Below are 113,642 nucleotides of genomic sequence, written 5' to 3'. Positions count from 1 at the left end.
GGTATCACCGATTATGCCTTTGCCCTGCGCCATGACCATGCTGTGCGGGAATACTGCGTCCAGTACCGGGAAAGCGACCTCGACTTTATCAACCGCCTCTCGGCCGAAGAAGGTATGTACTGGTTCCATGAGTACGAAGCGGGCAAACACCGGGTGGTATTTTCCGATGACGCGGGCGCACTGGAAAAAGGCGAACCGCTGTTCTTTAACCTCGCCAGCCAGGGCCTGGCCCACGGCGCGTTTATCCGTCGTTTTCGCTATGCCGAAACGGTCAGCACCGCAGGCGTGGAGCTAAAAGATTACAGCTTTAAAACCCCGGCCTATGGTCTCTCCCATAAGAAAATGAGCAACGCTCTGGACCATCAGCGGGAGCAGTACGAGCACTACGACTATCCGGGCCGTTTTAAGCAGGACCCGAGCGGGAAAGCCTTTACCGGGTTCCGCCTCGATGCCCTGCGTAACGATGCCGCCACCGGCCAGGGCGAATCCAACTGTGCAGCGCTGCGCCCGGGTTATAGCTTCCTGCTGACGGAACACCCTAACCCGGCGCTGAATATTGCCTGGCAGATAATAGAAGTGGTGCATGAAGGGAAACAGCCCGGTGCGCTGGAAGAAGAAGGTGGGGGTGAACCGACCACGCTCAATAACACCTTCAATACCATCGCGGCAAAAACCACCTGGCGGGCACTGATGCCTTATAAACCAATGGTGGACGGACCGCAGATAGCCACCGTTACCGGCCCGGCGGGCGAGGAGATTTACTGCGACAAATACGGCCGCATCAAAGTCCAGTTCACGTGGGATCGCTACGGCACCAGCGATGACCAGAGTTCGTGCTGGGTACGCGTCAGCCAGGGCTGGGCGGGCGGCCAGTACGGCATGATGGCTATCCCGCGTGTCGGGCATGAAGTGGTGGTGAGCTTCCTTGAAGGGGATCCTGACCAGCCTATTGTTACCGGGCGGACGTTTCATGCCACTAACCTTGCCCCCTATGAACTGCCTCTGCACAAAACACGGATGACCATCAAAAGTAAGACGCATAAAGGCGATGGTTTTAACGAACTGCGGTTTGAAGACGCTAAAGACAGGGAAGAAATCTTCGTCCATGCCCAGAAAGATCAGAACATTCAGGTCAACCATGATGAAACACACAGTATCGGCAACGATCAGCGTAATGCGATAGTCCGCGACCGCACAACGGATGTAGGTCAGGATGATGCCCGTACTGTAGGGCGAGATAGTAAAAATCACGTCCGCCAGGATGCTTTTGTCACTATTGACCGTAATGAAGTTCGCAAGATAGGCAACACGCTGAAAGAAGATATCTTCGCCAGCCACCTTGTGACTATCGGTGAGCATGAAAAAGTGGTGATTGAAGGCCTGCAAACCATTGAGGCCCGCAGCGGGCAGAGAATGTTAACGACGGAGTTCGTTCTACAGGGAACCGACAGGATCCTTTTCCGTGGCCCGGCGGGCAAAATCCTGCTCGACAGCAGCGGTATCACGCTGGATGCGCCTAATATCCAGCTGAAGGGCAATGTCAGCATTCTTTCACCTGCCGTGGATCAGATCCAGGCAATTGAAGCCGCCATTAACCAGGGCTCGCCGCTGATTGAAGAGTGTCCTCTGCAGGAGGATAAAGCATGAGCTTCTGTCAGCATCTGGAAAAACTTGGCCTACCGGTTAATCACCCGCATATCCGCGTTTATATACTCACTGAAGCGGCAGCAGACCCGGCTATGCTGGCCCGAATGGAGTTCCATGATACCGGGCATCGCCCCATCTGGCGTCTGGATAAACTGGCCGGAATGGAAAAATACTCCCCCTGGCTTTGTGAAATCACGCGTGACGGCGAGTTTGATCAATGGCTGGAGAAGGTTGCTGATAAAGCCCCGCTGACCGTGCTTTTTTCTCGTATGCCCTCTGACGAACTCTGGCAGCATCTGCGGCTTAACAGCAAGTTTGCAGAGGACGGACGGCGTTTCTTTTTGCGGATGGGCGATCCCTCTGCACTTCATTTATACACCGCGTCGCTCGCCTATCAGCCCTCTTCCGTCAGACACCTTTTTGCGGACGGGCAAATTGAAGAACTGTACTTTCATCATCCCCGTGCGGAACTGGCCTGCCGGGCGCAACCCTTATTTGAACAACACCTTGATAGTACGGCCGAATGCGAGGGTTGCCTGGTCTGGATTGACGTCCCTACAGAGGAGAGCGCCTGATGATCCTGCACCCCGTGAGTCTTGAGGCAATGGATAACGTGGCACAAAAACTGGCGGACAAAAAGCTGGCTCGCTATCTGTGCGAGACCCAGGCACCCATCCTGCGTTGCTTACCCGGCGATCCCGACGCTGTCCCGAATTTTGTCGCTATCGCGAGGAAAGACGCGATTGCCGCCGGGTTTGAGCATGGACGAAAGTACAGTACTCATGTCCTTATCAGTTTTCTGCTGGGTCCTGGATGGGAGAACGATCTGCCCTGGGAGGCGCTACAGCCTGTCTTTGATGATACGGGTATGCCGCTGCTAACCCGTCTGGATATGGCTGTGAATAGAGCTACACTGCTGCGCCAGCAGATCGACAAGAACCTCCCGTCTATGCACATGGTGTTTCAGCACTTCCTGCAGACCGCCGCACATAGCCTCAGTGCGGAAGATATCTGGCCTGCTTTTAGCCAGATGGCGGTCTTACGCGGCGTGCAAACGCCTGCACGTCTCCAGCGCCTTTTTACCACCCTTGAAGCCGACGCGCTGGCCCTGCTGCATCTTCCTCCCATAGCGCGGCGAAAATATTCGGCCTATGACCTCGCGGGACTCCGCCATATGGGAAGAGCCGTGCCGCTGCCGACCGAAGGATTGCATATTTTAAATCCGCAGCAGCTAAGTGGATTTATATATCATATTCTGCTGGCATTAAGTTTCGGCCGTTTTTACCGCCGCAATCCGCTCTTCACTACGTTGCACAGGCTCCTAAAACAGCCGCCGCAGCAGCATAACGCTTTGTTACGGCAATTTTTACAGGGACATCAGAACACGCTCAGGGAGATAGACTATGACCAGTAATACGGTGAGTAAAAGTTATGAACAGCTGGCGCAGGACGCGATAGATGGCAATATCCCCAGCGCTCCCCCGATCTGTAAAGACTGCTCGGAACTGGGGATCCCGTTCTCGATTAACGACAGCGATGGCCCACGCGATGCTGATGAGTGGCTGGGGATCCCCTCTAACGAGCGAGCGGCAACCACCGACTGGTTTACCTCTAATCCCTGGATCCGCGATCCGGTACAGAACTTTCGCGACAGCTATTTGCTGCGGGTCCTCGACCGGGCTGGCGAACTCTATGGCGAGGCCTGGCTGGCGGAGTTCCATGCGTTTCAGTGCGACCAGGAGCTGGAGTTTCACTATCTTGAGCATGATATGGGGACAGACCCGCATGTTACCCCCGCCTTTATGATGGAGGTCGCCCATGGGGAGCCGATGGCCGATCAAAGCATCGACTGTGGCACAACCAACGGTGTTTTTCTGGGACGCCGTATCTATTTATGGAGTTTTACCTCAGCACGCTACAGCATGGCTTCTGCAACCGGAAACAACGGCCAGCCAGCCGCTTTTTCCGACTTCGAATGGTCCGTCAGCGGTCTGTACGATCCGCAAAAAGCCGCACAGGAGCTGGCGAAAAATTATCAGCGGGCGAAAACACTGCACAAATTATGGGAACGAATTAAGGGTCTGGGAAATATTACGCTCGGCGTGCTTTCGCTGATCCCAGCGCTGGGTATGCTCAGGGGGCTTTTTGGGGCAACCAGAGCGGTACGCTACACCTTCGCCGTGGTCGATGGTGCCCTGGCATTAAACGCGGTTGTCAGCGGCAGTACCTCACTGATTAAGGGCGAGGGTATCGATCATGGGGAACAGCTCTTTGAACATTTAGGTGCCCTGGCCGACCCCAAAGACGGCGCAGAGCGCGGACGTCAGGTTTTTATGTTTATCAACCTGGCTATGCTCACGCCCGCCGCCTTTGGCGGTGCCCGCTGGATCCTGCGTAAAATCCGCCCCGATATACCGGTTAACGCCCGGCTTGATCTGCAGGCCGTGACCGGGGAAGAGCGTCGGCGGCTGGGAGGACACAAAAGTGTGGATCCCGTTGCCATTGAACTGCGGGGTACCCGCCCCTCGTCGGGCCGACACGACGATACCGGGGAGATTAAATGGAGCGACAGACCCTCCCTCGATACCAACAGTAGCCAGATAACCCTCACCACAGCGGTCGGTAAAGCAAACTATGCGGTGATAGCCAATACACTTCGCAGCCGGTTAAAGATGATGATTATTCATCGCGGTGGAAGCCTTAAGGTGGTAGGCCGTATGGGTAAAGTCGTGGGCGATGCTGGAGAAGAGGCATTCGCTGCCGCTATGGTGGAAAAAATGGGTTTCAATGCTGAACGCATCCTTGGCTACAGTAATAAACCCGGACTGCCTAGCCGCTTCGGACTGACGAACAAGAGTGGTCATGGCCTGGATATGCTGGTCTGGGTCCCGCCGCCGCCGTCGCTGACTGTGCGGGCACCGACTACCGATGCTATGCGGCATGGTTTGGATAGTGCTAAAGGTATTCCGGCTGCAACACAGACGTTAAACTTCACAGATGATACTTTGCTGGTGATCGAAACCAAAACCACACTGGGTAGAACTAAGACACCGAAATTTAATAGTACACAGACCACGGGCGCTAGCAAGCTTGGTGACCTTCAAAAAAAGATAGAGGCAAGAAAACAAGGATGGACTCGAGCTAAAATGCTAGAAGTAGATCCCAGCATGCAAGACAAACTTAATGCTCTTGAAAATGCATTGGCGTTGGAAAAAATAGAGTTTATGCATGCGCAGATATTTTTTGACTCTCAGGGGGCTTTAAATAGGCTTGCCGGAAATGGCTCCGGAATTCAGCTCAATATATGGTAAGAAATGTGATGAAGATAAATAAAAGCAGCAGGCTCGACAAAGTTTTGGTAGATGTTAAAGAATGGGCGTCAGATGGATTTCCTCCACAAGGAAGGCTTAAGGCCTATGTCAATGGAGAGGGACATCTTCGTCTCGCAACAATTGATTTATTTAAACATGGGATGGAAAAGGTTAATCAAGGATTGCTCGCTGCAATAGAAAGGCAATGTGGATATGCTAATAGTTGCATGTCAAATGCGTTTACACGAATGTCTCTGGCTAAAGCTATTGATATTCAAGAGAGGAAAGGTTCTGACCAAATAATTATTGGTGATCTAGACAGTGTTACGCATTTGATGCTTGGAGCACTTGCGACTGGACAGCCCGAACTGGTGCCCGCATTCCACCAGAGTATCTTTGACGGTATTTCCGGGGGCTATGGTATGCGCGATGGACATCATATCCCTATTGGAACCACCCTGCGCTATGCCGCCTTCGGCCTGACCATTATCGGCGACTGGCTGGGTAAGCCGCTGGATCTGGATAAGCATGCTCTGCCCCGCGATCCCGCCTGGGGCCAGCTTGTCGCTCACTGGCGTGAACCTGACCCGGAAAAATTCCTGCCGGTTATTCTCGTCGCCTGCGATACGCACGTTGAACGTATTGCGCTGACAGAAAAAGAGGATGACTCGGGCCATTTTGAGTTTGGCTCCGTGTTCCTCGCCGTACATCCGACAGAAATCCTCGCCGTGCTGCGCCTGCGGGATATGCTTGGGCTGCCAAACCCGGCTTATATCGACCATCCCCTGATGCAGACCCCTTATGCAGCCATTACCTGCCTGCCGGGTGACGTCACCGAACGGGATGAGCTGCTGGAGAATTTCCTGGCTGTGGTACGGCAACGTGATCCCCAGGTATTACCGGCAGGGCTGTAAGACGTTCAGCGTTATTAGTATTGGGATACAATAACTATAGGGAAATAGATGATGAAAAAAACAAAGAACAGATTGAGTAAGGCATTGCATCAAGTTCTAACCTGGGCTGAAGGCATACAGATTTTCAGGGGTCAGAGATATAATGACTATATGAATGGCGGGGGACTTGCGGTCCTTGCCAATATAGATTTATTTAAATATGGAATGGCTGAAAGCGGGACAAGTTTAACCCTGGCAATCAAAGGCGCACATCATGAAGCCTGCCTGCATATGGCACAGGCATTCAGGCGCCTGGCTATTGCAGATATGCTGGGTATTCACAGCAAGATAGGCACCGGGCGATTTATAATTGGCGATCCGGATACGGTGACTCATACCATGCTGGGGGCTATAGCAACAGGGCAGCCAGACCTGGTGCCCGTATTCCACCAGACTATCTTTGACGGTATTGCCGGGGGCTATGGTATGCGCGACGGGCATCATATCCCCATTGGTACCACCCTACGTTACGCCGCCTTCGGCCTGACCATTATCGGCGACTGGCTGGGTAAGCCGCTGGATCTGGATAAACATGCTCTTCCCCGCGATCCCGCCTGGGGCCAACTTGTCGCTCACTGGCGCGAACCCGATCCGGAAAAATTCCTGCCGGTTATTCTCGCCGCCTGCGATACGCACGTTGAACGTATTGCGCTGACAGAAAAAGAGGATGACTCGGGCCATTTTGAGTTTGGCTCCGTGTTCCTCGCCGTATACCCGACAGAAATCCTCGCCGTGCTGCGTCTGCGGGATATGCTTGGGCTGCCAAACCCGGCTTATATCGACCATCCCCTGATGCAGACCCCTTATGCAGCCATTACCTGCCTGCCGGGTGATGTCACCGAACGGGATGAGCTGCTGGAGAATTTCCTGGAGGTGGTACGGCAACGTGACCCACAGGTCTTACCCATCAGCATGTAAATTAAGGAGCGCATCATGTCAGGAAAAGGAGCTATTCGTCTGGGGGATTCACATTCTGGCGGCGGCGTAATGATTGAAGCCAGCGGTATCCCGGTTAATGGCATCGCACAGTGTCTGTTGGGCGATAAGGCTGACTGTCCCAGGCATAAAGGAATATTTCCACTGGTTTCAGGCGGAGATAGTGGAGCCATTCATAACGGAAGACCGATGGTGTTCGAACCCGCAAAATTATCCTGCGGTTGCAGTGTGTCTTCAACCTGTGCTGGAAGCTATCACCGGCAATAAATCACCTTTTCAGAACACCATCATGTGCGGTGGAAAGCGTTAAGTGAGCAAAGAGACTCCGGCCGTTCACGGAAGTCTCCGCTTCGCCACCTTTTTATTGTCCTGAAGGTCGTAGCGGTAATCCTTGCAGTAGTGAGCCAATAGCTCATCGGCCGGTACAATCTTCACGCCGCGTAATTTTTCAAACTGTGACACCACCTCGGCGGAGACAAACAGAAATCCCCCCAGCACCGTTTTCCTGATGGTGAAAACATCGTACTCCCGGGCTTTCTCGTTAAATGCCAGCGTCAAGGGAACCGACATGCCACGACGGTCTTCCTCGATACCCGATGCCTCGTGATCGATCACCTCGTCATCGCCGATAAGATAGAGATAATGCAGATCGGATCGCAGGACCTCACCATTGCCAATAGAGGTGGCAATCAGCCGTTTCGACCAGCCCTGGCTCACGCGTAGCGAAGCCAGCAGACGAGAGAGTTCGTCGCTGATGATATGACCCCGGCCGTGGTTGTAATAAGAGAAACGAAGCGCGCCGACATCTTTCCGGCACAGCAGGTAAATCTCCTCAGGGCAGTCAGGATCGGCCACGTAGTAAGGATAGGAATGCGCTGAGCTGTCGTAATCCCAGGCGGCATTCACCTGCAACTTATCATCGACGAGTGCGCGGAGGTATCGGGGTATCAGCGAAGAAGCGTAATTGTTCATAATTGCGTAATACATTGGCGAATTCCCTTCGATAAGATTAAGCAACGGGTGTCGGGTAAAAAGAGTGAGCACCCTCAACGCTAAGCCAGGATACATCAGAACGCTGGCAAACTCCGGCGGCGATTTTTGCAAACAGCGTCGCGGCTGGCACCTTTGCTATTTTATTCCATAAAATTAACTTAAGTTTTCATAATAAGTCGCCCTGATAAACACCAGAAATAATGCCGCAAGTAAATGATGTTTATCGTTTCGTGATGGGCCAGTGAATGTTAATCTGCTTGCCGGATACGGCCGCAGGCCCGCTATGCCGATATTTTTTGCCGTAATTTACCAATCCATCTATTTTTTAAACGACGAGACGACAGCGCCTGGTAAAACGCCATGAAAAATCCAATCAAACGGCTTGAGATCATCAAGAACGCCATTGAACTGGAAGATGACGACATCATCCAGAGTCAGCTTCTTCATCTGAAAAATGAAGCCAGCGACCCGGAACTGGCGCTTATTGTCTCGGCGCTCGAAAAGAAGAACTATCTTGACGCGATGCGGGCCATCGCCACCTGGCTACAGGGCCAGCGGCTGGTGGTCAACTGGCAGGATCCGCAGGTCGCCGCCAGTAAGCTGGAGCTAAAAGCGCTGGAAGAAAAGCTGCGCGATCTCATCGACCGCCGAAACGTGCGTATCCAGCTGCTGGATGATTTCAACGATCTCTATCGCCAGCGTCTCGGACCGCTGATGACGCAGATCCTCGGCCTGCGTAAAACGCTGGCGGAAGCGACGCTGCGTAAGCGGAAGGCGGAGGCAGAGCGCCGTCAGGCGGACTATCTGCGCTGCCAGCACTATATGGCTCAGGCAGTAGAAGAGCTGGTGACGCTGACCCAGCGCTGGCGCAGTCTGGATCCGCACTCGCCGCAGGCGGTTGAGGCTCGTCGGCAGGTATTGCAGCAGAATACGCTGATCGCCACGCTGCTGAGCGAAGCGCAGGAGCTGGAGCACGGCCTGACGCGGGAAGAAGAACCGGCCCGCCGGGCGCGGGACGATGCCAGGCGTCAGTATGAGGAGCATCAGGAACAGCAGGAAGACGCGGAAAAACGCTTTGGCGATCGGCTGAATATGTCTGAAGACGATCATCGCGAGATGAAACGCCTGTGGCGTCAGGCCAGCAAGCTCTGCCACCCTGACCTGGTCGATATCCCGCTGAAGTCGGAAGCCAACGCGATGATGGCCCAGCTTAACCAGGCCAAAAAGCGTGGCGATCTCCCCGCCGTGCGGTCGATTCTGAACAGGCTGCAACAAGGAATGGATCCGCTGATGGCCAGCGATCGGATCAACGATCTCGATCAGCTGTTGAAAAGGATCAAAGACGTCAAAGAGCGTATCGTCAGCCTGCAGGAAGAGCTCAAGGCGCTGGATACGGAAGAGTCATGGCTGCTGGTGTCGTCGCTCACGGATCAAAACGCGTACTTTACCCAGCAGGAGAAAACGCTGGCCGATCTGCGCGCCCAGCTGGAGCAGCAAATCTCCGACGTCGAGTACGACGCGGTCGCCTGATGCATCACGCCGACGGCCATGCCGTCGGCTTATCCACTATTTTTTATGCCAGTACGCCGCCGCACGCACGCGCTGCGCGTCGTAGCGCTCGCTTTCAAACGGCCGGACCAGCGATTTCACCGTCGCCCCTTCCCCGGTTACCCAGATAAAGTAGTCTTCGTCCGCCACCGCAATAGCAGCCAGTTTGTCGGCCACCGCCTGTTCGCTGTGCCCCACCACCCAGTCAATCGCAAAGTCGCTGAGATGGGCGAGATAGTCCTGCCAGGCGGCATCCGCCACCGTCACAACGGCGCGAACCTGCGGACGCACGTTCAGTTTCAACAGCCCTTCCAGCCGACGGCGCAGGGCCGGCATTCCGGACTCATCGCAGACATAGAGCTGGAAAGCATAGTCTTCCGGCACCACCAGCGATCCACGCGGGCCGCCAATTGTCAGGGCATCGCCCACGCGCGCATTGATTGCCCAGCTGCTGGCGACGCCACCGTCGTGGATAAAGAAATCAAAGGCCAGCTCGTGGCGCGCTTCGTCGTACAGCGGCGTATAGTCGCGCGATGCCGGACGTGGGCCATCGCCCCAGTTTATCCCCTCGTCGCTGACCACCGGCGGCGTAAAGGGCACGCCCGCTTCCGGGAAAAAAAGTTTACTGTGATCGTCAAAGCCCAGAGAGGCGAACCCTTCCAGCTCTTCGCCCCCAAGGACAATGCGCTGGAAGCCCGCGCTGATACGCTCCGTGCGCAAGACGGTAAGCTGACGAAAACGCAGGGCATTGCGCACGCGCTGCGGATAACGGGACTGTGCCTGGGTCATAGGATGCCTTCGTGAATGAGGTCGAATAGCGCATTCTAGCTAAATGATAATGATTATTATATTGCCATTCGTGCCGCAATAGCGCGAAGGAGATCAAGCGCAGGAGAAGTCGCGACGCGGAGATCCCGCGTCGCTGGAGGTATCACATAACAGGATCCGTCAGACGGCAGGCTGATCCGCACGCACGCGGAAGACCTTCACCATCTCTTTCAGATGCAGCGCCTGATCGTTCAGCGCCGCCGCTGCCGCAACGGACTCTTCCACCAGGCTGGAGTTCTGCTGGGTGGTGGAGTCAATCAGGCCGATAGCGCTATTGATCTGCGAAATACCGTCGGTCTGTTCACGGCTGGCCTGGCCAATTTCACGCAGGATGGTATCCATCTCCTGCACGTTGTTAACCATACCGTTAATCAGGCCGCTGGCTTTTTCCACCAGTTCCATCCCGTCCTTCGTCTGGCTGGTTGAGCTTTCAATCAGGCTGCGGATCTCATTCGCCGAGGAGGCGCTTTTCTGCGCCAGCTGACGGACTTCCCCGGCGACAACCGCAAAGCCACGGCCGTGTTCACCGGCTCGCGCCGCTTCCACCGCCGCGTTAAGCGCCAGGATATTGGTCTGGAACGCGATAGAGTCGATCAGGTTGATGATGTCCGACATCCGGTTAGAGGTGTCGTTAATCATGCGCATTTTCTCGGTCACCTGCAGCATCATCTCACCGTTGTTTTTCACCACGGTAGCGGCATCGGCCGACAGGTGGGTCGCTTCGGTGGTATGTTCAGAGGTGTTTTTCACCGTCGCGGTGATCTGCTCCATGGAGGACGCGGTCTGCTCGACAGAGCTGGCCTGTTCTTCGGTGCGGGCAGCCAGGTCCTGGTTACCGGCAACGATCTGCGCGGCGGCACTGGAGATATTCTCCGAGCTGTTCTGCACTTCCTGCACAATCGCCAGCAGGCGCTCTTTCATCTCCATTAACGCCTGCAGGAGGATCCCGGTTTCATCACGTGCACGAATGGTCACGCTGCCGGTCAGATCGCCGGCAGCAATCGCTTCCGCCAGGCCAACCGCCGCCGTCAGCGGACGCGTGATAGCGCGAATCAGATAAATGCTCACCATCGCAGCCACAATGGCACCAATCACCGTTAAGGTGATTAACAGCATGCGGTTGGTGGAGAAGTCCTTATCAACCTGGACCCCGGAAGCACGCATCTGACTATCCTGGACGGTAATCAGCTCCTGTACTTTTGCCTTGTAGACCTTCTGAATGTTGACCGTGGTGGTCATCATTTCCTTTAACGCGGTGGGACGATTGTAATCTTTGATAGCCTCAAGAATTCGAAAGCGCGATGCCAGATACTCCTGACGAACGGCTTTAATCTCGTTGAGGATTTTTTGCGATTCGGCGTCAGGAAGTTGCTTGCTGAGGTCGTCAATAATCAGGGTGATGCGGGCGCTGAGATCGGTCAGCTGCTTTTCCAGGTCGGCGCTGTAGAGACCTTCCTGATCCAGCAGCATCAGCTGCTGCGCGCTAACGAAATCCTGGAAGTTATCAATGAGCTGGTTGGCTTTTATCGTCGTGGGGTAATCATCAGTGATAATCTCCTGCATCCCCTGGTTGGCGCGTTGCAGACTCATCAGCGAAAGCGCGGAACTGACGATCATTAAAACAATAAAAAGACTGAACGCCAGAAATAATTTCGTGCTGATCCTTACGTCACGTAACAACATATTTTCCCCAAAGCTGTGGTTATTTTTGTTAACGGAATTTAAGCGCAGAGCGGACCTGAGCTTAAAAAAACACCGGGAATGAAATGCATCTATCCATGCATCGTACGTTATCGGTAACGATGGTCGTAACTTTATGAATTTGATCGTTTTTTAATTTTAGTGAAACACCGAAATAGATTAGAACTATTGATGAGAGTTAATTGATCGATATATATCGCGGAAAGTAGTGACGTTATTAATTATATACAAAGTCAGTATCGCGACTATTAATGATTTAAAACAGCGATATGGAAATAATAGCCTTTTATTTACAAGTTTAAATTTAATAAATCGTTAACAATATTGAAAAGAAAAATCAACAAGCACGATTTGCGCAAAATTGACATAAAAAAACCGCCGTTTCCTTGCGGTCGGCGGTCAGGGATAAGCAGAAAAAACGTCAGTGCAGGACGGTCACCGCATCTTCAAGACGGCTGGCACGATGTTTCACCATCGCCGAGATTTCAGCGCTCTCTTCCACCAGCCCGGCATTTTTTTGCGTGATCGCGTCAAGTTCGGCAACCGCGCGCGTCAGATCGGAAAGACCGGCGGCCTGTTCAGTCGTGGAGTGGCTGATCTCGCCGAGCAGTCGGGTGACGTTTTGCACCTGAGCAACAATATTATCCATCGTCTGCCCGGCGGCGTGAACCTGTTCAGATCCCGACTGGACCTTGCTGGCGCTGGCTTCAATCAGCTTGCGAATATCGTTAGCCGCGTTGGCGCTGCGGCTGGCAAGATGGCGTACTTCACCCGCGACTACCGCAAAACCTTTGCCCTGCTCACCGGCCCGCGCCGCTTCCACCGCCGCATTCAGCGCCAGGATATTGGTCTGGAAGGCGATATCGTTAATCAGGGTCGTAATCGAACCAATCCGCTGGGTGCTGTCGGCGATTTCGTCCATGGTCTTCACAACCGTCTCCATCGCCTGGCCGCCGTGGGTCGCGGCAGAACTGGCCTCGCTGGAGAGTTTATCCGCCGCCGCTGCCGTTTCAGAGTTGTTCTGTACCGACGCGGCCATCTGGCTCATGGTCGCCACGGTCTGCTGGACATTGACCACCGTTTGCCGCGTCCGCTGGTTGAGGTCTTCATTGCCTTTCGCCAGGGTGACGCTGCCGTCGCGCACGCTGGCGACCTGGCCGGAAATATCGTGGATCAGCCAGCGGCACATCAGCCCCAGCTGCCCTACCGAGCGCAGCATCAGCCCCAGCTCATCGCTGCGCTGTAGCTGTTCGACGCTGTTGCGTTCCCCGGTCGCCACCTGTAGCGCCTGGCGCGCAACGCGCTCCATCGGACGGGTAATTTGCCATTCAAAGAGGGCGCTGCCGCAAAGCATCAATAACGCGCTCGACAGTATTGGCAGCCAGCCCGCACCGGTCACTATCATCACTGCCGCAAGCGCAATAAAAAGCAGGCTCATCACCGAGCGCACCCGCCAGCGCAGCGGCATCGCCGGTAGATTTCCCCGCCAGCCCTTGCTGACAACCAGCCCTTTCGCAATACGCTTATTGCAACGGCCCTCATTCAGCGCCTGATACAGCGGCGTCACCGCAGCGACCTCTTCCTCCGTGGCGCGGGAGCGAATCGACATATAGCCGGTGATCCTGCCGTTGCGCACCATCGGCACCGCGTTGGCGCGGACCCAGTAGTGGCCGCCGTCTTTACGCCGGTTTTTAACAATCCCGCTCCAGGGCTCGCCCTGCTTCAGGGTCGACCACATATCGGCGAAGGCCGCCTTCGGCATATCCGGGTGGCGCACCAGGTTGTGGGGCTGGCCGGTCAGTTCCTGCAGGGAGTAGCCGCTGACCTGGACAAAGTCGTCGTTGGCGTGGGTGATATAACTATTGGGGTCGGTGGTTGACATGAGGGTGGTGTCATCATCCAGCGGATATTCCTGCTGGTTGACCCAGGATTGGGCAGGCATATAAGCATCCTTTGCGGGTAGTTTGTATCTCATTCATGAAGGTAATGTTATTTCGGCGATAAGCAATTTATCTTTAGATGTTAAATTTGATTTAGATCGCAATTTGCAATTAAACCGCATTTTTTGCCTCTCGCCTAATAGATTGATTATTAATATTTTCCTTGTGTAACTAAGTGATTTGCCTTCTGACGGGGCAGCCTCTGCACCGCGATAGCACAGCGCCACGGCCCGGCCCGCGGCGCTGGACGATTAAATTTTGCACAACGGCGTTTCGACCTGGCGTTTATCCCGATTTCAGCGCTTCGCGCCGATGTGGCGCAATCCCTGCAATACTTAAATCGGTATCATGTGATACGCGAGCCCCTGGAGCACATCTTGAACAGGTTACCTTCCAGCGCATCGGCTCTGGCCTGTAGCGCACACGCACTGAATCTCATTGAGAAGCGAACGCTTGATCATGAGGAAATGAAAGCACTTAACCGAGAGGTGATTGATTACTTCAAAGAGCACGTCAATCCGGGGTTTCTTGAGTACCGTAAATCTGTTACCGCTGGCGGGGATTACGCAGCCGTAGAGTGGCAAGCGGGAAGTCTGAATACGCTTGTCGACACCCAGGGACAGGAGTTTGTCGATTGTCTGGGGGGCTTTGGCATTTTCAACGTGGGGCATCGTAATCCAGTTGTCGTTTCCGCCGTACAGAATCAACTCGCGAAACAGCCGTTACACAGTCAGGAACTCCTCGATCCGCTGCGGGCCATGCTGGCCAAAACTCTGGCCGCGCTGGCGCCGGGCAAGCTGAAATACAGCTTCTTTAGCAACAGCGGCACCGAATCGGTCGAGGCGGCGTTAAAACTTGCTAAGGCGTATCAGTCGCCGCACGGAAAATTTACCTTTATTGCCACCAGCGGCGCCTTCCACGGCAAGTCCCTCGGGGCGCTGTCAGCGACGGCAAAATCCACCTTCCGTAAACCCTTTATGCCGCTGCTGCAGGGCTTCCGTCACGTTCCCTTTGGCGATATCGACGCCATGCGCGCTCAGCTCAGCGAGTGTCAGAAGACCGGTGAAGACGTGGCAGCGGTGATCCTGGAGCCGATTCAGGGTGAAGGCGGGGTGATCCTGCCGCCGCCGGGCTATCTGCCCGCGGTACGCAAGCTGTGCGATGAATTTGGCGCGCTGCTGATCTTCGACGAGGTGCAAACCGGGATGGGCCGTACGGGCCGGATGTTCGCCTGTGAACATGAAAACGTCCAGCCGGACATTCTGTGTCTGGCAAAAGCACTCGGCGGCGGGGTGATGCCTATCGGCGCAACCATCGCCACCGAAGAGGTGTTCTCGGTGCTGTTCGACAATCCGTTCCTGCACACCACCACCTTTGGCGGCAACCCGCTGGCCTGTGCGGCGGCGCTGGCGACCATTAACGTGCTGCTGGAAGAGAATCTGCCCGCTCAGGCCGCGCAAAAAGGTGACATCCTGCTGGATGGTCTGAACCTGCTGGCGCGGGAATACCCGGACCTGGTGCAGGAGGCTCGCGGCAAAGGTATGTTAATCGCTATTGAGTTCGTGGATAACGAAATCGGCTATCGCTTTGCCAGCGAGATGTTCCGCCAGCATATCCTGGTGGCGGGCACCCTGAACAACGCCAAGACCATTCGCATCGAACCGCCTCTGACGCTGACCATTGAGCAGTGCGAGCAGGTGCTGAAGGCAGCCCGCCAGGCGCTGGCAGCCCTGCGCGTGAGCGCCACGGAGCAACTCTGATGCCATCTCCCCCTTCCGCAACGGCGGAAGGGGTTTTTTGATAGTTATCACAATCATTCACTCCGCCTTTTCCCTTTTGCCCGCCGACGGCTAAATTAGTAACTCATCCGACCACATAACAATAATTTTACACTGGAAGAGAATATGAGCCGCTATCCGTCGCTTTTCGCCCCGCTGGATCTGGGTTTTACCACGTTGAAAAACCGCGTGCTGATGGGCTCGATGCACACCGGCCTTGAGGAGCATCCTCAGGGAGCGGAACGTCTTGCCGCCTTCTATGCCGAACGGGCTGCCAACGGCGTGGCGCTAATCGTCACCGGCGGCGTAGCCCCTTCTCTGTCCGGTGTGACCATGCCGGGCGGCGCGGTGCTGAATGACAGCGCCCAGCTCCCGCATCACCGGATCATTACCGATGCCGTCCACCAGCATGACGGGAAAATCGCCCTGCAAATCCTGCACACCGGCCGCTACAGCTATCAGCCGCATCTGGTCGCGCCCTCCGCGCTTCAGGCACCCATCAACCGCTTTGTCCCGCACGCCCTGAGCCACGATGAGATCCTGACGCTGATCGAAGACTTTGCCCGCTGCGCCGCGCTGGCGCAGGAAGCCGGCTATGACGGGGTGGAAGTGATGGGTTCGGAAGGCTATCTGATCAACGAGTTTCTTGCTGCGCGTACTAACCATCGCGACGACCAGTGGGGCGGCGACTATCAGCGCCGGATGCGCTTTGCGCTGGAGGTAGTGCGGGCCATTCGCGACCGGGTGGGCAACGATTTTATTATTATCTACCGCCTGTCGATGCTGGATCTGGTCGATGAGGGCGGCACCGTCGATGAAACCCTGACGCTGGCGCTGGCTATCGAAGCGGCCGGGGCAAGCATCATCAATACGGGCATCGGCTGGCACGAGGCGCGTATTCCCACCATCGCTACCGCCGTTCCGCGCGGTGCTTTTAGCTGGGTCACCCGTCGGCTGAAAGGCAAAATCCGGGTCCCGCTGGTCACTACTAACCGCATTAACGACCCGCAGGTGGCGGAAGATATTCTGGCCCGTGGCGATGCGGATATGGTGTCGATGGCGCGGCCTTTTCTGGCGGATGCGGCCCTGCTCTCGAAGGCGCAGAGCGGTCGGGCGGATGAGATCAACACCTGTATCGGCTGTAATCAGGCCTGCCTGGATCAGATTTTCGCAGGCCAGGTCACTTCCTGCCTGGTCAATCCCCGCGCCTGCCATGAAACCCTGATGCCCGTCGTGCCTACGCCGCGCAGCAAAAGCCTGGCGGTGGTCGGGGCCGGTCCCGCCGGGTTGGCCTTTGCGGTTAACGCCGCAGAGCGCGGCCATCGGGTGACCCTGTTTGATGCCGCCGCTGAGATCGGCGGCCAGTTCAATATCGCCCGGCAGATCCCGGGCAAAGAGGAGTTCAACGAAACCCTGCGCTACTACCGCAGGATGCTCGACGTGCTCGGCGTTGAGGTACGGCTGAACCAGTGGGTTTCCGCCCCGATGCTGGCGGAGTTTGATGAGACGATCCTCGCCTGTGGGATCGAACCCCGCCTGCCGCCGATCGCCGGGATCGATCACCCGAAGGTGCTGAGCTATCTCGATGTGCTGCGGGATAAAGTCCCGGTCGGCAAGCGGGTCGCCATTATCGGCAGCGGCGGCATTGGTTTTGATACCGCCATGTACCTGAGCCAGCCCGGCGACTCAACGCCCCAGAGCATCGCCGAATTTTGCGTGGAGTGGGGAATTGATACCAGCCTGAAATCCGCAGGTGGCCTGCGCCCGGAAGGCCCGCAGCGGGAAAAAAGCCCGCGACAGATCCTGATGCTGCAGCGTAAAACCAGCAAGCCGGGAGAAGGACTGGGGAAAACCACCGGCTGGATCCACCGCGCCACGCTGCTGGCTCGCGGGGTAAAAATGATCCCCGGCGTCAGCTATCAGCGGATCGACGATGAAGGCCTGCACGTTGAGATCGACGGTAAAGTTCAGGTGATAGCGGTCGATCATGTGGTGATCTGCGCCGGGCAGGAGCCGCGACAGGCGCTGGCAGAGCCGCTGCAAAACAGCGGTAAAAAGGTGCATTTAATTGGCGGCTGCGACGTGGCCATGGAGCTGGATGCCCGACGCGCTATCGCGCAGGGCACCCGTCTGGCGCTGGAGATTTAGCGGCGGCGGCCCAGTTTGACCGCCTTCAGCACGACAAACTTGCTGTTGGTGGCAACCGTGGTGCAGTTGCCGAAAATTTTCTTCAGCTTGTGGAAGTAATCCAGGTGGCGGTTAGCCACGATCACCAGCTCGCCGTTGATCTTCAGACAGCGGCGCGCATGGTGGAACATCTCCCACGCGACGCTATCGGTCAGCGCATGCTGCTGATGGAACGGCGGGTTACAGAGCACCGCGTTAAAGCGGAACGGCTCGACGCCGGAGAGCGCGTTGTTGATCATAAACTCGCAGCGATCCACCGCCTCCGGCATATTGGTTTCCACGTTGAGGCGGCTGGAGGCCACGGCCATCGGCGACTCATCAACGAACACCACGTTGGCTTCCGGGTTGCGTTCCAGCAGGGTCAGACCGACTACGCCGTTACCGCAGCCCAGATCGACGATTTCCCCTTCCAGGTTAGAAGGCAGATGCTCGATAAAGAAACGCGCGCCAATATCCAGGCCATTACGTGAGAAGACGTTGGCATGGTTATGAATGGTCCACGGCGTGCCTTCCAGTTTCCAGCTGTTGGTTTCGGGCGCATCGGCCAGCGCCGGAGCGGTATAGACGCAGTTAATCAGACGCGCTTTTTTCCACGCCAGCGTCGTCGTGGTCGTACCGAGTACTTTTTCAAACAGCTCAAGCGTTGAATTGTGTACGTCACGGGCTTTGGTGCCGCCGATAATCCGCGTCTCAGGCGTGACCACCTTGCGCAGCGCACGCAGCTGCTGTTCCAGCAGGGCCATGGTTTTCGGGATCTTAATTAACACCACCGCCGGCGCCTGCGGGTAGTCCGCCGTGCTCTCCAGGAAGCGCACGCTGGACTCGTCCAGCTCGTTATGGCGCAGGTTTTCACGGGTCGCCAGCTCGCTCAGGTAGGAGTCACCGATGCTGTAAGGCTTATGCTCCGCCAGCGCACAGGCCAGCGCGCCAAAGGCGTCGTTAAAAATCAGGACCGGGCCGCTGATTTCGGTATCGTCCAACTGTTGCAGCAGATAGTCATCTGCGGCTTCCCACGCCTGAAGTGGGTTTACATCATCCGTTTCAGGGAAACGTTTTAGCGTCAGTGAACGGAAACCGGTATCTGGTTGGCTCATCGGCCCTCCTGGGTGGTAAAATTCGCGAGTAATCCCCGTAATGGGGGCGAGAGTATACTCTTTTTAGCATCAAAGCGGGGCATTGATGAGCAATCTGATTTATCTCCAGGGCTACCCGGAGAATTTACTGGCCCAGGTGCAAACCCTGGTGGCAGAGCAGCGCTTAGGCGAAGTGCTGGAAAAGCGCTATCCCGATACCCACGACATCACCACTGATAAGGCGCTGTGGCAGTACACACAGGATCTGAAGAGTCAGTATCTGAAGAGCGCCTCGCCGATCAATAAGGTGATGTATGACAACAAGATCCGCGTGCTGAAAAACGCCCTTGGCCTGCATACGGCCATTTCACGCGTGCAGGGCGGCAAGTTAAAGGCGAAAGCCGAAATTCGCGTGGCGACCGTTTTTCGCCAGGCCCCGGAAGCCTTTCTGCGCATGATTGTGGTACATGAACTGGCGCACCTGAAAGAGAAAGATCATAGCAAAGCTTTCTATCAGCTCTGCTGCCATATGGAGCCGCAGTACCATCAGCTGGAGTTCGATACCCGCCTGTGGTTAACGCACCTTTCGCTAACCCGTTCTGCGCAATAGCGCACTGGAATTGTCATCATTGCGTGCTACATTGGCGAAAGGTTCCCTTTTTGGAGTACAGAGATCGGTATGATACGTTTCGCAGTCGTTGGCACGAACTGGATCACCCGCCAGTTTGTCGATGCCGCCCATGAAACCGGCAAATATAAACTCACCGCCGTTTATTCTCGCAGCCTTGAACAGGCGCAAAGCTTCGCCAGCGACTACCCGGTCGATCATCTGTTTACCTCTCTGGATGAACTGGCCCAAAGCGACGACGTTGATGCGGTGTATATTGCCAGCCCGAACTCCCTGCACTTCCCGCAAACACGCCTCTTCTTACAGCATAAGAAGCATGTGATCTGCGAAAAACCGCTGGCCTCAAACCTGCGTGAAGTCGAAGAAGCCATCGCCTGCGCACGCGAAAACCAGGTGGTGCTGTTCGAAGCCTTTAAAACCGCCAGCCTGCCGAATTTCCTGCTGCTCCAGCAGTCCCTGAGCAAAGTGGGCAAGCTGCGGAAAGCCTTTATCAATTACTGCCAGTACTCTTCGCGCTATCAGCGCTACCTGGACGGCGAAAACCCGAATACCTTTAACCCGGCCTTCTCCAACGGCTCGATTATGGATATCGGTTTTTACTGCCTCGCCTCCGCCGTCGCCCTGTGGGGCGAACCGCATTCCGTCAGCGCCACTGCCGGCCTGCTGGAGAGCGGCGTGGACGCCCACGGTACGGTGGTGATGAACTACGGCGATTTCGACGTGACCCTGCATCACTCCAAGGTGAGCGAGTCGGTCCAGCCAAGTGAAATCCAGGGCGAAGCCGGTTCGCTGGTGGTCGAGAAGATCTCCGAGTGCCATAAAGTCTGCTTTATTCCGCGCGGCGGCAAATCTCAGGATCTCACCCAGCCTCAGCACATCAATACGATGCTCTATGAAGCAGAGGTCTTCGCCCGTCTGGTTGAAGAGAAGGAAGTGAATCATCCGGGGCTCACCGTCAGCCGTATCACCGCCAAACTGCAGACGGAAATCCGTCGCCAGGTTGGGGTGAAATTCCCGGCGGATGACGTTAGCGAGCAGGTTCCCGCCTAAAACCGTTTAACGTGCCAGGAGGCAGCTCGCCTGTCTCCTGGCACTCGTTTCCCTCTGCCCCACCCTTTGCATACCGCCGGAAAACGCGATCTTTACGAAAGAATCGGTATTTTGCGCTTCCCCATCGCACTGCTATCCCTATACTCGTCCGGGCAAACACTTTTTCCGGTAAACCATGTGCCATCAGAGCGCGGTGCCGGAACGGAACGACACATATCTCGGGAATAATTGAATGACCATGCAATCCTCTTCTGCAGGACTTCTCCGCCGTCTGGCGCAGGGAAGCCTGGTAAAACAAATCCTTATTGGCCTGGTGCTGGGTATTTTACTGGCGCTGGTGTCAAAACCGGCGGCAATCGCCACCGGACTGCTGGGCACGCTGTTTGTCGGCGCGCTGAAAGCCGTGGCGCCGGTACTGGTGCTGACGCTGGTCATGGCGTCCATCGCCAGCCATCAGCACGGGCAGAAAACCAATATCCGGCCCATTCTGTGGCTCTATCTGTTTGGCACCTTCTCCGCCGCCTTAACCGCCGTCGCGGCCGGGTTTCTGTTCCCGTCCACGCTGCAGCTGACGACCGGTGCAGAAGGCATTACGCCGCCGTCCGGTATTGTGGCCGTGATGCATGGGCTGCTGACCAGCATTGTGTCAAACCCGATCGCGGCGCTGATGGACGCCAATTATATCGGGATCCTGGTCTGGGCCGTGGGCCTGGGCTTCGCCTTCCGCCATTCTGCCGACAGCACAAAACAGATGGTGAATGACCTGTCCGACGCGGTGACCTTTATCGTGAAGGTGGTGATCCGCTTTGCGCCGATTGGCATCTTTGGTCTGGTGTCATCCACCCTGGCGACCACCGGCTTCTCGGCGCTGTGGGGCTACGCCCATCTTCTGCTGGTGCTGATTGGCTGCATGGTGGTAGTGGCGCTGGTGATTAATCCGCTGCTGGTGTTTATCCATATTCGCCGCAACCCCTACCCGCTGGTGCTCTCCTGCCTGCGCGAAAGCGGCGTGACCGCCTTCTTCACCCGCAGCTCGGCGGCCAATATTCCGGTCAACCTCGCCCTGTGTGAAAAACTGAACCTCGACCGCGATACCTACTCGGTCTCGATTCCGCTGGGTGCGACGGTCAATATGGCCGGTGCTGCCATCACCATTACCGTGCTGACCCTGGCGGCGGTACATACTCTGGGGATTGCGGTGGATCTGCCGACGGCGCTGCTGCTGAGCGTCGTGGCCTCTCTGTGCGCCTGCGGCGCATCCGGGGTGGCGGGCGGTTCCCTGCTGCTGATCCCGCTGGCCTGTAATATGTTTGGGATCCCGAACGAGATTGCCATGCAGGTGGTGGCGGTCGGCTTTATTATCGGCGTTCTGCAGGACTCCTGCGAAACCGCGATTAACTCCTCCACCGACGTGATGTTTACCGCCGCCGTCTGTCAGGCGGAAGACGCCCGACTGGCGAAACAATCCGCGGCGTAATGCTGAAACCCTCCGCCGCTGCGCGGAGGGTTAATTCTGCTGTGTCTTCTCGACCTTAAACGGATCGATTCCACGCTTCTGCATCCGCCAGAAACGTATAATCGTCAGTCCGTTCATCACCAGAAAACTGCCCTCAATCAGCGAACCGCCAATCGAACCCAGCCACAGGTTATGCGCCACCCAGCAGCCGGTGGAGCACCAGATCACAATGCGCGTGGTCAGGCCGGTGCAGCGGAATAGCGCCCAGGTGCTGACGATGGTGCCGATCACCGGCAGCAGCTCCATAGGATGCTGAAACTTCGCGATCCCCAGCCCGCCGGTCAGGACGATAAACAGCGTCATCACCCACAGGCTGCGGGTACGCAGGGTTATCAGGGTGCGGACCGAGTTAAGCATGGCGCTGGAACCCGCGGGCCAGGCGCCCATCAGGAAGAAATGCACGCCGATAATGGCGCTGTAGACGGAGAGCTGCTTTTTGAAACGCCGCTCATCGCGGTTGATAAAGGTCGTGATGCCCACCAAAAAGGCAATCACTCCCACGCCCTGGGCAAGCCAATACGCGGTCATGGAAAATCCCTGTCGATAGCATAAAAAGAAACGGCGCTTCAGGAGAGGAAGCGCCGTGTTGTTTCTCTTACCCATTTACCCAAAGATTTTGTGCCAGGGCAAGGCGGCAAGCTCATGAGTCCCCGGGAGCTTACACAAGTAAGTGACCGGGGTGAATGAGCGCAGCCAACACAGCCATGGTGCAAAAGCTGCCGGGTAATTAGAGGGTAACGCCGCTTTTGAAGATGGCGAGCTCGCGGAAATCGTTACGTTCGTTACAGGTCTTCTTACCGTTGGCGAAATCAACAATGGTATCGACAAACTCATCCAGCAGTTGCGGCATCGCTTTGCCGTGGATAAGCTGACCGGCGTCGAAGTCAATCCAGTGTTTTTTCTTCGCCGCCAGTTCGCTGTTGGTGGCGATTTTCACCGTCGGCACAAAGCCGCCGTAAGGCGTACCGCGACCGGTACTGAACAGCACCATATGACAGCCCGCACCGGCCAGGGCGCTGGTGGCAACGGCATCGTTACCCGGCGCGCTCAGCAGATTCAGACCGTGGGTTTTCAGACGCTCACCGTAGCGCAGGACATCCACCACCTGGCTGGAACCCGCTTTCTGGGTACAGCCGAGGGATTTATCTTCCAGAGTGGTAATGCCGCCCGCTTTGTTACCCGGAGACGGGTTCTCGTAGATCGGCTGATTATGGGCAATGAAGTACTGCTTGAAGTCATTGACCATGGTCACCAGCTTGTCGAAGGTGGCCTCGTCGCGGCAGTGGCTCATCAGCAGCTGCTCGGCACCGAACATTTCCGGCACTTCGGTCAGCACGGTGGTCCCGCCGTTGGCAATCATAAAGTCCGAGAAGCGACCCAGCATCGGGTTGGCGGTGATACCGGACAGGCCGTCAGACCCGCCGCACTCCAGACCAAACTTCAGCTCGCTCAGTTTACCCGGCACGCGCTTATCGTGACGCATCACCTCATACAGCTGGTGCAGCTGCTCAAGACCCGCTTCCACTTCATCGTCCTGATGCTGACAAATCATAAAGTGAACGCGATCCGGGTCAAAATCTCCCAGGGTTTCACGGAAGGCGTCAACCTGGTTGTTTTCACAGCCCAGGCCAATCACCAGCACCGCACCGGCGTTAGGGTGACGCACCATATTTTGCAGCATAGTGCGCGTATTAACGTGGTCATCACCCAGCTGCGAACAGCCGTAGGTGTGGCTGAACAGGAAGACACCGTCGGTGCCTTCCGCGTCGTTGGTTTCTTTCAGGAAACGGGTCTGGATCTGTCGGGCGATACCGTTCACGCAGCCTACCGTTGGCAGGATCCACAGTTCGTTACGCACCCCGACTTCACCGCTGGCGCGGCGGTAGATCTCAATATCGCGATCCGCCGGCTGCGCCACGTCGGCCTGAAAATCAGGTTGATAGCTATACTCGTCCAGATCGCTAAGATTGGTCCGCGTGTTGTGGGCATGAATATGCTCCCCTGCCGCAACATCCGCCAGCGTATGTCCAATCGGCAAACCGTACTTAATGACGTTTTCACCCTTCGCGACCGGCTGCAGGGCAAACTTATGCCCGCGCACCACGTCCGACAGCAGCGTGACCGTCTGGCCGTCAATCGTCACCTCGGTACCGGCGGCAATATCAGCCAGCGCGACCGCGACGTTGTCCAGCGAATGGATCTTGATGTATTGCATATCAACCAACCTCAGGGCTTAGTTCAGTTCAATGGCGAAGTAGTCACGCGCATTGTTAAAGCAAATATTTCTTACCATCTCACCCAGCAGCTGAATATCCGCCGGTGCTTCACCCGCAGCCACCCAGCGGCCGATCATCTGGCACAGAATGCGACGGAAGTATTCGTGACGGGTGTAGGAGAGGAAGCTGCGGCTGTCGGTCAGCATGCCCACAAAACGGCTCAGCAGGCCGAGCTGCGCCAGCTGGTTCATCTGACGTTCCATACCGTCTTTCTGGTCGTTAAACCACCAGCCGGAGCCGAACTGCATTTTGCCCGGCATCCCTTCACCCTGGAAGTTACCGATCATGGTGCCCAGCACTTCGTTATCACGCGGGTTCAGGCAGTAAAGGATGGTTTTCGGCAGCAGATTTTCTTCGTTCTGTTTGCTCAGCAGTTTTGACAGCTCTTCCGCCAGCGGGCGGTCGTTGATGGAGTCAAAACCGACGTCCGGCCCCAGCAGTTTGAACTGGCGCAGGTTGTTATTACGCAGCGCGCCGATGTGATACTGCTGTACCCATTCGCGACGGGCATATTCCGCACCGAGGAAGACCAGCACCGCCGTTTTGAACTGCGCCACTTCGTGTTCGCTCAGGGTGGCACCGCTCAGGCGACGCGCCAGGATGCTGTCCAGCTCGCTTTCGCTGGCTTCGGCAAACAGCACGACGTCCAGCGCGTGGTCGGAGACTTTACAGCCGTGAGCGGCAAAGTGATCCAGACGTTTGGTCAGGGCAGTCTGCAGGTCGGCAAAACGACGAATCTCGGTATCGGAGACTTCGCCCAGCTTCGCCATATAGTCGTTAAAGGTCGCCTGCTCGATATTGAAGGCTTTATCCGGGCGCCAGCTCGGCAGCACTTTCACGCTGAAGCTGGTGTCTTTCGCCACGGCAGCGTGGTGCTCCAGGGAGTCGATCGGATCGTCGGTGGTGCCGACCATTTTGACGTTCATCTGCTGCATGATGCCGCGTGCAGAGAATTTATCCTGCGCCAGCAGCTCGTTACATTCGGTCCAGATTTCACCCGCCGTAGACGGCGACAGCAGCTTACCTGTAATACCAAAAGGACGACGCAGCTCAAGATGAGTCCAGTGGTATAACGGGTTACCAATAGTGTGCGGAACCGTGGCGGCCCAGGCGTCGAACTTCTCACGGTCGCTGGCATCACCGGTACACAGCTTCTCAGCCACGCCGTTAGTACGCATCGCACGCCACTTATAGTGGTCACCTTTCAGCCAGATGTCATACAGGTTTTTAAAGCGGTAGTTTTCTGCGATCTGCTGCGGCGGCAGATGGCAGTGATAGTCAAAAATCGGCTGGTCTTTTGCGTAGTCGTGGTACAGACGGCGGGCAAATTCGGTATCCAGCAGGAAATCTTCAGTCATAAACGGCGTCATAATCAGTCTTCCTCTTTACGAGTGCATGAATGCTTATTTTTAATGGTGTCAAAGTTATCACACCAATTTCCACAGACTGAAGATATTTTCGTGAGTTAGATCAATAAAACCCAACTTAAAGATCGACGCCGAATAAACAAACAAACCGCCAAACCGCGCCACCACTGGCTTCTTCAACGAAAAATAATGACCACACTAAGAAAAGAGCTTTTGTGACACAACTCACCTTTTAAAGTTGTATGACAAGTTATCTTGCCTGCCGTCGCAAAACACATGCCGACGGAATGCATTACCGGTGTTACAGACATCGGATTTACCGGTACGGATACCGATTACCTGTTGAAGGTTTGAATTGGCAAGGATCGGGGTCGTACCGGGATTTTTCCCGTACGACCTCCCGTTACTGAACAACACCACCCTGCGGGGTGAGATGTCACCGCCTTAACGGCGGATATAACATAACGATGAGGTTTTACATGCGTAAAATTAAAGGGTTACGTTGGTATATGATAGGCCTGGTGACGCTGGGTACCGTACTGGGTTACCTGACGCGTAACACGGTCGCGGCAGCGGCTCCGACGCTGATGGAAGAGCTGCATATCTCCACGCAGCAATACTCCTATATTATCGCCGCCTACTCAGCGGCTTACACCATCATGCAGCCAGTTGCCGGCTACGTTCTCGATATTCTCGGTACCAAAATTGGCTACGCCTTCTTCGCCGTCGCCTGGGCTGTCTTCTGCGGCGCAACCGCGCTGGCGGGAAGCTGGGGTGGTCTGGCGCTGGCGCGTGGTGCGGTCGGTGCAGCAGAAGCCGCGATGATCCCTGCGGGTCTGAAGGCCAGCTCCGAATGGTTCCCGGCGAAAGAGCGCTCTATCGCCGTCGGCTACTTTAACGTCGGCTCCTCTATCGGTGCCATGATTGCGCCGCCGCTGGTCGTGTGGGCTATCGTGATGCACAGCTGGCAGATGGCCTTCATCATTTCCGGCGTGCTGAGCTTCGTCTGGGCAATGGCGTGGCTGATCTTCTACAAACACCCGCGCGACCAGAAAAAGCTGACCGAAGAAGAACGCGACTACATTATCAACGGTCAGGAATCTCAGCATCAGACCAATAACGGCAAGAAAATGTCCCCGTGGCAGATCCTTGGCACCCGTCAGTTCTGGGGTATCGCGCTGCCGCGTTTCCTGGCTGAACCAGCCTGGGGTACCTTTAACGCCTGGATCCCGCTGTTCATGTTTAAAGTCTACGGCTTTAACCTGAAAGAGATCGCCATGTTCGCCTGGATGCCGATGCTGTTTGCCGACCTCGGCTGTATCGTAGGTGGCTACCTGCCGCCGCTGTTCCAGCGCTGGTTCGGCGTTAACCTGATTGTCTCCCGTAAAATGGTTGTCACCATGGGCGCGCTGCTGATGATTGGCCCAGGCATGATTGGTCTGTTCACCAGCCCGTATATCGCTATCGCCCTGCTGTGCGTCGGTGGTTTTGCCCACCAGTCCCTGTCCGGTGCGCTGATCACGCTATCCTCAGACGTCTTCGGTCGTAACGAAGTGGCGACGGCTAACGGTCTGACCGGCATGGCGGCCTGGATGGCCAGCACCATGTTCGCTCTGGTGGTGGGTGCTCTGGCCGATACCATCGGCTTCAGCCCGCTGTTCGCGGTACTGGCGGTCTTTGACCTGCTGGGTGCCCTGGTGATCTGGACCGTGCTGAAGAACAAAACCGCCGAGGAAGTGGAGCGAGAACACTCCATAGGTGGACCCGCAGCGCAAAGTTAGCAACCGCTAAATCACGCTCGTTCGTACAGAAGCCGCCCACTCAGGGCGGCTTTTTGCGCTGTTGTGTGGTGGGGAACTCGTAAAAGTGGTATAACAAATACAATGTGCCTTACCCCTGCCTGGAGCGTATATGGAAATCACCGAATCTCGTCGTCTGTATCAACAGCTGGCTGCTGACCTTAAGCAGCGCATAGAGCAGGGCGTTTATTTGGTGGGGGACAAGCTTCCGGCCGAGCGTTTTATTGCCGATGAGAAAAGCGTCAGCCGCACCGTGGTCCGCGAAGCGATTATTATGCTGGAAGTGGAAGGCTACGTTGAAGTACGCAAAGGATCGGGCATTCACGTTATCGCCAGCCAGCCGAAATACCATCAGGTCCCGGATGAGTCTCTGGAGTTTGCCAACTACGGTCCGTTTGAACTTCTGCAGGCTCGCCAGCTGATTGAGAGCAATATTGCCGAGTTCGCGGCCACCCAGGTGACCAAGCAGGACATCATGAAACTGATGGAAATCCAGGAGCAGGCGCGCCAGGAGAAATGCTTCCGCGATTCTCAGTGGGATTTGCAGTTCCATGTTCAGGTCGCGCTGGCAACGCAAAATACGGCTCTGGCCGCAATTGTGGAAAAAATGTGGACTCAGCGCGTTCATAACCCGTACTGGAAGAAACTGCACGATCATATCGATTTGCGCACCGTGGATAACTGGTGTGACGATCACGACCAAATCCTTAAGGCATTGATTCGTAAAGACCCGCACGCGGCCAAGCTGGCCATGTGGCAGCATCTGGAAAACACCAAGCTGATGCTGTTTAACGAAACCAGCGATGACTTCGAATTCAATGCTGACCGCTATTTGTTTGCTGATAATCCGGTGGTTCACCTCGATACCGCTTCCGGCAGCGGGAAATAACATCCCGCTCCTCTTCAGACGGCAGACCACGCGTCTGCCGCTGCGTTAAGGGTAAGCAAAACGTATATAGTGTCAGCGTTTGTAAATACCCTCGCCTCTCTCTCCATTGATCAGCAAAATCATTGCCAACAACGCGCAAAATCTGTGACGCAGAACATGCGCCTTTGTTACAATTGGATGCATTTTGCCCTGGTGAGTTAGTGATTACTCACTACTTTTTGAAAGCCGCGGCTTTCTTTGCATGGATTATTCAGGCCACGCCTGTGTGCCCGCCAGTGAACATAAACAAAATCAGTAAAAAATGTTACTGCGCAGCACCGTCCGCACAGGCGCGATGTCAACCGAAGTACCAGGAATAGCCAATGGAACTTTTTACGCAGTTAATTAATGCCCTGTGGAGCCAGGATTTCGAAACCCTGGCGAATCCCTCGATGATTGGCATGCTCTATTTTGTCCTGTTTATGATTCTGTTCCTTGAGAACGGTCTGCTGCCGGCCGCCTTTTTACCGGGCGACAGCCTGCTGGTGCTGGTCGGCGTACTGATCGCCAAAGGCGCCATGAGCTTCCCGCTGACGCTGTTTCTGCTCACCTCGGCCGCCAGCCTCGGCTGCTGGCTGAGCTATATCCAGGGACGATGGCTGGGCAATACCCGGATTGTGCAAAACTGGCTGTCGCATCTCCCGGCGCACTATCACCAGCGCGCCCATCATCTCTTCCATAAGCACGGGCTTTCCGCCCTGCTGGTGGGCCGTTTTATTGCCTTTGTCCGCACGCTGCTGCCGACCATCGCAGGGCTTTCCGGTCTGAACAACGCCCGCTTCCAGTTCTTCAACTGGATGAGCGGACTGCTGTGGGTGCTGATCCTCACCAGCCTCGGCTACCTGCTGGGTAAAACGCCGGTCTTTCTCAAGTATGAGGACGCGCTGATGTCCTGTCTGATGCTGCTGCCGGTCGTGCTGCTGGTTATCGGCCTGGCCGGCTCGCTGGTGGTGGTGTTGAAGAAAAAATACGGAAACCGGGGGTGAATATGGAAATGAACAACCGTGCACGACGTCGTGTGTTCGCAGGGTTTACCCTGCTGATCCTGATGATGGCCGCCGCTTATCTGTGGGCGACGCTGCGGCAGAATGAGTCGACGCTGGCCATTCGTCCGGCCGCTCAGGGGACCAGTATCCCGGATGGTTTTTCTATCTGGCACCATCTCGACGCTAACGGCATCCGCTTTAAAAGCATTACGCCGGAGAATAACTCTCTGCTGATTAAATTTGACTCCAGCGCCCAGAGCGCGGCGGCAAAAGAAGTGCTGGATCGCTCTCTGCCATCCGGCTATATCATTGCCCAGCAGGATGACGATAGCCAGGCCACGATCTGGCTATCCCGTCTGCGCGACACCTCCCACAGATTCGGCTGATTTTTTCCAGGATTCTGAATCTGTTCACTAATTCTGGTGATTCCGCATTACTTAACTATGATTGAGTGTGCGGACGCCAGAAACATCGTTCTGCAAACGGAATCGACTGCATCGTCGTGATGCATTTACCACACAAAGGAAGGTTCAATTATGAAATACCGCATCGTTATGGCCCTGGCCTGTTTATCCCTGAGTTCCGCCGCCTTTTCCGCTACGCTGTGCCAGCAGAAAGAGCAGGATATTCAACGGGAAATCAGCCATGCAGAAAAGCATAACAACCAGTACCGCCTTAGCGGCCTGAACAAAGCCCTCAGCGAAGTGAAAGACCACTGTACTGACGAGAAGCTTAAAGCCGATCATCAGAAGAAAATCGCTGAACAGCACGATGAGATCGCCGAGCGTCAGCGCGATCTGGCTGAAGCCCAGGCCAAGGGTGATGCGGATAAAATCGCCACTCGCGAACGTAAACTCGCCGAAGCGCATGAAGAGCTGAAAGCGCTGGAGTCTCGTGAATACTGATTAATCGATAGTCCCTGGAGGGAAGTATGTCTAAAGATAACGCCGACCATCTGCGCGCTGAGTTGAAGTCACTGACGGACACCCTGGAAGAAGTTCTGAGTTCCTCCGGTGAAAAATCGAAAGAAGAGCTGGGGAAAATTCGCAGCAAAGCTGAACATGCGCTGAAAGAGAGCCGCGCCCGCCTGGGTGAAACCGGCGATATTATCTCTCGTCAGACCCGTGAAGCTGCCGCACATGCTGACAAGTACGTGCGTGACAATCCGTGGACGGGCGTGGGTATCGGTGCCGCCGTAGGCGTCGTGCTGGGCGTTCTTCTGTCGCGTCGCTGATTATGGCTGATTCTCGTCACGCACAGGGTCCAGGCAAAAGCGTCTTTGGTATCGGCCAGCGTATCGTCACCATCATTGTCGATATGGTCGAGACCCGTCTGCGGCTGGCGGTAGTCGAGCTGGAAGAAGAGAAAGCCAATATCTTCCAGCTACTATTGATGCTCGGCATGACCATGCTGTTTGCCGCCTTCGGTCTGATGAGCCTGATGGTGCTGGTTATCTGGGCCGTCGACGCGCAGTATCGGCTTAATGCGATGATCGCCACCACCGTGGTACTGCTGGTGCTGGCGCTGATTGGCGGGCTGATGACGCTGCGCAGGGCCAGACGTTCCACCCTGCTACGCCATACCCGGCAGGAGCTGGCCAACGACAAAGATTTGCTGCGGGACGACGAACCGTGAGCAGCCGCCAGGAACGTGAACGCCGTAAGGCGAGGCTGCTGAGCGAGATCCAGCAGCAGAGGCTGGATCTCTCCGCCAGCCGACGGGACTGGCTCACCGCGACCGGCGCCTACGATCGCGGCTGGAGTGCGCTACAAAGCCTGCGCTCCTGGGCCGTGGTTGGCAGCAGCGTGATGGCGCTGTGGAGTATTCGCCATCCCAATATGCTGATGCGCTGGGCCAAACGCGGACTCAGCGCATGGAGCGTCTGGCGACTGGTGAAAAACACCCTGCAGCCACCGTCATCCCGTTAATCTCCTGCTCCTGAAACGCCCGCTCGCGGGCGTTTTTTTATTTCTCTCCGTCGCTTACTCAGATTCTTTGAAGAAGATTGACAGTTTTCCTTGCTAACAATCCGTCATCGCCGCGCTTATGATGCTCTCCATCGACAGCAAACACGCGGCATCCGCCGGTAATTGCACGAAAAATCTAACCTGCAACCTTTGTGGTGCCTCGGAGAGTAAAATGAAAAAATTAGAAGATGTTGGTTTACTGGTAGCACGTATCCTGATGCCTATCCTGTTCATCACTGCAGGCTGGGGCAAAATTGGCGGTTATGCAGGAACTCAGCAGTATATGGAATCGATGGGCGTCCCGGGATTCCTGCTGCCGCTGACCATTCTGCTTGAGCTGGGCGGCGGTCTGGCCATTCTGTTCGGTTTCCTGACCCGTACGACCGCGCTGTTCACCGCGGGCTTCACCGTGCTGACCGCGCTGCTGTTCCACAGCAACTTTGCTGAAGGTATGAACTCAATGATGTTCATGAAAAACCTGAGCATCGCCGGCGGTTTCCTGGTACTGGGTATCAGCGGTCCGGGCGCATTCAGTATTGACCGTCTGCTGAATAAAAAGTGGTAACACCGCTATACTGAAGACTGAACACAACAAAGCGAGGAGTTTACTCCTCGCTTTTGCTATGCAGAAAAGGAGAAAGCCATGGGACAATTGATTGACGGCGTCTGGCACGATGTCTGGTATGACACCAAATCCACCGGTGGGCGCTTCCAGCGTTCGGTTTCCGCTTTCCGCAACTGGCTGACCGCCGATGGCGCAGCAGGTCCGTCCGGCGAGCCGGGTTTTGCGGCGGAAAAAGATCGTTATCACCTGTACGTTTCCCTCGCCTGCCCCTGGGCGCACCGCACGCTGATGATGCGGGCGTTAAAAGGCCTCGAATCCTTTATTTCGGTTTCCGTTGTGCATCCGCTGATGCTGGAGAGCGGCTGGACCTTCGGCGACGATTTCCCCGCCGCCACCGGCGATAAGCTGTATCAGCATGATTTTCTTTATCAGCTCTATCTGCACGCCGATCCGCACTACACCGGGCGTGTCACGGTCCCGGTACTGTGGGACAAGAAAAACCAGACGATCGTCAGCAACGAATCCGCTGAAATCATCCGCATGCTGAACGGCGCTTTCGATGCGCTGGGTGCCAGAGCCGGTGACTACTATCCGCCTGCCCTGCGTGAAAAGATCGATGAACTCAACGGCTGGATCTACGACAACGTGAATAACGGCGTCTACAAAGCCGGGTTTGCCACCAGCCAGCAGGCTTATGACGACGCGGTCAACGGCGTATTTGAATCCCTGGCGCGCATCGAGCAGATCCTCGGCCAGCATCGCTACCTGACGGGTGACCAGCTGACCGAAGCCGATATTCGTCTGTGGACCACGCTGGTTCGCTTCGATCCGGTCTACGTCACCCACTTTAAATGCGATAAGCACCGCATCAGCGATTACCTGAATCTGTACGGATTCCTGCGCGATATTTACCAGATGCCGGGCATTGCGGAGACGGTCGATTTTGATCATATTCGCCACCACTACTATCGCAGCCATAAAACCATCAACCCCACCGGGATTATTTCGATTGGTCCCTGGCAGGATCTGAACGAGCCCCACGGGCGCGAGAGTCGCTTCGCATAACCCCCTCGACGGCAGGAACCGCGTTTCCTGCCGTTGCCGTTTCTCACTTCCGTTACCGCAACTTGTCGACTCGTCCGTTCCGATGTATACCTGAAATGTCCCCTTAGAGAACAAGGGATTGATAACCAAAAGGTGGAGGAAAAATGGACTGGTATTTAAGCGTAATACGAAATTACATCGGTTTTACAGGACGGGCGCGGCGCAAAGAGTTCTGGATGTTCATTCTGGTGAGCGCCATTCTGGCCGCGGTGTTGAGCATAGTGGATAAAATCCTCGGCTGGCAGCTTGGCGATGGCCAGGGTATTTTAGCAACGATTTACAGCCTTCTGGTTTTCGTGCCCTCGCTGGCCGTTCACTTCCGCCGCCTGCACGACACCGATCGTTCGGCATGGTGGCTACTGCTGATGCTGATCCCCATTGTGGGCTGGATAGCGCTGATTGTTTTTAACTGTCAAAGCGGTACGCCCGGCGATAACCGCTTCGGGCCGGATCCTAAACGGAAATTCTGACGGCACTGCGCCTCCCTGAGGGAGGCGCAGACTTATCATCGACCGGAAAACAACTTCTGAATCTCGCGCAGGCACCAGGCTTTTCCCTCGCCCATGCTGTCACGCCGCCAGGCCATAATAATATCTACTTCGCTGGTATATTCCGGGCTAACCACCCGCAAACGCCCTTCGGCAATATCCTGCTCGACCAGCGGGTAAGGCATAGTCGCCACGCCCAGCCCGGCCAGCAGCGCCTGGCGTTTGTCTTCAATCGTACTCACCGTCAGACGTGGCTGCTTGTCGAGCAGCTGGACGGTCAGCACCGGCCGTTCACGTGCGGTATCCGCTACCGCCACACCGCGATACTTCACGCGCGTCACCTCGGACAGCGGCTCCGGCTCCTGGTGGATCGGATGGTCCGGGGCGGCAACGTAAACGTTCAGCACTTTATACAGCTTGCGGGAGTTAATTTCTGACGAGGAACGGAAATGCATATCCGGCGCGATCACAATATCCGCCCGGCCCTGCTCCAGCCGTTCCCAGGCCCCGGCCAGCACTTCGGTAATAATCGACAGCTGGGTGTTGGCCTTCGCCGCCAGCTTATCGACCAGCGGAAACAGGTCCACCGTCGGGACCAGCGCTTCCGTGACCAGCGTCAGATGCGTTTCCCAGCCGCGAGCCAGCGCTTCTGCGTCGGTCGTCAGCTTATCGGCAGCCTCAAGCAGAACGCGACCGCGCTCCAGCAGCATCCGCCCGACGTTGGTGAATTTGGTGCGGTGACCTGAACGGTCAAACAGCACCACGTCCAGCTCCTCTTCCAGCTTCTGCATGGTGTAGCTCAGTGCCGACGGCACGCGCCCCAGCTCGTCTGCGGCAGCAGCAAAACTGCCGCGCCTGTCGATTGCGTCCATGACGCGCAGTGCCTCAAGCGTCAACGCTCTATCTTTTGCCATAGCGTTCTCATTCAGGAAATTTGAACATACCGGGCAGAATATCTCGCTAACAATGAAGCGTCTATATCTTTACTATCAATGTGTGTAAAGAGAGGTCAATTATTATGATTACTACCAGAACGGCCAAACAATGTGGACAGGCAGACTTCGGATGGCTGCAGGCTCGCTACACTTTTTCCTTTGGGCACTACTTTGATCCTAAGCTGCTGGGCTATGCCTCCCTGCGCGTTCTGAACCAGGAAGTACTGGCACCGGGCGCGTCTTTCCAGCCGCGCACCTACCCGAAAGTCGATATTCTGAATCTGATCCTCGAAGGCGAAGCAGAGTACCGGGACAGTGAAGGCAATCATGTTCAGGCGAAAGCCGGTGAAGCGCTGCTGATCGCCACCCAGCCGGGTATCAGCTACAGCGAGCATAATATCAGTAAGGATAAATCCCTGACGCGGATGCAGCTGTGGCTCGACGCGTGTCCGGAGCGGGAAAACCCGCCCGTGCAGAAAGTTATCCTTGCCGACCAGGCCCAACAGCTGCTGGCGTCGCCCGACGGGAGCCAGAGCAGTCTGCAGCTGCGCCAGCAAGTATGGCTGCACCATATTGAGCTTGAGAAAGGCGAAGAGCTGAGTTTTCAGCTGCACGGCCCGCGAGCCTATCTGCAGTCCATCCACGGTACGGTGCAGGCGCAGACCCACCAGCAAGGTCAGGAAGCGCTGACCTGCGGAGACGGGGCATTTATTCGCGACGAGACCACGATTACCCTGGTCGCTGAGACACCCCTTCGGGCGCTGCTGATTGATTTACCGGTGTGATAAAACGACAAACCCCGCTTTCGCGGGGTTTTGACTCTCTACGGCAGGCTATTTGATGATGCGGAGATGATCGACATCGATCTCCGTCCGCCCGTCGTTTTTATCCACGTCACCGGTCACGCGCACGCGCTTGCCAACAAGACCTCTTTCGTCATCGTCATCATCAATATCCACGCGGATTTTTCCCGTGCTGTCCTGCAGCCAGTAACGATCGTCATCACCGGCACGGCCGGTAATCTTCCCTTCGAGCGTAACGCGTGAATCATCGCGCAGGGTTTTGGCTTCTTTGACCGTGGTGACGTCACGCGCCAGCGCGCTCCCGGCAAACAGACAGCCGGCGATCAGTGCGAAAGCGGATACGGGTAAATAACGTTTCATAGCGATACATCCTTGTTTTAGTGAAGAAATGACCTGCCCGAGGGACTCAGGGGCAAGAGGCGAAACCGTTGCAAAACATCCATTTGCTATTCCGCCAGCATAACGCAAATCGCCCCGCACAGCTAACGCTATGCGGGGCGATCCTGAATGAGTGAAGCTGACCGTTAAGCCGGGTTCTGTCGTGGACAGTCATTCATCTAGGCCAGCAATCGCTCACTGGCTCAAGCAGCCTACCCGGGTTCAGTACGGGCCGTACCTTATGAACCCCTATTTGGCCTTGCTCCGGGTGGAGTTTACCGTGCCACGAACTGTTGCCAGCCGCGCGGTGCGCTCTTACCGCACCCTTTCACCCTTACCTGATCCCGCTTACGCGGGCCATCGGCGGTTTGCTCTCTGTTGCACTGGTCGTAGGCTTGCGCCTCCCAGGCGTTACCTGGCACCCTGCCCTATGGAGCCCGGACTTTCCTCCCCTCCGCCCGTCTCCCCGAAGGGACGACGACGAAGCGGCGACTGTCTGGTCAGCTTCGGCGCGGATTATAGAGGGTTTAGGCCCCGCTGTCACCCTTCCGTCTGCATCCCGACCCGAACGGTCGCAGCAATATTGCGTGAAGCGCGGTAAATATTGTCAAACGCGCCGCGAAACGCCTCTTCCAGGGTGCCAATGCTGGTCAGCACGCTGAAAACCGCATCGATACCGTGCTGGTGCACCACGCCGACATCGCGGGTCAGGCTACCGGCAATACCGATCACCGGCTTGTGATACTTTTTCGCCACCTGGGCCACGCCCACCGGCACTTTACCGTGAATACTCTGGCTATCAATACGCCCTTCGCCGGTCACCACCAGGGTACAGTCGTGAATATGCTCTTCCAGATTCAGCGCCTGGGTCACAATCTCGATCCCGCTGCGCAGTTCCGCACCGAGGAAAGCCATCAGCGCCGCGCCCATACCGCCCGCCGCACCCGATCCCGGCACCTGCTTAACATCGACACGCAGCGACTGTTTGATCACGTCGGCAAAATGGTCGAGGTTGCGATCCAGTTCGAGGATCATCGCCTCGGTCGCCCCTTTCTGCGGGCCAAAGATACGTGATGCGCCGGTATTGCCCGTCAGCGGGTTCGTCACATCGCAGGCAACGCGAATGGTGCAGGCCTTCAGACGCGGGTCGAGCGCCGAGGTATCGATGCTGTTGAGGCTCATCAGGCTGCCGCCGCCGTTACCGATTTCGGTCCCGTTAGCGTCGCACAGCTTCGCGCCCAGCGCCTGGACCATGCCCGCGCCGCCGTCATTGGTGGCGCTGCCGCCAATGCCGATAATAATGTTTCGTGCCCCTTGTTCGAGAGCATGAAGAATCAGTTCCCCGGTACCCCGTGAGGTGGTGACCAGTGGATTACGTAAAGCAGGAGGCACCAGCGCAAGCCCGCTGGCGGCGGCCATTTCAATAAAGGCCGTCTTACCGTCACCGGAGATCCCCCAGTTAGCGTCAACAGGTTCGCCTAACGGACCGGTCACCCGCGCCGTTAACTGCGTCCCTTTGGTGGCCGCAATCATCGCTTCAACCGTCCCTTCCCCGCCGTCTGCGACCGGAACTGAGACATACTGCGCGTCAGGGAATATTTCCCGAAATCCTTTTTCTATAGCCTGAGCTACCTCAGAGGCAGAGAGGCTCTCTTTATAAGAGTCTGGGGCGATTACGATTTTCATAGTTGATTAGCCTGAAATGCCGCGCAAAGCAAGAAACTCAGGGGCGCGTTCCCGCGCCCCTGGTTATCAGCGAGAGACTTCTACTTTCGCCAGTTTTTCGTAGTAGCACGCGATGGCGCTATGGTCGGCATTACCCAGACCATCGGCACGCAGGGCCTGCATCATTTCCATTACCGCTGCGGTCAGCGGCAGCTGAGCGCCCACGCCGTGGGAGGTATCCAGCGCGTTCGCCAGATCTTTGATATGCAGATCGATGCGGAAGCCCGGTTTGAAGTTGCGATCCATCACCATCGGCGCTTTTGCATCCAGCACGGTGCTGCCCGCCAGGCCGCCGCGGATGGCCTGGTAAACCAGATCCGGGTTAACGCCTGCTTTGGTTGCCAGCGTCAGTGCTTCGGACATCGCCGCAATGTTCAGGGCCACGATCACCTGGTTAGCCAGCTTGGTTACGTTACCCGCACCGATATCGCCGGTGTGAACAACAGAGCCCGCCATCGCTTTCAGCAGATCGTAGTATTTGTCGAAGGTGGCTTTATCGCCGCCAACCATGACGGACAGGGTGCCATCGACAGCTTTCGGTTCGCCGCCGCTTACCGGCGCGTCGAGCATCTCAACGCCTTTCGCCTTCAGCGCTTCGCTGATTTCACGGCTGGCCAGCGGTGCGATGGAGCTCATATCGATCAGCACGGTGCCAGGTTTAGCACCGTCGATGATGCCGTTCTCACCCAGCGCAACGTCTTTCACGTGCGGGGAGTTCGGCAGCATGGTGATGATCACATCACACTGTTCTGCAATCGCTTTTGCCGTGGTGGCGGTTTCTGCACCAGCGGCAATCACTTCAGCAAGCGCCTCAGGATTACGGTCAGAAACCACCAGCGAGTAACCGGCTTTAATGAGGTTTTTACTCATTGGTTTACCCATGATACCCAGGCCAATAAAACCAACTTTCATTGTCATAATTGCGTCTCTCTCTTCGTTTCGGAGGTGGTTATTTCTTAAAGGAATCAGCTAATTTCTGCGTCGCGCCGCGGAAGACACCCAGATCGCTGCCGACGGCAACAAAGGTGGCGCCCCACTCAAGGTAACGACGCGCATCCGCTTCTACCGGTGCCAGGATACCGCTCGGCTTACCGTGTGCTTTCGCACGGGCAAAGATGTGCTGAATGCATTTCTGTACGTCCGGATGGGAGGCGTTACCCAGGTGACCCAGGCCAGCGGCCAGGTCGCTCGGGCCGACGAAAATACCGTCTACGCCTTCGGTGGCAGCAATCGCATCCAGATTGTCCACACCGGCCTGGCTTTCGATCTGTACCAGGATGGTGATGTTTTTGTTCGACTGGGCAAGGTAGTCCGGAATAGTGCCGAACATATTGCCGCGGTGTGACACGGACACACCGCGGATGCCTTCAGGCGGATAACGCGTAGACGCAACCGCCTGAACGGCTTCTTCTTCGGTTTCCACAAACGGCACCAGGAAGTTATAGAAGCCGATATCCAGCATGCGTTTAATAATCACCGGCTCATTGGTCGGTATACGTACCACTGGTGCGCTGACACTGCCTTTCAGCGCCATCAGCTGCGGAATAAAGGAGGTAACATCGTTCGGCGCGTGTTCGCCATCGAGCACCAGCCAGTCAAAACCTGCCAGACCCAGCACTTCGGTGCTGATTGGGCTGGCCAGCGCAGACCAGCAACCAATCTGGATCTGATGCGCTGCCAGTGCAGCTTTGAATTTATTCGGGAATATAGTGTTATTCATTACGTTTACCTTGAATTAACCGTTGCTTACTTCTTCAGTTCCATACGTTTGATGTCGCCAACCACGAACAGATAACAAACCATCATCATCAGGGCTGAACAGCCGACAAAGATCAACGCACCGTTGAAGGAATGCAGCTCTTTAACCATGTACCCGATAGCCAGCGGGGTCACGATGGATGCCACATTACCGAACACGTTAAACACGCCGCCACACAGGCCCACGATTTCTTTCGGGGCAACATCGGAGATAACCGGCCAGCCTAACGCGCCAAAACCTTTACCAAAGAACGCCAGAGCCATCAGCGCAATCACCAGCACCGTGTTATCGGTGTAGTTACACAGAATAATGCTGGATGCCAGCAGCATACCGAGAACGATAGGCAGCTTACGTGCCACGGTCAGGGTGAAGCCGCGTTTGATCAGGTAGTCAGAGAACAGGCCGCCCAGCACGCCACCGCCGAAACCACACAGGGCCGGGATGGAGGCCACAAAGCCCACTTTCAGAATCGACATGCCCTTTTCCTGAACCAGATAAATCGGGAACCAGGTCAGGAAGAACCAGGTGATGGTGTTCAGGAAGTACTGACCAAAGAACACGCCCAGCATCATGCGGTTGCTCAGCAGCTGCTTGATGTAATCCAGTTTCGGACCTTTTTTGGTGCCGTCATCGGCCTTTTTATGGTCCATATCAACAACCGCACCGTTCGCTGCAATGTAATCCAGCTCTTCCTTGCTCATGCGCGGGTGGTCAGTCGGGTTGTGCATGTATTTAACCCAGACGGCGGTCAGCACGAAGCCAATCGCACCCATCACGGTAAACACATGTTCCCAGCCCCAGGCGAAGGTCAGGTAACCCAGCAGCGGAGAGAACAGCGCCAGTGAGAAGTACTGGGCGGAGTTAAAGATTGCAGAAGCGGTACCACGCTCTTTCGCCGGGAACCAGGCCGCCACGATACGGGCGTTGGCCGGGAAGGACGGTGCTTCAGAGAAGCCCAGCATAAAGCGCATGATAAACATCGACACACCGGCCCAGGCCAGCGGGAAGACGTCGACGAAACCTTGCAGGAAGGTGAACAGCGACCAGAAGAAGAGGCTGTAGGTATAGACTTTTTTCGAGCCAAAGCGGTCGAGCAGCCAGCCGCCCGGGATCTGCATTAACAGATAGGCCCAGCCGAAGGCGGAGAAGATATAACCCATGGCAACAGCATCAAGCTGTAATTCTTTCGCGACTTCGGTACCGGCAATCGACAGCGTAGCGCGGTCGGCGTAGTTAATCGCTGTAACAATAAATATAATCAACAAGATTAAATAACGGGTTGGCATTCCCCGTTGTTTAGGTGCAGCAGCAGTATCTACTATCATTAGTTTTTTCCTCGGGCACAGGACACCAGCACTATTTAGTTATTTTCTGGCGTATTTATATTCCTGACTATTTACCGATTGCAGGTTTATCAGATAACTAACAGGACACAATAAAATCTGCTCTCAGTATAATCAGGACACTTAGCCCGCACACTGTAATAATGAACAATTTGAACGCAACCAGAACGCATTGTATTGAGCATATGCACATAATAATGGGCGCTGATCCACAGATTTATTCTTTGCTCCCCTTGTCAGCTCTGCCATCGCATTATTGAGTGATCTTGATCACACTCTTATATCCAAACTCCGGGCATGCTGTATTCCAGAGCAACAGGTTTTTATTTCTCACAACAAGAAAGAAACACCTCTTTAATTAATTTTTAATTTAGCCACCACCTGGCTGGAGAATACTGGACAATGGCCAACATCGAAATACGTCAAGATTCTGTGCCGGCGTTTTATATAAAGGTACACGATACCGATAACGTCGCAATTATTGTTAACGACAATGGGTTAAAAGCGGGAACCCGCTTTCCTGACGGTCTGGAGCTGATTGAACATATCCCACAGGGCCATAAGGTCGCGCTGGTCGCGATCCCGGCCCATGGCGAGATCGTTCGCTACGGCGAAGTGATCGGCTACGCGGTTCGCGATATTCCTCAGGGAAGCTGGATTGATGAATCCCTGGTCGAGCTGCCAAAAGCACCGCCGCTGAATACCCTGCCGCTGGCGACCCGCGTGCCGGAACCTCTTCCGCCGCTGGAAGGCTATACCTTCGAAGGCTACCGCAATGCGGACGGCAGCGTCGGCACCAAAAACCTGCTGGGTATTACCACCAGCGTCCACTGCGTCGCGGGTGTGGTGGACTACGTGGTTAAAATTATCGAGCGCGATCTGCTGCCGAAGTATCCGAACGTCGACGGCGTCGTGGGTCTGAACCACCTTTATGGCTGTGGCGTTGCCATTAACGCCCCGGCAGCGGTGATCCCTATCCGCACCATTCACAATATTTCGCTGAACCCGAACTTCGGCGGCGAAGTGATGGTTATCGGCCTCGGCTGTGAAAAACTGCAGCCGGAACGCCTGCTGCAGGGCACGGAAGATGTACAGGCGATCCCGGTAGACAGCGCCAGCATCGTGCGTCTGCAGGACGATCACCACGTCGGCTTTAAATCGATGGTGGAGGATATCCTTCAGGTTGCCGAGCGCCATCTGGAGCGTCTGAACCAGCGCCAGCGTGAAACCTGCCCGGTCTCTGAACTGGTGGTCGGCATGCAGTGCGGCGGCAGCGACGCCTTCTCCGGCGTAACCGCTAACCCGGCCGTGGGCTATGCCTCCGACCTGCTGATCCGCTGTGGCGGTACGGTCATGTTCTCTGAAGTGACCGAGGTGCGTGATGCTATCCACCTCCTGACGCCGCGCGCCATCAATGAAGAAGTGGGCAAACGCCTGCTGGAAGAGATGGAGTGGTACGACAACTATCTGGATATGGGTCAGACCGATCGCAGCGCCAACCCGTCTCCGGGTAACAAAAAGGGCGGCCTGGCCAACGTGGTTGAGAAAGCTCTGGGCTCTATCGCCAAATCCGGAAAAAGCGCAATTTCAGAAGTGCTTTCTCCGGGCCAGCGTCCGACCAAACGCGGTTTGATCTACGCCGCGACTCCGGCCAGCGACTTTGTCTGCGGCACGCAGCAGGTGGCTTCAGGCATCACCGTGCAGGTGTTCACCACCGGTCGCGGGACGCCTTACGGTCTGGTTGCCGTACCGGTGATTAAAATGGCGACCCGTACGGAACTGGCAAACCGCTGGTTCGATCTGATGGATATCAATGCAGGCACCATCGCGACCGGCGAAGAGAGTATCGAGGATGTGGGCTGGAAGCTGTTCCACTTTATTATCGACGTGGCCAGCGGCAAGAAGAAAACCTTCTCCGACCAATGGGGCTTACATAACCAGCTGGCGGTATTTAACCCGGCTCCGGTGACTTGATTTATCCCCACGAACAGACGGCTTAATCAGGTGGCACCTTTGGGTGCCACTTTTTATTCCAGGCCTTCCTTCAGCGCCAGCGCTATATTCTCCAGCATAAACAGAACAAAGGGCGTGCAGTCACTGGCTTTGTCACACTGCCCCAGGATGGTGTAGTACCGCTCCTGCTGATTGTGAATCAGGGTTTCAACAGGAAGCCACGCCAGCTCCTGCCGCCATTTACTGAGGATAAGCGTTTGCCATAGCCGTCCCATCCGCCCGTTGCCGTCGGCGAATGGGTGAATGAATTCAAATTCATAGTGGAAAACCGAGCTCGCAACCAGCGGGTGTAAATCCGTCTGGTCCAGCCACGCCAACAAATCGTTCATCAAACGAGGAACCTGACTGGCTGGCGGTGCCATATGGATAAGCTGCTGGTCGCGATAAATACCCACATCCCCCTGACGTAATGCGCCAGGATAATCGACCAGGCCCGTCATCAATGTGCGATGCGCGCTGAGGAGATCGCTGAGATCCGCGCGCTGCCATTGCGGCATCCGCTCATACGCCAGGATCGCATTCCTGACTTCCTGAATATCTTTAGCAGGAGCAAGAACACGCTTTCCTTCCACTAGCGCCGTAACCTGCCCAGTCGTCAGACTATTGTGTTCTATCGCCAGCGAGGCCTGGATCGTGCGGATCCGGTTCTCTTTACGCAGCAGAGGAGACTGCCTGCCGGTTTGAGCCGACCAGTGACCCAGCAGTTCGCCGATCTCAACCACCAGATTAAGGATGGCGGGAGTAATGCTGAAAGGGGGCTGGTAGCGGCTCATGGTATTATTCTCCCTGCTGCTCCAGCGCATACTTATAAAGCGCGTTTTTCTTCACACCGTGGATCTCGGCGGCCAGCGCGGCGGCTTTTTTCAGGGGCAGCTCCACCTGCAGCAGCGCCAGGGTGCGCAGCGCATCGGCAGGCAGATCGTCTTCCTGCGCTTTATGCCCTTCGATGATCAGCACCATCTCGCCTTTGCGGCGGTTTTCATCTTCTTTGACCCACGCCACCAGCTCACCAATCGGCGCGCCGTGAATCGACTCCCAGGTTTTGGTCAGCTCGCGGGCCAGGACCACGTAGCGGGTCGGGCCGAGTACCGTACAAATATCGTCGAGGCTGTCCAGCAGGCGGTGGGTGGATTCATAGAAAATCAGCGTCCGCGTCTCTTCTTCCAGCGCTTTGAGCGCATCGCGGCGGCCTTTCGACTTCGCGGGGAGGAAGCCTTCATAGCAGAAGCGGTCCGACGGCAGACCGGCGGCGCTCAGAGCGGCAATCGCCGCACAGGGACCCGGCAGCGGAACCACGCGAATGCCGGCCTCGCGGCAGGTACGGACCAGGTGGTAACCCGGATCGTTAATCAGCGGCGTGCCCGCGTCGGAGACGAGAGCAATATTCTGACCTTCCTTCAGTTTTGCCAGCAACGTTTCTGCTTTTTGCTGCTCGTTATGGTCGTGCAGCGCAAATAAACGGGCATTAATTGCAAAATGTTGTAACAGCAAACCCGTATGGCGGGTATCTTCAGCGGCAATCAGATCAACAGCCTGCAGCACGGTCAGCGCCCGCTGCGTGATATCCGCCAGATTCCCGATCGGTGTGGGTACAATATACAGCTGACCTTGAGAATTCTCTGCAGATTGGTGTTGTTTCATTGTTTCGTCCGTATTGCCGATTTAATATTGAGCATTGGGTAAAAAAATAACTGGATACAGTATGGTACCGTCTACATTTTTCCGTTCTACCACTGCACGCAGCCTGCCGGTCATTCTGGCGGCTTTGCTTTTCGCCGGTTGCGGCACTCAGACCTCCGACAAAAGCGCGGCGCATCTGGAAGGAACAGCCCAGGCTGATTCCGGTTTTTATCTGCAGCAGATGCAGCAAAGCGCAAATGATAGCAAGTCCAACTGGCAATTACTTGCCATTCGTGCACTGGTGAAAGAAGGCCAGGGCCAGAAGGCGCTTGAGCTGTTCAACCAGCTGCCGCAGGATATGAATGAGGCCCAGCGTCGTGAACAGGCGCTGCTGGCGGTCGAAATCAAAGTCGCCCAGCATGATTACCCTTCAGCACAGTCACTGCTGAATAGCCTGAAACCGGCGGATCTCGACCAGGGTCAGCAGAGCCGCTACTGGCAGGCGGTGATCACCACCGCTGAAGGTCGCCCGTCCCTGACTTTGCTGCGCGCCCTGATTGCCCAGCAGCCGCTGCTGGCCGCCGCGGATAAACAGAAGAATATTGATGCCACCTGGCAGGTGCTCGCCAGCATGAGCCCGCAGCAGGTACAGTCCCTGGTGATCAACGCCGATGAAAACGTCCTGCAGGGCTGGCTCGATCTCCAGCGCGTCTGGTCTGAAAATCGTAACGATGCGGATATGATGAAGGCCGGCATCGCCGACTGGCAGACCCGCTATCCGCAAAACCCCGGCGCAACGATGCTGCCAACCCCGCTGACCGGCGCACAGAATTTCCAGCCTGCTTCCGCCAATAAAATCGCGCTGCTGCTGCCGTTAAATGGCCAGGCGTCGATCTTTGGCAAGACCATCCAGCAGGGCTTTGAGGCGGCGAAAAACGCCGGTACCGCGCCTGTATCCCCTGTTTCTGCACCGCAGCCTGCTGCCGTTGAGGCCCAGCCAGCCGCACAGACCAGTGGTGATGTTGCCAGCCCGGCTCAGGTATCCACCGCCGAGCTGACCAATGAACAACCGCAGACGCCACCGGCCGAAACCGCCGCGACAGGCCAGACCGTTGCCAGCACGCCGGCCAATCCCGGTGCCGAGCTGAAAATCTATGACACCAGCGCCCAGCCGCTGGATCAGGTGCTTAATCAGGTTCAGCAGGACGGAGCCAGTATCGTGGTTGGCCCACTGCTGAAAAACAACGTTGAAGAGCTGATGAAGAGCCAGACCGCGCTGAACGTGCTGGCCCTGAACCAGCCGGAAGCCACCGAAGATCGCCCGAACATCTGCTATTTCGCCCTCTCCCCGGAAGACGAAGCCCGCGATGCGGCTCGTCATATTCACGAGCAGGGTAAACAATCCCCGCTGGTGCTGGTGCCGCGTAGCGCCCTGGGCGATCGCGTGACCAACGCCTTCGCTGAAGAGTGGCACAAACTGGGCGGCAGTACGGTGCTGCAGCAAAAATTCGGCTCCACGGCCGAGCTGAAAATGGGCATTAACGGCGGTGCTGGGATTGCGATGACCGGCAGCCCGGTCAGCGCCAGCCTGCCACAGCAGCAGGGCGTCACCATCGGCGGCCTGACGATTCCGGCCGCACCAACAGAGGCGCAGATCACCGGCAACGGTAAGGTCGATGCCGCGTATATCCTGGCCACGCCGGATGAGATCGCGCTGATTAAACCGATGATCACCATGCGCACCGGTAGCCAGAGCAACGTGACGCTGTACGCCAGCTCGCGCAGCGCGCAGAGCAACGCCGGTCCTGATTTCCGTCTGGAGATGGAAGGCCTGCAGTTTAGCGAAATCCCGATGCTGGCCGGTAATAACCCTCAGCTGATGCAGCAGGCGCTCAGCGCAGTGCGTAACGACTACTCGCTGGCCCGTCTGTACGCCATGGGCGTGGATGCCTGGACGCTGGCGAACCACTTCTCCGAAATGCGTCAGATGCCCGGCTTTACCATCACCGGGAACACCGGCGATCTCTCTGCGGCTCAAAATTGCGTGATCAACAGGAAGTTGTCATGGCTCACCTACCAGCAGGGGCAGATCGTCCCGGCAAGCTGACCCGAAAAGCCACCGGTGACGCGCGTGAACAGCAGGCGCGTTGCTGGCTGGAAGCGAAAGGACTGCGATTTATCGCCGCCAACGTGCGCGAGCGCGGCGGCGAAATCGATTTGATTATGAAACAGGCGGGAACCACCGTCTTTGTCGAAGTGCGTTTTCGCCACAGCGACGCTTACGGCGGAGCCGCCGCCAGCGTCGACAGACGCAAACAGCAGCGGCTCCTGCTGACAGCCCGCCACTGGCTGGCACGTCAGAATGGGAGTTTTGAGACTGTGGATTGCCGGTTCGATGTGGTAGCCTTCACCGGAAATCATATTGAGTGGCTGCAGAATGCCTTTGGCGACAACACCTGATGTAAAGGGATACCGTGCTCGAAAGAATTAAAGTGTGCTTTACCGAAAGCATTCAGACCCAGATCGCCGCAGCGGAAGCGCTACCTGACGCGATTTCTCGCGCTGCCATGACGCTGGTACAGTCGCTGCTTAACGGTAATAAAATCCTGTGCTGCGGCAACGGGACGTCTGCCGCCAATGCGCAGCATTTTGCTGCCAGCATGATCAACCGTTTTGAAACGGAGCGTCCCGGTTTACCGGCACTCGCGCTGAATACCGATAACGTGGTTTTAACCGCGATCGCCAACGATCGCCTGCACGACGAGATTTATGCCAAACAGGTGCGCGCCCTGGGTCATGCCGGTGACGTGCTGTTGGCTATCTCAACCCGCGGCAACAGCCGTGATATTGTTAAAGCGGTCGAAGCCGCAGTGACGCGCGATATGACCATTGTTGCGCTCACCGGCTATGACGGCGGGGAACTCGCCGGATTGCTCGGGCCTCAGGATGTCGAAATTCGTATTCCTTCCCACCGCAGCGCAAGGATTCAGGAGATGCATATGCTGACGGTGAATTGTTTATGCGATCTGATTGATAACACGCTTTTTCCTCACCAGGATGATTAAGGAGTACACATGAAGGCATTTACGCCCCTCGCAGTCCTTATTTCAGCATTACTTTTACAGGGTTGTGTTGGCGCCGTTGTCGTCGGCAGCGCCGCCGTCGCAACCAAAAGCGCCACCGATCCGCGTACCGTAGGCACCCAGGTCGACGACGGCACGCTCGAGCTGCGCGTTAACAGCGCGCTGACCAAAGACGAGCAGATCAAAAAACAGGCGCGCATTAACGTCACCGCTTACCAGGGCAAAGTCCTGCTGGTGGGTCAGTCGCCGACCAGCGAGCTCTCCGCCCGTGCGAAACAGATCGCCATCGGCGTAGACGGTGCGACAGAAGTGTATAACGAGATCCGCCAGGGGCAGCCGGTGGGTATTGGCACTGCCTCAACGGATACCTGGATCACCACCAAGGTTCGCTCTCAGCTGCTGGGCAGCGACCAGGTGAAATCCTCTAACGTTAAGGTCACCACCGAAAACGGTGAGGTGTTCCTGCTGGGCCTGGTCACCGAACGTGAAGCCCAGGCTGCGGCCGATATTGCCAGCCGCGTCAGCGGCGTGAAGCACGTCACCACCGCCTTTACTATTCTCAAGTAAGCAATAATGCCCGACGCGTGCGTCGGGCATTTTTTTATGCCGCTCAGGCAATCAGCGCGATCCCGCCCACTACCGCACCGCACAGCGCCACCAGCACGCCGGTCAGCCACAGGGCTTTTGCCGGGAAGGCTTTTCTCAGCATAATCAATGACGGCAGGCTTACCGCCGGGAGCGTAATCAGCAGCGCCAGCGCCGGAGCCATGCCCATTCCTGCCAGCATCATGGTCTGCACAATGGGAATTTCCGCCGCGGTTGGGATCACAAACAGGCAGCCGACGATCGCCATCGCAATCACCCACAGCAGCGTGTTGTCCACCGCGCCGTCGGCGTGCGGGAACAGCCAGACGCGTGCGGCACCCAGCACCAGTACCGCCAGAATATAGACCGGGATCGTGCTCCAGAAGAGCGTCCACAGCGCCTGTCCCCAGCGGCTCAGAAAACTGCCCTGCGTCCCCTGAGGTTCAACCAGCTCAGCCGGTGCAGGCTGCTGTGCCGTCTCTTTCACCCACTTCTGTACCACCGACGCCACCAGCAGGACCGTCACCAGCCCTGCAGCCAGTCGGATAAGGGTAAACTCCCAGCCCAGTACAAAACCCATAAAGACCAGCGTCGCCGGATTCAGCAGGGGGTTGCCCATCCAGAATGCCAGCGCCCCGCCCATTGAGACCCGCTGACGACGCATGCCTGCCGCCACCGGTGCCGCACAGCAGCTACACATCATGCCCGGCAGGGAAAAGAGCGTGCCGAACAGGGTGCCGCGAAAACGTGGCTGTCCCAGGGTACGCAGCAGCCAGTCGCGGGGGATCAGAACCTGAATCAGCGAACCGAGCAATACGCCCAGCACCGCCGCTTTCCAGACGGCAAGGAAGTAAACCATCGCGTAATCCCAGGCCGCCTGCAGCGGGCTGGCATCTGCATTGGCAAGAATCGACTTACCGATACTGTGCGTCTCTGCGGCGGTGAAGGCCTTACCGTAATAGGGCTGCCATTTCACCAGCCACAAACCCACGATCACAACGAGAAAAAAGAGTGCAGGCTTCCACCACTCGCGTGGGGTCGCCGCCGGGGAAGCAGGTTGGGCGGTCATAATATTTCCAGTCTAAAAGTGAGGATGTTATCAGACTGTGAATACTACGCCGCCTTATTAATCGCTGGCAATCTTTAATCGCGGGCCATCGCCCGCAGCCGCGAGGAGGTGAGCACCGTCACCGCGCCACCTTCCGGTGAGGCCGCCTGACGCAGCAGCGCACGGGCAACGTCACGCCCGGCAATCGCCTTCAGATTACCGGGCAGCAGCCGGAACAGCGGGGCCAGCAGAGACTCATTGAGCCGTGATTTCTTCCGCTCGCCCAATAGCATCGAGGGATGTGCGATAGTCAGCTTCGGCCAGCTTTGCGCGATCAGCGCCTCTTCCATCTCGCCTTTGACCCGATTGTAGAAAAACGGCGAACGGGCATTGGCACCCATGGCACTGACCACCAGCATATGCCGTGCTCCCAGCCGCAGCCCGGCCAGCGCGGTATCGACCACCAGGGTGTAGTCAGCGTGGATAAACGCCTCCTTGCTGCCCGCTTCGCGAATAGTTGTGCCCAGGCAGCAGAAGACGGTATCTACGGGCTCCTGAACCTGCGTCAGGGCGTCCGTAAGCTGCAGGTCGTGCGGATTATGGACGCCGGGAAAATCGTCCAGCGGGCGGCGCGTGGGCGCTGAAATGGCGGTCACACCCGGTTCGTTCACCAGCATCCGCAGTAAATGACCGCCAATCAGACCGGTTGCCCCGGTAAGTAGTACGCGTTCCATTTTGTCTCCTTGTTTGCAGACGAATCCACCTTGCAATGTCAGCCTGCTGAACCAGGCTTACAGTTCTCACAGGTTATCAGTATGGATAACCCTGCCACTGAAGCCAGAACCACGGAGGAATGATGAGCAAGAAAATTGCTGTCTTAATCACCGACGAGTTTGAAGATTCAGAATTCACCTCTCCGGCCCACGAGTTTACCCTGGCCGGTCATGAGGTTATCACTATTGAGAAGCAGGCGGGAAAAACCGTGCGCGGGAAAAAGGGCGACGCCAGCGTAACGATCGATAAATCCATCGATGAGGTACGCCCGGCAGACTTTGATGCCCTGCTGCTACCGGGTGGACACTCCCCGGACTCCCTTCGCGGCGACGATCGCTTTGTGAACTTTACCCGCGATTTTGTCAGTACCGGCAAGCCGGTATTCGCTATCTGCCACGGCCAGCAACTGTTGATCAGCGCGGATGCCGTGCGCGGCCGCAAGCTGACGGCGGTGAAGCCGATTATCGTGGATGTGAAAAACGCCGGGGGCGACTTCTATGACCAGGAAGTGGTTGTCGACCAGGAGCAGCTGGTCACCAGTCGCACGCCCGACGATCTCCCGGCGTTTAACCGCGAGGCGCTACGCATCCTGGGGGTCTGAATCGCGGGTCCAGTGAAGCTTTTTGCCAAAACCCAGCGTGTTGTCAGTAAACTTAATTTCGCTCAGGCGGATCTCCCACATCGGGGCTGACAGCACGCGAGCCACAGGAAAGCGTCGGTTGTAGCGCGCACGCTGCTCCGCGCTTTCCTCTTCCTCCAGACGGCGAATCTCTCCCGTAAACTGCACGCCACGAATAAGCGCCACGGTTTTTGGCTGACCGTTAACGGTACCCGCCACCCGAGCGCGGTCACCGCTCATCTGCGCATGGCGGGTGTGTTCTTCACTGAGCAGATAAAAAGCCACCCGCTGTGGATCGTAGAGGTAAAAGGCCGTCGCGCACCAGAGATCGTCTTCTTTGGCGACGCACCAGCTCACCACATGTTGTTTCGCCAGCCATCGGCCGATGGCAGCCAGGGTTTCCATCTTTCCTCTCCCTCATGTTATGGTGCGCTCACCTTAACATATGGGATTGCACGACGGTGGGCTGGTTTCTTTATCTTATCCGCACGGATGACAATACGCTCTACACCGGGATCACCACCGACGTGCAGCGACGCCTGGGAGAGCATCAGGCGGGCAAAGGCGCAAAAGCTCTGCGAGGCAAAGAGGGGCTGGCCTTGGCATTTTTCGCCGAGGTGGGCGAACGCGGACTGGCGCTGAAGCTGGAATACCGCATTAAGCAGTTAACAAAGCGCCAGAAAGAGCGCCTCGTTGCCGGGGACGGCAGTTTCGAGGCGCTGCTGTCGGGACTGACGCTCAAAGACGATTGAAATGCTCGTGATACTCCACCAGCCCGCTGACGCCGTCAAAAGCTTCGTCTGCCAGACGATGAACCTGGAAGGCGTTTTCCGTATCCGGCCAGCGACAGCGCAGGTCATATAGCGCCGCCCGCTCAAATCCCAGCCGCCCATACAGCTCAGGCTCACCCAGCGTAACCACCGCCGCATAACCAAACTCGTTAAGCGAATCCAGCCCTTCATAGACCAGCTGACGCGCAATGCCCTGGCCGCGATAGTTTTCGTCGACCGCGACGGGTGCCATACCCACCCACTGACGCTCTTCGCCGTCGACCGCCACCGGGCTGAACGCCGCATAGCCAATGACCTGACCTTCATCGTCAGTAGCCACCACGCCAAGCGTCAGCATCCCGTCTTCACGCAGATCGTGAACCAGCCGGGCTTCGCCCTCGCCGCCAAAGCTGCGGCGCAGCAGCGCATCAATACCGGGGGCATCGATGGGTATCTCAACTCGAATTAACATGCCTCACCTACCGGTGTGTGTTTGTTCGTCGAAGGCTGAGCGAGTCCCGCCTCGACGAAGTCCGCCAGCTGCAGCAGTCCCACGCGTAGCGTTTTCGGCATCTGCTCCAGCTCAATAGCATCCATCAGGTTTTTGACGTACAGCCCCAGCTCCGTATCCCCTTCAATGGTCAGACGACGCTGGAAGAACAGGGTGTCTGGATCCTGCTTACGCGCAGCAATCAGCAGCAGGTCGCTGGCGTCAGCGCTAAAGCTGACGTCGGCCTCGGCGGCATCGCTGACGATTAAGCGATCGTTTTCCACCGTGGTGTACCATTTCAGGCCGATGTCGCGCACGTCGATACTGAGCCACCGCCCTTCCAGGAACGCCAGCTCGCCGTCTTCCAGCGCCTGCTGGAACTGCCAGCCCAGAAGTTGCTCCAGTACCTGACGTTTTAAGGCAAAGGGGGCCAGCTTAACCGGCACGCTCATCAAAGAGGGGCCAAGGTGAACCAGACGCGAACGCAGTTTATCCAACACGAGCTTTACTCCCTGATCAATAAGTCACGCTATTTTGCCATATCAAATAAACAACATAGCGGCGTAAATCAACAATTACATCATCCATCAACGTCATTAATGGTGAGATCAATACGCTATTAGCTGCCTCAAATCAAAAATTGTCGCGCAAGGGTTAACTAAAATCGCAGTTCATTAACACATTGCCCCTGTTGGGCACCCGGGTCGAAACGACCCCGTAACGTCAGGATAAACTATGGAGCTGCTCTGCCCTGCCGGCAATCTTCCGGCGCTGAAGGCGGCCATCGAGAACGGTGCCGATGCGGTGTATATCGGACTGAAAGATGATACCAACGCCCGCCATTTCGCCGGTCTGAATTTTACCGAGAAAAAACTGCAGGAAGCCGTCAGCTTTGTGCATCAGCACCGGCGTAAGCTGCATATCGCAATCAACACCTTTGCCCACCCGGACGGCTACGTTCGCTGGCAGCGGGCGGTCGATATGGCCGCACAGCTGGGTGCCGATGCGCTGATCCTTGCCGATCTCGCCATGCTGGAGTATGCCGCAGAACGCTATCCGCATATTGAGCGTCATGTCTCCGTTCAGGCTTCCGCCACCAATGAAGAGGCGATTCGCTTTTATCACCGCCATTTCGATGTGGCCCGCGTCGTACTGCCCCGCGTGCTCTCCATCCACCAGGTCAAGCAGCTGGCGCGCGTGACGCCGGTACCGCTGGAGGTCTTCGCCTTTGGCAGCCTGTGCATTATGGCCGAAGGGCGCTGCTACCTCTCCTCCTACCTGACCGGTGAGTCACCGAATACCGTCGGCGCCTGCTCTCCCGCCCGTTTTGTGCGCTGGCAACAGACGCCGCAGGGGCTGGAATCACGATTAAATGAGGTGCTGATTGATCGCTATCAGGACGGGGAAAACGCAGGCTATCCGACCCTCTGCAAAGGCCGTTATCTGGTCGATGGCGAGCGCTATCACGCCCTGGAAGAACCGACCAGCCTTAATACTCTGGAGCTGCTGCCCGATCTGCTGGCAGCCAATATTGCCTCGGTGAAAATCGAAGGCCGCCAGCGCAGCCCGGCCTACGTCAGCCAGGTCGCCAAAGTCTGGCGTCAGGCGATTGACCGCTGTCTGGCCGACCCGCAGCACTACGCACCGCAGGCCGCCTGGATGGAGACGCTCGGCGCGATGTCGGAAGGCACGCAAACCACCCTTGGTGCCTACCACCGTAAATGGCAGTGAGAAACCCCATGAAATACTCTTTAGGGCCGGTGCTGTACTACTGGCCAAAACAGACGCTGGACGATTTTTACCAGCAGGCCGCCGCCTCCAGCGCGGATGTGATTTATCTCGGCGAAGCCGTTTGCAGCAAACGCCGCGCCACCAAAGTCGGTGACTGGCTGGATATGGCGAAAAGCCTGGCCTCCAGCGGTAAGCAGGTAGTCCTCTCTACGCTGGCCCTGGTGCAGGCCTCCTCTGAGATCAACGAGCTTAAACGCTACGTGGATAACGGCGAGTTTCTGCTGGAAGCCAGCGATCTCGGCGTGGTGAATCTGTGCGCCGAACGCAGGCTGCCGTTTGTCGCCGGTCACGCGCTGAACTGCTACAACGCGGTGACGCTGCGCCTGCTGTTGAAGCAGGGAATGGTGCGCTGGTGTATGCCGGTTGAGCTCTCCCGCGACTGGCTGATCAATTTGCTGCAGCAGTGCGATGAGCTGGGTATCCGCGACCGCTTTGAGGTAGAGGTGCTGAGCTATGGCCATCTGCCGCTGGCGTATTCCGCGCGCTGCTTTACCGCCCGTTCGGAAGATCGGCCCAAGGATGAATGTGAAACCTGCTGCATCAAATACCCGCTGGGCCGCAGTATGCTCTCTCAGGAAAATCAGCAGGTGTTTGTGCTCAACGGCATTCAGACCATGAGCGGATACGTCTATAACCTCGGTAACGAGCTGACCTCAATGCAGGGGCTGGTGGATATGGTTCGCCTGTCGCCGATGGGCAATGACACCTTCGCCATGCTCGACGCGTTCCGCGCCAATGAGCAGGGTGCAGCCCCGCTACCGCTGACCGCCAATAGCGACTGCAACGGCTACTGGAGACGGTTGGCCGGGCTGGAGCTTCAGGCGTAAAAAAGGCTCACTTTGTTAACAGGCTTCGTCATTTTTTAATGCAGTATTAAAGGTGCAGCTTTTCTGGCCGGTGATTCGCAAATCTCCGTGAATACGCCAGGCTGGAAGAAGACCTTCAATCTGATGACCATGCTGTAACAAAGTGAGCCGTTATGACTGATAAAACTATTCCTTTTTCGGTGCTGGACCTGGCCCCGATACCTCAGGGCTCCTCCGCACGAGAAGCCTTTTCACACTCGCTGGATCTCGCCCGCCTCGCTGAAAAACGCGGCTATCATCGCTACTGGCTGGCGGAACACCACAATATGACCGGTATCGCCAGCGCCGCGACGTCGGTGCTGATTGGCTATCTGGCGGCCAATACCACCACGCTGCACCTCGGGTCCGGCGGCGTGATGCTGCCTAACCACTCCCCGCTGGTGATTGCCGAGCAGTTTGGCACGCTGAATACGCTCTATCCGGGCCGTATCGATCTGGGGCTTGGCCGTGCGCCGGGTAGCGACCAGCGCACAATGATGGCGCTGCGCCGCCATATGAGCGGCGACGTCGATAACTTCCCCCGCGACGTCGCGGAACTGGTGGACTGGTTCGACGCCCGCGATCCGCATCCGCACGTGCGCCCGGTCCCGGGCTACGGTGAGAAAGTCCCGGTCTGGCTGCTGGGGTCAAGCCTGTATAGCGCCCAGCTCGCCGCGCAGCTCGGCCTACCCTTCGCCTTCGCCTCCCACTTCGCGCCGGATATGCTGTTCCAGGCGCTGCAGCTGTATCGGGCAAACTTCAAACCGTCCGAACGCCTGGCGAAGCCGTATGCCATGGTCTGTATTAACATCATTGCCGCCGACAGTAACCGCGATGCCGAATTCCTGTTTACCTCGATGCAGCAGGCCTTTGTGAAGCTGCGCCGGGGTGAAACCGGTCAGTTGCCGCCGCCGATTGAGAATATGGATACGTTCTGGTCACCGTCAGAGCAGTATGGCGTGCAGCAGGCGCTGGGAATGTCGCTGGTGGGTGATAAGGCGAAAGTGCGCCACGGACTGGAGTCGGTGCTGCGTGAAACCCAGGCCGACGAGATTATGGTTAACGGGCAAATCTTCGATAACCAGGCACGTCTGCACTCGTTTGATCTGGCGATGCAGGTGAAAGAGGAGCTGCTGGGCTAAGCGTTACGCCCTCTCCCCTGTGGAAGAGGGCGGATAACTTATCGGTACACCGGGAGCAGGTCAAAGCTCGACAGCAGATGGATCGCGGCGTTACCGAGCCCAAACAGCAGAATCAGCACGATCATCGGCTTCCCACCCCACACGCGGAACGTCGGGCTACCGAAGCGTTTACGCGAGGCGCTTGCCAGCAGCGCGGGCACAATTGCCGCCCAGATGGTCGCCGCCAGCCCGGCATAGCCGATAGCGTAGAGGAAGCCGTTCGGCCACAGCAGGCCACCCACCATTGGCGGCACAAAGGTCAGCAGCGCGGTTTTAAAGCGTCCACTGGCGGAGTCGTCAAAGCCAAACAGATCCGCCAGATAATCGAACAGGCCCAGAGTTACTCCCAGGAATGAACTGGCCACCGCGAAGTTCGAGAACACCACCAGCAGCAGATCCAGACTGCGGCTATTCAGCACGCCACTCAGAGCCTGTACCAGCACATCGATATTACCGCCCTTGTCCGCGATATCGATAAAGGCCGCACGCGGGATATTCCCCATCGTCGCCAGCAGCCAGATAACGTACAGCCCCAGCGCCAGCAGCGTCCCGTACACCAGGCAGCGGATAATCGTGCGCGGATCTTTGCCGTAGTACTTCATCAGGCTCGGCACGTTACCGTGATAGCCGAAAGAGGCCAGGCAGAACGGCAGGGTCATCAGCATGTAGGGCAGATAGCTGGCATCGCCGTCGGCTACGTTCAGCAACGTCGTCGGTTCGACATGGCCCAGCAGGCTGCCAAAAGTGAGGAAGAAGGTGATCACCTTCGCCCCCAACACGATGGCGGTCATCCGGCTAACCGCGCGAGTACTCAACCAGACGATAAACGCCACCGCCAGGGCAAACACTAGACCAGCCATACGCGCAGGGACGTTCAGCGATAGCTCGGAGAAGGTGTGGTGCAGGATCGAGCCGCTGGCCGAGATATAGGCATAGGTCAGGATATAGAGCACAAAGGCAATTGAGACGCCGTTGACCAGGTTCCAGCCGCGGCCAAGCAGATCCCGGGTGATGGTATCGAAGCTTGAGCCGATCCGGTAGTTAAGGTTGGCTTCGAGGATCATCAGCCCGGAATGCAGCATGCAGAACCAGGTAAAGACCAACGCCGCCAGCGACCAGAAGAACCACGCCCCGGACATCACCACTGGCAAAGAGAACATGCCTGCACCAATAATGGTGCCGCCAATAATCACCACGCCGGCAAACAGCGAGGGCGTGGTTCGGGTGGTCGTCAGGGTACTCATGGTTTTTTCTCCGCAAATCATCACGCAATACCGTGATGCGTGCCGCAATGTACCAGTACATGAGTACAAAGGAAATAAAAAAAGCCCCGATCGCAATGACCGGGGCTGTACAGATTACTTTACGCTATAAAGCGCAGCGCTTACGCGTCGGTAGGACGACGACGTACGGCAGAATCATCGCGACGCGGGCCGCGGTTTTCGCGACGCTCGCCGGAGAAACGACGACCTTCGCCAGCACCACGAGCACCTTCGCTGCGTCCGCCTTCACGACGTTCACCGCCGAAGCTACGACCGCCTTCACGACGCTCGCCACCGAAGCCACGACCACCGCCACGACGTTCGCCACCAGAATGCGGCTGGGCATCGCCCATCAGCTGCATGTTCATCGGCTTGTTGAGGATACGGGTACGAGTAAAGTGCTGCAGCACTTCGCCCGGCATACCTTTCGGCAGCTCGATAGTGGAGTGGGAATCAAACAGCTTGATGTTACCGATGTAACGGCTGCTGATGTCGCCTTCGTTGGCAATCGCGCCCACGATATGACGAACTTCAACGCCGTCATCACGGCCCACTTCAATACGGTACAGTTCCATATCGCCCACTTCACGACGCTCACGACGCGGACGGTCTTCACCGCCACGATCGGCACGCGGACCACGATCGTTACGATCGCCACGGTCGTTGCGGTCATTACGACGCGGTTCGAAACGCTCATCACGATCGCGGAATTCGCGACGCGGACGCATCGGCGCATCCGGCGGCAGGATCAGCGGACGTTCGCCCTGGGCCATTTTCAGCAGTGCTGCGGCCAGCGTTTCGATATCCAGCGCTTCACCTTCAGTGGTCGGCTGGATATTAGCCAGCAGCGCACGGTACTGATCCAGATCGCTGCTTTCCAGCTGCTGCTGTACTTTCGCGGCGAATTTTTCCAGACGACGTTTGCCCAGCAGTTCTGCGTTCGGCAGGTCAACTTCCGGAATAGTCAGCTTCATGGTGCGTTCTACGTTACGCAGCAGACGACGCTCGCGGTTCTCAACGAACAGCAGCGCACGGCCTGCACGGCCTGCACGACCGGTACGGCCGATACGGTGAACGTAAGACTCAGCGTCCATCGGGATATCGTAGTTAACAACCAGGCTGATACGCTCAACGTCCAGGCCACGGGCCGCAACGTCGGTTGCAATCAGGATGTCCAGACGACCATCTTTCAGGCGCTCCAGAGTCTGCTCACGCAGGGACTGGTTCATGTCGCCATTCAGCGCAGCGCTGCTGTAGCCGCTACGTTCCAGGGCTTCAGCCACTTCCAGGGTCGCGTTTTTGGTACGAACGAAGATAATCGCCGCATCAAAATCTTCCGCTTCCAGGAAACGAACCAGCGCGTCATTTTTACGCATGCCGTGTACAGACCAGTAGCTCTGGCTGATGTCCGGGCGGGTCGTAACGCTGGACTGAATGCGCACTTCCTGCGGATCTTTCATAAAGCGACGGGTAATACGACGGATCGCTTCCGGCATGGTGGCAGAGAACAGCGCGGTCTGATGTTCAGCCGGGATCTGCGCCATGATGGTTTCAACGTCTTCGATAAAGCCCATACGCAGCATTTCGTCAGCTTCGTCCAGCACAAGGCCTTTCAGGTTTGACAGAACCAGGGTACCGCGTTTCAGGTGATCCAGCAGACGACCCGGCGTACCGACGACGATCTGCGGGCCCTGACGCAGGGCGCGTAACTGCACGTCATAACGCTGGCCGCCGTACAGGGCAACCACGTTTACGCCGCGCATATGTTTAGAAAACTCGGTCATCGCTTCCGCAACCTGGACTGCCAGTTCGCGGGTCGGTGCCAGTACAAGGATCTGCGGCGCACGCAGTTCCGGATCGATGTTGTTCAGCAGCGGCAGCGAGAATGCTGCAGTTTTACCGCTACCAGTCTGGGCCATACCCAGCACGTCACGACCAGACAGCAGGTGCGGAATGCACTCAGCCTGGATCGGAGATGGTTTTTCGTAACCGAGATCGTTAAGGGCTTCAAGAATAGAGGTTTTCAGCCCCAGATCGGAGAAAGTGGTTTCGAATTCAGCCATGTAGTACAAGTGCCTCAATGTCAGTGGCGGCCAGTCTACATAACTCATCGTGAAATTGATCTGCAATTTTCATTGAAAAGTGTGAACCGGCTCAAAGTAGGTTAATTAACGAACAATAAAGCCCTCACCCGTTAAAAGGTGATGGCAATCAAAAGATTACGGGCTGAATATGTTCGTCAGCTATTGCTGGTCCGATTCTGCCAGGTTATCAGATTCCTGGCCCAAGAGCGCTAATTCCAACAATGCATAACGGTGCTCAACGAAGTTGTGTACGTTGTTAGCAACCGCTAGTTTGAACAGTGCCGTAGCGCTGTCCTTGTCCCCCAGACTTAGGTAGTACTTACCTAAATAGAAGTTGGTTTCACTGAGATGCTCAGCGAGCGAGGTGTTATCCGTTGCGTCCGCCTTGAGGCGATCCATTAACGTTGCTTCGCTAATGTTGCCCAGGTAGAACTCGACAATGTTCCATCCCCATTGCTCTCTATCCGATTTCTCGAAGCGCTGTTGTAGTGCTTCTTTGGCCTGCTTCTCATCGAGCTTACGCTCAACAACGTAAAGCCACAGGCTACGGAAAGGATCGTTGGGATCGTCTTGATAAAACGCCAGCAGATCATCTTGCGCTAACTTGTCACGACCGCCGTAATGCAGGGCGATACCGCGATTCAAGTGCGCGTAGTTGTAAGTTGGATCAAGCTCAAGTACAGAATCAAACGCTTCATAGGCAGCATCAAAATTGCCTGCCTGCGTTAAATAAATGCCTAAGTAATTGAATACTTCAGGCATATCTGGTCGGATAGCCAGCGCTTGTGAAAAATCATTCCGCGCCAGTGCCCTCAGACCGAGACTATCATACAACACTCCGCGCTCATATAAAAGCTGTGCGCGTTCATCATCGGTTAAAGCCCGACTGGCAAGTATTTGTTCCATACGCGCCAGAATCACTTCCTGCTGTAAAGTCGGTTGCAGTGGCACCGCGAGGACTTCACTCTTACGCCAGGCAGAGTTGCTGCATCCTGCCAGCGTGAGTGCTGTCGCCACGAAACACCAGCGCAAAAAAGGCTTCATTTCCCACTCCCGAAGACAACAATTGGATGAACGTCCTGTCCCCCGGCTGCTAACAAGGCATCCAGCCTGAATAGCCCCTCCGCCGAAACGGCGGAGGGAAAAAACAATCTTACTCGCCCTGCTCAGCGACCGGCGTTTCTGCCGCTTCGCCAGACTGGGTCTGTTCCATTGCTTCTTTGATACTCAGACGAACGCGGCCCTGGCGGTCAACTTCCAGAACTTTAACCGGAACTTCCTGACCCATCTGCAGGTAATCGGTCACTTTCTCTACGCGCTTGTCGGCGATCTGAGAAATGTGTACCAGACCTTCTTTACCGCCACCGATGGCAACGAATGCGCCAAAGTCAACGATACGGGTCACTTTACCATTGTAGATACGGCCCACTTCGATTTCCGCGGTGATCTCTTCGATACGACGGATAGCGAATTTCGCTTTTTCACCGTCGGTCGCAGCGATTTTCACGGTACCGTCATCTTCGATTTCGATGGTGGTGCCGGTCTCTTCGGTCAGCGCACGGATCACAGAACCGCCCTTACCGATAACGTCTTTAATTTTGTCCGGGCTGATCTTAATGGTGTGGATACGCGGTGCGAACTGAGAGATATCGCCACGCGGCGCGTTGATCGCCTGTTCCATCACGCCCAGGATGTGCAGACGCGCACCTTTAGCCTGGTTCAGTGCAACCTGCATGATCTCTTTGGTGATACCTTCAATTTTGATATCCATCTGCAGCGCAGAGATACCGTCGCGGGAACCCGCCACTTTGAAGTCCATATCGCCCAGGTGGTCTTCGTCGCCCAGGATGTCGGACAGAACAACGAAGTTCTCGCCTTCTTTCACCAGACCCATTGCGATACCTGCAACGGCAGCTTTAACCGGAACGCCCGCGTCCATCAATGCCAGAGATGCACCACATACGGATGCCATGGAGGAAGAACCGTTAGATTCGGTGATTTCAGAAACCACACGAACGGTGTACGGGAACTCTTCAGCCGTCGGCATCACTGCCAGCACGCCGCGTTTCGCCAGACGACCGTGACCAATTTCACGACGCTTCGGTGAACCGACCATACCAGTTTCCCCTACGGAGTACGGAGGGAAGTTGTAGTGGAACAGGAAGGAGTCAGTACGCTCACCCATCAGCTCATCGATGTTCTGCGCATCACGAGCGGTACCCAGGGTTGCGGTAACCAGCGCCTGAGTTTCACCACGAGTGAACAGTGAGGAACCGTGGGTACGCGGCAGCACGCCAGTACGCACGTCCAGACCACGGATCATGTCTTTTTCGCGACCATCGATACGCGGCTCACCGGCCAGTACGCGGCTACGAACAACGTTTTTCTCAATCGCGTGCAGGATGTCGCCCAGTTCGTTGGCATCCAGCGCTTCGTCTTCAGCCAGCAGCGCAGCAACGGCTTCAGATTTGATCAGGCCAACCTGAGTGTAACGCTCCTGCTTGTCGGTGATGCGGTAAGCATCGCTCAGACGGGATTCAGCCAGTGCAGCAACGCGCGCGTTCAGCGCTTCGTCAACCACTTCAGGCTGCCATTCCCAGCGCGGTTTACCCGCTTCTTTCACCAGGTCGTTGATGTTCTGGATAACGATCTGCTGCTGCTCGTGGCCAAAGACCACCGCGCCCAGCATCTGGTCTTCGCTCAGCAGTTCAGCTTCGGATTCAACCATCAGCACGGCGCCTTCGGTACCGGCAACCACCAGATCCAGCTTACTGGTTTTCAGCTCGTCCTGGGTCGGGTTCAGCACGTACTGGTCGTTGATGTAACCTACGCGAGCACAGCCGATCGGGCCGTTGAACGGAATGCCGGACAGAGACAGGGCTGCGGAAGCACCGATCATCGCCACAACATCCGGGTTAACCTGCGGGTTAACGGAAACAACGGTCGCGATAACCTGAACTTCGTTAACAAAACCTTCCGGGAACAGCGGGCGAATCGGGCGGTCAATCAGACGCGCGGTCAGGGTTTCGCCTTCGCTCGGACGGCCTTCACGACGGAAGAAACCACCCGGGATTTTACCGGCAGCGTAGGTACGCTCCTGGTAGTTAACGGTCAGCGGGAAGAAATCCTGGCCCGGCTTCGCTTTTTTCTGACCAACAACGGTAACGAATACCGCAGTGTCATCCATGCTAACCATAACGGCTGCCGTCGCCTGACGTGCCATCATGCCGGTTTCCAGCGTTACGGTGTGTTGACCGTACTGGAATTTACGAATGATCGGATTAAGCAAAATGATACCCTTTTTGAATAAATAACAGCACACCTGCGGCGTGCTGAGGTTTGAACCCGATCTTCTTCGCATCCTCGCGACTAATGACAACCTTAACCCACCCTATGTGGATAAAGCCTCTCATTAGCCGCGCGAACCTCTGCAAGGAAGATCATTCGTAGCAACAATACATCATACTCGTCATACTTCAAGGTGTCGCAATGATACGAACCCGCCCTGAACGCTTTAGAGTATAACCCCGTTATCTTGCAAAATGCCGCTGCGCGAAATATTCAGGATAACGCGAAGGTGTATCGCCACATCTGGTGGAAAAAAGGGGCCATAAAGGCCCCTCTTTCTGAAACTCGTCGGACTTAGCGACGCAGACCCAGACGCTCGATCAGCTGAGTGTAACGTGCAACGTCTTTACGTTTCAGGTAGTCGAGCAGTTTACGACGCTGAGAAACCATACGCAGCAGACCACGACGGCTGTGGTGATCTTTTTTGTGCTCAGAGAAGTGACCCTGAAGATGGTTAATCTGTGCGGTCAGCAGTGCAACCTGAACTTCGGTAGAACCGCTGTCGTTAGTACCACGACCGAACTCGGAAACGATTTTAGCTTTAGCTTCAACGCTTAGAGACATTTTCAACTCCAAAAATAAAAGAATGACAGGATGCCGATCTCTAATTCAGCAATCCTCGTTTTTTAACCCCCGCCTGCCGTAAACGACAGCGCTGGCGTTAAGCGGCTATATTCTACTCGTAGCCGCTTGTTATCGCAAGACAGGCGCAATCAGACCGGGTATTCAACCACCAGACGACGCGGCGCAACGCGGCCTTCATCGTCGATTTCACCCATGCCGATAAATGCCGCCTCTTCACCTTCCGTCACGCGCACCAGACCCTGCTGAGGTGCCTGTGCGGCACGTACCGGCTGACCCTGCTTGAAATACGCCGCCGTGACTGTCGGAATGTTGACGATCGGGAAATCCGACGCCGGACTGTCCATCGGCATTAAGAGCGGATCCAGTAAGTCTGCTGCCGGAATCCCCTGCTGTTCAGCCTGCTCAACCAGCGCAATCAGCTGCTCCAGCGTCACCATCCGCTCAACCGGATAACGGCTTACCGCCAGCCGACGCAGATAGATGACGTGGGCACCACAGCCCAGCTTTTCACCCAGATCGTCGATGATGGTACGGATATAGGTGCCTTTTGAGCAGTGGATTTCCAGCTCCAGTTCATCACCTTCATGGCGAATAAACAGCAGCTCGTAAACCGTAATCGGGCGCGCCTCGCGAGGCACCTCAATGCCCTGTCGGGCATATTCATACAGTTTTTTACCCTGATACTTGAGGGCCGAATACATCGACGGCACCTGCTGCGTCTCACCGCGGAAGCCATCAAGCGCCGCAGCCAGTTCCTGGGCGCTAAACGCAACCGGACGCTCTTCTACCACCTGGCCATCGGCATCCGAGGTATCGGTACGCTGGCCCAGGCGGGCAATCACGCGGTAGCGTTTGTCAGAGTCCAGCAGGTACTGGGAAAACTTGGTGGCTTCGCCGAGGCAGACCGGCAGCATACCGGTCGCCAGCGGATCCAGCGCGCCGGTATGACCCGCACGGTTGGCGTTATACAGACGTTTGACTTTCTGCAGCACGTCATTGCTCGACACGCCCTGCTGTTTGTCCAGCAGCAGCACGCCGTGCACGTCGCGACCGCGACGACGAGGACGACTCATCAGTCCTCCTTGCTGTCATCCGGGTTCACACGACGATCATCGTCATGCTTCACCACGCTGGTCACCAGGTTGGACATGCGCATCCCTTCCACCAGCGAGTTATCGTAGAAGAAGGTCAGTTCCGGCACGATACGCAGGCGCATTGCCTTGCCCAGCAGCGTACGGATAAAACCGGACGCATCCTGCAGAGCTTTGATGCCCGCTTTCACGGAGGCTTCGTCTTTGTCGTTAAGGAAGGTAACGAACACTTTCGCATAGGCCAGATCGCGGGAAATTTCGACAGCGGACACGGTGGTCATCATCCCCAGACGCGGATCTTTAATCTCACGCTGCAGGATGATGGCGATCTCTTTTTGCAGCTCCTGAGAAACGCGCTGCGAGCGACCAAATTCTTTCGCCATAATAGATTCTCCAGATAAAGACAAAAAAGGGGCCAAAAGCCCCTTTTAAAATTTTATGCCGGGTGGCGCTTCGCTTACCCGGCTGACAAAATGCTAATACCCTATGGGGATTAGTCGATACTGCGCTGGATTTCGATGATCTCGAACACTTCGATCATATCGCCGGTGCGCACGTCGTTGTAGTTCTTAACGCCGATACCACATTCCATGCCGTTACGGACTTCGTTAACGTCATCTTTGAAGCGGCGCAGAGATTCCAGCTCGCCTTCATAGATAACCACGTTGTCACGCAGGACGCGGATTGGGTTGTGGCGTTTAACCACACCTTCGGTAACCATACAGCCTGCGATGGCACCAAATTTCGGTGATTTGAACACGTCACGGACTTCAGCCAGACCAACGATCTGCTGTTTCAGTTCCGGAGACAGCATGCCGCTCATCGCTGCTTTCACTTCGTCGATCAGATTATAGATGACGGAGTAGTAACGCAGATCCAGGCTTTCAGATTCGATTACGCGACGCGCAGAGGCATCAGCACGCACGTTGAAGCCAACCAGAATCGCGTTGGACGCTGCAGCCAGCGTGGCGTCGGTTTCGGTGATCCCACCTACGCCGGAACCGATGATCTTCACTTTCACTTCGTCGGTAGACAGCTTCAGCAGTGAATCGGAGATCGCTTCCACGGAGCCCTGTACGTCGGCTTTCAGCACCACGTTCACTTCGTGAACTTCGCCTTCGGTCATGTTGGCAAACATGTTTTCCAGCTTGGATTTCTGCTGACGCGCCAGTTTGACTTCGCGGAATTTGCCCTGACGATACAGTGCCACTTCACGCGCTTTCTTCTCGTCACGCACGACGGTCACTTCATCACCCGCAGCCGGAACGCCGGACATACCGAGGATTTCCACCGGAATGGACGGACCCGCTTCGGTCACTTCGCGACCCAGTTCGTCACGCATCGCACGCACGCGGCCGTATTCGAAGCCACAGAGAACGATATCGCCTTTGTTCAGCGTACCTTCACGAACCAGAACGGAGGCTACCGGACCACGACCTTTATCCAGGAAGGATTCGATAACCACACCGCTGGCCATGCCCTGACGAACCGCTTTCAGTTCAAGGACTTCAGCCTGCAGCAGGATAGCGTTCAGCAGGTCATCGATACCGGTACCGACTTTCGCAGAAACCGGGATGAACTGCGCTTCGCCGCCCCACTCTTCCGGCATAACGCCGTACTGAGAGAGTTCGTTCTTAACGCGATCCATATCCGCTTCAGGCTTATCGATCTTGTTCACTGCAACCACCAGCGGAACCTGCGCCGCTTTCGCGTGCTGGATAGCTTCGATGGTCTGCGGCATCACGCCGTCGTCTGCAGCAACAACCAGAACAACGATATCCGTTGCCTGCGCACCACGAGCACGCATTGAGGTAAATGCGGCGTGGCCCGGGGTATCGAGGAAGGTCACCATACCGTTGTCGGTCTGAACGTGGTAAGCACCGATATGCTGAGTAATGCCGCCCGCTTCGCCGGAGGCGACTTTGGTGGAGCGGATGTAGTCCAGCAGAGAGGTTTTACCGTGGTCAACGTGACCCATGATGGTCACAACCGGTGCACGTGACTCAGCCTGAGTCTCGGTGCCAGTATCACGGTCGCTCATCAGCGCTTCTTCCAGCTCGTTCTCACGACGCAGGATCACTTTGTGGCCCATCTCTTCGGCAACCAGCTGTGCGGTTTCCTGGTCGATGACCTGGTTAATGGTGGCCATAGCGCCCAGTTTCATCATCGCTTTGATGACCTGAGAACCTTTCACCGCCATTTTGTTTGCCAGCTCGGCAACGGTGACCGTTTCGCCAATGATGACGTCACGGTTAACGGCCTGTGCCGGGCGCTGGAAGCTCTGCTGCAGTGCAGAACCTTTACGCTGCTTACCGCCTTTACCGCCGCGAACAGCCGCACGGGCTTCTTCACGATCGGCTTTAGATTCAGCGTGCTTGTTACCCTTTTTCGGACGCGGTGCTTTGGTCGCTGTGCGAGTACGTCCACGGCCGCCTTCAACTTCACGGTCGTTTTCGTCTTCAGCCTGGCGGGCATGCTGGGAAGTGGTGACGTGATAATCGCTCTTATCCTCTTCACCCTTCGCTTTTTCTTGCTCAGCCCAAACGCCTGCGTTTTCCTCAGCCATACGACGCGCTTCTTCTGCTACGCGGCGTGCCTCTTCTTCCAGTTTGCGACGTGCCTCTTCTTCCGCTTTGCGCTTAAGTTCCTGCGCTTCTGATTCACGGCGGGCCTTCTCGGCCTGGGCAGTCCTGGTTACTTCGTCAGTATGTTGATTGCTCAATTTGCTATTTTCCGCAGCTTCGCGTTTCGCTGTATCAGCGGTTTCGCGTTTCGCTTTTTCTTCAGCATCGCGTTTTGCCTTCTCTTCGGCATCACGTTTTGCTTTTGCTTCGGCTTCACGTTTAGCAATTTCCTCTGCTTCACGACGGGCCTTCTCTTCCGCTTCACGCTGCGCTTCTTCCGCTGCAAGGCGTTCTGCCTCTTGCGGATCGCGTTTTACAAAGGTGCGATTTTTGCGGACTTCTATCTGTACCGATTTACTTTTCCCACCGGTACCCTGAATGCTTAAGGTGCTGCGCGTTTTGCGCTGCAGCGTCAGCTTGTCAGGCGCGGAACCGTGCTCACGGTTCAGATGCGCTAACAGCGTCTGTTTTTCCTGCGCGGTCACAGAGTCTTCAGCGGACTTGTGGATCCCTGCATCAGCAAATTGCTGTACCAGGCGGTCCACAGAGGTCTGAATCTCTGCTGCCAGCGTTTTTACAGTTACATCAGTCATGCTGTTCCTTCCTGCTACAGTTTATTACGCTTCGTCGCCGAACCAGCAGATATTACGCGCTGCCATGATGAGCTCACCGGCTTTTTCGTCGGTCATGTCTTCAATATCGCTCAGATCATCAACGCCCTGCTCGGCAAGGTCTTCCAGCGTACAAACACCACGGGCGGCCAGTTTGAAGGCCATCGCACGGTCCAGACCTTCCAGGTTCAACAAATCGTCAGCCGGTTTGTTGTCACCCAGACTCTCTTCTTTCGCCAGTGCCATCGTGGTCAGTGCGTTTTTCGCACGTTCACGGAGCGCTTCAACGGTGGCCTCATCAAGGTCATCAATCGCCAGCAGCTCTTTCATCGGCACATAGGCCAGCTCTTCCAGCGAGGAGAAACCTTCTTCGACCAGCATCGTGGCGAAATCTTCGTCGATATCAAGATATCGGGTGAAGGTATCAATCGCAGCATGCGCTTCCGCCTGATGCTTCGCCTGCAGGTCGTCAACGGTCATCACGTTGAGTTCCCAGCCGCTCAGCTGAGCAGCCAGACGCACGTTCTGACCGTTACGGCCGATCGCCTGCGCCAGGTTACCGGCTTCAACTGCGATATCCATGGTGTGCTTGTCTTCGTCAACCACGATGGAAGCAACATCCGCCGGAGCCATCGCGTTAATCACGAACTGCGCCGGGTTGTCGTCCCACAGGATGATGTCGATACGCTCGCCGCCCAGCTCGGTAGAGACCGCCTGAACGCGTGCGCCGCGCATGCCTACACAGGCACCCACCGGATCGATACGCTTATCGTTGGTTTTCACCGCGATCTTGGCGCGAGAACCCGGATCGCGGGCTGCGGCTTTGATCTCGATAACTTCTTCACCGATTTCCGGCACTTCAATGCGGAACAGCTCAATCAGCATTTCCGGCTTGGAACGGGTGACGAACAGCTGCGCGCCACGCGCTTCCGGACGAACTGCGTACAGCACACCGCGAATACGGTCGCCTGGGCGGAAGTTTTCACGCGGCAGCATATCTTCGCGCAGAATAACCGCTTCAGCGTTGCCCGCCATCCCTTCTGATTTCACTTCCAGAGCGATGTTGTCACGGTTCACTTTCTTCACGACGCCGGTGACGATTTCACCTTCCTGGTCGCGGAACTGATCGACCACCAGGGCGCGTTCAGCTTCGCGTACTTTCTGTACGATAACCTGTTTTGCCGTCTGGGTAGTAATACGGTCGAAGGTGACAGATTCAATCTGATCTTCAACGTACTCGCCAGGGTTCAGGCTTTCGTCTTCATAACGTGCCGCTTCGAGCGTAATTTCTTTGGTCGGCTGAGTCACTTCTTCAACAATAACCCAACGACGGAAAGTATCGAAGTCGCCGCTTCTGCGATCAATTTCTACGCGAACGTCGATCTCTTGTTCATATTTTTTCTTGGTCGCCGTAGCCAGCGCGCTTTCCAGCGCTTCGAAAATTTTCTCACGCGGGAGTGATTTTTCGTTGGAAACGGCTTCAACAACAGCCAAAATTTCTTTGTTCATCGGGGCCTTTCACCTCAATCCAGACTGTTAAAAGTGGGGAACCAGATTCGCCTTCTGGATATTACTCAGCGCGAACACTTCATCTTTGCCTTCAACTGTAACGGTAATCATCTCACCGTCCACCACTTTGATAATGCCCTGCCATTTGCGGCGGTTCTGAACCGCCATGCGCAGTACCACCGACACTTCTTCACCGAGGAACCGCTGATAGTGCTCTGCGGTAAACATCGGACGGTCGAGACCTGGCGAGGACACTTCCAGGTTGTACGCAACAGTGATCGGGTCTTCTACATCCAGGACAGAACTGACCTGGTGGCTCACCTCAGCGCAATCATCAACGTTGATGCCATTCTCACTATCAATATAGATGCGCAGTGTGGATGATCGACCGCGGACAAATTCAATGCCGACCAGCTCAAAACCGATAGCTTCAACGGGTGCCGTCAGCATCTCTGTTAATTTTTGCTCTAATGTGGACAAACCCACCCCCAAGACATAAAAAAAGGGCGTAAAGCCCAGTTATTCTGTAGTCAGATAACAAAAAACCCCGATAAATCGGGGCTTTATATAACTGAACCCTATAACCGCAAATGCGGTCTGGAGAACCTTCCGAAAGAATTTTTTCAAATCCAGCAGCGAAGGCTTAGCGTCTTCACAGTATATTTGAAAAAGAACTTTTTGGGAAAGTGGTTGCGGGGGCCGGATTTGAACCGACGACCTTCGGGTTATGAGCCCGACGAGCTACCAGGCTGCTCCACCCCGCGCCTGAAACGTGGCATATTCTACTCATTTTGAGTAAAAAGTGCAAATACTGCTGAGATTTGGTACCGAAGACGGGACGTAAAACCAGCGCTGATTATATTGGTTAAGCAGGTGTGCTGTCAATGCTGGCGCACCGCTTCCCGGGAGGGATTTTTTGACAAAAAAATCACTAAGCACTTCCGGTCTCAGATAAAAGATGATTAAATGAAAACTCACTTTTTGTGCATAAAAATGCATTGAGACCAGAACAAACGTTCTCAACATAGTCTAGCTGGCAGGGTTTTATTTATGACGACGATTCTCAAACATCTTCCTACAGGTCAACGTATTGGTATCGCTTTCTCCGGCGGTCTGGACACCAGCGCCGCACTACTGTGGATGCGTCAAAAAGGAGCCGTACCTTATGCGTATACGGCGAACCTCGGCCAGCCAGATGAAGATGACTATGATGCAATTCCGCGTCGGGCCATGGAGTACGGTGCTGAAAATGCGCGCCTGGTTGACTGCCGTAAACAGCTGGTTGCGGAAGGTATCGCTGCTATTCAGTGCGGGGCTTTCCATAACACCACCGGCGGCCTGACCTATTTCAATACTACGCCGCTGGGCCGTGCCGTAACTGGCACCATGCTGGTAGCCGCCATGAAAGAAGACGGCGTCAATATCTGGGGCGATGGCAGCACCTATAAAGGCAACGATATCGAGCGTTTTTATCGCTACGGTCTGCTGACCAACGCCGAGCTGCAGATTTACAAACCCTGGCTCGATACCGACTTTATCGACGAGCTGGGCGGCCGCCACGAAATGTCCGAATTTATGATCACCTGCGGCTTCGACTACAAAATGTCCGTCGAGAAAGCCTACTCCACCGACTCCAATATGCTCGGTGCAACGCATGAAGCAAAAGATCTCGAATTCCTCAACTCCAGCCTGAAGATAGTTAACCCGATCATGGGCGTTAAGTTCTGGGATGAAAGCGTCAAAATCCCGGCGGAAGAAGTGACTATCCGCTTCGACCGCGGTCACCCGGTTGCCCTGAACGGTAAAACCTTCCAGGACGATGTGGAGCTGATGATGGAAGCCAACCGCATCGGCGGCCGTCACGGTCTGGGAATGAGCGATCAGATTGAAAACCGTATTATCGAAGCGAAAAGCCGTGGTATCTACGAAGCCCCGGGGATGGCACTGCTGCATATCGCCTACGAGCGTCTGCTGACCGGTATCCATAACGAAGACACTATTGAGCAGTACCATGCCCACGGTCGTCAGCTGGGTCGTCTGCTTTACCAGGGTCGCTGGTTCGATTCCCAGGCACTGATGCTGCGTGACGCTCTGCAGCGTTGGGTTGCCAGCGCCATCACCGGCGAAGTGACTCTGGAACTGCGTCGCGGTAACGACTACTCCATCCTGAATACCGTGTCCGACAACCTGACCTATAAGGCAGAGCGTCTGACCATGGAGAAAGGTGAGTCGGTCTTCTCACCGGACGACCGTATCGGCCAGCTGACCATGCGTAACCTGGACATTACCGATACCCGCGAAAAACTGTTTGGCTATGCCCAGGCAGGGCTGCTGTCTTCGTCCACCGTTGACGGCCTGCCGCAGGTTGAGAATCTGGAAAACAAAGATAAGTAACGCCATTGAAATATAAAAAGGCGCCGCAAGGCGTCTTTTTTGTGGATGCTATCTGGCTGGCAGGATCGCCAGACGAAAAAAAAGACGCTTTTCAGCGTCTTTTTTCTGGAATATTGGTACCGAGGATGGGACTCGAACCCACAAGCCCGTTAGGGCACTACCACCTCAAGGTAGCGTGTCTACCAATTCCACCACCTCGGTACAGAGTCTTACTGCGGGATATCGCTGGTCGGCTTAGCCGGTGCAGCTGGCTGAGTCTGCTCGGATTGCGCCGGTGCAGTCAGGTTTTCCCACTCGCTTCCGCTACTGGTCTTGTTGCTGTTAATGTTCCCAAGAACAAGGCTGATAATGAAAAACAGCGTGGCCAGCACGGCTGTCATACGGGTCATAAAGTTGCCTGAACCGCTTGAACCAAACAGCGTGGCGGATGAGCCTGCGCCGAAGGAGGCTCCCATATCAGCGCCTTTACCTTGCTGCAGCATGATAAGACCGACAAGGCCAATCGCTACAATAAGGAAGATAACTAAAAGAGCTTCGTACATAATCAACCTGTTCCTTGCGGGATAACCGCATACCAATAGCTTCAATCAATAAAGCGGAAAACAAGTGTTTCCCACTGAAGCGGGTGTGAATACTAACCAAAGCGAATGGGCTTCGCAAGGGCAATTTCCATGCATTGTATCAAGTGCGGAAAAAAACAGCAAAAGCGTGGTATTTATTAAAAACAAAGGCGGCAACAGCCGCCTTTTTAGACACTTAACGGACTTTTAAACCGCTTTTACCGCATCGGCAATACGGTGGGCGAAGGCGGTCACCTGCGCTTCCTCTTCACCTTCCACCATTACGCGAATCAGAGGCTCGGTACCGGACTTACGCAGCAGAACGCGCCCGCGATTGCCCAGCGCCGCTTCGACCTCTGCAGTTGCCTGTTTCACCGACTCATGCTCAAGCGGATCGCCGCTGCCTGCGGTAAAGCGTACGTTAACGAGGATCTGCGGGAACATTTTCATGCCGCTGCACAGATCGTGCAGGCTCATATGGTTACGCACCATCGCCGCCACGATCTGCAGACCCGCCACAATACCGTCTCCGGTAGTGGTTTTATCCAGCAGGATCACGTGGCCGGAGTTTTCTGCCCCGATGCGCCAGCCTTTTTCCTGCATTTTTTCCAGCACGTAGCGGTCGCCCACTTTCGCACGGGTAAAAGGAATCCCCAGCTGTTTCAGCGCCAGCTCAAGGCCCATATTGCTCATCAGCGTGCCGACGGCGCCGCCGCGCAGCTGGCCCTGACGCAGGGCTTCCCGGGCAATGATATACATGATCTGGTCGCCGTCGACTTTATTGCCTTCGTGATCGACCATAATGACGCGGTCACCGTCGCCGTCAAAGGCGATGCCCAGGTCAGCTTTTTCTGCCTGTACACGCTGCTGAAGCGCAGCCACATCGGTCGCGCCGCACTTCTCATTGATGTTCACCCCATCCGGCTCACAGCCCATGGTGATGACTTTCGCGCCCAGCTCGCGGAACACGCTTGGCGCAATGTGATAGGTTGCGCCATTGGCACAGTCGACGACGATTTTCAGCTCGTTAAGGCTGAGCTCGTTGGGGAAGGTCGCCTTACAGAACTCAATATAGCGGCCTGCGGCATCGACAATGCGGCTGGCTTTGCCCAGCTCAGCGGAATCCACGCAGGTCAGCTCTTTTTCCATCTCGGCTTCAATCGCCTCTTCCACGCTGTCCGGCAGTTTCGTGCCGTCGATGGAGAAGAATTTGATGCCGTTATCGTAAAACGGGTTATGCGAGGCAGAAATCACAATGCCCGCTTCCGCACGGAAGGTCCGGGTCAGGTAGGCCACGGCCGGCGTTGGCATCGGGCCGGTAAAGGAGGCAGAAAGCCCGGCCGCTGCCAGACCCGCTTCCAGCGCAGACTCCAGCATATAGCCAGAAATACGCGTGTCTTTACCAATAATGATTTTGCGGGAACCATGACGTGCCAGCACCTTTCCTGCCGCCCAGCCTAACTTGAGCACAAAATCCGGCGTGATCGGCGAGTCACCCACGCGACCACGGATCCCATCGGTGCCGAAATATTTACGATTACTCATAGCGTTTCTTTTCCTTCGCTGACAGTGTGGCTTCCACCACACGCATGGCTTCAACCGTTTCTTTCACATCATGGACGCGAATCATCTGCGCGCCCTGCATCGCGGCAATGACCGCGCAGGCCAGACTGCCGCTCAGGCGTTCTGACGGGCCGACGTTCAGCAACTGGCCTACCATTGATTTGCGGGACATCCCCACCAGCAGCGGCAAGTTGAAGTGGTGCAGCTCGGACAGACGCGCAAGCAGCGCATAATTGTGGCTCAGATTCTTACCGAAACCGAATCCCGGGTCGAGCAACAATTTCTCTTTTGCGATTCCCGCCGCTTCACAGCGCGCAATGTGCTCAATAAAGAAGCGATTAACATCGGCAAAGACATCATCATAGTGCGGCGCTTCCTGCATTGTTTTCGGCTGGCCCTGCATATGCATCAGGCAGACGGGCAGGCCGGTTTCCGCCGCAGCTTCCAGCGCGCCGGGCTCCGTCAGGGAACGAATGTCGTTAATGATATGCGCCCCAACGCGGGCCGATTCGCGGATCACTTCGGGCTTAGAGGTATCCACCGAAATCCACACCTCAAAACGCTGAGCAATCGCCTCAACAACCGGGATCACACGCGCCAGCTCCTCTTCAACGCTCACGTCGGCCGCACCGGGGCGCGTGGACTCACCGCCGATATCAATGATGGTCGCGCCGGCGTTAATCATCAGATTGGCGTGCCTGACCGCCTCCACCAGCGTGTTATGCGTACCGCCATCGGAGAACGAATCCGGCGTCACGTTAAGGATCCCCATTACGTGCGGATGCGAAAGATCGAGAACCGAGTCCTGAGCGAAGAGTTTCAAAGCGTCATCTCTTTTTATTAGGGTTTCACAAGAAGAAAAACCCCGGAGCAGGCTCCGGGGTTTCAGGTAAAGCGGATAGCATCAACAGCGGACGTCTTACTTGTCGCCTGACTGTTCTGACAGCGTATCGCCCGGATTCGACGAACGCGGTTCAACAGCCGGACGCGGAGCCTGAGGCGTACCGCCATTGTCCGAGTTGTTGTTACCGGTCGGCTCTTCCCATCCTGCTGGCGGGCGAACTTCACGGCGCGCCATTAGATCGGCGATCTGCGGAGAATCAATGGTTTCATACTTCATCAGCGCATCTTTCATGGCGTGAAGGATGTCCATATTGTCTTCGAGGATCTGGCGGGCACGCGAGTAGTTCGTATCAATCAGTTTTTTAACTTCCTGATCGATAATACGCGCCGTCTCATCGGACATATGCTTCGCTTTTGCCATCGAACGGCCGAGGAATACCTCACCCTCTTCTTCAGCATACAGCAGCGGCCCCAGTTTTTCGGAGAAGCCCCACTGCGTCACCATGTTACGAGCAACGGTGGTTGCCATCTGAATATCAGAAGACGCACCGGTCGAGACATAATCCACGCCGTAGATGATCTCTTCAGCCAGACGACCACCGTAAGCAACAGAAATACGGCTTTCGAGTTTCTGGCGGCTGACGCTGATTTCATCCCCAACCGGCAGGAAGAACGCGACGCCTAAAGCCCGGCCACGCGGAATAATCGTCACTTTGTGCACCGGGTCATAGCCCGGCACCAGCGTACCGACAATCGCATGTCCCGCTTCGTGATACGCCGTGGATTCTTTCTGCGCTTCCGTCATCACCATGGAGCGACGTTCCGCACCCATCATGATTTTGTCTTTCGCTTTCTCGAATTCCACCATCGATACCACGCGTTTGTTACCGCGGGCAGCAAACAGGGCAGCTTCGTTCACCAGGTTGGCAAGATCCGCACCGGAGAAACCAGGCGTACCGCGAGCGATCACCGCAGGCTCCATATCCGGTGCCAGCGGCACACGACGCATATGGACTTTCAGAATCTGCTCACGACCGCGCACGTCCGGCAGGCCCACAACAACCTGGCGGTCGAAGCGACCTGGACGCAGCAGCGCAGGGTCAAGCACGTCCGGACGGTTAGTCGCGGCGATAACGATGATACCTTCGTTACCTTCGAAGCCGTCCATCTCAACCAGCATCTGGTTCAGGGTCTGCTCACGCTCATCGTGACCGCCGCCCAGGCCTGCACCACGCTGGCGGCCCACGGCGTCGATTTCATCGATAAAGATGATGCACGGTGCCGCTTTCTTGGCCTGTTCGAACATGTCACGCACACGAGATGCACCGACACCCACGAACATTTCAACGAAGTCAGAACCGGAAATTGTAAAGAACGGCACCTTCGCTTCACCGGCAATAGCTTTTGCCAGCAGCGTTTTACCGGTACCCGGAGGGCCGACCATCAGAATGCCTTTCGGGATCTTACCGCCCAGTTTCTGGAAACGGCTTGGCTCACGGAGGTATTCAACCAGCTCACCGACTTCTTCTTTCGCTTCGTCACAACCGGCAACGTCAGCAAAAGTGGTTTTGATCTGGTCTTCCGTCAGCATACGCGCTTTGCTTTTACCGAACGACATGGCGCCTTTGCCACCGCCGCCCTGCATCTGACGCATAAAGAAGATCCAGACGCCGATCAGCAACAGCATCGGGAACCAGGAGATGAAGATCGAGGCCAGCAGGCTCGGTTCTTCCGGCGGCTCACCGACCACCTTGACGTTTTTAGTCAGAAGGTTATCAAGCAGCTTCGGATCGTTCACCGGGATGTAGGTCGTGTAACGGTTACTATCTTTCTTGGTAACGTTGATCTCACGTCCGTTGATACGCGCTTCGCGAACCTGGTCCTGGTTGACCTCCTGCAGGAAGGTAGAATAATCCACCTTGCGGCCACTCGATTCGCTGGGCCCAAAGCTCTGGAATACTGACATCAGCACAACGGCAATGACCAGCCAGAGTATTAGGTTTTTCGCCATGTCACTCAAGGGATGAACCTCTTATTACAACTGTGTTAAAAACAGCGTCAGGATACTTGATAACCCGCTTCATTCAAAACAGCCCTGAACGTCGCTGGCTATGGTTTTCGCCCGGTCGCTACAATATACACTTCGCGTGAACGTGCACGCGAAGAGTCCGGCTTACGAACTTTCACCTTCGTAAACAGGGAGCGAATTTCCGTCAGATACTCGTCGAAACCTTCGCCCTGGAACACCTTCACTAAAAAACTACCGCCTGGCGCCAGTACATCGCGGCACATTCCGAGCGCCAGCTCTACCAGATACATGGAGCGGGGAATATCCACCGCCGGTGTGCCGCTCATGTTCGGTGCCATATCAGACATGACAACCTGTACTTTACTGTCACCTACGCGCTCAAGTAACGCCTTCAGGACTAATTCATCACGAAAATCGCCCTGAAGGAAGTCGACTCCAACGATGGGATCCATCGGTAAAAGATCGCAGGCGATGATACGACCACTGCCGCCGATCTGCGTTACCGCATACTGTGACCAGCCGCCGGGTGCAGCACCGAGGTCGACAACCGTCATCCCCGGCTTAAAAAGCTTGTCACCCTGTTGTATCTCATCAAGTTTAAACCAGGCGCGGGAACGTAACCCCTTTTTCTGCGCCTGCTGAACATATTTATCGCTAAAGTGTTCATGAAGCCAGCGGCTTGAGCTGGCAGAACGCTTTTTACCTGTCATTTAACATTCCATCCTGGTTCACCGTATACGTTAGCATGAAATTTCCACGCAGCAATTTGGCGATATTAGGGAGATGGCGGTAGAATGAACCGTTTTCAATCCCAACGTAAGCAAAAATATACGATGAATCTGAGTACTAAACAAAAACAGCACCTGAAAGGTCTGGCCCATCCGCTCAAGCCGGTCGTTATGCTTGGCAATAATGGTTTGACCGAAGGGGTACTGGCCGAGATAGAGCAAGCGTTAAAGCACCATGAGCTTATCAAGGTGAAGATCGCCACTGAAGATCGCGAAACCAAAACCTTGATCGTGGACGCTATCGTGCGTGAAACCGGTGCCTGCAATGTTCAGGTCATCGGTAAAACGCTGGTGCTTTATCGCCCCACTGAAGAGCGTAAAATCTCGCTACCACGTTAAGGATATCCTGAATCAGACACAATTTCTGTGTAAAACGAGGGGTTTCCATCGGCTGGTGTGCAAAATGCCACGCTCTGTTAGTTGATAAAAGGCCGCAATGCGGCCTTTTTCTTTTCTTTACAAAGTATCAACAAATGTGTTGAAACCTGTCAAAGATATTCAACCTTGATGATTTCGAACTCCACTTCACCGCCCGGAGTACGAATAACGACCACATCGTCCTGTTCCTTGCCGACCAGACCCCGTGCAATCGGCGAATTCACCGAAATCAGATTCTGTTTAAAATCAGCTTCGTCATCGCCCACAATGCGGTAAGTCTGCTCTTCATCGCTATCCAGATTGAGCACAGTCACCGTCGAACCGAAGATCACCCGGCCGTTTTTCGGCATTTTGCTGATGTCGATAACCTGTGCATTGGACAGCTTGGCCTCGATATCTTTGATGCGACCTTCGCAGAACCCCTGCTGCTCACGCGCGGCGTGATACTCAGCATTTTCCTTCAGGTCGCCATGCTCACGGGCATCCGCGATAGCGGCAATGATTTCAGGACGACGCACCGATTTAAGGAAATCCAGCTCTTCGCGCAGTTTTTCAGCACCACGTAAGGTCATCGGAATAGCTTGCATTGTTATACCTCTTCAACATTCCTGTTAGCAGTGGAGATAACCTGCTCCAGCTGCCGAGCTGGCCCGAAATCGACGATTAACCGGACCAGAAGCAAAAGAAAACTGGCCCGGGTACAAAGCCCCAGGTCAGCAGCAATTTTTCAATTTGATACGTATTTTACCGCGAAGTTCACTATGGGTCATCGTTTACTTTGCATAGTGATGCACCGTAGTATTGCGGTTTATCTTCGGGTTGTTAGCGCGAGATTATGCGATTTTCCAGATTTATCATCGGATTGACCACCAGCGTCGCCTTCAGTGTACAGGCGGCAAATGTCGACGAGTACATCAACCAGCTCCCTGACGGAGCGAATCTCGCCCTTGCGGTGCAGAAAATCGGTGCCCAGTCGCCGAGTATCGACTATCACAGCCAGCAGATGGCGCTGCCCGCCAGTACCCAGAAGGTGATCACCGCGCTGGCCGCGCTGCTCCAGCTGGGACCGGATTTTCGTTTTACGACCACTCTGGAAAACAAAGGCAGCATCAGCAACGGCGTACTGAAGGGGGATCTTATCGCCCGTTTCGGCGGCGATCCGACCCTGAGACGTCAGGATCTGCGCAATATGGTCGCCGTCCTGAAAAAGTCAGGCGTCCAGAAGATTGATGGCAATGTGCTGATCGACACCTCGGTGTTTGCCAGCCACGATAAAGCACCCGGCTGGCCCTGGAACGATATGACCCAGTGCTTTAGCGCACCGCCTGCGGCGGCTATTGTTGACCGTAACTGCTTCTCTGTCTCGCTATACAGTGCGGAAAAAGCCAATGACCTGGCGTATATCCGGGTTGCCTCTTACTATCCAGTCACCATGTTTAGCCAGGTCCGCACGCTGGCACGCGGCTCTGCCGATGCCCAGTATTGCGAACTGGACGTGGTGCCAGGCGATCTGAACCGCTTTACCTTAACAGGCTGTATGCCACAGCGAAGTGAACCGCTGCCGCTGGCGTTCGCCATTCAGGACGGTGCCGGCTACGCCGGGGCGATCCTCAAAAGCGAGCTGCAGGAGGCAGGAATCACGTATTCAGGCACGCTGCTGCGTCAGACTCAGGTTAACGAACCCGGTACGATCATCGCCAGCAAACAGTCGGCACCGCTGCACGATCTGCTGAAGATCATGCTGAAAAAGTCGGACAATATGATTGCTGATACGGTGTTCCGCACTATCGGCCATTCCCGCTTCAATGTCCCCGGCACCTGGCGGGCAGGCTCCGATGCGGTACGTCAGATCCTGCGCCAGCAGGCGAATATCGATCTGGGTAATACTATTGTCGCCGACGGCTCAGGCCTGTCGCGACATAACCTGATCGCACCGGCGACCATGATGCAGGTGCTCCAGTACATCGCCCAGCATGACACGGAGCTTAACTTTATCTCGATGCTGCCGCTGGCGGGCTATGACGGTTCGTTGCAGTATCGGGCGGGGCTACATGAGGCGGGCGTTGACGGTAAAGTCTCAGCGAAAACCGGCTCGCTGCAGGGCGTCTATAACCTGGCCGGGTTTATTACCACCGCCAGCGGACAGCGGATGGCCTTTGTGCAGTATCTCTCCGGCTATGCCGTCGAGCCTGCCGACCAGCGCACCCGACGCGTCCCGCTGGTGCGCTTTGAGAGCCGTCTGTACAAAGACATCTATCAGAACAACTAATAAAAAGGCCGGGTCACGCGTCATGCGGCCCGGCCTGCAATCTATCGCCCCGGCGGCACGCCGGGGAAAGAGAGATTAACGTTTGTAGATGAACTCGATACCTTCTTCGTCGTCTTCATCCCACTCTTCGTCATCTTCCTCGTCTTCAACTTCCATCTCTTCAAGCTGCTGACGATGGTAGTCATCCCACATGAATTCGACTTTCTCAGGCTGCTTCTCTTCTTCAGCGTGAACGTGCGGGTTCTCGATGATAAAGGTCATGACATCCCAGCAGAGATCTTTCACGCCCTGCTGGCTTGCAGCAGAGATCAGATAGAATTTATCGTCCCAGCCCAGCGCCTCAGCAATGGCTTTGGCTTTCTCTTCTGCCGCCGCTTTGTCCATCAGGTCGATCTTGTTAAAGACCAGCCAGCGCGGCTTGGAGGCCAGCTTCTCACTGTACTTCTCCAGTTCGCCGATAATAATGCGGGCGTTTTCTACCGGATCGGAACCGTCGATCGGATCGATGTCGATCAGGTGCAGCAGAACGCGGCAGCGCTCAAGGTGCTTCAGGAAGCGGATCCCAAGACCGGCACCTTCCGCCGCGCCTTCGATCAGCCCCGGAATATCGGCGACCACAAAGCTTTTTTCGTTATCCATACGTACCACGCCAAGGCTCGGCACCAGGGTGGTAAACGGATAATCAGCCACTTTCGGCTTCGCCGCAGAGACGGCGCGGATAAAGGTCGATTTACCGGCATTCGGCATCCCGAGCATCCCGACGTCGGCCAGCAGCATCAGTTCCAGCTGCAGATCGCGCTTGTCGCCCGGCGTTCCCATGGTCTTCTGACGCGGGGTACGGTTAACCGAGGATTTAAAACGGGTGTTGCCGAGACCGTGCCAGCCGCCCTTAGCGACCATCAGACGCTGACCGTGTTTGGTCATGTCGCCCATGGTTTCACCGGTACCCTGGTCAATCACGCGGGTTCCGACAGGCACTTTAACGCTCACGTCTTTACCGCGTTTCCCGGTACAGTCACGGCTCTGGCCGTTCTGACCGCGTTCGGCACGGAAGGCTTTCTCAAAGCGATAGTCGATCAGGGTGTTCAGGTTTTCGTCCGCTTCCAGCCAGACATCACCGCCGTCACCGCCGTCACCGCCGTCCGGGCCGCCCCTCGGGATATATTTCTCACGACGGAAGCTGACGCAACCATTACCACCATCGCCTGCAACGACCAGAATCGCTGCTTCATCTACAAACTTCATTTTACTCTCCGTAAATCATTCGCCCGAGCGGGGTAGCGGCACGGCCGCTTCTCGCTTACGCAGGCTACCCCAGAGGCGATGGCCAATGGCGGAATACATTGCGCCCGCAACCACGACAAACGCACCGAGATAACCCACCATATTGAGCATCGGTTTGGCGAAGACGTCGGGCCAGGCCATAGATAATAAATCTGAAAACAACAGCGTAAACAGCGGGGTGAGCGTGATTAACGCGCTCACCTGCGCCGCCTGCCAGCGGGCCATCGCTTCAGCCAGTGCACCGTAGCCCACCAGCGTATTCAGCCCGCAAAAAATAAGACAGGCCAGCTGCCAGTCGCTTAATTCCAGTACTTTCGACGGTACGGCCAGCGGCAGCAACGCAATAGTACATAAAGTGTACAACAAAAGCAGGATCTGCTGTGAGGCAAGGCGACGGAGCAGGATTTTTTGCGCCACGCCGTAGCTCACCCACACCATCGCTGCGCCGACACCAAAAATTACACCCCAGGTGTAATCCGTGAGTCGGGTAAAAATTTCCACCAGGCTGGTGTTAAAAAACATCACCAGCCCGGAGATAAGCATCAGGGCACCGACAACCTGCGTGCCGCGCATTTTCTCTTTTAAGATGAAAACGCTGGCGATCATCATGCCAACCGGCGACAGCTGCCCAATCACCTGAGAGGCTGTCGGGCTAACGTACTGCAGGGAAGAACTGAACAGGATGAAGTTACCAAACAGGCCTGCGGTGGCAATCGCCAGCAGCAGCAGCCAGCGTGGCTTGCGAAAAATCCGCAGCGGCGGCAGCTTGCCTCTGATAGTGAGGATCAGGCCCAGGCCCACGCTCGCCATCAGGAAGCGATAAAAGACCACCGTCGGCGGCTCCATCACTTCCAGCACCTGCTTCATTGCAATCGGCAGTGCACCCCAACACATCGCGGTAACCATTGCCAAAAGAATACCAATGCCTGCCTGCTGATTCATTCCCTGGTCCCTGATAAAAAATTTAGCGGTCCACGAATGTAAAAAGCCCCGCAACGTGTTGCGGGGCTTTTATCCGTCACCGGGACGCGAAAAACTTATTCAGCAACGATGCTGATGAACTTACGGTTTTTCGGGCCTTTAACTTCGAACTTGACTTTACCGTCAGTCAAAGCGAACAGTGTGTGGTCTCGGCCGCAACCAACGTTGGTGCCAGCGTGGAATTTAGTACCACGTTGACGAACGATGATGCTACCGGCGAGAACAGCTTCACCGCCAAAACGTTTAACACCCAGACGTTTAGCTTCTGAGTCGCGACCGTTACGAGTTGAGCCGCCAGCTTTTTTATGTGCCATTTAGATGTGCTCCCCTTGTATTAAGCGCTGATGCCAGTGATTTTTACATCAGTGAACCACTGACGATGGCCCTGCTGCTTACGGTAGTGTTTACGACGACGAAACTTAACGATTTTAACTTTCTCGCCACGACCATGAGCAACAACTTCAGCTTTGATTACGCCGCCATCAACGAATGGAACGCCGATTTTGATTTCTTCACCGTTTGCGATCATCAGAACTTCAGCGAATTCAACAGCTTCGCCAGTTGCGATGTCCAGCTTTTCCAGGCGAATAGTCTGACCTTCGCTTACTCGGTGTTGTTTACCACCACTTTGGAAAACCGCGTACATATAAAACTCCGCTTCTGCGCACGCTTTTATGTGATTCAGAGTGCGCTATAAATATTCACAATAGGGCGCGAATATTACGCAAAAGAGTAAGCTTTGACAAGAGCGATCGTTGATAGATGCAGAAAAAAAACACAACCCGCACGGCAACGTTTATCTGGCGCGTTTTTTCAGTACAATCAGCAATACTTTTTACCACTGACCCCTTCCGTTATCTCTTATAGCTAAGGGATAAACTGAACACTAAGCCCGGCTTTTGCGATGAATTTAGAAAAAATCAATGAGTTAACCGCACAGGATATGGCGGGAGTGAACGCGGCAATTCTGGAGCAGCTCAATTCAGATGTGCAGCTAATCAATCAGTTAGGGTACTACATCGTCAGCGGCGGCGGTAAACGCATCCGTCCGATGATTGCTATCCTTGCTGCGCGTGCCGTCGGCTATCAGGGAAATTCCCATGTCTCTATCGCCGCATTAATCGAGTTTATTCATACCGCGACTCTGTTACACGATGATGTCGTCGATGAATCGGATATGCGCCGCGGCAAAGCTACCGCTAACGCGGCCTTTGGCAACGCTGCCAGCGTGCTGGTCGGCGATTTTATTTATACCCGTGCCTTCCAGATGATGACCCGCCTCGGCTCTCTGAAAGTGCTGGATGTGATGTCAGAAGCGGTCAACGTGATTGCCGAAGGTGAAGTCCTGCAGTTGATGAACGTCAACGATCCGGACATTACCGAAGAGAGCTACATGCGCGTTATCTACAGCAAAACCGCACGTCTGTTCGAAGCAGCGGCACAGTGCTCCGGTATTCTGGCAGACTGTAGCGAGGCCGAAGAGCGTGGCCTGCAGGATTATGGGCGCTATCTCGGCACGGCTTTCCAGCTGATTGACGATCTGCTGGATTACAGCGCCGATGGTGAATCGCTGGGCAAGAACGTCGGCGACGACCTGAACGAAGGCAAACCGACGCTGCCGCTGCTGCACGCGATGCGTAATGGGACGCCAGCGCAGTCGGCAATGATTCGCGAGGCCATTGAACAGGGCAACGGTCGTCACCTGCTGACGCCGGTGCTGGAAGCCATGGAAACCTGTGGCTCACTGGAATGGACGCGTACCCGCGCCGAAGAAGAAGCTGACAAGGCCATTGCCGCACTGCAGGTTCTGCCGGACACCCAGTGGCGTGAAGCCCTGATTGCCCTCGCCCATATCGCCGTTCAGCGCGACCGCTAATCCCCTTCCCGCGCCCAGGCGCGGGAATGCTTCTCCCGCCATTCCACTCTTTTCTTTGCAGCCCTCGTTGCATACGTTTTTATGCGCCATCACAAAACATAAACTTACAAGAACATCTTAGCTTATTTGTGGTTATTATGCATACTGAAACAAAAAGCATGCACCAGCATAACAGGGAGGAACTATGACAGAGTTACATGACTGGCACCCGGCGGATATTATTGCCGGACTGCGTAAAAAAGGAACGTCAATGGCAGCCGAGTCTCGCCGCAATGGGCTCAGCTCGTCAACGCTGGCAAATGCGTTGACCCGGCCGTGGCCAAAAGGTGAGATTATTATTGCCGGTGTGCTGGGCGTCGATCCGTGGATCATCTGGCCCTCGCGCTACCACGATCCCATCACCCATGAACGTATCGACCGTACTCGGCTAATGCGCTCCAGAAAGATTCAATAAGCTCCAATATACATAAAAAAAAGCCCCCGACTGCAATAGCCGGGGGCGGGTCTGGTTCAGACGATAAACTACTCGCCTTTTACGCGTTCAATCCGCGCACCCAGCGCACTCAGCTTGTCTTCAATGCGTTCGTAACCACGATCGATGTGGTAGATGCGATCGACGATGGTCGTGCCTTCGGCAATACAGCCCGCCAGCACCAGGCTCGCAGACGCACGCAGATCGGTCGCCATCACCTGCGCACCGGAGAGTTTCTCCACGCCATGGCAGATTGCGGTGTTGCTTTCGATTTCCGCCCGTGCGCCCATACGGATCAGCTCAGGGATGTGCATAAAGCGGTTTTCAAAGATAGTTTCCGTGATCGTCCCGGTGCCTTCGGCGACCAGGTTGAGCAGCGTGAACTGCGCCTGCATATCGGTCGGGAACGCAGGGTGCGGCGCGGTGCGCACGTTGACCGCTTTCGGACGCTTGCCGTGCATATCAAGGCTGATCCAGTCTGCACCGGTTTCGATATCCGCACCGGCTTCGCGCAGCTTGGAGAGCACCGCGTCCAGGGTTGAAGGCAGCGCATTGCGGCAAACAATTTTGCCACCGGAAATCGCTGCGGCCACCAGGAAGGTCCCGGTTTCAATACGGTCAGGCACAACGCTATAGACACCGCCACCCAGACGCTTAACGCCTTCGATGGTGATGCTGTCGGTACCCATACCGCTGATTTTCGCCCCGATCGCGTTAAGGAAATTAGCCGTATCGACAATTTCCGGCTCGCGAGCGGCGTTTTCGATAATGGTGGTGCCTTCCGCCAGGGTCGCGGCAGACATGATGGTCACGGTTGCGCCGACGCTGACCTTGTCCATCACGATATGCGCGCCTTTCAGACGGCCGTTGACGGATGCCTTAACGTAGCCCTCTTCCAGCTTAATCTCCGCACCCAGCTGCTCCAGGCCGGTGATATGCAGATCGACAGGACGTGCGCCGATAGCACAGCCGCCCGGCAGAGAAACCTGACCCTGTCCAAAACGCGCAACCAGCGGTCCCAGCGCCCAGATGGAGGCACGCATGGTTTTCACCAGATCGTAAGGAGCACAGAAGATATTGACCTCGCTGGCGTCAATCCAGACGGAACCGTTACGTTCAACTTTGGTTCCCAGCTGGCTGAGCAGCTTCATCGTGGTGTCGATATCTTTCAGCTCAGGAACATTGCGGATCTCTACCGGCTCTTCCGCCAGCAGTGCGGCAAAGAGGATCGGCAGCGCGGCGTTTTTCGCGCCGGAAATTTTGACTTCGCCCTGGAGCCGCGTTGGCCCCTGTACACGAAACTTATCCATTATTCGGTTCTCAGTTAACAATTCATCGTCGCTACCGGAGAGAAATCCCGTAGCTTAAAGGCCGTTAAGTTTGCGGTCGCGTGCCCACTCTTGCGGGGTAAACGCTTTGATCGACAGCGCATGAATGCGGTTATCCGCAATATACGCCATCAGCGGGGCGTAAATAGCCTGCTGCTTTTTAACCCGGCTCATACCGTCAAACATCTCACCCACGGCGATCACCTGAAAGTGGCTGCCATCGCCAGAGACGTGGACTTCTTCAAGGGAGAGTGCGTTCATCAGCACGGTCTGAATTTCTTGATTTTCCATGGGCGTTACATTATTCGTCTGGTAGTGAAAACAGCCCCACATCTTAGAGGAAAGTGGCGCGGTCTGAAATAAGCAAAAAGCCCCACCGCATAAATCGATGAGGCCATTAACAGTAAACGACTGAAATCGTTAATTCGCGCCGGGCAATAGCCCATCGGGCAGATTGTAAAGCTGCGCCAGCGTACGCAGATTTTCGCTGGCGCTCTCAAGACGCACCGTCTGTCCCAGCTGTTTCGCCCGATCGGCAAGATGGATCAGCAGCGCCAGACCGGCGGTATCAACGCGTGATACCTCGCTCAGGTCGATGACCGATACGCCCTGTATCGCCTGCTCCCGTACGTCCCAGAGGCCGTTCAGGGTGTCCTGATCCAGTTCCCCCTGCAGGGCCAGCCGTTCGCCGTCACGCGTCCAGTTAAGCTGCATCGGCATTATTTCTGCTGATCCAGGGTGATCGACTGACGAGAAATAGACTTCAGCTGTTCCGTCAGGCCATCAATGCCTTTGGTACGCAGCAGGTCGCTCCACTCGTTCTGCTTAGTGGTGATCATGCTCACCCCTTCGGCGATCATGTCGTAAGCCTGCCAGTTTCCGCTCTGGGTATTTTTACGCCACTGGAAATCAAGGCGTACCGGCGGACGACCATTCGGATCGATGATAGTGACGCGGATCGGTACGATCGTCGCATCACCCAGCGGCTGTTCCGGTGCGATCTGATAAGTCTGACCGTGGTACAGCGCCAGCGCCTGGCCGTAGGCCTGCTTCAGGTATTCACGAAACGCGGTGAAATAGGCTTCGCGCTGCGCCGGGGTCGCGTCTTTGTAGTAACGTCCCAGCACCAGAGCACCGGCATATTTTACCTGCACGTAAGGAAGCAGCTCCTGATCGACAACCTGGCGTAAATAATCCGGGTTTGCGCGGATCTGCGACTGCTCGTTTTTAAGACGATCGAAGGTCTTCTGCGCCGCTTCGTTCATCAGCTTATAAGGGTTGGACTGATCGGCTGCGGTCGCGGCTGACAGCGGCGCGATGACCAGCATGGCGATCATTAAGATGCGTTTAAACATGAGTATGCTCTCCGTAATTAGGGCGTCGCGCCCGCAGGCGGCGTCGCGTCATTATTGCCCGCGGCAGGTTCTGGCGCATCGCCAGAAGTCTTATTGTCGCTCCCTTTACTGTTGTAAAGGAATTGTCCGATCAGGTCCTCCAGCACCATCGCTGACTTGGTGTCCTGCAGGGTGCTGCCGTCTTTCAGCATTGCCGTTCCCAGTTCAGGATCGTCGAAGCCGACGTTCAGCGCCAGGTACTGTTCTCCCAGCAGACCGGACGTTCGGATCGCCAGCGAGCTGGTATCCGGGATTTGGTTGTAACGCTCTTCGATATCGAGCGCGACGCGCGGCAGGTAGTTTTTCTCATCCAGCGCAATCTCCGCCACGCGACCGATGGTCACGCCGCCAATGCGTACCGGCGAGCTCACTTTCAGTCCACCGATATTGTCAAAGGTGGCGTAAATTCGGTACGTCGGTTCGGTACGCATTGAGGTCACGTTCGCCGCCTTGAGGCAGATAAACAGACCGGCCAGCAGCGCTGCAACTAAAAAAAGCCCGACCCAGATTTCATTTCTTTTCGTTTGCATGAACTCAATTCCCAAACATCAATGCAGTGAGCACAAAGTCCAGACCGAGAACGGCCAGAGATGCGTGCACAACGGTACGTGTGGTTGCCCGGCTAATCCCGGCGGAAGTCGGGATCGCATCGTAACCATTAAATAACGCAATCCATGTTACCGTAACGGCAAAAACCACACTCTTAATCAAGCAGTTAACTAAATCGAGACGCCAGTCGACCGCGCCTTGCATTGCCGACCAGAAGAAACCGGCGTCGATGCCTTTCCAGCTGACGCCGACCAGCGAGCCGCCCCAGACGCCCACCGCGACAAAAAGAATCGTCAGCAGCGGAAGGGAGATCATCCCGGCCCAGAAGCGCGGCGAAATGACCCGACGCAGGGGATCCACCGCCATCATCTCCATGCTGGAGAGCTGCTCGGTGGCGCGCATCAGGCCAATTTCAGCGGTCAGCGCCGACCCGGCACGCCCGGCAAACAGCAGCGCGGCCACCACCGGTCCCAGCTCGCGCAGCAGCGACAGCGCCACCAGCATACCCAGACTGCTTTCGGCCCCGTAGGTGGTCAACACCAGATAGCCCTGCAGCCCAAGCACCATGCCGATAAACAGCCCGGAAACCAGCACAATCACCATCGACAGCACGCCGACGTTGTAGAGTTGCTGTACCAGCAACGGCGCGTGCTTACGAAATTCCGGCTTGCCCACCAGAGCATTAAATAACATCAACCCGGCGCGCCCGAATTTCGCGATGGTCTTAATTCCGCGACGTCCAAGCGCCGCCAGCGCATTTAGCAGCATGAGCGGCTTAACTCCCTGTTCCTAGTAAGTCGTGTTGATAGTCGCCAGCCGGATAGCGGAACGGCACCGGGCCGTCGGCGATCCCGTCAAGGAACTGCCGCACCTGCGGATCGGTATTATCCTGCAGGGCTCTGGCGCTACCCTGAGCGACAATTTTTTTATCGGCCACAATATAGGCGTAATCAGCAATGCTCAGCACTTCCGGCACGTCATGTGAGACCACGACGCAGGTCACGCCCAGCGCGCTGTTAAGCTCGGAGATCAGCTTCACCAGCACGCCCATCGTAATAGGATCCTGGCCGACAAAAGGCTCGTCAAACATGATCAGATCCGGCTCCAGCGCGATCGCTCTCGCCAGCGCGGCACGACGGGCCATACCACCGGAGAGTTCTGACGGCATCAGCTTCGCAGCGCCACGGAGACCCACCGCTTCCAGCTTCATCATTACTGTGCTTTTAAGCAGCGCCTCCGGCAGATTCGTATGCTCACGCAGCGGGTAGGCCACGTTTTCAAACACATTCATGTCAGTAAACAGCGCGCCGGACTGGAACAGCATACTCATGCGTTTTCGCACGGTAAAAAGACGGGAGCGCGACATCTTCGGCACGTTTTCACCGTCAAACAGAATCTCACCGGCATCCGGGGGAAGCTGGCCGCCAATCAGACGCAGCAGCGTGGTTTTACCAATTCCTGATGGCCCCATGATCGCGGTGATCTTGCCCCGGGGAACCGTCAGAGAAATATTATCGAAGATAGGCCGGCCGCCGCGTGAAAAGCTGACGCCCTGGATATCAACTAAATTCGCCTCTGTCTGGCTCATGGATTCATCCCTTTTAGAAGCCGGTTTACTTAAGCATGGCGCGTTATTTCGCCACAAACCCAACATTTTTACAGAAACTTACCGGTAACGGTTAGCGAAAGCTGGCATTTGTTTTACTTTTTGAGCGCATAAAGTCAAAATTACGCTATCGTTGCGCCCGTATGCACCGCCAGCGGATTTGGATCGCGGACCGACGAGTATACCTGAAGAAAGGACTTTACATGCTTTTAGCGACGGCTCTGTTAATTATTGGTTTGCTCCTGGTGGTCTACAGTGCCGATCGTCTGGTGTTCGCTGCCTCCATTCTCTGCCGCTCGCTGGGCATACCTCCGCTGATCATCGGCATGACGGTCGTTAGCGTGGGAACCTCGCTACCGGAGATCATCGTTTCGGTCACGGCATCGCTGCACGGTCAGATCGATCTCGCTATCGGTACCGCAATCGGCTCTAACATTATTAATATCCTGCTGATCCTCGGTTTATCGGCGCTGCTGCACTCCTTTACCGTGCATTCTGATATTCTGCGCCGCGAACTGCCGCTAATGTTGTTCGTGAGTCTCGTGGCGGGCGCGGTGCTGTATGATGGCCAGCTCACGCGCCTCAACGGCGTATTCCTGCTTGCGCTGGCCGTGCTGTGGCTGCTGTTCATTGTTAAAATCGCCCGGATCGCGGAAAAACAGGGCAACGACAGTCTGACGCGTGAACAGGTCGCGGAACTGCCGCGGGAAGGCTCGCTGCCGGTGGCCTTTCTGTGGCTCGGCGTCGCGCTGATTATTATGCCGATGGCCACGCGGATGGTGGTGGATAACGCCACCGTGCTGGGTAACTACTTTGCTATCAGTGAGTTAACCATTGGCCTTACGGTGATTGCCCTCGGCACCAGCCTGCCTGAACTGGCAACGGCTATCGCGGGCGCACGGAAGGGTGAAGATGATATTGCGATTGGTAATATCATTGGCGCCAATATTTTCAATATCGCCATCGTGATGGGTCTGCCTGCGCTGATTGCGCCCGGCGCCTTTAATCCACTGGCGTTTAGCCGTGACTATGGCGTGATGCTGGCCGCGAGCGTGGTGTTTGCGCTGCTGTGCTGGGGCCGCCATCGTCAACCAGGAAAAGGCGCGGGTGCACTGTTAATCGGCGCCTTTGTTTTGTGGCTGGCGATGCTGTACTGGCTGTCGCCGCTTTTCGTTGACTAATCGGAAACCATTATGTCGCACATAGATTTGCCACCGGGTTTTGACTTTCAGCAGGCAGGAATCGACGTCCTGGAGATTGAACGTGAAGGTCTGGCCCAGCTCGATCAGTACATTAATGAAGACTTTAGCCGCGCCTGCGAGAAGCTTTTTTACTGCACCGGCAAAGTCGTGGTGATGGGAATGGGCAAATCGGGGCATATTGGCCGCAAGATGGCTGCCACCTTTGCCAGCACGGGCACCTCTTCTTTCTTCGTTCATCCTGGGGAAGCCGCTCACGGCGATCTCGGTATGGTTTCCCCTCAGGATGTGGTGATTGCCCTTTCGAACTCCGGCGAGTCTAACGAAATTCAGGCCCTGATCCCGGTGCTCAAGCGCCTGCAGGTGCCGTTAATTTGCATCACCAGCCGCCCGGAAAGCACCATGGGACGGGCGGCGGATATTCATTTATGCGTCAAAGTGCCTCAGGAAGCTTGCCCGCTGGGTCTGGCACCGACCTCCAGCACCACGGCGACGCTGGTGATGGGCGATGCCCTCGCGGTTGCCCTGCTGAAGGCCCGCGGCTTTACGGCAGAAGATTTCGCACTTTCTCATCCCGGCGGGGCGCTGGGCAGGAAGCTGCTGCTGCGGGTGAACGATATTATGCATACCGGCAGCGATATTCCCCGCGTCAGCAAAGACGCCTCCCTGCGCGATGCTCTGCTGGAGATTACGCGTAAGAATCTGGGGATGACCGTTATCTGCGACGATCTGCTGAAGATCGACGGCATCTTTACCGACGGTGACCTGCGCCGGGTGTTTGATATGGGTGTTGATATGCGGGACCTCAGCATTGCTGAAGTCATGACGCCGGGCGGTATTCGTATTCGTCCGGGGATCCTGGCGGTCGACGCGTTGAATCTGATGCAGTCCCGCCATATTACCTGCGTAATGGTTGCCGATGGCGACCAGTTGCTGGGTGTGGTACATATGCATGATCTGCTGCGCGCAGGCGTCGTGTAATAAGGATAGAAGAATGAGTAATGCTGAGTCGCCCGTAGCAACCTGCTACGGGCCGGTAAGCACCCAGGTCATGGCCAGGGCGCAGAACATCCGCCTGCTGATCCTCGACGTAGACGGCGTGTTGTCCGACGGCCTTATCTATATGGGCAACAATGGCGAAGAGCTAAAAGCCTTTAACGTTCGCGATGGCTACGGTATCCGCTGCGCGCTGACATCAGGTATTGAGGTCGCCATTATCACCGGGCGAAAAGCGAAGCTGGTCGAAGATCGCTGCGCCACGCTCGGCATTACCCATCTTTATCAGGGACAATCTGATAAACTTGTCGCATTTGACGATCTGCTGTCGAAGCTTGCCGTCGCCCCGCAGGATGTCGCCTACGTCGGGGACGATTTGATCGACTGGCCGGTCATGGCCAAAGTCGGGCTGAGCATCGCCGTTGCGGACGCCCACCCGCTGTTGCCGCCGCGCGCGGATTACGTTACCCGGATTAACGGTGGACGCGGAGCGGTACGCGAAGTCTGTGATTTGTTACTGCTGGCGCAGGGGAAGCTGGATGAGGCCAAAGGGCAATCAATATGAGTAAAACCAGACGCTGGATTATTATTCTGCTGTCGCTGGCCGCCCTGGTGCTCATCGGCGTTAACCTGGTCAGCCAGGATGAACCGGAGCAGGCGGCGCCGGATGCCAGCGCGCCGAACTATCGAAGCGAGCGCACCCATACGCTGGTCTACAGCCCGGAAGGCGCGTTGAATTATCGGCTGATCGCCCGCAACGTGGAGTATTACTCCGAGCAATCGCTGTCATGGTTCACCCAGCCGGTGCTGACGACCTACGACAAAAATAAGACGCCGGAGTGGTCGATTAAGTCAGATAAAGCCAAACTGACGGATGACCGCATGCTGTATCTTTACGGTAACGTTGAAATTCTGGCCCTGACAGCTGACTCACAGCTGCGCAGGATCACCACCGATAATGCCCAGGTTAATCTGATTACCCAGGATGTCTCCTCCGATGACATGGTGACCCTGTACGGAACAACATTTAATTCCAGCGGCCTGAAAATGCGCGGGAACTTACGCAGCAAAAACGCAGAGCTGATTGAAAAGGTTAAAACCTCCTATGAAATTCAGAACAAACAAACTCAGCCTTAATCTCGCTATTGCCGGTGCGTTGCTGGCCGCCAGCCTTCCCGCGCTGGCGCTGACGGGCGATACCGATCAGCCGATTCACATTGAATCCGATCAGCAGTCGCTGGATATGCAGGGCAATGTGGTGACCTTCACCGGCAATGTGGTGATGACCCAGGGCAGTATTAAGATCAACGCCGATAAGGTCGTCGTGACCCGTCCGGGCGGAGAGCAGGGTAAAGAAGTGATCGACGGTTACGGTAAACCGGCAACCTTCTATCAGATGCAGGATAACGGTAAACCCGTTAAAGGGCATGCGGCGCATATGCGCTATGAATTACAGAATGATTTTGTCGTGCTGACCGGCGACGCTTACCTTGAGCAGGTCGACAGCAATATCAAAGGCGACAAGATCACCTATCTGGTGAAAGAGCAAAAAATGCAGGCGTTTAGCGACAAGGGTAAACGCGTCACCACCGTACTGGTGCCGTCGCAGCTGCAGGACAAAGGTACAACTCCGGCACCGGCGCAAAACAAGAGTAACTGATCCGCTATGGCTACATTAACTGCAAAAAACCTTGCCAAGGCCTATAAAGGCCGCCGCGTGGTGGAAGACGTCAGTCTGACCGTTAATTCCGGCGAAATTGTGGGCCTCCTCGGGCCTAACGGCGCGGGTAAAACCACCACGTTTTACATGGTGGTGGGGATCGTGCCCCGCGATGCCGGTAATATCATCATCGATGATGAAGATATCAGCCTGCTGCCGCTGCACGCCCGTGCGCGTCGTGGGATCGGCTATCTGCCTCAGGAAGCCTCTATTTTCCGTCGTCTGAGCGTTTACGATAACCTGATGGCGGTCCTGCAGATCCGCGACGATCTGAGCAGCGAGCAGCGCGAAGATCGTGCTAACGAGCTGATGGCTGAGTTTCATATTGAACACCTGCGCGACAGCCTGGGCCAGGCGCTTTCCGGTGGTGAACGTCGCCGCGTTGAAATCGCCCGTGCGCTGGCCGCCAACCCGAAATTTATCCTCCTCGATGAGCCGTTCGCCGGCGTTGACCCGATTTCGGTTATCGATATCAAACGTATTATCGAGCACCTGCGCGACAGCGGCCTCGGCGTGCTGATCACCGACCATAACGTCCGCGAGACGCTGGCCGTGTGCGAACGCGCCTACATCGTCAGCCAGGGACACCTGATCGCCCACGGCACGCCGGGAGAGATCCTGGAAGACGAACACGTTAAGCGTGTGTATCTTGGGGAAGACTTCAGACTCTGATAGGGTAAAGGAAAACGGCCTTTGCCCTGTCTATTTTGGGGCTTCTGTGCAAACATGCCGGAAAGAATATATCCCCTGAATAGCGCAGGTTACGTATAACGGGTCGCTCAAAACACCGGAGAGTATCGCTCTGAATATGAAGCAAGGTTTGCAACTAAGACTGAGCCAACAGCTGGCAATGACGCCGCAGCTGCAGCAGGCGATTCGTCTGCTGCAGCTGTCAACGCTGGAGCTACAGCAGGAATTACAGCAGGCGCTGGACAGCAATCCCCTGCTTGAGCAAACCGATCTTCACGAAGAAGTGGACACCCAGGAAACCCAGGACAGCGAAACCCTGGACACCGCCGATGCGCTTGAGCAAAAAGAGATGCCGGAAGAGCTGCCGCTCGACGCCAGCTGGGACGAAATCTACACCGCGGGTACGCCGTCCGGGAACAGCGTCGACTACCAGGACGATGAGCTGCCGGTCTATCAGGGCGAAACCACCCAGTCGCTGCAGGATTACCTGATGTGGCAGCTGGAGCTCACTCCCTTTTCTGAAACCGACCGCGCTATCGCCACGTCGATTGTGGATGCCGTGGATGACACCGGCTATCTCACCGTTTCCCTGCAGGATATCCTCGACAGTCTCGGCAACGATGAGATCGGCATGGATGAGGTCGAAGCGGTACTTAAACGCGTTCAGCGTTTTGATCCGGTCGGCGTCGCGGCAAAAGATCTGCGCGACTGCCTGCTGATCCAGCTTTCCCAGTTTGCCAGAGAGACGCCGCGGCTCGACGAAGCGCGGACGATCATCAGCGATCACCTCGATCTGCTGGCCAACCACGATTTCCGCTCCCTGATGCGTGTCACCCGTCTGAAAGAAGATATCCTGAAAGAAGCGGTGCAGCTGATCCAGTCACTGGATCCGCGCCCGGGACAGTCGATCCAGACCAGCGAACCCGAATATGTCATCCCCGATGTGCTGGTGCGCAAGCACGGCGCACGCTGGGTGGTTGAGCTGAACTCCGACAGCCTGCCGCGCCTGCAGATCAATCAGCACTATGCGGCAATGGGCGGTAGCGCCCGCAACGAGGCGGACAGCCAGTTTATCCGCAGCAATCTGCAGGATGCGAAGTGGCTGATCAAGAGCCTGGAAAGCCGCAACGATACGCTTCTACGCGTCAGCCGCTGCATCGTCGAACAGCAGCAGGCCTTTTTCGAGCAGGGCGAAGAATTTATGAAACCGATGGTGCTTGCAGATATTGCGCAGGCCGTCGAGATGCACGAATCGACCATTTCACGTGTGACAACACAGAAGTATCTGCATAGCCCACGAGGCATTTTTGAGCTTAAATATTTCTTCTCCAGTCATGTGAGCACCGAAGGCGGTGGCGAAGCCTCGTCGACGGCCATCCGTGCGCTGGTGAAGAAATTAGTTGCTGCGGAGAACCCAGCGAAACCACTGAGTGACAGTAAGTTAACCTCCATGCTGTCGGAACAAGGTATCATGGTGGCACGCCGTACTGTTGCAAAGTACCGAGAGTCTTTATCCATTCCGCCGTCAAACCAGCGTAAACAACTGGTCTGACACAACCGATAAGGAAGACACTATGCAGCTCAACATCACTGGACACAATGTCGAAATTACTGACGCCATGCGCGAGTTTATTCAGGCAAAATTCGCTAAGCTGGAACAGTACTTTGACCGGATCAATCAGGTCTACATTGTGTTGAAAGTGGAGAAAGTGACACATTCCTCGGACGCCACCCTGCACGTTAACGGGGGCGAGATTCACGCCAGTGCGGAAGGGCAAGATATGTACGCCGCCATCGACGGCTTAATTGATAAGCTGGCGCGGCAGTTAACTAAACATAAAGATAAACTGAAACAACACTAAATTGTCCGGGCGTTCGCCGGTAGGCGGGCCGCCAGCAACCGCTGGTACCTGCTTACCGGAAACGCCCAGGTGAAATTATGATGAACAACGATTCGACTCTACAACTGAGTAATGTCCTTAACCAGGAATGTACCCGCAGTGGCGTTCACTGCCAGAGCAAAAAACGCGCGCTGGAAATTATCAGTGAACTGGCCGCTAAACAGCTTGGCCTGCCCTCGCAGCTGGTGTTCGAAGCGATACTGACCCGTGAAAAAATGGGCAGTACCGGTATCGGCAACGGCATCGCCATTCCGCATGGCAAGCTGGAAGAGGACACGCTGCGCGCCGTGGGCGTATTCGTCCAGCTGGAAACGCCGATCGCGTTTGACGCCATCGATAACCAGCCGGTCGATCTGCTGTTCGCCCTGCTGGTGCCGGCAGACCAGACGAAAACCCACCTGCATACGCTCTCCCTGGTGGCAAAACGACTGGCAGACAAAACCATTTGCCGTCGCCTGCGTGCGGCGCAGAGCAATGAAGAGCTGTATCAAATCATCACCGAAACCGAAGGCGGTGAAGGTGAATAACGGCGATATAGCGTCGCTTCAGGCTGGAGTGAGGAGAAACGACAGATGGTGCTGATGATCGTCAGTGGACGCTCAGGATCCGGGAAGTCCGTCGCCCTGCGTGCGCTGGAAGACATGGGATTTTACTGTGTTGATAACCTGCCCGTTGTGCTGCTGCCAGCGCTGGCAAATAGCCTCTCCGAGCGCCAGATATCTGCCGCTGTCAGTATCGACGTGCGTAATATGCCGGAGTCACCGGAAATCTTTGAACAGGCGATGGCAAACCTGCCCGACGCGTTCTCACCTCAGCTGCTGTTCCTCGACGCCGACCGCAACACGTTGATCCGTCGCTACAGCGACACCCGTCGCCTGCACCCGCTCTCCAGCAAAAACCTCTCTCTGGAGAGCGCTATCGACAAAGAAAGCGATCTGCTGGAGCCGCTGCGCTCCCGCGCCGATCTGATTGTCGATACCTCAGAAATGTCGGTCCATGAGCTGGCCGAAATGCTGCGTACTCGCCTGCTGGGCAAGCGTGAGCGCGAGCTGACAATGGTGTTTGAATCCTTTGGCTTTAAGCACGGTATCCCTATCGATGCCGACTACGTTTTTGACGTTCGCTTCCTGCCAAACCCGCACTGGGATCCGAAATTGCGCCCTATGACCGGTCTGGATAAACCCGTTGCAGCCTTCCTTGACCGCCATACGGAAGTGCACAACTTTATCTACCAGACCCGCAGCTATCTTGAACTCTGGTTGCCGATGCTGGAAACCAACAACCGTAGCTATCTGACGGTCGCCATTGGCTGTACCGGTGGTAAACACCGTTCGGTGTACATTGCTGAGCAGCTGGCGGATTACTTCCGTTCACGCGGCAAGAATGTGCAGTCCCGCCATCGCACGCTGGAAAAACGTAAAGCATGACCGTCAAACAGACCGTAGAGATCACTAACCGCCTGGGCATGCACGCTCGCCCGGCGATGAAGTTATTTGAGCTGATGCAGGAGTTTGATGCCGAAGTGCTGCTGCGCAACGACGAAGGTACCGAAGCGGAAGCCAGCAGCGTGATTGCCCTGCTGATGCTGGACTCCGCCAAAGGTCGGCAAATCGAAGTTGAGGCGACAGGCCCGCAGGAAGTCGAAGCGCTCGCTGCGGTGATCGCGCTGTTCAACGCCGGGTTTGATGAAGATTAGTTGCGTCTCCGAATGGCTTTAAGCTGTCATCATCTCGTTCCAGCCATCTTTAAACTGGATATTTCCGTCAACGTACTTCCAGGTTATCGTTTCATAGCGCATCTCAATGTTTTCCAGGTGGGTTCCCGTCATGCCGGTTGGTACAAGAGATGGGGTAATGCTGGTGATTTTTACGTTTTCGAGCACAATATTAAAGTATTCCGTTTCAATTCCCGCTTCTGTGATTCGATACATTCTGATTGTGGCTGATTTTAACGTTCTGCCCTGGCACAGCGCACGAAACAACAGCGGTGTTGTTCGGTCAAACTCCTTCTGAAACACTATCGGAGTGTGGACCCTTGTGCCGGTCAGTTTTCCGCGGTATGCATCAACAGGAATAGTGACGTTATGCGTTAATGTGCGCATTTCTATCGAGCCGAGGCGCGTTGGCATCAGGCATCCGCCGAAAAGAGGCGCATCGTTTTCATCTGTTAGCCATAAATGAGCAGGCGTTGACATATATAATATCCTTATAAAGTTAACGAGGTCGATTAAACCAGATAACAAAAGCAAAGGTCAGGATTATAAAAACACCCGTTGCCTGAAGCGCATAAGGCCTAAAATACGTTACAGCGAAGGCTCCGAAACCAACAATAAAAATAAGTGGGACATAGCCCCAAAAAAAATAGGAAGCCTGAGCGCTTAACCACTGTTTCAGGAATTTCAACATATCTACTTCACCATGTTTATTATTGTGCTGACAATGTCGTGCTCGAATGCACGAGCTTTCATAAACACGGGCTCAACAAGAAAATACATCATATCGAGTTTTTGCACGTACAGCGCATGGTAATACATGGGGGCCAGCAGCTTCAGCCGCTCCGAGCTTTCTGCAGCACGCTGCACTACGCCATATAATCCAATACCGGTCACAGCGAGCGTCGTGGCTTTACCTGCCCATTTGACTATTGAAGAATTAAAACTGATACCGAGACAAACAGTCGTTGTTATTCCAATAACAAAAGCCTGATTATTTAACGCACTGGCAGAGATAACTATGCCTGCTTTTAGTAACCTTGATTTAATCGCTTCAATCTGTTCTCGCGTTTTGAATCTAAAAATCTCTTCAAAATAGATGTGGATCATTCTGTATATAATGTCGCGATTTTTTACCAGCTCCACGACCCCCTCAAGGAAGCGAAGGTCTTGTTCTTTAAGTTTTGCACAGACATCCTGATAATTGTCCGTGAAACAAGATGTGTAATATAACAAGCGAGTTGCACCGTCGCCCATCTTGCTGGCTTGTTCAACTACCTGATTCTTTACGCCTGAAAGCACTTTTTCAAGCTGAAGTGCCATCAGTTTATCGGCCTGAATACCGTCGATGATCAAGTCACTATGGTACATGATTCTTCCCTGGTGATTAAAAATCCTCCTGATACAAGGCTATCATGCGCCTGTTGAAACAATAATGGTCAATTTTTGAGGGAAAATGTGAACCCGGTAAGCCAGGATTTGACGGCTTCCCCGTCTACGGATGCAACGCATGCTCCCGCATAAACCCTTCCCCGCCGAGCTGCCGCATCTGGCGCAGGATCCACGCCTGACGGCTGCGGACATAGCCTGACGGCGCCGCCGCTTTAAAGCGAATAGGGTTGGGCAGCACGGCAGCCAGCAGCGCCGCGTCCGAAGCGGTCAGCCGACTGGCCGACTTGCCAAAATAACGCTGCGATGCTTCTTCCACGCCATACACACCGTCGCCAAACTCGGCGATATTCAGATAGACCGTCAGGATCCGCCGCTTACTCCACACGGTTTCGATGCCCAGCGTTAATCCCGCTTCCAGCCCTTTGCGCAGCCAGCTGCGCCCGTCCCATAGAAACAGGTTTTTTGCCGTCTGCTGAGAGAGCGTGGAGGCGCCGCGAATACGCCGTTCATTGCGTTCGTTGTGGGCCAACGCTTTTTCAATCGCCGCCACGTCAAAACCCCAGTGCTGAGGGAATTTCTGATCTTCTGCGGCAATCACCGCCAGCCCCATCGAGGGAGAAATATCCTCCATGCTGACCCAGCTTGAATTGGCCACCCAGCGAAAATCGCCCTGCAGCCAGCTGCTCAGCTGACGTTCGACCATTACCGCAGAAAACGGAACCGGCACCACGCTGAATAGCGCGATACCGCCGCCCCAGAACAGGGCGAAGATCAGTGCGATCCGCAGCAGTAGCCGTTTGATCCAACGCCACAGCGGGAAACGCCCTCGGCTCATTCAGCGAGGACCAGCACGCGGGAGACCAGTTTCTCAATGCCGGTCGCCGCTTCGGCAATATCCTGCGCCAGCATATAGGCCGGCGTGGTCACGATTTTATTCTCCTCGTCGACCACAATATCATCCACTGGACAGGGCACGTGTTCCGCACCCATCGCCTCCAGCACTTCGCCGGTATCGACATCGGTACCGATAGTGATCCGCAGCGGGAAGTCGAAAATTTTGGGCAGCATGGCGGGCGCAATACACATAAAGCCCAGCGGTTTTCCTGCCTGATGCATCGCCAGGGCCAGCGAACGCAGATCGTCATCGACCAGACACTCCGCGCCCTGTGTGGCAAAGTTGCTTAAATTCTTTGCCGCACCAAAGCCGCCAGGCACGATCAGCGCATCCAGCGATTCAGCCTGTGCCTCAGCCAGCGGTTGTATCTGACCGCGAGTGAGTCGTGCCGCTTCAAGCAGCACATTACGGCTCTCGGCCATCGGTTCGCCGGTAAGGTGATTGATAACATCTGCTTGTGTTTTATCCGGTGCAAAGCAGATGGCCTGGGCATCTGAGCGAGCGATCGCCAGAAGCGTAATCACCGCCTCATGAATTTCAGCACCGTCATAGACCCCGCAACCACTGAGCACTACGCCAATTTTTTTCATTCTGCTCTTCCTTTTTCACGCCGCACGGACATAATTAATAAATCTGATTTAATCGCTATGCTTCACACATTTTACTGATTCATGTAACAAAGTATTTAATATTTGCTATCTTATGTGCGTGCAATCCACTTTCTCTGGTTGCGTTCTTAAATCATAACTATCCCAAGAATCTCGCGCAGCCTCGATTTCCCTGGTGTTGGCGCAGTATTCGCGCACCCCGGTTAATCCGGGGTCATTTTTTTTCAGCGTTTGCCACCCAGGCCTTGAGCACCGCGACATCGTTCTGCCACTCCTGCTTCATCTCTTCCACCCAGTCGCCCACGTTATCCCACCAGGCAGGCAGGTCAGGAGACTGAATTTGTTGCCCCAGCTGCTGCAGATGACGCAGACCGATAGACCCGGCGGCACCTTTAATCTTATGCCCCTCTTCGACCACTCTTTTCTGGTCCCGGGCAGTAAGATTTGATTCGAGCACGCTAAGATAGCCCGGCATCATCTTCTCAAAGACCGCCAGCCCGTCGTTAATCAGCTTCGGCCCGACCAGATCGAGATACTGCTCAAGCATGGCGATATCCAGCAGCGCCTGCGATTTACTGTTGTCCACGTTTGTCACGCTCTCTTCCTTTTCCTGTTGGGTATCCCAGAACTTTTTAATCATGGCAGTTAATGCCGGGACCGCCAGCGGTTTGCTCAGAACATCATCCATACCGGCATCCAGATACTCTTGTTTATCTTTCAGCACGTTGGCGGTCAGGGCCACCAGCGGCGGCAGCGTATCGCGGGTATAGAGCCGGGTCAGGGTGCGGGAGATATCGAGGCCGGTCATATCCGGCAGCTGAATATCCAGCAGCAGCAGGTCATATTCGCCCGGCTCAAACATCTCCAGCGCGGCCGTGCCGGTCATGGCGACGTCGACGCTGCAGCCCAGTTTCTCCAGCACCGAGCGGGCAACGATCACGTTCAGCTCAATATCTTCAACCAGCAGCACATGCAGGGCAGGCAGCGGCATATCGTCGTCTTCAAACGCATCCTCCACCTCTTCCGCCACCGCCGGTGCATGCACCGTCAGGACAAAGGTCGAGCCTTCACCCGGCTGACTGACAACGGTAATATCGCCGCCCATATTTTTCGCCAGCCGCCGCGATACCGCCAGGCCGATGCCGGTCCCGGTCGCCGGTTTACCGCCGTGGCTGTCTTTCACCTGATAGTACATGGCAAAAATCTTGTCCTGCTCATCCTGAGGAATACCGATCCCGGAATCCGCCACCTCGAAGCGCAGCGTGTCGTCCGCCTCGAAGCCCACGCGTACGGTCACCTGACCCTGCTGGGTAAATTTCATCGCGTTGCTAATCAGGTTCCACAGGATCTGCCGCAGTCGGGTACCGTCGGTGACCACCTTATGTGGCAGCGGCAGCGACGGCTCCAGCACGAAGCGCAGGCCTTTCTGCTGCGCCTGCAGGCCGGAAAGGTTTTCCAGATCGGCAAGGAAACTGGTGAAATCGAGCGGCTGGTTATCCAGCTGTACCTTGCGGCGCTCCATCTTGTCCATATCGATAATATCGTTGAAGATATGGCCCAGCGTTACCGCCGAAACGTGGATCGTTTTCAGGTACTTTTCCTGCTCGCCCGTCAGCTCCGTATCCAGCAGGATCCGGCTCAGGCCCACGATGCCGTTCAGCGGGGTACGCAGCTCGTGGCTGATGGTGGAGATAAAGGTGGTCTTGTCACGGCTGGCGCGCTCAAGAGCATCCTGATAGCGCTTACGCTCGGTAATATCGCGGCCAAAGCCCATCAGGCCGTGACGTTTGCCCACCCGGTCGTAATAGGGCACTTTGCGGATTTCAAAGCAGGCTTTGCGTCCGTCCGGGTAGTCCAGCCACTGCTCATAGGTCAGAGAGACGTTGTGACGGAAGACTTTTTCATCCGTCTCAATCACTTTTTCCGCCGCTTCCTCCGAGTAGACATCCTGCGGCTTAAGGCGAATCAGCTGTTTTTCACTCTTGCCGGTCAGCAGCTCCATCGCCCGGTTACAGCCGGAGAACTCTTTATCTTCATTGCGATAGAACACCAGGTCCGGCGAGGCATCGAGGAAGGAACGCAGGAAGGAGGACTGCTGCTCCAGCTGGATTTGCGTCTCTTCACGCTCTTTCATCTCGATCTTCAACTGCTGGAAGGTCGCCTGGCGTTCGGTTTCCGCTTTTTCACGGTCGGCGATTTCCTGGTTTAGCCTGGCGATATTGTCTTTCAGCTGGACGTTAAGCTTCAGGTCGCGCTCGCGCATCTCCTCCAGCTTCTCAACCAGCCTCGACAGACGCTGCCGGGACTCCTCCAGTTGCTCCACCACCACCGATAAGAAATAGACCGCCCACGGCGTAATCAGCAGGCCAAAAAAGATGGAGCGAATCACATCAATACTTTCCACCTGACCGTGCAGCACCATAGTGACGGCCATCTGCACGACAATCGCCAGCACTACCAGCGCCAGCGCCAGCAGCAGCGAAAAGCGCACCAGCCCGAGCTTCATCATCAGGTCGACGTAGTATTGCGCCAGTAAACGGATTTGCTTCATAGAGGATTCCTTCAGACAACGTCGCACCATCATACTCAATTCCTGGCAAGGCGTTGAAGATTGCGTAAAAAATGCGGAGCAGGTTAAACGGCGGGGTTAATCCAGGGCGTGCCCAGCGCGGAACCCTGCACGCCGTGCGCGTTAAGATAGCGATCCAGCTCAACCATGCCGGTCCAGCGGTTTTCGCACCACAGCGGAGCCAGAAGCGTCGGGCGACGGGCGCTGGCGGAAATACGGTGGAAAATAATCTCCGGCGGCGTATGGCGGATCATCTCCCCGGCCGTAACGGTGTACTCGTCAAGCTCAATGCCGTTGAGTCGGCCTGCCTGCCAGGCTTTCGCCATCGTGCTGCCGGTAACGATATGCAGCGGATGCAGCTTAATGCCGTCCACGCCCGTCTCCACCACCCGCTCCAGCGTCTCCAGGCAGGCCTGTTGCCCTTCTCCAGGCAAACCGACAATCAGATGGCTGCACACCTTCAGACCGCGCTCACGCGCCAGCCTGGTGGTCTGCTGATAGCAGGCAAAGTCGTGGCCGCGGTTAATACGGTGCAGAGTTTTATCGTGGGCGGTTTGCAGCCCCAGTTCGAGCCAGACCTCATAGCCGCGATCGTGATATTCACTGAGGAGATCCAGCACCGCCTCCGGCACGCAGTCGGGCCGGGTGCCCACGCAGAGACCGACAATGCTCGCCTGGGTCACCGCCTGCTGGTACATGGAACGCAGCACCTGCACTTCAGCCCAGGTACTGGTATAGGCCTGGAAATAGGCCAGATAACGTCTGGCACGGTTCACCAGTTCCGCCTGATGCGTGAGCTGTTCGGCAATCGAACGGTGCTGCTGCGCCTCATCGGCAAAAGAGGCCACATTACAGAAAGTGCAGCCGCCGCGCCCGATGGTGCCATCGCGGTTAGGACAGCTAAACCCGCCATGCAGCGTCAGCTTATGGACTTTTTGCCCGTAGCGACGCAGAAGATCCCCACCAAACATATTGACTAATTTCTGTAACTGCATAATCTGATAGACCGCCCCTGAGAAAGGGGTAAAGCCTGCCATTTTTAGCCCTCTTCAGCGATGACCTGGATCAATCGCACGGGGAGGTGCTTACCTATTGAATAAAAAATCAAGATTACCGCAATTTCATTCACCCTAAGGCTGATTACTTTTCCTTATGGCTGATGCCTTTTTTTGCCAATCGGCCGCCCCGGATAAAAACAGTGTCTTCAATCAAGCCACATCGACTTTGCAGCATTAAATATTGCCAATAGCGACGCAGCAAGAAGAGTGCATTAATAACAGCGCTTTTCTATAGTGAGACAGATCACACTCTTATACCGACCGTTGTAGCAATTCTGCAATGTAAAATATTGAAAATATCCATTGATATCATTTGGTTAAATGACATTTAGACCATTTTTGCATAAATAAGATTGCCATTTGACCTGTGTGCCGATTCCCGATAAGTTGGAAATCCGCTGGAAGCTTTCTGGATGAACACTCTGTTCATCATATTTATGCAGTAATTAAGATTCCCTCTTAAGCAAGTCCTCAATACTTGTTTGACCACGCGAAAAGGATAGAAAGAGGGCGAATGCGAGGCAGGCGTATGAAACGCCAGACCCCGTCGCCAAGCCCTTTCTGTGCCCGCTCGCCAGGTTTGAGGGTGTCCCGTAGAGCCTGGGGAGGTTCACTGATATGTTGTACGATAAATCCCTTGAGAAGGATAACTGTGGTTTCGGCCTGATCGCCCACATAGAAGGCGAACCTAGCCACAAGGTAGTGCGTACCGCTATACACGCACTGGCCCGAATGCAGCACCGTGGTGCAATCCTCGCCGACGGTAAAACCGGTGACGGTTGTGGCCTGCTGCTGCAAAAACCGGATCGTTTTTTTCGCATCGTTGCCGAAGAGCGCGGCTGGCGTTTAGCGAAAAACTACGCGGTCGGGATGATCTTCCTGAATAAAGACGGTGAGCTGGCCTCAGCCGCACGTCGCGTCGTGGAAGAAGAACTGCAGCGTGAAACGTTGTCGATTGTTGGCTGGCGCGATGTGCCGACCAACGAAGGCGTGCTGGGTGAGATCGCCCTCTCCTCTATGCCGCGCATTGAGCAGATTTTTGTTAATGCCCCGGCTGGCTGGCGTCCACGCGATATGGAGCGTCGCCTGTTTATCGCCCGTCGCCGTATTGAAAAACGCCTGCAGGAAGATAAAGAGTTCTACGTCTGTAGCCTCTCTAACCTGGTGAATATCTATAAAGGTCTGTGTATGCCGGCGGATTTGCCGCGCTTCTACCTGGACCTCGCGGACCTGCGTCTGGAATCGGCCATCTGCCTGTTCCACCAGCGCTTCTCCACCAATACCGTACCGCGCTGGCCGCTGGCCCAGCCGTTCCGCTATCTGGCACACAACGGTGAAATCAACACCATCACCGGTAACCGTCAGTGGGCGCGCGCGCGTACCTATAAATTCCAGACCCCGTTAATCCCCGATCTGCACAACGCCGCGCCGTTTGTTAACGAAACCGGCTCCGACTCCAGCTCAATGGATAATATGCTTGAGCTGCTGCTGGCGGGCGGAATGGATATCGTGCGCGCGATGCGTCTGCTGGTGCCACCGGCCTGGCAGAACAACCCGGATATGGACCCGGACCTGCGCGCATTCTTCGACTTTAACTCCATGCATATGGAGCCCTGGGACGGCCCGGCAGGCATCGTGATGTCAGATGGCCGCTACGCAGCTTGTAACCTTGACCGTAACGGTCTGCGCCCGGCGCGCTACGTTATTACCAAGGATAAGCTGATCACCTGTGCCTCCGAAGTGGGTATCTGGGATTACCAGCCGGACGAAGTGGTCGAAAAAGGCCGCGTCGGACCGGGCGAGCTGATGGTTATCGATACCCGTATCGGCCGCATCCTGCACTCCGCAGAAACCGATGACGATCTGAAAAGCCGCCATCCGTATAAAGAGTGGATGGAGACAAACGTTCGTCGCCTGGTACCGTTCGAAGATCTGCCGGATGAGCAGGTTGGCACCCGCGAAATGGACGACGATACGCTTGCCAGCTACCAGAAGCAGTTTAACTACAGCGCCGAAGAGCTGGATTCCGTCATCCGCGTGCTGGGTGAAAACGGCCAGGAAGCCGTCGGTTCAATGGGTGATGATACCCCGTTTGCCGTGCTCTCCAGCGAACCACGCATTATTTATGACTACTTCCGCCAGCAGTTCGCGCAGGTTACCAACCCGCCGATCGATCCGCTGCGCGAAGCCCACGTGATGTCGCTGGCGACCAGCATCGGCCGTGAAATGAACGTCTTCTGCGAGGCAGAAGGCCAGGCACACCGCCTGAGCTTCAAGTCACCGATTCTGCTCTACTCTGACTTCACACAGCTGACCACCATGGAAGAGGAGCATTATCGCGCCGACGTCCTGGATATCACCTTCGATCCGCGTGAAAGCAGCCTCGAAGAGACGGTCAAAGCGCTGTGCGATAAAGCAGAGCAGATGGTGCGCGACGGCACCGTCCTGCTGGTGCTGTCAGACCGCCAGATCGCCAAAGATCGCCTGCCGGTTCCGGCACCGATGGCGGTGGGTGCGATCCAGACTCGCCTGGTCGATAAGAGCCTGCGCTGCGATGCCAACATCATCGTTGAAACCGCCAGCGCCCGCGATCCGCACCACTTCGCCGTGCTGCTCGGCTTCGGTGCGACGGCAATTTATCCGTACCTGGCCTATGAAACCCTGGCGAAGCTTATCGATACCCATGCGATCGACAAAGCCTACCGCACGGTGATGCTGAACTACCGTAACGGCATCAACAAAGGTCTGTACAAGATCATGTCCAAAATGGGCATCTCGACCATTGCCTCCTATCGCTGTTCGAAGCTGTTCGAAGCTGTGGGTCTGCATGCGGATGTCTCCGGCCTCTGCTTCCAGGGTGCGGTTAGCCGCATCGGCGGCGCGGGCTTCTCCGACTTCCAGCAGGATCTGCTGAACCTGTCGAAACGTGCCTGGCTGGCGCGTAAGCCGCTGTCTCAGGGCGGTCAGCTCAAGTATGTCCACGGTGGCGAATATCACGCCTATAACCCGGATGTCGTGCGCACGCTGCAGCAGGCGGTTCAGTCCGGCGAGTACAGCGACTATCAGGAGTATGCGAAGCTGGTTAACGAGCGCCCACCGGCGACGCTGCGTGACCTGCTGGCCGTGAATCCGAACGGCGACGTAGTCAGCATCGATGATGTCGAACCGGCCACCGAACTCTTTAAACGCTTCGATACCGCGGCCATGTCTATCGGTGCTCTCAGCCCGGAAGCCCATGAAGCGCTGGCTGAAGCCATGAACAGCATCGGCGGCAACTCTAACTCCGGCGAAGGCGGTGAAGATCCTGCGCGTTACGGCACCAATAAAGTGTCCCGTATCAAGCAGGTGGCATCCGGTCGCTTTGGCGTTACGCCTGCTTATCTGGTCAACGCCGATGTGATTCAGATTAAAGTGGCTCAGGGCGCGAAGCCGGGCGAAGGCGGCCAGTTACCGGGTGATAAGGTGACGCCGTATATCGCTAAACTGCGCTACTCGGTGCCGGGCGTTACGCTGATCTCCCCGCCGCCCCACCACGATATCTACTCTATCGAGGATTTGGCGCAGCTGATTTTCGACCTGAAACAGGTCAATCCGAAGGCGATGATCTCCGTGAAGCTGGTTTCTGAGCCTGGCGTTGGCACCATCGCCACCGGCGTGGCAAAAGCCTATGCGGATCTGATCACCATCGCTGGCTATGACGGCGGCACCGGTGCCAGCCCGCTAAGCTCCGTGAAATACGCGGGCTGTCCGTGGGAGCTGGGCCTGGTGGAAACCCAGCAGGCGCTGGTGGCTAACGGTCTGCGCCATAAGATCCGTCTGCAGGTGGATGGCGGCCTGAAAACCGGTCTCGACATCATTAAAGCCGCTATTCTCGGCGCAGAAAGCTTCGGTTTCGGTACCGGCCCCATGGTTGCGTTGGGCTGTAAATACCTGCGTATCTGCCACCTGAACAACTGCGCAACGGGCGTGGCAACTCAGGATGACAAACTGCGTAAGAACCACTATCACGGCCTGCCGTTCAAAGTGACCAACTACTTTGACTTTATCGCCCGTGAAACTCGCGAGCTGATGGCCCAGCTTGGCGTGAAACGCCTGGTGGATCTGATTGGCCGTACCGACCTGCTCAAAGAGCTGGAAGGCTTCACTGCCAAACAGCAGAAACTTGAGCTGTCGAAACTGCTGGAAACCGCACAGCCGCATCCGGGTAAAGCCGTGCACTGCACCGAGCATAACCCGCCGTTTGATAACGGGGTGCTCAATGCGCAGCTGCTCCAGCAGGCAAAACCGTTTGTTGACGACCGCCAGAGCAAGACTTTCTGGTTTGATATTCGCAACACCGACCGCTCCGTGGGCGCTTCGCTGTCCGGCTATATTGCCGAATCGCACGGCGACCAGGGCCTGGCGGCCGATCCTATCCGCGCGCACTTTAGCGGTACTGCAGGCCAGAGCTTCGGCGTGTGGAATGCCGGCGGCGTAGAGCTGTTCCTGACCGGCGATGCGAACGACTACGTGGGTAAAGGTATGGCCGGTGGCCTGCTGGCAGTACGTCCGCCGGTCGGTTCTGCCTTCCGCAGCCACGAAGCCAGCATTATCGGTAACACCTGTCTGTACGGCGCGACCGGCGGTCGCCTGTTCGCAGCGGGCCGTGCGGGCGAGCGCTTCGGGGTGCGTAACTCCGGTGCTATCACCGTGGTGGAAGGTATCGGCGACAACGGCTGTGAATATATGACCGGCGGTATCGTCTGTATTCTCGGGAAAACCGGCGTCAACTTCGGCGCGGGGATGACCGGCGGCTTCGCCTATGTCCTCGACGAAAGCGGCGATTTCCGTAAGCGCGTCAACCCGGAACTGGTGGAAGTCCTGAGCGTCGACGACCTCGCCATCCACGAGGAGCATCTGCGCGGTCTGATTACCGAACACGTGCACCACACCGGCTCCCAGCGCGGCGAAGAGATCCTGGCGAACTGGCCGGCGTTCTCGGCGAAATTTGCCCTGGTGAAACCAAAGTCGAGCGATGTCAAAGCCCTGTTAGGCCACCGCAGTCGTAGCGCGGCAGAGTTGCGCGTGCAGGCGCAGTAAGGAATTTAGATGAGCCAGAATGTCTACCAGTTTATTGACTTGCAGCGTGTCGATCCGCCCAAGAAAGCGCTGAAGATCCGTAAAATTGAATTTGTTGAAATCTACGAGCCGTTTTCAGAAGGCCAGGCCAAAGCGCAGGCAGACCGCTGCCTCTCCTGCGGCAACCCTTACTGCGAATGGAAGTGTCCGGTACACAACTACATCCCCAACTGGCTGAAGCTGGCCAATGAAGGACGTATTTTTGAGGCGGCCGAGCTGTCTCACCAGACCAATACCCTGCCGGAAGTCTGCGGCCGCGTCTGCCCGCAGGACCGTCTGTGCGAAGGTTCCTGTACGCTCAACGACGAGTTTGGCGCGGTGACCATCGGCAATATCGAGCGCTATATCAATGATAAAGCCTTCGAGATGGGCTGGCGTCCGGATATGACCGGCGTGCGCCAGACCGACAAGCGCGTGGCCATTATTGGCGCAGGTCCGGCAGGCCTCGCCTGTGCTGATGTACTGACCCGCAACGGCGTGAAGGCGGTGGTGTTTGATCGCCACCCGGAAATCGGGGGTCTGCTGACCTTCGGTATCCCGGCCTTTAAGCTGGAGAAAGAGGTGATGACCCGTCGCCGTGAGATCTTCACCGATATGGGTATTGAGTTCAAACTCAACACCGAAGTGGGCCGCGATATCCAGATTGACGATTTGCTGAAAGACTATGATGCCGTCTTCCTCGGCGTCGGTACCTATCAGTCCATGCGCGGCGGGCTGGAAAACGAAGAGGCGCCGGGTGTCTTCGACGCCCTGCCGTTCCTGATTGCCAACACCAAGCAGATGATGGGCTTTGGCGAAACCGCCGACGAGCCTTATGTCAGCATGGAAGGCAAACGCGTGGTGGTGCTGGGCGGTGGCGATACGGCGATGGACTGCGTACGTACGTCCATCCGTCAGGGCGCAACCCACGTTATCTGTGCCTACCGTCGTGATGAAGAGAACATGCCTGGCTCGAAGCGTGAAGTGAAAAACGCCCGTGAAGAAGGGGTGGAATTCCAGTTCAACGTGCAGCCGCTGGGCGTCGAAGTCAACGCCAACGGTAAGGTATCCGGCGTGAAGATGGCGCGTACCGAAATGGGCGCACCGGATGCGCAGGGCCGTCGTCGGGCAGAGATCGTTGCGGGCTCCGAGCATGTGGTTCCGGCAGACGCGGTAGTGATGGCGTTTGGCTTCCGTCCACACAGCATGGAGTGGCTGGCGAAGCACAGCGTCGAGCTGGACTCTCAGGGCCGCATTATTGCCCCGGAAGGCAGCGAAAACGCCTTCCAGACCAGCAACCCGAAAATCTTTGCCGGTGGCGATATCGTGCGCGGCTCCGACCTGGTGGTCACGGCGATTGCCGAAGGCCGCAAGGCTGCGGACGGCATTATGAACTACCTGGAAGTGTAATCGTTGATGCCCGGCAGCCGGGCATCACATAACAAAACAGGGCCGAAAGGCCCTGTTTTAGATTGATAACAACGTCAGTTCCTCAAAGAACCCTCTCCCCATTAATACCCGTTTGACACTCTCCCGCCCGACGTTTCTGTCGCCATTAATAACTTCTCATTGAAAATGAGAATCATTTATGTGATTTATAGTCGCTTTGATGGCAGCCCTTCAGGGAAAAGTTAATGTCCAATATTGAACTGCAGGTGCTGTTTAAACGTTATGCCCAGCCGCTGTTGGCGTATCTGAAAAGCCAGCTAAATGATGCGCAACTGGCTGACGATCTGATGCAGGAGAGTTTTGCACGACTCACCGAGCATTATCCTCAGGGAAAAATACAGGATAGTGAGTCCTGGCTGTTCCGCACGGCCAGGAATTTGCTGTTCGATCATTACCGTCAGCAGCAGCGGCGGCAAACGACCGCGTTCAGCGATGAGGAGATGGCCCACTTTCCCAGCGGCGATCCGAATGCTGAACAACGTGCGATTGACCACCAGCAGGTCGAGATAGTGGTAGCCCAACTGTCGACCCTACCGGAGCGGACGCAAACTATTTTCCGCCTCAGCCGGTTTGAGGGGCTGCCGCAGACGGAAATTGCGACGGTGCTTGGCGTGTCGCTCAGCACCGTAGAAAAGCATCTGGCGCAGGCACTGGCCACCATGATGAGCGGAATACAAAAATAGTGGCATTTTTTTTACGGGTTTTATCTCGTTCAAACGTCTTAATCATTAACCCGGATAGTCAGGAAGCAGTGAAATGAGTCAGTTGAGTGAGGCAATACGTCAGCAGGCCGCGCTATGGGCCGTGAAAATGGCCGAGCGGTCGCTGACCGAGGATGAAGAGCGGGCGATGACCGCGTGGCGGGAGGAAGATCCGCAGCACGTCGATGCGCTGATGAAGGCGCAGCAGCTATGGCTTATGCTCGGTGCGCTGCCCGCTTCCACGCCTGCTGATGCTGTACCGGAAGAACAATCTCCTGTCGTGGTTCCCTTACCGGTGAAGACCGCGGCAGAACGTCGCCGCTGGCCTTACTGGGCGACGGCGGCAGCCATTCTGCTGGCCCTGCCCACGCTGTTTCTGCTTCCCGATGCCAGTCTGCGCTGGCAGGCCGATTACTACACCGCCACCGGCGAAATTCGCCAGGTGACGTTGCCGGACGGCAGCCGGGCAGATCTCGATAGCCATAGCGCCATCGCACTCGATTTCAACGGCGAGGAGCGCCGCGTCAGGCTCCTGTCCGGCAACGTCTGGTTTACCGTCGCCCCGCTGAGCAAACGCGAGACGCGCCCCTTTCGCGTCGAAGCGAATGGCGGCGTCACCCAGGCATTAGGGACCCAGTTTAGCGTCGATCTCAATGACGACGGCGCGGACGTGGCGGTGCATGAGCACAGCGTCCGGGTCAGCTATAAAGGGCAATCGCTGGAGCTGGCTGAACAGCAGGCAGCGCACTATGCTGACAATCAACTGACGCGACGGTCCGTTTCACCGGCGCAGTTCGCCTGGCGACGCGGCTGGTTAATTATCGATAATCAGCCGGTCAGCGAAGCGGTGGCGCAGATCAATCGCTACCTGCGCCAGACGGTTATCGTGGCTAACCCGACGCTCAGAAAGCGGATCGTCAGCGGCACTTTCGCCCTCAATCACCCTGAAAACGCCATCGCAACGCTGCGTCAAACGCTGGGTGCGGAACAAGTGTCTCTGCCAGGAATGACGCTACTGTACTGAGTCCGTTAGCCGCGTCTTTCCTCGCCCGTATCTGGTTTTAACTTTTTTCTAAAAAATATTTACGGGTTCGCGTATGTCGCTCGTCTTTATTGTTGAATGAGATTGATTGCTATTATCAACAATAATCGAGTACACACATGCATCAGCCACAGCCCCATTTTTGCAAAAGCCTTCATCCTCTTGCTTTTGCCCTATCGCTGACGTTAGCGCTGGCAACGACAGCGCCGAGCCTGGCCGCACTGCCGGCGGCTGAGACGTTAAGCCACAGCAAAAAATTTGCGATTCCCTCGCAGTCGCTGCAAAGCGCCCTGCTGCGATTTGGCGAGCAGTCCGGTGTGCAGATCTCTTTCGAAGACCGCACGGTACAGGGGATGACGTCGCAGCCGCTTAACGGGTCGATGCCGGTCGGCGCCGCGCTGCGTCAGATGATTGGCACCAACGCCGTTACGCCAGAATTTACCGATAACGGTCAGGTGATCCTCCGCCCACGCAGCGCCATCGGCGCCGTAAAGGATGAAACCCTGGTCGTTGTCGCGCCCCCAAAATACTTACCCGATGACTGGGTCTACGAACAGCCCCGCTCTGTCAGCGTGATCAATCGCAAGCAGCTGGATGACAGGCCAGCGCGGCATGCGGCGGATATCCTTGAGCAGACGGCTGGCGTTTACTCCAGCGTCAGCCAGCAGGATCCCTCCCTGTCGGTGAATATTCGCGGCATTCAGGACTATGGTCGCGTCAATATGAACATCGACGGGATGCGGATGAACTTCCAGAAAAGCGGTCACGGTCAGCGTAACGGCACGATGTATATCGATCCGGAACTACTGAGCGGGGTGACCATCGATAAAGGCACCACCGGGGGAATGGGCAGCGCCGGTACGCTTGGCGGCATCGCCACCTTTAACACCCTGAATGCCAGCGATTTTATCTATGAAGGCAAAGAGTTGGGCGGCAAGTTACACGCCAGTACCGGCGATAACGGTACCCGCTTTATCGGCAGCGGTGCGCTGGCGTGGGGTAATGAGACGGGGGATATTCTGCTGGCCGCCAGCGAACGCCATCTGGGCGATTACCGCCCGGGTAATAAAGGCGATATCGGCAATATTCGCGTCAACAACGACACCGGCAATTACGATCGCTATGCCCATGCGTTAAAAAATAATCCGATCACCGACAGCCGCTACAAGATGCTGTCGCGTATGGCGAAGGCCGGCTGGAATCTGCCCGATAATCAGCGTCTGCAGCTGAGCTATCTGCAAACCCAGGTGAGCTCGCCGACGGCCAGTACGCTGACCGCTATCGGCGAAGGCAATGACCGGACCTTAGGCTGGAAACAGACCGGCTACGACCTGGTGATGGCACGCAACGCCGCCCTGGATTACAGCTTTGCGCCGTTCGATCGCGAGTGGCTCGACCTGCATGCCAAGCTCTACTACGTGGATACCAACTCGAACAGCGATACCTGGGGCAGCGGGACGACAGCCGATTACTGGACCCAAACCCGCCTGCGTACTTACGGCGCGCAGCTGCAAAACACGTCGCATTTTTCCCTTGCTCCGGCGCATCTGCTGAAGGCGAATTACGGCGCTGAATTTTACTATGACAAATCCACCAGTCGTTCAACGTCAGAGGATATGGAGGGCGTGACGCCCGGTGGGAATCGTTCGATATTCAGCCTCTTCTCCACGCTGACGTATGAGTATAACGACTGGCTCACCGTCGAAGGCGGGCTGCGCTATGACCGCTATCGTCTGCGCGGCATCACCGGGATGAACTATCCGGAAGCGACCTGGACCATTGACAACCCTTGTACCTCGCGCCGTCTGAGCGGCTGCGCCGTTACCAGCTCTTATCATGAATGGGAGGTGGATCG

General features: G+C 55.9%; 110 protein-coding genes, 2 tRNA genes, 1 other RNA gene and 1 pseudogene (2 of these 114 running past the window's edge). 56 read left to right on the top strand and 58 right to left on the bottom strand.

Translation table 11 applies throughout. From position 1 onward, the window contains the following. From EDF81_RS16425 to EDF81_RS24380, 7 genes are all read left to right on the top strand, one after another. On the top strand, window positions 1-1,647 hold the 3' portion of the coding sequence (locus tag EDF81_RS16425; protein ID WP_123349232.1) for a type VI secretion system tip protein VgrG. 384 nt of this gene lie to the left of the window's left edge; the window shows 1,647 of its 2,031 coding nt (coding positions 385-2,031); its start codon lies off the left edge, out of view; it ends in the stop codon at window positions 1,645-1,647. After that, window positions 1,644-2,222, top strand: a complete 579-nt coding sequence (locus tag EDF81_RS16420; RefSeq protein WP_123349231.1) for a DUF4123 domain-containing protein — start codon at window positions 1,644-1,646, stop codon at window positions 2,220-2,222. The genes EDF81_RS16425 and EDF81_RS16420 overlap by 4 nt, the downstream gene beginning before the upstream one ends. Further along, on the top strand, window positions 2,222-3,061 hold the full coding sequence (locus EDF81_RS16415) for a hypothetical protein (protein ID WP_123349230.1): 840 nt from the start codon (window positions 2,222-2,224) through the stop codon (window positions 3,059-3,061). Before EDF81_RS16420 ends, EDF81_RS16415 begins: the two co-directional genes overlap by 1 nt. Then, window positions 3,051-4,958: a hypothetical protein gene (locus tag EDF81_RS16410; protein ID WP_123349229.1), complete on the top strand. Its 1,908-nt coding sequence runs from the start codon at window positions 3,051-3,053 to the stop codon at window positions 4,956-4,958. Before EDF81_RS16415 ends, EDF81_RS16410 begins: the two co-directional genes overlap by 11 nt. Window positions 4,959-5,293: 335 nt before the next feature. Continuing rightward, window positions 5,294-5,872, top strand: a complete 579-nt coding sequence (locus EDF81_RS16405) for a hypothetical protein (RefSeq protein WP_123349228.1) — start codon at window positions 5,294-5,296, stop codon at window positions 5,870-5,872. Between the two features lie 270 nt (window positions 5,873-6,142). Then, window positions 6,143-6,829, top strand: a complete 687-nt coding sequence (locus tag EDF81_RS16400) for a hypothetical protein (protein ID WP_221180825.1) — start codon at window positions 6,143-6,145, stop codon at window positions 6,827-6,829. A 15-nt stretch (window positions 6,830-6,844) separates the two neighbouring features. Continuing rightward, complete coding sequence (locus tag EDF81_RS24380; RefSeq protein WP_123349227.1) at window positions 6,845-7,114, top strand: PAAR domain-containing protein; 270 nt, start codon at window positions 6,845-6,847, stop codon at window positions 7,112-7,114. 66 nt (window positions 7,115-7,180) lie between these two features. On the opposite strand, the gene EDF81_RS16390 is transcribed toward EDF81_RS24380, so the two are convergent. Further along, window positions 7,181-7,834, bottom strand: a complete 654-nt coding sequence (locus EDF81_RS16390) for an Imm43 family immunity protein (protein WP_123349226.1) — start codon at window positions 7,832-7,834, stop codon at window positions 7,181-7,183. A gap of 366 nt (window positions 7,835-8,200) precedes the next feature. Here EDF81_RS16390 and EDF81_RS16385 point away from each other — a divergent pair, with 366 nt between their 5' ends. Then, entirely contained in the window at window positions 8,201-9,370 is a 1,170-nt protein-coding gene (locus EDF81_RS16385) for a DNA repair protein (RefSeq protein ID WP_123349225.1), read from the top strand. A gap of 36 nt (window positions 9,371-9,406) precedes the next feature. Here the strand turns inward: EDF81_RS16385 and EDF81_RS16380 are convergent, their stop codons facing one another. The 3 genes from EDF81_RS16380 to EDF81_RS16370 form a co-directional block, all read right to left on the bottom strand. Beyond that, window positions 9,407-10,177, bottom strand: a complete 771-nt coding sequence (locus tag EDF81_RS16380) for a siderophore-interacting protein (RefSeq protein ID WP_123349224.1) — start codon at window positions 10,175-10,177, stop codon at window positions 9,407-9,409. A 159-nt stretch (window positions 10,178-10,336) separates the two neighbouring features. Continuing rightward, on the bottom strand, window positions 10,337-11,899 hold the full coding sequence (locus EDF81_RS16375; RefSeq protein ID WP_123349223.1) for a methyl-accepting chemotaxis protein: 1,563 nt from the start codon (window positions 11,897-11,899) through the stop codon (window positions 10,337-10,339). 439 nt (window positions 11,900-12,338) lie between these two features. Then, a complete protein-coding gene (locus tag EDF81_RS16370; protein ID WP_123349222.1) occupies window positions 12,339-13,859 on the bottom strand; it encodes a PAS domain-containing methyl-accepting chemotaxis protein in 1,521 nt (506 codons plus the stop codon). 375 nt (window positions 13,860-14,234) lie between these two features. On the opposite strand from EDF81_RS16370, the gene ygjG reads away from it, so the two are divergent. Together ygjG and EDF81_RS16360 are read left to right on the top strand one after the other, a co-directional pair. After that, window positions 14,235-15,617 carry a putrescine aminotransferase gene (gene ygjG, locus EDF81_RS16365; protein ID WP_184999571.1) on the top strand — a complete coding sequence of 461 codons (1,383 nt, stop codon included), beginning with the start codon at window positions 14,235-14,237 and terminating at the stop codon, window positions 15,615-15,617. 144 nt (window positions 15,618-15,761) lie between these two features. After that, the gene (locus EDF81_RS16360) at window positions 15,762-17,783 is read left to right on the top strand and encodes an NADPH-dependent 2,4-dienoyl-CoA reductase (protein ID WP_123349220.1); all 2,022 of its coding nucleotides are present in this window, start codon (window positions 15,762-15,764) and stop codon (window positions 17,781-17,783) included. Here EDF81_RS16360 and rlmG read toward each other — a convergent pair. Beyond that, window positions 17,780-18,916 (bottom strand): 23S rRNA (guanine(1835)-N(2))-methyltransferase RlmG, encoded by a 1,137-nt coding sequence (rlmG, locus tag EDF81_RS16355; RefSeq protein ID WP_123349219.1) that lies wholly within the window; start codon window positions 18,914-18,916, stop codon window positions 17,780-17,782. The genes EDF81_RS16360 and rlmG overlap by 4 nt on opposite strands. 85 nt (window positions 18,917-19,001) lie before the next feature. On the opposite strand from rlmG, the gene EDF81_RS16350 reads away from it, so the two are divergent. The 3 genes from EDF81_RS16350 (at window position 19,002) to sstT (ending at window position 22,050) form a co-directional block, all read left to right on the top strand. Then, window positions 19,002-19,505 carry a M48 family metallopeptidase gene (locus EDF81_RS16350; RefSeq protein ID WP_123349218.1) on the top strand — a complete coding sequence of 168 codons (504 nt, stop codon included), beginning with the start codon at window positions 19,002-19,004 and terminating at the stop codon, window positions 19,503-19,505. Window positions 19,506-19,574: 69 nt separating this feature from the next. Continuing rightward, the gene (locus tag EDF81_RS16345; protein ID WP_123349217.1) at window positions 19,575-20,573 is read left to right on the top strand and encodes a Gfo/Idh/MocA family protein; all 999 of its coding nucleotides are present in this window, start codon (window positions 19,575-19,577) and stop codon (window positions 20,571-20,573) included. Window positions 20,574-20,805: 232 nt separating this feature from the next. Then, complete coding sequence (sstT, locus tag EDF81_RS16340) at window positions 20,806-22,050, top strand: serine/threonine transporter SstT (RefSeq protein WP_123349216.1); 1,245 nt, start codon at window positions 20,806-20,808, stop codon at window positions 22,048-22,050. A 30-nt stretch (window positions 22,051-22,080) separates the two neighbouring features. On the opposite strand, the gene EDF81_RS16335 is transcribed toward sstT, so the two are convergent. The 3 genes from EDF81_RS16335 to uxaC form a co-directional block, all read right to left on the bottom strand. After that, window positions 22,081-22,617 (bottom strand): YgjV family protein, encoded by a 537-nt coding sequence (locus tag EDF81_RS16335; protein WP_123349215.1) that lies wholly within the window; start codon window positions 22,615-22,617, stop codon window positions 22,081-22,083. Window positions 22,618-22,816: 199 nt separating this feature from the next. Then, window positions 22,817-24,304: a UxaA family hydrolase gene (locus tag EDF81_RS16330; protein ID WP_123349214.1), complete on the bottom strand. Its 1,488-nt coding sequence runs from the start codon at window positions 24,302-24,304 to the stop codon at window positions 22,817-22,819. An 18-nt stretch (window positions 24,305-24,322) separates the two neighbouring features. Beyond that, window positions 24,323-25,735, bottom strand: a complete 1,413-nt coding sequence (gene uxaC, locus EDF81_RS16325; protein ID WP_123349213.1) for a glucuronate isomerase — start codon at window positions 25,733-25,735, stop codon at window positions 24,323-24,325. 476 nt (window positions 25,736-26,211) lie between these two features. Here uxaC and EDF81_RS16320 point away from each other — a divergent pair, with 476 nt between their 5' ends. From EDF81_RS16320 to EDF81_RS16270, 11 genes are all read left to right on the top strand, one after another. Then, window positions 26,212-27,513, top strand: a complete 1,302-nt coding sequence (locus EDF81_RS16320; protein WP_123349212.1) for an MFS transporter — start codon at window positions 26,212-26,214, stop codon at window positions 27,511-27,513. Between the two features lie 130 nt (window positions 27,514-27,643). After that, on the top strand, window positions 27,644-28,420 hold the full coding sequence (gene exuR, locus EDF81_RS16315) for a transcriptional regulator ExuR (protein ID WP_123349211.1): 777 nt from the start codon (window positions 27,644-27,646) through the stop codon (window positions 28,418-28,420). Between the two features lie 362 nt (window positions 28,421-28,782). Then, on the top strand, window positions 28,783-29,445 hold the full coding sequence (gene yqjA / locus EDF81_RS16310; RefSeq protein WP_123349210.1) for a DedA family general envelope maintenance protein YqjA: 663 nt from the start codon (window positions 28,783-28,785) through the stop codon (window positions 29,443-29,445). 2 nt (window positions 29,446-29,447) lie between these two features. Then, window positions 29,448-29,831 carry an EnvZ/OmpR regulon moderator MzrA gene (gene mzrA, locus EDF81_RS16305; RefSeq protein WP_123349209.1) on the top strand — a complete coding sequence of 128 codons (384 nt, stop codon included), beginning with the start codon at window positions 29,448-29,450 and terminating at the stop codon, window positions 29,829-29,831. A 150-nt stretch (window positions 29,832-29,981) separates the two neighbouring features. After that, the gene (locus EDF81_RS16300; RefSeq protein ID WP_123349208.1) at window positions 29,982-30,350 is read left to right on the top strand and encodes a DUF1090 domain-containing protein; all 369 of its coding nucleotides are present in this window, start codon (window positions 29,982-29,984) and stop codon (window positions 30,348-30,350) included. Window positions 30,351-30,376: 26 nt separating this feature from the next. Next, the gene (locus EDF81_RS16295) at window positions 30,377-30,679 is read left to right on the top strand and encodes a YqjD family protein (protein WP_123349207.1); all 303 of its coding nucleotides are present in this window, start codon (window positions 30,377-30,379) and stop codon (window positions 30,677-30,679) included. Window positions 30,680-30,681: 2 nt separating this feature from the next. After that, on the top strand, window positions 30,682-31,080 hold the full coding sequence (locus EDF81_RS16290) for a phage holin family protein (protein ID WP_123349206.1): 399 nt from the start codon (window positions 30,682-30,684) through the stop codon (window positions 31,078-31,080). Continuing rightward, window positions 31,077-31,373, top strand: a complete 297-nt coding sequence (locus EDF81_RS16285; protein ID WP_123349205.1) for a YqjK-like family protein — start codon at window positions 31,077-31,079, stop codon at window positions 31,371-31,373. The genes EDF81_RS16290 and EDF81_RS16285 overlap by 4 nt, the downstream gene beginning before the upstream one ends. A 211-nt stretch (window positions 31,374-31,584) precedes the next feature. Beyond that, window positions 31,585-31,977 carry a DoxX family protein gene (locus tag EDF81_RS16280; protein WP_184999572.1) on the top strand — a complete coding sequence of 131 codons (393 nt, stop codon included), beginning with the start codon at window positions 31,585-31,587 and terminating at the stop codon, window positions 31,975-31,977. Between the two features lie 78 nt (window positions 31,978-32,055). After that, window positions 32,056-33,042, top strand: coding sequence for a glutathione S-transferase family protein (locus EDF81_RS16275; protein ID WP_123349203.1), 987 nt, complete (start codon window positions 32,056-32,058; stop codon window positions 33,040-33,042). Between the two features lie 143 nt (window positions 33,043-33,185). Next, on the top strand, window positions 33,186-33,551 hold the full coding sequence (locus EDF81_RS16270; protein WP_123349202.1) for a DUF805 domain-containing protein: 366 nt from the start codon (window positions 33,186-33,188) through the stop codon (window positions 33,549-33,551). A gap of 35 nt (window positions 33,552-33,586) precedes the next feature. On the opposite strand, the gene EDF81_RS16265 is transcribed toward EDF81_RS16270, so the two are convergent. Beyond that, entirely contained in the window at window positions 33,587-34,483 is an 897-nt protein-coding gene (locus EDF81_RS16265; protein WP_123349201.1) for a LysR family transcriptional regulator, read from the bottom strand. A gap of 104 nt (window positions 34,484-34,587) precedes the next feature. Here EDF81_RS16265 and EDF81_RS16260 point away from each other — a divergent pair, with 104 nt between their 5' ends. Next, on the top strand, window positions 34,588-35,289 hold the full coding sequence (locus tag EDF81_RS16260; RefSeq protein WP_123349200.1) for a pirin family protein: 702 nt from the start codon (window positions 34,588-34,590) through the stop codon (window positions 35,287-35,289). 48 nt (window positions 35,290-35,337) lie between these two features. Here EDF81_RS16260 and EDF81_RS16255 read toward each other — a convergent pair whose 3' ends face one another. From EDF81_RS16255 to EDF81_RS16230, 6 genes are all read right to left on the bottom strand, one after another. Then, entirely contained in the window at window positions 35,338-35,667 is a 330-nt protein-coding gene (locus EDF81_RS16255) for a NirD/YgiW/YdeI family stress tolerance protein (RefSeq protein ID WP_123349199.1), read from the bottom strand. A 149-nt stretch (window positions 35,668-35,816) separates the two neighbouring features. After that, an RNA gene (rnpB, locus tag EDF81_RS16250) (RNase P RNA component class A) lies at window positions 35,817-36,193 on the bottom strand. Window positions 36,194-36,225: 32 nt separating this feature from the next. After that, window positions 36,226-37,371: a glycerate 2-kinase gene (gene garK, locus EDF81_RS16245; protein WP_123349198.1), complete on the bottom strand. Its 1,146-nt coding sequence runs from the start codon at window positions 37,369-37,371 to the stop codon at window positions 36,226-36,228. 66 nt (window positions 37,372-37,437) lie between these two features. Beyond that, on the bottom strand, window positions 37,438-38,328 hold the full coding sequence (gene garR, locus EDF81_RS16240; RefSeq protein ID WP_123349197.1) for a 2-hydroxy-3-oxopropionate reductase: 891 nt from the start codon (window positions 38,326-38,328) through the stop codon (window positions 37,438-37,440). A 31-nt stretch (window positions 38,329-38,359) separates the two neighbouring features. Then, the gene (garL, locus tag EDF81_RS16235) at window positions 38,360-39,130 is read right to left on the bottom strand and encodes a 2-dehydro-3-deoxyglucarate aldolase (RefSeq protein WP_123349196.1); all 771 of its coding nucleotides are present in this window, start codon (window positions 39,128-39,130) and stop codon (window positions 38,360-38,362) included. 26 nt (window positions 39,131-39,156) lie between these two features. Beyond that, the gene (locus tag EDF81_RS16230; RefSeq protein ID WP_123349195.1) at window positions 39,157-40,494 is read right to left on the bottom strand and encodes an MFS transporter; all 1,338 of its coding nucleotides are present in this window, start codon (window positions 40,492-40,494) and stop codon (window positions 39,157-39,159) included. A 420-nt stretch (window positions 40,495-40,914) separates the two neighbouring features. Between EDF81_RS16230 and garD the strand changes: the two genes are divergently transcribed. After that, window positions 40,915-42,486 (top strand): galactarate dehydratase, encoded by a 1,572-nt coding sequence (gene garD / locus EDF81_RS16225; protein ID WP_123349194.1) that lies wholly within the window; start codon window positions 40,915-40,917, stop codon window positions 42,484-42,486. Window positions 42,487-42,542: 56 nt separating this feature from the next. Here the strand turns inward: garD and EDF81_RS16220 are convergent. Beyond that, window positions 42,543-43,298, bottom strand: a pseudogene (locus EDF81_RS16220) (Fic family protein); the annotation flags it as partial. 4 nt (window positions 43,299-43,302) lie between these two features. Further along, on the bottom strand, window positions 43,303-44,166 hold the full coding sequence (gene rsmI, locus EDF81_RS16215; RefSeq protein ID WP_123349193.1) for a 16S rRNA (cytidine(1402)-2'-O)-methyltransferase: 864 nt from the start codon (window positions 44,164-44,166) through the stop codon (window positions 43,303-43,305). 61 nt (window positions 44,167-44,227) lie between these two features. On the opposite strand from rsmI, the gene EDF81_RS16210 reads away from it, so the two are divergent. From EDF81_RS16210 to dolP, 4 genes are read left to right on the top strand one after another with little or no spacing between them, the layout of a single operon-like run. After that, window positions 44,228-46,252: a penicillin-binding protein activator gene (locus EDF81_RS16210; RefSeq protein ID WP_123349192.1), complete on the top strand. Its 2,025-nt coding sequence runs from the start codon at window positions 44,228-44,230 to the stop codon at window positions 46,250-46,252. After that, on the top strand, window positions 46,210-46,605 hold the full coding sequence (locus tag EDF81_RS16205; RefSeq protein WP_123349191.1) for a YraN family protein: 396 nt from the start codon (window positions 46,210-46,212) through the stop codon (window positions 46,603-46,605). Before EDF81_RS16210 ends, EDF81_RS16205 begins: the two co-directional genes overlap by 43 nt. Window positions 46,606-46,619: 14 nt before the next feature. Continuing rightward, window positions 46,620-47,210 (top strand): DnaA initiator-associating protein DiaA, encoded by a 591-nt coding sequence (gene diaA / locus EDF81_RS16200; RefSeq protein ID WP_123349190.1) that lies wholly within the window; start codon window positions 46,620-46,622, stop codon window positions 47,208-47,210. A gap of 9 nt (window positions 47,211-47,219) precedes the next feature. Next, the gene (dolP, locus tag EDF81_RS16195) at window positions 47,220-47,795 is read left to right on the top strand and encodes a division/outer membrane stress-associated lipid-binding lipoprotein (RefSeq protein ID WP_123349189.1); all 576 of its coding nucleotides are present in this window, start codon (window positions 47,220-47,222) and stop codon (window positions 47,793-47,795) included. 43 nt (window positions 47,796-47,838) lie between these two features. Here the strand turns inward: dolP and EDF81_RS16190 are convergent, their stop codons facing one another. Together EDF81_RS16190 and EDF81_RS16185 are read right to left on the bottom strand one after the other, a co-directional pair. Then, entirely contained in the window at window positions 47,839-48,882 is a 1,044-nt protein-coding gene (locus tag EDF81_RS16190) for a permease (protein ID WP_123349188.1), read from the bottom strand. Window positions 48,883-48,956: 74 nt separating this feature from the next. Further along, window positions 48,957-49,595, bottom strand: a complete 639-nt coding sequence (locus tag EDF81_RS16185) for an NAD(P)H-binding protein (RefSeq protein ID WP_123349187.1) — start codon at window positions 49,593-49,595, stop codon at window positions 48,957-48,959. 122 nt (window positions 49,596-49,717) lie between these two features. On the opposite strand from EDF81_RS16185, the gene EDF81_RS16180 reads away from it, so the two are divergent. Next, window positions 49,718-50,236, top strand: a complete 519-nt coding sequence (locus EDF81_RS16180) for a type 1 glutamine amidotransferase domain-containing protein (RefSeq protein ID WP_123349186.1) — start codon at window positions 49,718-49,720, stop codon at window positions 50,234-50,236. Here the strand turns inward: EDF81_RS16180 and EDF81_RS16175 are convergent. Then, a complete protein-coding gene (locus tag EDF81_RS16175; protein ID WP_123349185.1) occupies window positions 50,216-50,659 on the bottom strand; it encodes a YhbP family protein in 444 nt (147 codons plus the stop codon). The genes EDF81_RS16180 and EDF81_RS16175 overlap by 21 nt on opposite strands. Before the next feature lie 14 nt (window positions 50,660-50,673). Between EDF81_RS16175 and EDF81_RS16170 the strand changes: the two genes are divergently transcribed. Beyond that, window positions 50,674-51,006 (top strand): GIY-YIG nuclease family protein, encoded by a 333-nt coding sequence (locus EDF81_RS16170; RefSeq protein ID WP_123349184.1) that lies wholly within the window; start codon window positions 50,674-50,676, stop codon window positions 51,004-51,006. Here the strand turns inward: EDF81_RS16170 and EDF81_RS16165 are convergent. Both EDF81_RS16165 and EDF81_RS16160 read right to left on the bottom strand, forming a co-directional pair. Further along, on the bottom strand, window positions 50,993-51,496 hold the full coding sequence (locus EDF81_RS16165; RefSeq protein WP_123349183.1) for a GNAT family N-acetyltransferase: 504 nt from the start codon (window positions 51,494-51,496) through the stop codon (window positions 50,993-50,995). The genes EDF81_RS16170 and EDF81_RS16165 overlap by 14 nt on opposite strands. Then, entirely contained in the window at window positions 51,490-52,014 is a 525-nt protein-coding gene (locus tag EDF81_RS16160; protein ID WP_123349182.1) for an SCP2 domain-containing protein, read from the bottom strand. Before EDF81_RS16160 ends, EDF81_RS16165 begins: the two co-directional genes overlap by 7 nt. A gap of 235 nt (window positions 52,015-52,249) precedes the next feature. Here EDF81_RS16160 and EDF81_RS16155 point away from each other — a divergent pair, with 235 nt between their 5' ends. The 3 genes from EDF81_RS16155 (at window position 52,250) to EDF81_RS16145 (ending at window position 55,292) form a co-directional block, all read left to right on the top strand. Next, window positions 52,250-53,245: a peptidase U32 family protein gene (locus EDF81_RS16155; protein WP_123349181.1), complete on the top strand. Its 996-nt coding sequence runs from the start codon at window positions 52,250-52,252 to the stop codon at window positions 53,243-53,245. A gap of 8 nt (window positions 53,246-53,253) precedes the next feature. Beyond that, a complete protein-coding gene (locus tag EDF81_RS16150) occupies window positions 53,254-54,132 on the top strand; it encodes a U32 family peptidase (RefSeq protein WP_123349180.1) in 879 nt (292 codons plus the stop codon). Window positions 54,133-54,284: 152 nt separating this feature from the next. Next, window positions 54,285-55,292: a luciferase-like monooxygenase gene (locus EDF81_RS16145; RefSeq protein ID WP_123349179.1), complete on the top strand. Its 1,008-nt coding sequence runs from the start codon at window positions 54,285-54,287 to the stop codon at window positions 55,290-55,292. A gap of 38 nt (window positions 55,293-55,330) precedes the next feature. Here the strand turns inward: EDF81_RS16145 and mtr are convergent, their stop codons facing one another. The 12 genes from mtr to EDF81_RS16085 form a co-directional block, all read right to left on the bottom strand. Continuing rightward, complete coding sequence (gene mtr / locus EDF81_RS16140) at window positions 55,331-56,575, bottom strand: tryptophan permease (RefSeq protein WP_123349178.1); 1,245 nt, start codon at window positions 56,573-56,575, stop codon at window positions 55,331-55,333. Window positions 56,576-56,715: 140 nt separating this feature from the next. Beyond that, the gene (locus EDF81_RS16135; protein ID WP_123349177.1) at window positions 56,716-58,656 is read right to left on the bottom strand and encodes a DEAD/DEAH family ATP-dependent RNA helicase; all 1,941 of its coding nucleotides are present in this window, start codon (window positions 58,654-58,656) and stop codon (window positions 56,716-56,718) included. Further along, window positions 58,649-58,729, bottom strand: coding sequence for a protein YrbN (gene yrbN / locus EDF81_RS16130; protein ID WP_123349176.1), 81 nt, complete (start codon window positions 58,727-58,729; stop codon window positions 58,649-58,651). The genes EDF81_RS16135 and yrbN overlap by 8 nt, the downstream gene beginning before the upstream one ends. Window positions 58,730-58,836: 107 nt before the next feature. Continuing rightward, complete coding sequence (gene nlpI / locus EDF81_RS16125; protein ID WP_123349175.1) at window positions 58,837-59,721, bottom strand: lipoprotein NlpI; 885 nt, start codon at window positions 59,719-59,721, stop codon at window positions 58,837-58,839. 109 nt (window positions 59,722-59,830) lie between these two features. Then, window positions 59,831-61,966: a polyribonucleotide nucleotidyltransferase gene (gene pnp / locus EDF81_RS16120; protein ID WP_123349174.1), complete on the bottom strand. Its 2,136-nt coding sequence runs from the start codon at window positions 61,964-61,966 to the stop codon at window positions 59,831-59,833. 353 nt (window positions 61,967-62,319) lie between these two features. Next, a complete protein-coding gene (gene rpsO, locus EDF81_RS16115) occupies window positions 62,320-62,589 on the bottom strand; it encodes a 30S ribosomal protein S15 (protein WP_123349173.1) in 270 nt (89 codons plus the stop codon). A gap of 149 nt (window positions 62,590-62,738) precedes the next feature. After that, window positions 62,739-63,683: a tRNA pseudouridine(55) synthase TruB gene (gene truB / locus EDF81_RS16110; protein WP_123349172.1), complete on the bottom strand. Its 945-nt coding sequence runs from the start codon at window positions 63,681-63,683 to the stop codon at window positions 62,739-62,741. Next, entirely contained in the window at window positions 63,683-64,084 is a 402-nt protein-coding gene (gene rbfA / locus EDF81_RS16105; RefSeq protein WP_123349171.1) for a 30S ribosome-binding factor RbfA, read from the bottom strand. The genes truB and rbfA overlap by 1 nt, the downstream gene beginning before the upstream one ends. A gap of 110 nt (window positions 64,085-64,194) precedes the next feature. Continuing rightward, entirely contained in the window at window positions 64,195-66,918 is a 2,724-nt protein-coding gene (gene infB, locus EDF81_RS16100) for a translation initiation factor IF-2 (protein ID WP_123349170.1), read from the bottom strand. A 24-nt stretch (window positions 66,919-66,942) separates the two neighbouring features. Beyond that, window positions 66,943-68,445 carry a transcription termination factor NusA gene (gene nusA, locus EDF81_RS16095; protein WP_123349169.1) on the bottom strand — a complete coding sequence of 501 codons (1,503 nt, stop codon included), beginning with the start codon at window positions 68,443-68,445 and terminating at the stop codon, window positions 66,943-66,945. 27 nt (window positions 68,446-68,472) lie between these two features. Then, window positions 68,473-68,925: a ribosome maturation factor RimP gene (gene rimP, locus EDF81_RS16090; protein ID WP_148049939.1), complete on the bottom strand. Its 453-nt coding sequence runs from the start codon at window positions 68,923-68,925 to the stop codon at window positions 68,473-68,475. 207 nt (window positions 68,926-69,132) lie between these two features. Further along, window positions 69,133-69,209, bottom strand: a tRNA-Met gene (locus EDF81_RS16085). A gap of 286 nt (window positions 69,210-69,495) precedes the next feature. Between EDF81_RS16085 and argG the strand changes: the two genes are divergently transcribed. Then, window positions 69,496-70,839: an argininosuccinate synthase gene (argG, locus tag EDF81_RS16080; protein ID WP_123349167.1), complete on the top strand. Its 1,344-nt coding sequence runs from the start codon at window positions 69,496-69,498 to the stop codon at window positions 70,837-70,839. 114 nt (window positions 70,840-70,953) lie between these two features. Here the strand turns inward: argG and EDF81_RS16075 are convergent. The 6 genes from EDF81_RS16075 to rlmE all read right to left on the bottom strand — a co-directional run bounded on the left by EDF81_RS16075 (window position 70,954) and on the right by rlmE (window position 76,544). Beyond that, window positions 70,954-71,040 (bottom strand) — tRNA-Leu (locus EDF81_RS16075). 8 nt (window positions 71,041-71,048) lie between these two features. Then, window positions 71,049-71,381 carry a preprotein translocase subunit SecG gene (secG, locus tag EDF81_RS16070; RefSeq protein ID WP_123349166.1) on the bottom strand — a complete coding sequence of 111 codons (333 nt, stop codon included), beginning with the start codon at window positions 71,379-71,381 and terminating at the stop codon, window positions 71,049-71,051. 225 nt (window positions 71,382-71,606) lie between these two features. Next, on the bottom strand, window positions 71,607-72,944 hold the full coding sequence (gene glmM / locus EDF81_RS16065; protein ID WP_123349165.1) for a phosphoglucosamine mutase: 1,338 nt from the start codon (window positions 72,942-72,944) through the stop codon (window positions 71,607-71,609). Next, window positions 72,937-73,785: a dihydropteroate synthase gene (gene folP / locus EDF81_RS16060; RefSeq protein WP_123349164.1), complete on the bottom strand. Its 849-nt coding sequence runs from the start codon at window positions 73,783-73,785 to the stop codon at window positions 72,937-72,939. Before folP ends, glmM begins: the two co-directional genes overlap by 8 nt. 96 nt (window positions 73,786-73,881) lie before the next feature. Then, window positions 73,882-75,816 carry an ATP-dependent zinc metalloprotease FtsH gene (ftsH, locus tag EDF81_RS16055; RefSeq protein WP_123349163.1) on the bottom strand — a complete coding sequence of 645 codons (1,935 nt, stop codon included), beginning with the start codon at window positions 75,814-75,816 and terminating at the stop codon, window positions 73,882-73,884. 98 nt (window positions 75,817-75,914) lie between these two features. Continuing rightward, window positions 75,915-76,544 (bottom strand): 23S rRNA (uridine(2552)-2'-O)-methyltransferase RlmE, encoded by a 630-nt coding sequence (gene rlmE, locus EDF81_RS16050; protein ID WP_123349162.1) that lies wholly within the window; start codon window positions 76,542-76,544, stop codon window positions 75,915-75,917. 123 nt (window positions 76,545-76,667) lie between these two features. Here rlmE and yhbY point away from each other — a divergent pair, with 123 nt between their 5' ends. Beyond that, window positions 76,668-76,961 (top strand): ribosome assembly RNA-binding protein YhbY, encoded by a 294-nt coding sequence (gene yhbY / locus EDF81_RS16045; RefSeq protein ID WP_123349534.1) that lies wholly within the window; start codon window positions 76,668-76,670, stop codon window positions 76,959-76,961. 149 nt (window positions 76,962-77,110) lie between these two features. On the opposite strand, the gene greA is transcribed toward yhbY, so the two are convergent. Continuing rightward, a complete protein-coding gene (gene greA / locus EDF81_RS16040; RefSeq protein WP_123349161.1) occupies window positions 77,111-77,587 on the bottom strand; it encodes a transcription elongation factor GreA in 477 nt (158 codons plus the stop codon). 248 nt (window positions 77,588-77,835) lie between these two features. Between greA and dacB the strand changes: the two genes are divergently transcribed. Then, window positions 77,836-79,269, top strand: coding sequence for a serine-type D-Ala-D-Ala carboxypeptidase (gene dacB / locus EDF81_RS16035; protein ID WP_123349160.1), 1,434 nt, complete (start codon window positions 77,836-77,838; stop codon window positions 79,267-79,269). Between the two features lie 75 nt (window positions 79,270-79,344). On the opposite strand, the gene cgtA is transcribed toward dacB, so the two are convergent. The 4 genes from cgtA to rplU all read right to left on the bottom strand — a co-directional run bounded on the left by cgtA (window position 79,345) and on the right by rplU (window position 82,180). After that, window positions 79,345-80,514, bottom strand: a complete 1,170-nt coding sequence (gene cgtA / locus EDF81_RS16030) for an Obg family GTPase CgtA (RefSeq protein WP_123349159.1) — start codon at window positions 80,512-80,514, stop codon at window positions 79,345-79,347. A 15-nt stretch (window positions 80,515-80,529) separates the two neighbouring features. After that, on the bottom strand, window positions 80,530-81,495 hold the full coding sequence (locus EDF81_RS16025; protein ID WP_123349158.1) for a DMT family transporter: 966 nt from the start codon (window positions 81,493-81,495) through the stop codon (window positions 80,530-80,532). Window positions 81,496-81,590: 95 nt separating this feature from the next. Continuing rightward, window positions 81,591-81,848: a 50S ribosomal protein L27 gene (gene rpmA, locus EDF81_RS16020; RefSeq protein WP_002434222.1), complete on the bottom strand. Its 258-nt coding sequence runs from the start codon at window positions 81,846-81,848 to the stop codon at window positions 81,591-81,593. 20 nt (window positions 81,849-81,868) lie between these two features. Further along, the gene (rplU, locus tag EDF81_RS16015) at window positions 81,869-82,180 is read right to left on the bottom strand and encodes a 50S ribosomal protein L21 (RefSeq protein WP_123349157.1); all 312 of its coding nucleotides are present in this window, start codon (window positions 82,178-82,180) and stop codon (window positions 81,869-81,871) included. Window positions 82,181-82,438: 258 nt separating this feature from the next. On the opposite strand from rplU, the gene ispB reads away from it, so the two are divergent. Further along, complete coding sequence (gene ispB / locus EDF81_RS16010; RefSeq protein WP_123349156.1) at window positions 82,439-83,410, top strand: octaprenyl diphosphate synthase; 972 nt, start codon at window positions 82,439-82,441, stop codon at window positions 83,408-83,410. 184 nt (window positions 83,411-83,594) lie between these two features. Further along, the gene (gene sfsB / locus EDF81_RS16005; RefSeq protein ID WP_123349155.1) at window positions 83,595-83,864 is read left to right on the top strand and encodes a DNA-binding transcriptional regulator SfsB; all 270 of its coding nucleotides are present in this window, start codon (window positions 83,595-83,597) and stop codon (window positions 83,862-83,864) included. Between the two features lie 68 nt (window positions 83,865-83,932). On the opposite strand, the gene murA is transcribed toward sfsB, so the two are convergent. The 7 genes from murA to mlaF all read right to left on the bottom strand — a co-directional run bounded on the left by murA (window position 83,933) and on the right by mlaF (window position 88,741). Next, entirely contained in the window at window positions 83,933-85,192 is a 1,260-nt protein-coding gene (gene murA, locus EDF81_RS16000; RefSeq protein WP_123349154.1) for a UDP-N-acetylglucosamine 1-carboxyvinyltransferase, read from the bottom strand. Between the two features lie 54 nt (window positions 85,193-85,246). Continuing rightward, on the bottom strand, window positions 85,247-85,501 hold the full coding sequence (ibaG, locus tag EDF81_RS15995) for a BolA family iron metabolism protein IbaG (protein ID WP_123349153.1): 255 nt from the start codon (window positions 85,499-85,501) through the stop codon (window positions 85,247-85,249). Window positions 85,502-85,630: 129 nt separating this feature from the next. Further along, complete coding sequence (gene mlaB, locus EDF81_RS15990) at window positions 85,631-85,930, bottom strand: lipid asymmetry maintenance protein MlaB (RefSeq protein ID WP_123349152.1); 300 nt, start codon at window positions 85,928-85,930, stop codon at window positions 85,631-85,633. Then, window positions 85,930-86,565, bottom strand: a complete 636-nt coding sequence (gene mlaC / locus EDF81_RS15985) for a phospholipid-binding protein MlaC (RefSeq protein ID WP_123349151.1) — start codon at window positions 86,563-86,565, stop codon at window positions 85,930-85,932. The genes mlaB and mlaC overlap by 1 nt, the downstream gene beginning before the upstream one ends. Before the next feature lie 17 nt (window positions 86,566-86,582). Continuing rightward, window positions 86,583-87,134 carry an outer membrane lipid asymmetry maintenance protein MlaD gene (gene mlaD, locus EDF81_RS15980; RefSeq protein ID WP_123349533.1) on the bottom strand — a complete coding sequence of 184 codons (552 nt, stop codon included), beginning with the start codon at window positions 87,132-87,134 and terminating at the stop codon, window positions 86,583-86,585. A 4-nt stretch (window positions 87,135-87,138) separates the two neighbouring features. Then, window positions 87,139-87,921, bottom strand: coding sequence for a lipid asymmetry maintenance ABC transporter permease subunit MlaE (gene mlaE, locus EDF81_RS15975; RefSeq protein ID WP_123349150.1), 783 nt, complete (start codon window positions 87,919-87,921; stop codon window positions 87,139-87,141). A 7-nt stretch (window positions 87,922-87,928) separates the two neighbouring features. Then, window positions 87,929-88,741 (bottom strand): phospholipid ABC transporter ATP-binding protein MlaF, encoded by an 813-nt coding sequence (gene mlaF, locus EDF81_RS15970; RefSeq protein ID WP_123349149.1) that lies wholly within the window; start codon window positions 88,739-88,741, stop codon window positions 87,929-87,931. A 221-nt stretch (window positions 88,742-88,962) separates the two neighbouring features. Here mlaF and EDF81_RS24075 point away from each other — a divergent pair, with 221 nt between their 5' ends. From EDF81_RS24075 to npr, 11 genes are all read left to right on the top strand, one after another. Beyond that, the gene (locus tag EDF81_RS24075) at window positions 88,963-89,940 is read left to right on the top strand and encodes a calcium/sodium antiporter (protein WP_123362955.1); all 978 of its coding nucleotides are present in this window, start codon (window positions 88,963-88,965) and stop codon (window positions 89,938-89,940) included. Between the two features lie 12 nt (window positions 89,941-89,952). Further along, complete coding sequence (gene kdsD, locus EDF81_RS24070; protein ID WP_123362957.1) at window positions 89,953-90,939, top strand: arabinose-5-phosphate isomerase KdsD; 987 nt, start codon at window positions 89,953-89,955, stop codon at window positions 90,937-90,939. Window positions 90,940-90,952: 13 nt separating this feature from the next. Continuing rightward, window positions 90,953-91,519 carry a 3-deoxy-manno-octulosonate-8-phosphatase KdsC gene (gene kdsC / locus EDF81_RS15960; RefSeq protein ID WP_123349148.1) on the top strand — a complete coding sequence of 189 codons (567 nt, stop codon included), beginning with the start codon at window positions 90,953-90,955 and terminating at the stop codon, window positions 91,517-91,519. Next, complete coding sequence (lptC, locus tag EDF81_RS15955; RefSeq protein WP_123349147.1) at window positions 91,516-92,091, top strand: LPS export ABC transporter periplasmic protein LptC; 576 nt, start codon at window positions 91,516-91,518, stop codon at window positions 92,089-92,091. The genes kdsC and lptC overlap by 4 nt, the downstream gene beginning before the upstream one ends. Continuing rightward, the gene (gene lptA / locus EDF81_RS15950; RefSeq protein WP_123349146.1) at window positions 92,060-92,614 is read left to right on the top strand and encodes a lipopolysaccharide ABC transporter substrate-binding protein LptA; all 555 of its coding nucleotides are present in this window, start codon (window positions 92,060-92,062) and stop codon (window positions 92,612-92,614) included. The genes lptC and lptA overlap by 32 nt, the downstream gene beginning before the upstream one ends. Before the next feature lie 6 nt (window positions 92,615-92,620). Further along, window positions 92,621-93,346, top strand: a complete 726-nt coding sequence (gene lptB, locus EDF81_RS15945; RefSeq protein WP_123349145.1) for an LPS export ABC transporter ATP-binding protein — start codon at window positions 92,621-92,623, stop codon at window positions 93,344-93,346. A gap of 136 nt (window positions 93,347-93,482) precedes the next feature. After that, a complete protein-coding gene (rpoN, locus tag EDF81_RS15940; RefSeq protein WP_123349144.1) occupies window positions 93,483-94,916 on the top strand; it encodes an RNA polymerase factor sigma-54 in 1,434 nt (477 codons plus the stop codon). 22 nt (window positions 94,917-94,938) lie between these two features. Further along, window positions 94,939-95,226 (top strand): ribosome hibernation promoting factor, encoded by a 288-nt coding sequence (gene hpf / locus EDF81_RS15935; protein ID WP_123349143.1) that lies wholly within the window; start codon window positions 94,939-94,941, stop codon window positions 95,224-95,226. Window positions 95,227-95,303: 77 nt separating this feature from the next. Next, on the top strand, window positions 95,304-95,792 hold the full coding sequence (gene ptsN, locus EDF81_RS15930) for a PTS IIA-like nitrogen regulatory protein PtsN (RefSeq protein ID WP_123349142.1): 489 nt from the start codon (window positions 95,304-95,306) through the stop codon (window positions 95,790-95,792). Between the two features lie 45 nt (window positions 95,793-95,837). Continuing rightward, entirely contained in the window at window positions 95,838-96,692 is an 855-nt protein-coding gene (gene rapZ / locus EDF81_RS15925) for an RNase adapter RapZ (protein WP_123349141.1), read from the top strand. Beyond that, window positions 96,689-96,961 carry a PTS phosphocarrier protein NPr gene (gene npr, locus EDF81_RS15920; RefSeq protein WP_123349140.1) on the top strand — a complete coding sequence of 91 codons (273 nt, stop codon included), beginning with the start codon at window positions 96,689-96,691 and terminating at the stop codon, window positions 96,959-96,961. The genes rapZ and npr overlap by 4 nt, the downstream gene beginning before the upstream one ends. An 18-nt stretch (window positions 96,962-96,979) precedes the next feature. Here npr and EDF81_RS15915 read toward each other — a convergent pair whose 3' ends face one another. The 6 genes from EDF81_RS15915 to EDF81_RS15885 all read right to left on the bottom strand — a co-directional run bounded on the left by EDF81_RS15915 (window position 96,980) and on the right by EDF81_RS15885 (window position 103,435). Continuing rightward, window positions 96,980-97,459 carry a type VI secretion system tube protein TssD gene (locus tag EDF81_RS15915; RefSeq protein WP_123349139.1) on the bottom strand — a complete coding sequence of 160 codons (480 nt, stop codon included), beginning with the start codon at window positions 97,457-97,459 and terminating at the stop codon, window positions 96,980-96,982. A 213-nt stretch (window positions 97,460-97,672) separates the two neighbouring features. Beyond that, the gene (locus EDF81_RS15905) at window positions 97,673-98,347 is read right to left on the bottom strand and encodes a hypothetical protein (protein WP_123349137.1); all 675 of its coding nucleotides are present in this window, start codon (window positions 98,345-98,347) and stop codon (window positions 97,673-97,675) included. Window positions 98,348-98,471: 124 nt separating this feature from the next. Continuing rightward, a complete protein-coding gene (gene mtgA / locus EDF81_RS15900) occupies window positions 98,472-99,203 on the bottom strand; it encodes a monofunctional biosynthetic peptidoglycan transglycosylase (RefSeq protein WP_123349136.1) in 732 nt (243 codons plus the stop codon). Continuing rightward, window positions 99,200-99,853 carry an isoprenoid biosynthesis glyoxalase ElbB gene (gene elbB / locus EDF81_RS15895; RefSeq protein ID WP_123349135.1) on the bottom strand — a complete coding sequence of 218 codons (654 nt, stop codon included), beginning with the start codon at window positions 99,851-99,853 and terminating at the stop codon, window positions 99,200-99,202. The genes mtgA and elbB overlap by 4 nt, the downstream gene beginning before the upstream one ends. 232 nt (window positions 99,854-100,085) lie before the next feature. Then, a complete protein-coding gene (arcB, locus tag EDF81_RS15890; protein ID WP_123349134.1) occupies window positions 100,086-102,422 on the bottom strand; it encodes an aerobic respiration two-component sensor histidine kinase ArcB in 2,337 nt (778 codons plus the stop codon). Between the two features lie 83 nt (window positions 102,423-102,505). Next, window positions 102,506-103,435 carry a TIGR01212 family radical SAM protein gene (locus tag EDF81_RS15885; protein ID WP_123349532.1) on the bottom strand — a complete coding sequence of 310 codons (930 nt, stop codon included), beginning with the start codon at window positions 103,433-103,435 and terminating at the stop codon, window positions 102,506-102,508. Window positions 103,436-104,116: 681 nt separating this feature from the next. Between EDF81_RS15885 and gltB the strand changes: the two genes are divergently transcribed. The 5 genes from gltB to EDF81_RS15860 form a co-directional block, all read left to right on the top strand. After that, entirely contained in the window at window positions 104,117-108,577 is a 4,461-nt protein-coding gene (gene gltB, locus EDF81_RS15880) for a glutamate synthase large subunit (RefSeq protein WP_123349133.1), read from the top strand. Window positions 108,578-108,586: 9 nt separating this feature from the next. Next, a complete protein-coding gene (locus tag EDF81_RS15875) occupies window positions 108,587-110,005 on the top strand; it encodes a glutamate synthase small subunit (RefSeq protein ID WP_123349132.1) in 1,419 nt (472 codons plus the stop codon). A gap of 224 nt (window positions 110,006-110,229) precedes the next feature. Beyond that, window positions 110,230-110,727 (top strand): RNA polymerase sigma factor, encoded by a 498-nt coding sequence (locus EDF81_RS15870; protein ID WP_123349131.1) that lies wholly within the window; start codon window positions 110,230-110,232, stop codon window positions 110,725-110,727. A 73-nt stretch (window positions 110,728-110,800) separates the two neighbouring features. Next, window positions 110,801-111,769 (top strand): FecR domain-containing protein, encoded by a 969-nt coding sequence (locus EDF81_RS15865; RefSeq protein ID WP_123349130.1) that lies wholly within the window; start codon window positions 110,801-110,803, stop codon window positions 111,767-111,769. Window positions 111,770-111,906: 137 nt separating this feature from the next. Next, on the top strand, window positions 111,907-113,642 hold the 5' portion of the coding sequence (locus tag EDF81_RS15860; protein WP_123349129.1) for a TonB-dependent receptor. Its footprint extends 919 nt past the window's final position; only the first 1,736 of its 2,655 coding nucleotides appear in the window; its start codon is at window positions 111,907-111,909; the stop codon falls past the right edge of the window.

It is taken from the genome of Enterobacter sp. BIGb0383 (assembly GCF_003751845.1).
Lineage (GTDB): Bacteria > Pseudomonadota > Gammaproteobacteria > Enterobacterales > Enterobacteriaceae > BIGb0383.
Note: the sequence above shows the minus strand (reverse complement) of the source record. Positions and strands in the feature narration are given on the sequence as shown.

What these genes read in the sequence shown, in the direction of transcription:
- EDF81_RS16420 (WP_123349231.1), top strand. Translation starts at nt 1,644, where the DNA reads ATGAGCTTCTGTCAGCATCTGGAAAAACTTGGCCTACCGGTTAATCAC.
- EDF81_RS16415 (WP_123349230.1), top strand. Translation starts at nt 2,222, where the DNA reads ATGATCCTGCACCCCGTGAGTCTTGAGGCAATGGATAACGTGGCACAA.
- EDF81_RS16410 (WP_123349229.1), top strand. Translation starts at nt 3,051, where the DNA reads ATGACCAGTAATACGGTGAGTAAAAGTTATGAACAGCTGGCGCAGGAC.
- EDF81_RS16405 (WP_123349228.1), top strand. Translation starts at nt 5,294, where the DNA reads ATGCTTGGAGCACTTGCGACTGGACAGCCCGAACTGGTGCCCGCATTC.
- EDF81_RS16400 (WP_221180825.1), top strand. Translation starts at nt 6,143, where the DNA reads ATGGCACAGGCATTCAGGCGCCTGGCTATTGCAGATATGCTGGGTATT.
- EDF81_RS24380 (WP_123349227.1), top strand. Translation starts at nt 6,845, where the DNA reads ATGTCAGGAAAAGGAGCTATTCGTCTGGGGGATTCACATTCTGGCGGC.
- EDF81_RS16390 (WP_123349226.1), bottom strand. Translation starts at nt 7,834, where the DNA reads ATGTATTACGCAATTATGAACAATTACGCTTCTTCGCTGATACCCCGA.
- EDF81_RS16385 (WP_123349225.1), top strand. Translation starts at nt 8,201, where the DNA reads ATGAAAAATCCAATCAAACGGCTTGAGATCATCAAGAACGCCATTGAA.
- EDF81_RS16380 (WP_123349224.1), bottom strand. Translation starts at nt 10,177, where the DNA reads ATGACCCAGGCACAGTCCCGTTATCCGCAGCGCGTGCGCAATGCCCTG.
- EDF81_RS16375 (WP_123349223.1), bottom strand. Translation starts at nt 11,899, where the DNA reads ATGTTGTTACGTGACGTAAGGATCAGCACGAAATTATTTCTGGCGTTC.
- EDF81_RS16370 (WP_123349222.1), bottom strand. Translation starts at nt 13,859, where the DNA reads ATGCCTGCCCAATCCTGGGTCAACCAGCAGGAATATCCGCTGGATGAT.
- EDF81_RS16360 (WP_123349220.1), top strand. Translation starts at nt 15,762, where the DNA reads ATGAGCCGCTATCCGTCGCTTTTCGCCCCGCTGGATCTGGGTTTTACC.
- rlmG (WP_123349219.1), bottom strand. Translation starts at nt 18,916, where the DNA reads ATGAGCCAACCAGATACCGGTTTCCGTTCACTGACGCTAAAACGTTTC.
- EDF81_RS16350 (WP_123349218.1), top strand. Translation starts at nt 19,002, where the DNA reads ATGAGCAATCTGATTTATCTCCAGGGCTACCCGGAGAATTTACTGGCC.
- EDF81_RS16345 (WP_123349217.1), top strand. Translation starts at nt 19,575, where the DNA reads ATGATACGTTTCGCAGTCGTTGGCACGAACTGGATCACCCGCCAGTTT.
- sstT (WP_123349216.1), top strand. Translation starts at nt 20,806, where the DNA reads ATGACCATGCAATCCTCTTCTGCAGGACTTCTCCGCCGTCTGGCGCAG.
- EDF81_RS16335 (WP_123349215.1), bottom strand. Translation starts at nt 22,617, where the DNA reads ATGACCGCGTATTGGCTTGCCCAGGGCGTGGGAGTGATTGCCTTTTTG.
- EDF81_RS16330 (WP_123349214.1), bottom strand. Translation starts at nt 24,304, where the DNA reads ATGCAATACATCAAGATCCATTCGCTGGACAACGTCGCGGTCGCGCTG.
- uxaC (WP_123349213.1), bottom strand. Translation starts at nt 25,735, where the DNA reads ATGACGCCGTTTATGACTGAAGATTTCCTGCTGGATACCGAATTTGCC.
- EDF81_RS16320 (WP_123349212.1), top strand. Translation starts at nt 26,212, where the DNA reads ATGCGTAAAATTAAAGGGTTACGTTGGTATATGATAGGCCTGGTGACG.
- exuR (WP_123349211.1), top strand. Translation starts at nt 27,644, where the DNA reads ATGGAAATCACCGAATCTCGTCGTCTGTATCAACAGCTGGCTGCTGAC.
- yqjA (WP_123349210.1), top strand. Translation starts at nt 28,783, where the DNA reads ATGGAACTTTTTACGCAGTTAATTAATGCCCTGTGGAGCCAGGATTTC.
- mzrA (WP_123349209.1), top strand. Translation starts at nt 29,448, where the DNA reads ATGGAAATGAACAACCGTGCACGACGTCGTGTGTTCGCAGGGTTTACC.
- EDF81_RS16300 (WP_123349208.1), top strand. Translation starts at nt 29,982, where the DNA reads ATGAAATACCGCATCGTTATGGCCCTGGCCTGTTTATCCCTGAGTTCC.
- EDF81_RS16295 (WP_123349207.1), top strand. Translation starts at nt 30,377, where the DNA reads ATGTCTAAAGATAACGCCGACCATCTGCGCGCTGAGTTGAAGTCACTG.
- EDF81_RS16290 (WP_123349206.1), top strand. Translation starts at nt 30,682, where the DNA reads ATGGCTGATTCTCGTCACGCACAGGGTCCAGGCAAAAGCGTCTTTGGT.
- EDF81_RS16280 (WP_184999572.1), top strand. Translation starts at nt 31,585, where the DNA reads ATGAAAAAATTAGAAGATGTTGGTTTACTGGTAGCACGTATCCTGATG.
- EDF81_RS16275 (WP_123349203.1), top strand. Translation starts at nt 32,056, where the DNA reads ATGGGACAATTGATTGACGGCGTCTGGCACGATGTCTGGTATGACACC.
- EDF81_RS16270 (WP_123349202.1), top strand. Translation starts at nt 33,186, where the DNA reads ATGGACTGGTATTTAAGCGTAATACGAAATTACATCGGTTTTACAGGA.
- EDF81_RS16265 (WP_123349201.1), bottom strand. Translation starts at nt 34,483, where the DNA reads ATGGCAAAAGATAGAGCGTTGACGCTTGAGGCACTGCGCGTCATGGAC.
- EDF81_RS16260 (WP_123349200.1), top strand. Translation starts at nt 34,588, where the DNA reads ATGATTACTACCAGAACGGCCAAACAATGTGGACAGGCAGACTTCGGA.
- EDF81_RS16255 (WP_123349199.1), bottom strand. Translation starts at nt 35,667, where the DNA reads ATGAAACGTTATTTACCCGTATCCGCTTTCGCACTGATCGCCGGCTGT.
- garK (WP_123349198.1), bottom strand. Translation starts at nt 37,371, where the DNA reads ATGAAAATCGTAATCGCCCCAGACTCTTATAAAGAGAGCCTCTCTGCC.
- garR (WP_123349197.1), bottom strand. Translation starts at nt 38,328, where the DNA reads ATGACAATGAAAGTTGGTTTTATTGGCCTGGGTATCATGGGTAAACCA.
- garL (WP_123349196.1), bottom strand. Translation starts at nt 39,130, where the DNA reads ATGAATAACACTATATTCCCGAATAAATTCAAAGCTGCACTGGCAGCG.
- EDF81_RS16230 (WP_123349195.1), bottom strand. Translation starts at nt 40,494, where the DNA reads ATGATAGTAGATACTGCTGCTGCACCTAAACAACGGGGAATGCCAACC.
- garD (WP_123349194.1), top strand. Translation starts at nt 40,915, where the DNA reads ATGGCCAACATCGAAATACGTCAAGATTCTGTGCCGGCGTTTTATATA.
- rsmI (WP_123349193.1), bottom strand. Translation starts at nt 44,166, where the DNA reads ATGAAACAACACCAATCTGCAGAGAATTCTCAAGGTCAGCTGTATATT.
- EDF81_RS16210 (WP_123349192.1), top strand. Translation starts at nt 44,228, where the DNA reads ATGGTACCGTCTACATTTTTCCGTTCTACCACTGCACGCAGCCTGCCG.
- EDF81_RS16205 (WP_123349191.1), top strand. Translation starts at nt 46,210, where the DNA reads ATGGCTCACCTACCAGCAGGGGCAGATCGTCCCGGCAAGCTGACCCGA.
- dolP (WP_123349189.1), top strand. Translation starts at nt 47,220, where the DNA reads ATGAAGGCATTTACGCCCCTCGCAGTCCTTATTTCAGCATTACTTTTA.
- EDF81_RS16190 (WP_123349188.1), bottom strand. Translation starts at nt 48,882, where the DNA reads ATGACCGCCCAACCTGCTTCCCCGGCGGCGACCCCACGCGAGTGGTGG.
- EDF81_RS16185 (WP_123349187.1), bottom strand. Translation starts at nt 49,595, where the DNA reads ATGGAACGCGTACTACTTACCGGGGCAACCGGTCTGATTGGCGGTCAT.
- EDF81_RS16180 (WP_123349186.1), top strand. Translation starts at nt 49,718, where the DNA reads ATGAGCAAGAAAATTGCTGTCTTAATCACCGACGAGTTTGAAGATTCA.
- EDF81_RS16175 (WP_123349185.1), bottom strand. Translation starts at nt 50,659, where the DNA reads ATGGAAACCCTGGCTGCCATCGGCCGATGGCTGGCGAAACAACATGTG.
- EDF81_RS16170 (WP_123349184.1), top strand. Translation starts at nt 50,674, where the DNA reads ATGTTATGGTGCGCTCACCTTAACATATGGGATTGCACGACGGTGGGC.
- EDF81_RS16165 (WP_123349183.1), bottom strand. Translation starts at nt 51,496, where the DNA reads ATGTTAATTCGAGTTGAGATACCCATCGATGCCCCCGGTATTGATGCG.
- EDF81_RS16155 (WP_123349181.1), top strand. Translation starts at nt 52,250, where the DNA reads ATGGAGCTGCTCTGCCCTGCCGGCAATCTTCCGGCGCTGAAGGCGGCC.
- EDF81_RS16150 (WP_123349180.1), top strand. Translation starts at nt 53,254, where the DNA reads ATGAAATACTCTTTAGGGCCGGTGCTGTACTACTGGCCAAAACAGACG.
- EDF81_RS16145 (WP_123349179.1), top strand. Translation starts at nt 54,285, where the DNA reads ATGACTGATAAAACTATTCCTTTTTCGGTGCTGGACCTGGCCCCGATA.
- mtr (WP_123349178.1), bottom strand. Translation starts at nt 56,575, where the DNA reads ATGAGTACCCTGACGACCACCCGAACCACGCCCTCGCTGTTTGCCGGC.
- EDF81_RS16135 (WP_123349177.1), bottom strand. Translation starts at nt 58,656, where the DNA reads ATGGCTGAATTCGAAACCACTTTCTCCGATCTGGGGCTGAAAACCTCT.
- yrbN (WP_123349176.1), bottom strand. Translation starts at nt 58,729, where the DNA reads ATGAAAATTGCAGATCAATTTCACGATGAGTTATGTAGACTGGCCGCC.
- nlpI (WP_123349175.1), bottom strand. Translation starts at nt 59,721, where the DNA reads ATGAAGCCTTTTTTGCGCTGGTGTTTCGTGGCGACAGCACTCACGCTG.
- rpsO (WP_123349173.1), bottom strand. Translation starts at nt 62,589, where the DNA reads ATGTCTCTAAGCGTTGAAGCTAAAGCTAAAATCGTTTCCGAGTTCGGT.
- truB (WP_123349172.1), bottom strand. Translation starts at nt 63,683, where the DNA reads ATGAGTCGTCCTCGTCGTCGCGGTCGCGACGTGCACGGCGTGCTGCTG.
- rbfA (WP_123349171.1), bottom strand. Translation starts at nt 64,084, where the DNA reads ATGGCGAAAGAATTTGGTCGCTCGCAGCGCGTTTCTCAGGAGCTGCAA.
- infB (WP_123349170.1), bottom strand. Translation starts at nt 66,918, where the DNA reads ATGACTGATGTAACTGTAAAAACGCTGGCAGCAGAGATTCAGACCTCT.
- nusA (WP_123349169.1), bottom strand. Translation starts at nt 68,445, where the DNA reads ATGAACAAAGAAATTTTGGCTGTTGTTGAAGCCGTTTCCAACGAAAAA.
- argG (WP_123349167.1), top strand. Translation starts at nt 69,496, where the DNA reads ATGACGACGATTCTCAAACATCTTCCTACAGGTCAACGTATTGGTATC.
- secG (WP_123349166.1), bottom strand. Translation starts at nt 71,381, where the DNA reads ATGTACGAAGCTCTTTTAGTTATCTTCCTTATTGTAGCGATTGGCCTT.
- glmM (WP_123349165.1), bottom strand. Translation starts at nt 72,944, where the DNA reads ATGAGTAATCGTAAATATTTCGGCACCGATGGGATCCGTGGTCGCGTG.
- ftsH (WP_123349163.1), bottom strand. Translation starts at nt 75,816, where the DNA reads ATGGCGAAAAACCTAATACTCTGGCTGGTCATTGCCGTTGTGCTGATG.
- rlmE (WP_123349162.1), bottom strand. Translation starts at nt 76,544, where the DNA reads ATGACAGGTAAAAAGCGTTCTGCCAGCTCAAGCCGCTGGCTTCATGAA.
- yhbY (WP_123349534.1), top strand. Translation starts at nt 76,668, where the DNA reads ATGAATCTGAGTACTAAACAAAAACAGCACCTGAAAGGTCTGGCCCAT.
- greA (WP_123349161.1), bottom strand. Translation starts at nt 77,587, where the DNA reads ATGCAAGCTATTCCGATGACCTTACGTGGTGCTGAAAAACTGCGCGAA.
- dacB (WP_123349160.1), top strand. Translation starts at nt 77,836, where the DNA reads ATGCGATTTTCCAGATTTATCATCGGATTGACCACCAGCGTCGCCTTC.
- cgtA (WP_123349159.1), bottom strand. Translation starts at nt 80,514, where the DNA reads ATGAAGTTTGTAGATGAAGCAGCGATTCTGGTCGTTGCAGGCGATGGT.
- EDF81_RS16025 (WP_123349158.1), bottom strand. Translation starts at nt 81,495, where the DNA reads ATGAATCAGCAGGCAGGCATTGGTATTCTTTTGGCAATGGTTACCGCG.
- rpmA (WP_002434222.1), bottom strand. Translation starts at nt 81,848, where the DNA reads ATGGCACATAAAAAAGCTGGCGGCTCAACTCGTAACGGTCGCGACTCA.
- rplU (WP_123349157.1), bottom strand. Translation starts at nt 82,180, where the DNA reads ATGTACGCGGTTTTCCAAAGTGGTGGTAAACAACACCGAGTAAGCGAA.
- ispB (WP_123349156.1), top strand. Translation starts at nt 82,439, where the DNA reads ATGAATTTAGAAAAAATCAATGAGTTAACCGCACAGGATATGGCGGGA.
- sfsB (WP_123349155.1), top strand. Translation starts at nt 83,595, where the DNA reads ATGACAGAGTTACATGACTGGCACCCGGCGGATATTATTGCCGGACTG.
- murA (WP_123349154.1), bottom strand. Translation starts at nt 85,192, where the DNA reads ATGGATAAGTTTCGTGTACAGGGGCCAACGCGGCTCCAGGGCGAAGTC.
- ibaG (WP_123349153.1), bottom strand. Translation starts at nt 85,501, where the DNA reads ATGGAAAATCAAGAAATTCAGACCGTGCTGATGAACGCACTCTCCCTT.
- mlaB (WP_123349152.1), bottom strand. Translation starts at nt 85,930, where the DNA reads ATGCCGATGCAGCTTAACTGGACGCGTGACGGCGAACGGCTGGCCCTG.
- mlaC (WP_123349151.1), bottom strand. Translation starts at nt 86,565, where the DNA reads ATGTTTAAACGCATCTTAATGATCGCCATGCTGGTCATCGCGCCGCTG.
- mlaD (WP_123349533.1), bottom strand. Translation starts at nt 87,134, where the DNA reads ATGCAAACGAAAAGAAATGAAATCTGGGTCGGGCTTTTTTTAGTTGCA.
- mlaE (WP_123349150.1), bottom strand. Translation starts at nt 87,921, where the DNA reads ATGCTGCTAAATGCGCTGGCGGCGCTTGGACGTCGCGGAATTAAGACC.
- mlaF (WP_123349149.1), bottom strand. Translation starts at nt 88,741, where the DNA reads ATGAGCCAGACAGAGGCGAATTTAGTTGATATCCAGGGCGTCAGCTTT.
- EDF81_RS24075 (WP_123362955.1), top strand. Translation starts at nt 88,963, where the DNA reads ATGCTTTTAGCGACGGCTCTGTTAATTATTGGTTTGCTCCTGGTGGTC.
- kdsD (WP_123362957.1), top strand. Translation starts at nt 89,953, where the DNA reads ATGTCGCACATAGATTTGCCACCGGGTTTTGACTTTCAGCAGGCAGGA.
- kdsC (WP_123349148.1), top strand. Translation starts at nt 90,953, where the DNA reads ATGAGTAATGCTGAGTCGCCCGTAGCAACCTGCTACGGGCCGGTAAGC.
- lptC (WP_123349147.1), top strand. Translation starts at nt 91,516, where the DNA reads ATGAGTAAAACCAGACGCTGGATTATTATTCTGCTGTCGCTGGCCGCC.
- lptA (WP_123349146.1), top strand. Translation starts at nt 92,060, where the DNA reads ATGAAATTCAGAACAAACAAACTCAGCCTTAATCTCGCTATTGCCGGT.
- lptB (WP_123349145.1), top strand. Translation starts at nt 92,621, where the DNA reads ATGGCTACATTAACTGCAAAAAACCTTGCCAAGGCCTATAAAGGCCGC.
- rpoN (WP_123349144.1), top strand. Translation starts at nt 93,483, where the DNA reads ATGAAGCAAGGTTTGCAACTAAGACTGAGCCAACAGCTGGCAATGACG.
- hpf (WP_123349143.1), top strand. Translation starts at nt 94,939, where the DNA reads ATGCAGCTCAACATCACTGGACACAATGTCGAAATTACTGACGCCATG.
- ptsN (WP_123349142.1), top strand. Translation starts at nt 95,304, where the DNA reads ATGATGAACAACGATTCGACTCTACAACTGAGTAATGTCCTTAACCAG.
- rapZ (WP_123349141.1), top strand. Translation starts at nt 95,838, where the DNA reads ATGGTGCTGATGATCGTCAGTGGACGCTCAGGATCCGGGAAGTCCGTC.
- npr (WP_123349140.1), top strand. Translation starts at nt 96,689, where the DNA reads ATGACCGTCAAACAGACCGTAGAGATCACTAACCGCCTGGGCATGCAC.
- EDF81_RS15915 (WP_123349139.1), bottom strand. Translation starts at nt 97,459, where the DNA reads ATGTCAACGCCTGCTCATTTATGGCTAACAGATGAAAACGATGCGCCT.
- EDF81_RS15905 (WP_123349137.1), bottom strand. Translation starts at nt 98,347, where the DNA reads ATGTACCATAGTGACTTGATCATCGACGGTATTCAGGCCGATAAACTG.
- mtgA (WP_123349136.1), bottom strand. Translation starts at nt 99,203, where the DNA reads ATGAGCCGAGGGCGTTTCCCGCTGTGGCGTTGGATCAAACGGCTACTG.
- elbB (WP_123349135.1), bottom strand. Translation starts at nt 99,853, where the DNA reads ATGAAAAAAATTGGCGTAGTGCTCAGTGGTTGCGGGGTCTATGACGGT.
- arcB (WP_123349134.1), bottom strand. Translation starts at nt 102,422, where the DNA reads ATGAAGCAAATCCGTTTACTGGCGCAATACTACGTCGACCTGATGATG.
- EDF81_RS15885 (WP_123349532.1), bottom strand. Translation starts at nt 103,435, where the DNA reads ATGCAGTTACAGAAATTAGTCAATATGTTTGGTGGGGATCTTCTGCGT.
- gltB (WP_123349133.1), top strand. Translation starts at nt 104,117, where the DNA reads ATGTTGTACGATAAATCCCTTGAGAAGGATAACTGTGGTTTCGGCCTG.
- EDF81_RS15875 (WP_123349132.1), top strand. Translation starts at nt 108,587, where the DNA reads ATGAGCCAGAATGTCTACCAGTTTATTGACTTGCAGCGTGTCGATCCG.
- EDF81_RS15870 (WP_123349131.1), top strand. Translation starts at nt 110,230, where the DNA reads ATGTCCAATATTGAACTGCAGGTGCTGTTTAAACGTTATGCCCAGCCG.
- EDF81_RS15865 (WP_123349130.1), top strand. Translation starts at nt 110,801, where the DNA reads ATGAGTCAGTTGAGTGAGGCAATACGTCAGCAGGCCGCGCTATGGGCC.